A 114,777-nucleotide genomic window follows, 5' to 3' on the forward strand; every position below is an offset into this window, starting at 1 on the left:
CCCGGGTCTGCAGCGTCAGTTCGTCCATGCCGAGGGGGACGCCGGCCTGGTCCACGCGACGCTGGCGGTTGACGGCATCACCTGCGCCGCCTGCGCCTGGCTCATCGAGCATCGGCTCAATGCCCTGGAGGGCGTGACCTCCAGCGCGGTCAATCTCAGCCATCATCGCGTACGCGTGGCCTGGGATCCGGCGCGGCTCAAGCTGTCGCGACTCCTCGCCGAGATGGCGGCCATCGGCTACAGCGCCCAGCCCTATGAACCGGATGCCGCCCAGCAGCGGCTTCAGTTCGAGGAGCGCATGAACATCCGTCGCCTGATCGTGGCCGCGGTGGGCATGGCCCAGGTGATGATGTTCTCGATCCCCATCTACGTGGCCGGTCCCGGCGAGATCAGCGAGGACTTCTTCGCTCTCTTCCATTGGCTGTCGTTCGCCCTGGCCACGCCGGTGGTGTTCTTCTCGGCCGTGCCGTTCTTCCGCAACGCCGTGCGCGACCTGCGCGCGCGGGTGCTGGGCATGGACGTGCCGGTCTCGATCGCCATCGCCGGCGCCTATCTCGCCAGCGGCTATGCCGTGCTCTCGGGCAGCGGCGAGGTCTACTTCGACTCGGTGACGATGTTCACCTTCTTCCTGCTCTTCGGTCGCTACGTGGAAGCCCGCGCCCGGCGACGCAGCGGCCATACGGGCAACGCCCTGACCGGAGCCCTGCCGCTCTCGGCGACACGTCTGGAAGAGAACGGCGAAGAGCGCATCCTGCCCGCCAGCGAACTCGCTGCAGGCGACCGCGTGGTGATCAAACCCGGCCACGGCGTACCCGCCGACGGCGTGATCGAAGAGGGCGAGTCGAGCCTCGACGAATCGATGCTCACCGGTGAATACCTGCCCGTGACCCGCCGCGTCGGGGACCACGTCACGGGGGGCAGCCAGAACATCGAAAGCCCGCTGGTGGTGCGTGTCACCCATGCCGGCAAGGCAGCGCGGGTGGCCAGCATCGTCGACCTCACCGACCGCGCCTTCGCCAGCCGCCCGCGCCTGGCGCAAATGGCCGCCCGCATGTCTCACCTGTTCGTGCTGCGCCTGCTGCTGGTCACCGTCTGCGTAACCACCGCCTGGTGGTTCATCGACCCCAGTCGCATGCTGTGGGTCATGCTATCCGTGCTGGTAGTGACCTGCCCCTGCGCCCTGGCACTGGCCACGCCCACCGCGCTGACGGCGGGCCATGGCCAGCTGCGGCGCCGCGGCGTACTGATTACCCGTGCCGATGCCATCGAGTCGCTGTCCCAGGTCGACCGGGTGATCTTCGACAAGACCGGCACCCTGACCGGCGGCGAAATCCACCTGACCGATACCCGCCCGCTCGGCGGGCTTTCGACGGAGCGCGTCAGGGTAATCGGCGCCACGCTGGAAGCGCATTCGGAGCACCCCATTGCCCGCGCTTTCCGGCCTTGGCGCGATGCCATGCTGGAGGCAAGCGACAGGACGAGCCACACCGGCCGGGGCGTGGAAGGCGTGATCGACGGCAAGCGATGGCGCCTGGGCCGCCCCGACTTCGTTGCCCCCGGCCATGCCCTCGCCGCCCCGGGCGACGGCCAGTGGCTGCTGCTCGGCGAGGAGGGCGAGCCGCGTGCCTGGTTCGCCCTGCGCGACCGGCTGCGCGACGATGCCGCCGAGACCGTGGCGGCACTGAAGGCGCGCGGCATCCAGGTGGAGCTGCTCTCGGGCGATACCGTCGATGCCGCAGGTAGCCTGGCCGAGCAGTTGGGCATCGACACCTGGCATGCCGCTGTCAGCCCAGAGGGCAAGCTAGAACGCATCCGCGAGCGGCAGGCGGCCGGCGAGAAGGTGGCCATGATCGGCGACGGCATCAACGACGTACCGGTGCTTGCCGGCGCCGACGTGTCGATTGCCATGAACGGCGCCACCGACCTGGCCCGCACCAGCGCAGACGCGGTGTTGCTGAGCCCGCGTCTGATGCGTATCGTCGAGGCGATCGAGATCGCCCGTGCCACACGGCGTATCATGCGCCAGAACATGATCTGGTCGGTGTGCTACAACCTTTCGGCACTGCCGTTGGCCGCCATCGGCATCGTGCCGCCCTGGGTTGCGGCACTGGGCATGTCGGGAAGTTCGCTGGTGGTGGTGGGCAATGCGCTGCGGCTCAACCGCTTCCGCCTGCGTCCCAGCCCGACGCCGGGTCCCGATGCACAACTGGTGAATGCATGACCATCCTCTACCTGCTCATCCCGCTCTCGCTGATCCTGCTCGGCCTGGCCGTGTGGGCCTTCTTCTGGGCGGTCAAGAACGACCAGTTCGAGGACCTCGAGGGCCCCGCCCATCGTATCCTGTTCGATGAGGACGAGAACGACCTGACGCCGGCGGAACGCGATAAGCGGCGACAGGCCACCCAGCGCCACCAGGCCGACGCAGACGACGACGGCTCGGCGGAGCGCTGATGGACCCCACTGGACTCGGCCTGCCGCCACTCCTGGCGGCCTTCGTCTTCGGCCTGCTTGGCGGCGCGCACTGCATCGGCATGTGCGGCGGCATCATGAGCGCGCTGACCTTCGCCGTGCCACCCAGCATGCGCAGTCCCACCAGGCTTTCCGGGCTGCTGCTCGGCTACAACCTCGGTCGTATCGCGAGCTACATGGCCGCCGGAGCGCTGGTGGCCTCGCTCGGCACCCTGGTGGCACTGTCTTCGAGTGCGCGAATCGGGCTGCAGCTGTTCGCGGCCGTCATGCTGATCCTGATGGCGCTCTACATCGCCAATTGGTGGAAAGGCCTGCTGCGGGTGGAAGCCGTGGGGAGGCACCTGTGGCGCTACCTGGAGCCCATCGGCAAGCGGCTGATGCCGGTGGTGAAGATTCCCCAGGCCATCGGCCTCGGCGCGGTATGGGGCTGGCTGCCCTGCGGACTGGTCTACTCGATGCTGGCCTGGAGCCTGGCCACCGCGGATCCACTGCGTGGCGCGGCGCTGATGGGCGCTTTCGGGCTCGGCACCCTGCCCGCGCTGCTGGTCACCGGCTTCGCCGCCCGCCAGTTGGGTGCGCTGATCCGTCACCCGGCGACCCGCACCATCGCCGCGCTCACCATCATCGCCTTCGCTCTGTGGCAGGTGGTTGCCCTGCTGCCGCATGCTGCGTTGGGTCATTGAGCAACTGACCGGCACATGACTTTCACTTCGTTTGACGCAGCTCAATCCACCTTGGCCAGCGTCCCGCTAAATTGTGTCAATGTTAGCCTTTCGGAGTGCCATCATGTCCGTTCCCGCGATGTCAGTGCATCGAGAGATGGCCGATCCTTTCCCCTGGGACGAGGCACTGCTACGGCGCTACGATACCCATGGACCGCGCTACACCTCCTACCCCACCGCCAATTCGTTCAGTAACGATTTCGACGCGCTGGCCTACCAGGACGCCCTCGCTCGCAGCAACGCCGGCGGCAGGCCACTGTCGCTCTACGTGCACATTCCCTTCTGTCGCAAGGGCTGCCACTACTGCGCCTGCCACAAGATCGCGACCAAGGCCACCCGCGTTGCGGAGCCCTACCTGTCGCGCCTCGACCGCGAGATGGTACTGATCAAGCCCCACCTGGATACGCGGCGGGAGGTGGCCCAACTGCACTGGGGTGGGGGTACACCGACCTTTCTCAGCCTCGATCAGATGAGCGACCTGATCGACCGCCTCGATGCCCGCTTCGGTCTTTCCAGTGCCCGTGAGCGTGACTATGCCATCGAGATCGACCCGCGCGAGGCCGACGTCTTCACCCTGCGCCACCTGCAGGCACTGGGCTTCAATCGTCTGAGCCTCGGCGTCCAGGATCTCGACCCCAGGGTGCAGCGCGCCGTGAATCGGGTCCAGCCCCGCATCCTTACCGAGGTGCTGCTCGACGAGGCCGACCGCCTCGGTTTTCGTTCGCTCAACCTCGACCTGATTTACGGCCTGCCTCTCCAGACCCGCGACAGCTTTGCCGCCACCCTGGAACAGGTCATCGCCATGGCGCCGGCGCGCCTTTCGGTCTACAACTATGCCCACATGCCCCAGCGTTTCGCGGCCCAGCGCCGTATTCGCGCCGAAGACCTGCCCGGGCCCGAGGAGAAGCTGGCGATATTGCGCACCACCATCGCCATGCTGACCGAGGCAGGCTACGTGCACATCGGCATGGATCACTTCGCCCGAACCAGCGACAGCCTGGCCATCGCCCAGCGCAACGGTACCCTGCAGCGCAATTTCCAGGGCTACTCGAGCCATGCCCAGTGCGACCTGGTGGGGCTCGGCGTCTCGGCCATCTCCTGCGTCGATGACGTCTACGCCCAGAACCATACCCGCCTTGCCGACTACGAGGCCGCCCTCGACGGCAGCCAACTGCCCACGGCAAGGGGCATCCGGCTGACCTTCGATGACCGAGTCAGGCGGCATGCCATCGAGCGCCTGATGTGCGACATGACGCTGGATCTGGACGAGCTGAGTGAAACCTTCGGCATCGATGCCCCTCGCTATCTGACGGAGGCCCTGTCCCGACTGGAGCTCCCCCAGCGTGACGGGCTGGTGACCGTGGAAGGCCATCGGGTGGTCGCCACACCGATCGGGAGGTTGCTGATCCGGCACCTCGCCATGGCCTTCGATGCCCGGCTGCCGCCAAGGCTCGACACCCAGTTCTCGCGTATCGTCTAGATACGCGGAGTGTGCCGGCCGGGCCTAATCTTATTGCGGCCAAAGGTCGCAAGGGGCATTTCACCTGCTTCATTAATGTTCCATAATGCCTCCATGACGATGATCAAGGAGGTGGAGCATGCCGGTCAACGCGGCCAATGCGCTCGGCAAGCGGCGCTCACTGCTGCATGAAACCCGCTGTCAGAACTGCAGCTTGAGTTCGCTGTGCCTGCCGCTCGCTCTGGAACTCGAGGACATGGAGCAGTTCGATGCGATCATCAAGCGCCGCTCTCCATTGAAGAAGGGCGAGTCGTTGTTCCGCCAGGGTAGTGGTTTCAGCAGCGTTTTTGCCGTGCGCTCCGGCAGTCTCAAGCAGGTTACCACCGAGGGTTCGGGTGACGATCAGGTCACCAATTTCTACTTGCCCAGTGAGCTGGTCGGCCTCGACGGCATCGACGAGCAGATCTATCCCGGCAGCGTGATCGCGCTGGAAACCACCACCGTGTGCGAGATCCCCTTCGACCGGCTTGATTCACTCTCCGAGCAATTACCCGAGCTGCGCGGTCAGCTCTACCGCAGCATGAGCAAGGAACTGCGCGACGACCGCAAGATGATGCGCCTGCTGTCGCGCAAGACCGCCGATCAGCGCCTGGCCAGCTTCTTCTCCAGCCTCTCGGACCGCTTCCGTCGCCGCGGCTATTCGCCCTACAGCTTCCGCCTCTCCATGTCGCGGGCCGACATCGGCAACTACCTGGGTCTGGCGGTGGAAACGGTCAGCCGTATTCTGGGGCGCTTCCAACAGCAGGGGCTGGTCGAGGTCTCCGGTCGCGAGGTGAATATCCTCAATCTGGAAGCCCTGGTGGCCCAGGCGCAGGACGAACACTGAGCCCATAACCGCCCCGAACGAAGAGACCCGCCCGGCAATGCCGGGCGGGTCTCTCTTTGGGCAGGACGAACCGGCCGATCAGTTGCTGCGCGATAGATCCAGCGCGTCGATCCGGCGCTCGCGCAACCGGGCCTGCTTGGTCTCGAGCCCTTCGAAGTCGAACAGCTCGCGGTCGGCCAACTGAGAGGGCGCCACGTTGGTCACCGCCTTGAACATGGATTCGATGCGCCCGGGGTGCTTACGCTCCCACTCGGCCAGCATCTCCTTGACCACCTGGCGCTGCAGGTTGGGCTGGGAACCGCACAGATTGCAGGGGATGATGGGGAAGTCCATCAACCGGGCGAATTCGGCGATATCCGCCTCGCGGCAGTAGGCCAGGGGGCGGATGACGATGTTCTTGCCGTCGTCGGAGAGCAGCTTGGGAGGCATCGCCTTGAGAGAGCCACCGTAGAACATATTGAGGAACAGTGTCTCCAGGATGTCCTCGCGATGGTGCCCCAGTGCCACCTTGGTCGCGCCGATCTCCTCGGCGAAGCCATAGAGGGAGCCGCGACGCAGCCGTGAGCAGAGCGCGCAGGTGGTCTTGCCCTCCGGCGTCTTCTCCTTCACCACCGAATAGGTATCGCGCTCGAGGATGTAGTACTCGACGCCAACGGAATCGAGATACTCGGGCAGTACATGCTCGGGGTAACCCGGCTGCTTCTGGTCGAGATTGACCGCCACCAGCGAGAAGTTCACCGGCGCATTGCGCTGCAGGTTGCGCAGGATCTCGAGCATGGTGTAGCTGTCCTTGCCGCCCGACAGGCAGACCATGACCCGGTCGCCTTCGTGGATCATCCCATAGTCGATGATGGCGTTGCCCACCTGGCGGCGCAGGCGCTTCTGCAGCTTGTTGAATTCACGCCGGGCTCTGGCATCGAGTGCGTCCAGCGGCGAGGGCTCCTCGCTCTGATTGCCCGGCGCCTGGCAAGCATCGGGGCCGGCGGCAACAAGGGGATCGAAAATCATGGCGTCTTGCATGGTCACGGGCTGCCAAGGCATGGTGGATGACGGGGGCCATCCTACCATTGCCTCTGCCCCGAGGCGACGCCACGGCGACGATTCACCGCGTCAGGCCTCGCGGCGGTCCTGCATCCCGGCCCGCTCCACGCGCAGGTACATCAATGCCGTGGTCACGGCGTCGCCGAGGGCGGTATTGCGCCCCATGACCGGCACACCCAAGGCCTCCGCCACCGCCTCGAAACGCTGCGCGCGCGGTTCGGGTTCCATGACACTGCGACGCTGCTGCCGGTGGTACAGCTGCGCCACATCGATGCCGCTGTTGGGAAGGTCGAAGCCGAAGCGCGGACGAATCTGGCGATTGAGAATGGCCAGGTCGAAGTCGAGCCGCCAGCCCAGCAGTGGCCGGTTGCCGATGAAATCGAGCAGCGTCACCAGCGCCTCGTCCAGGCTGATGCCGTCATCCAGATCGATACCACGCAGGCCATGCACGCGGATCGAATCGCCAGTCAGCGTGGCGGGGCGCTTCAGGCGCAGGTCCAGCGATTCACTGGTCAACACCCTGTCACCGCGCACCTTGACCGCGCCGATGGATACGGGCTCGGCGGTACGGGTATCGACACCGGTGGTTTCGCAGTCGATGGCCACCAGCTCATCCCCGGTGTAGGGGCGGAATAACCAGCCATACTCGCCGCCGGCATGCCGCCGACGGTCGTTGGCCCGGCGCAGAGCGCGAAACATACCGTTCCTCCTTGGTTCTTGTCTGCCTCTCGCGGCTCTCGACCTCAGGAATATTCGAGGTGATAACGCTGCGACAGGCTCTGCTTGAAGTCCTTGACGATGTGTAGTGCCTCACGCAGCAGGTCACGCTCGAGCGACGACAGCTGCTGAACCACGACACGGTCGGGGCTCTTGCTGACGATATCGCCGTCCAGGCGCTCCAGTTGCTGCTTCAGGCGCAGTTCGGTGAACAACGACAGCGCCTCGGCCAGATTCTCGGCGACTCGCGCTTCCAGCCTTCCATCCGCTGACAGGGCCTCGAGCCGTTCCAATGTCGACGTGGGCTTGATTCCTCGCTCCAGCGCCATGGTGCGCACCCCGTGCACGATGGGAAAGATTCCTCCCTTCTTGATATCGATACCGTGCTGGGGCTTCTTCAGCGAGCCGAACAGGGTCAACGGCGTGGAGAAACGCAGCGCCGTACGGGCGAAATAGGAGAGCAGTATCTCGTCTCGCGAACACTGCTCGAAGAGCGACTGGCGCACTCGGTCGAGCAGCGCGGGATTGCCTGCCACCGCATGAGAGTCGAGCATGATGGCAAGCTTCATCAGGCTGTCGCCATCGCGTTTCTCGGCCCAGCGGGCGATGCGCTCGCGCCACTGGGAAACGGACCCCACCCATTCGGGGTTGCTTACCATGATGTTGCCGGGGCAGGGCGGGTAACCCAATTCGATCAACGTTTCGGTGAGACGCTGCATCTGCGCCCCCACATCGGGCCATTCGAGCCCGTCGGCGAGTATGAGACCGTTGTCCTGATCGGTCTTGAGGATCTGCTCGCCTCGCCCTTCGCTACCCATCACCATCAGGCAGCTCTCAGCGTGGTAGCGCTCATCGATCAGGAAGCTCCAGGCCTTTGACATGATGCGCCCGTTGAGTGCCGCCAGCAGGCCCATGGCGAAACGCAACTTGACGCCTTGGGCCATCAGCGCCTTGACCAACTCGGGTGTGCGGCGGCTGGCACGAAACAGGTCCTCGAGACTATCCGCCTGCTCAACCTGCAGGCTGACGACATAGCTGCGGCTGGAGAAGTAGCTGAGCACGTCAGTGAGCTCCACCACGCCGATCGGCGGGGCTCGCTCCTCCCCCCGTTCCAGCACCACGACCCGCTCCACCTTATGGCGAGTCATCATCACCAGCACTTCGAACAGATACTGGTCGGGGCGCACCGTGACCAGTTCGAAGTGCGCGATATCCTGCAGCGGACTCCCCTTTTCTCTTCCCTGGAGCACCAGCGCTTCGAGCAGGTCGGTCTTGGTGACCATGCCCACTCCCCCGCTACTCTCCACCAGCAGACTGTCGGCATGGCTCTCGTGCAGCCTGGCCACCGCTTCGGCAATGGTCGTATCCGCCCCCATGCACAGCGGCGGTCGCATACACTCGCTGACCTTGGCCAGCATGAAGCCAGCCATGGTCACGCCACCCTCGGCACGCTGCTCGGTCAACAGTCGCGCCTTGTGCGCCAGGGTCTGGCGGAAGAACTCGGCAAAGGCGGGATAGTCGTCGCACAACTGCAGGAACAGAGCTTTCGGCATCAGATAGCAGAGGCACTCCTGCTCGGCGCGGAAGCGATAGCGACTCTTGCCGTTGAGGATGCTGATGGCACCGAACAGGTCGCCTGCCGTGTAATGACCGATTCGCTCGCGCGCCCCCGGCTGGGTGGTATCCAGCTCGGCCACCTCGCCCTTGTGGATGAGGAAGACATATTCGCCGGGCTGGCCGGTCTCCAGGATGATCTCGTCGCGGTCGAAGTAGGCCAGGTCGATGCCGTTGCGGACGCGCTCCCGCCCCTCTTCATTCAGAAAGGTGAACGGGGGTTGGGAGAGATCGACATCGACCATGTTATAGCCCTCGTTGTGCAATCGTCGTCGCCGTCAGCACCCGAACGAGTCCGAAAGGAGGCTTGGCGAGCAGATCACAGTCAAGGGAAGACCCATTGCCTGAGCCATGCGCGTCCCTGTCGCTTGAAACAATAAAGAAACAATCCCGCTCTATTCGATACCGCTCGCATCGAGCTGGACTTCTTGGCGCAGAATAGCAGCCCCGACTTTCAGGACATAACCTAGACCAACGTCAAAGGGAACAATATTCGAGCGTTTTGAATCGGCACTAGACAATGGTCTTACAGGATAGCGGCATAGACAAAGGTCCAATGCTAGACAATCGTCTATCCGCATAGACGCCTTTATTTCCCCACCCAAGAAAAGAGAATCACAACCAATTGAAATACAAAGAAAAATAAAAGAATAAGATCATCATAGTTTGCTCATGATACCAAAGTCTGGGATTTTATTTTCCTGATTTATTGACCACTATTGCCGTGAGTCATTGGGGGAAACGCGCCTTCATAACGCGGCTCGATGATCGGTAACAAGACGTGGTGGGAAGTGCGGCTCGGCCGCAGGGAGCATGGGATAATCAGGCGCTGGCCAGCGTCAACGTCTTTACCACTCGACTCGCTTAGTGCGAACCCCCTGGTGAAGCTTGGCAACTCTCTTGGCGACTTCCCAACCTTAACAACAAGTGGAGAGCATCACTATGGCAGATGATAAAACCAATGCTGCTGCATACTGGAAGGCGAACGTACGCCTGATAACCGGGTGCCTGATCGTCTGGGCATTCGTCTCCTATGGCTGCGCCATTCTGTTTCGTCCCCTTCTTTCCGGCATCCCGGTCGGTGGTACCGATCTCGGGTTCTGGTTCGCTCAGCAGGGATCCATCCTGACCTTCATTGGCCTGATCTTCTTCTATGCCTGGAAGATGAATCGGCTCGACCAGAAGTTCGGCCTCGGGGAGTAAGTCAGCATGAGTCAGTTTGCCATCAACCTTCTTTTCGTGGGCGGCTCCTTCGCCCTCTATATCGGCATCGCCATCTGGGCGCGTGCCGGTTCGACCAAGGACTTCTACGTCGCCGGTGGTGGCGTACATCCCATCACCAATGGCATGGCCACTGCGGCCGACTGGATGTCCGCGGCTTCCTTCATCTCCATGGCGGGCCTGCTGGCTTCCGGCGGCTATGCCAACTCCACGTTCCTGATGGGCTGGACCGGCGGCTACGTGATCCTGGCCATGCTGCTGGCACCCTACCTGCGCAAGTTCGGCAAGTTCACCGTGCCCGACTTCATCGGCGACCGGTTCTATAGCAGCACGGCGCGCATTGTTGCCGTCATCTGTCTGATCGTCGCCTCGGTGACTTACGTCATCGGCCAGATGACCGGCGCCGGCGTAGCCTTCTCGCGCTTCCTCGAGGTGCCCAGCAGTGTAGGCATCTGGATCGCCGCGGCCATCGTCTTCCTGTATGCGGTATTCGGCGGCATGAAGGGTATCACCTACACCCAGGTGGCCCAGTACATCGTGCTGATCATCGCCTACACGATCCCCGCAGTCTTCATCGCCATGCAGTTGACCGGCAACCCGATCCCGATGTTCGGCATGTTCAGCACCCACACCGAGTCCGGCGTGCCGCTGCTGACCAAGCTCGACGAAGTGGTCAATGCGCTGGGCTTCCGCGACTACACTGCCGACGTCGACAACAAGCTCAACATGGTGCTGTTCACCCTTTCGCTTATGATCGGTACCGCCGGTCTGCCCCACGTCATCATTCGCTTCTTCACCGTGCCGAAGGTCGCCGACGCACGCTGGTCCGCAGGCTGGGCCCTGGTGTTCATCGCCCTGCTCTACCTGACCGCTCCTGCCGTGGGTTCCATGGCGCGCCTCAACCTGGCAACCACCATCTTCCCCGAAATGGCCGGCCAGGTGGAGGATTATGAAGCGGCGGCCGAGGGCGCACTGGTCTACGAAGAGCGGCCGCAGTGGATCCGCACCTGGGAGGAGACAGGACTGCTCTCCTTCACTGATCGCAACGACGACGGGCGCATCCAGCTGTACAACGATGCCAACCCGGACTTCGCACCGATTGCCGAGCAGCGCGGCTGGGAAGGCAACGAGCTGACCGTCAACAATGACATCCTGGTGCTGGCCAATCCGGAAATCGCCAACCTGCCGGGTTGGGTCGTGGGCCTGATCGCAGCGGGCGGTATCGCGGCGGCACTCTCCACCGCGGCGGGTCTGCTGCTGGCGATCTCCTCGGCCATCAGCCATGACCTGATCAAGAACACCATCAACCCCAAGATCACCGAGAAGGGCGAGATGCTGGCGGCGCGTATCTCCATGGCCGGCGCCATCCTGCTGGCGACCTACCTGGGCCTCAACCCGCCAGGGTTCGCCGCTCAGACCGTGGCACTGGCCTTCGGTATCGCCGCCGCTTCACTGTTCCCGGTGCTGATGATGGGCATCTTCTCCACTCGGATGAACAGCAAGGGCGCCGTTTGCGGCATGCTGGCCGGCCTGATTGCCACCCTGCTGTACATCTTCACCTACCTGGGCTGGTTCTTCATTCCCGGCACCAACATGCTGGAGAACACGCAGGCCAACTGGATTCTTGGCATCTCGCCGCTCTCCTTCGGTGCCGTGGGCGCGATGATCAACTTCATCGTTGCCTACGCGGTCTCCACCGTTACCGAGGAGCCGCCGCAGGAAATCCAGGACCTGGTGCAGAGCGTGCGTTATCCGAAAGGCGCTGGCGCCGCACTCGACCACTAAGCCATAATGACCCCGGCCCGCAGCGGGCCGGGAACCAGTCCCAATCGGGCTTCCCTTCGGGAAGCCCGATTGCTTTGAGAAGGTAGCGTTATGATATGGCACTTGATTGCGGCGATCTTCGCCGGCCTGGGTGCTGCGGGCATCGGTTTGATACTGCGCCTGGCCAGCGCCAAGCGGTTGCCGAAATGGATCATTCCGGTCTGCGCCGGACTGGGCATGCTGGGCTACCAGATCCACTACGAATACTCCTGGTTCGACCACAAGCGCAGCCAACTGCCCGCCACGACCCGCGTGGTGGATACCAAGCAGGACAGCATGCCGTGGCGCCCCTGGACCTATTTCTACCCGATGACGGTGAGCTTCAGCGTCGTCGACCAAGGCAGCATGGTGCCCCGTCAGGCGGACGATCAGCAACTGGTCGAGTTCATCCTATACCGCTTCGAGAAGGAGTATGTGGATCAGCTCCACCACCAGCCGTACCTGTTGAACTGCTCCTCGGCCGAGCTGGTGCCCCTCGCCGAGGACAGCCGCCAACCACGCGTCGACGCCCTGCGCACGCTGGACGAAGAATCGAGCCTCTACCAGGCGGTTTGCTCGACCGTATGAGTCTCGGCGCTTCGCCGACACCACCCCTCGGCCCGAGTGTTCTCGGGCCGATAACCCTTTAGAATGGTCGGCACTTGCCGGGGGGAGGAATCATGTTTGCCGGTTGGCTGCTGATCGCCGTTTCACTTCTCTACATCGCCATCCTGTTCGGCATCGCCTGGCTGGGCGATCGCAACGCGCGTCGGCGTGGCGCCAGCCGCCAGCGTCCGGTCATCTACATCCTGGCACTGGCCATCTACTGCACCTCGTGGAGCTTTTACGGCGCAGTCGGTCAGGCGGCGACTGCCGGCTGGTCATTCGCCAGTATCTATGTCGGGCCGATCCTGACCTTCCTGCTGTTCTGGCCGATACTCGCCAAGATGATCCGCGTGGCCAAGCGGCAGAACATCACCTCCATCGCCGACTTCATCGCCTCGCGCTATGGCAAGGCGCAATCGCTGGCGGCCTTCGCCAGCCTGGTCGCACTGATCGGCACGCTGCCCTACATTGCCCTGCAGTTGAAGGCCGTGTCGACTTCGTTCGCCGTGCTGACGGACGCGGCCGACATCACCCATACCCCGCTCTTCGCCGATACGGCCTTCTTCGTCGCCATCGTGATGGCCGCCTTCGCCATTCTTTTCGGCACGCGCCACACCGATGCCACCGAGCATCATGAGGGGCTGATCCATGCCGTCGCCTTCGAGTCGATGGTCAAGTTGCTGGCCTTCCTGATCCTTGGCGCCTACGTCACCTGGGGCATGTTCGATGGACTCGGTGAGCTGATGGCACTGGCCGACAGCCAGATGGAGCTTCAGCGTCAGCTCGCCGACCAGGATTTCGGCCGCGGCTTCTGGGCCCAGACGCTGCTGGCGATGCTGGCGATCTTCTGTCTGCCGCGCCAGTTCCACGTTGCCGTAGTGGAGAACACCCACCCCAATGATGCCTCCAAGGCGCGCTGGTTGTTTCCGCTCTACCTGGTGGCGTTCGCCTTCTTCATCCTGCCCATCGCAGCCGCCGGCCTGGCGCTGTTCCCCGATGGCTCGGTGGAGCCCGACACCTTCGTGCTGGCGCTGCCGATGGCCGCCGGTCAGCAGTGGCTGACCCTGCTCACCTACATCGGCGGTTTCTCCGCGGCGACCGGCATGGTCATCGTGGCCACCGTCGCGGTATCGATCATGATCTCCAACGAGATCGTCATCCCGCTGCTGTTCCGCCTGCGCTGGCTGGATGCCCGGCCGCGCGACTACGGTCGCCTGGTACTCCAGGCCCGGCGTATCACCATCGGGGTGATCCTGGCGCTGGCCTACGGCTTCTATCACCTGATCGCTGAGTTCACCTCACTGGCGTCGATCGGCATGCTCTCCTTTGCCGCAGCGGCCCAGTTCGCGCCAGCCCTGCTCGGCGGGCTCTACTGGAAGCGTGGCAACCGGCTCGGGGTAATAGTGGGCATGAACGCCGGATTCGCCATCTGGGCCTACAGCCTGCTGATGCCGGGGATGATCCAGGCCGGTGTGCTGCCAGCCGACTGGCTCACCGGGGGCCCTTTCGGCCACCCCTGGCTGACGCCCACCGCGCTGTTCGGGCTCAACTTCGGCGACTCCTTCACCCATGGCGTGATGCTCTCGCTCGGGGTCAACCTGTTCTGCTACATCTTCGTTTCCCAGGTCACCTCGCAGCGGGTGGTCGAGCGCATCCAGGCCTCGCTGTTCGTCGACAGCGTCGAAACCCGCCAGACCTCGGTCAATCGCCCCTGGACCGGCGCCACCACCGTCGGCGACCTCAAGGTGTTGTGCGAGCGCTTCCTCGGTGCCGGCCAGGTGGCCCGCGCCTTCGACGACTACGCGCGGCGTACCGGCAAGCCGCTGGAAGACGGCAACCGCGCATCCATCGACGTGATCCAGTTCACCGAACGCTTCCTGGCCTCGGTACTTGGGGCCTCCTCGGCGCGCATCGTGGTCAACTCGGCGCTGCAGGGGCGCGGCATCGGCATCTCCGACGTGATCTCCATCGTCGACGAAGCCTCTCAGGTGCTCGAATTCAACCGCGCCCTGCTACAGGCCACCATCGAGAACATCAACCAGGGCATCAGCGTGGTCGACCAGAACATGCGCCTGGTGGTATGGAACCAGCGCTATCTGGAGCTGTTCCGCTTCCCCGATCACCTGATCCGGGTCGGCGCGCCAATGGACAAGATCTTCCGCTACAACGCGCATAACGGCGAATACGGGCCCGGCGACCCCGAGGAACACGTACAGCTGCTGATCGACAACATTCGCGAGGGCCAGCCCCACCGCTACGTACGCTACCGTCAGGATGGCAGCGTGCTTGAGGTACAAGGCAACCCAATGCCGGGCGGCGGCTTCGTCTATACCTACCAGGACATCACTCAGCAGAAGCGCATCGAGGAAGCGCTGATACGCTCCGAGAACAACATCCGCATCTACACCGACAACGTGCCGGCCCTGATCGCCTACTTCGACAAGGATTGCCGCTACCTCTTCACCAACCGCGCCTATGAGCAGGCCTTCGGTATCGACCGCAACGAAGTCATCGGCAAGCACGTCAATTCCGTCATCAGCGACGAGATGGCGCTCGAGCGCGAGCCCTGGATTCATCGAGCGCTGGCCGGTGAGCGGGTCAACTTCGAGGTATCGCTGCGCCTTGGCAACGACCTGCGCTACATGCTGGTGACCTATACCCCGCACTTCGGCGACAGCGGCACGATTCTCGGCTTCTTCGCCCTCTACCAGGACATCACCGAGCGGCGCCTGGCCGAGATCGCCCTGAAGGAAACCAACGAGACCCTGGAAGAGCGAGTGCGCGAGCGTACCCAGGCGCTGTCGGAAGCCAATACCGCGCTGCGCCAGGAAAACCGCGTGCGAGCCGAGGCCGAGCAGGCCCTGCGCCAGGCCAAGCAGGTGGCCGAGGATGCCAACGCCTCCAAAACCCGTTTCCTTGCGGCCGCCAGCCACGACTTGCTGCAGCCGCTGAATGCGGCGCGCCTGTTCACCTCGGCATTGTCCCAGGAGATGGACGCCGAAGACATGAAGCGCACCATCGGCCATATCGACAACTCGCTGCAGGCCGCCGAGGAGCTGCTCGGCACCCTGCTCGACATCTCCAAGCTCGATGCCGGTGCCCTCACCCCGCGACGCAGCCATTTCGCGCTGGCCGATATTTTCCAGCCCCTGCGCGCCGAGTTCGAGGTGATGGCAGAGGATCGCGGTCTCGACCTGGTGGTGGTCCCGACCCGTCAATGGGTCGACAGTGATCCGCAGATGCTGCGCCGGATCATCCAGAACTTCCTGTCGAATGCGCTGCGCTATACCCAGGAGGGTCGAGTGCTGCTGGGCTGCCGGCGCCGCGGGTCACGCTTGACCATCGAGGTTTGGGACTCGGGGCCGGGCATCCCTGAATCCAAGCAGGCGGAGATCTTCCAGGAGTTTCGTCGCCTGGACCAGGCCACACGGCATAAGGAGAGCGAGAAGGGTCTGGGCCTGGGACTGTCGATCGCCGACCGCATGAGCCGCGTACTCGATCATCCGATCAAGGTCTTCTCCCGGGAGAGAATCGGCACCATGTTCTCTGTCAGCGTACCGGTGGTGGCCGCGCGCAGCGAGGCCGAACGTGCCGAGGAGGCCGCCTCGCCGCGGCGCGTGGGCAACAAGTTGGTGGGGACCCGCATTCTGTGCATCGACAACGAGACGCTGATCCTGGAAGGCATGAAAGCGATGCTCTCGGGCTGGGGCTGCGAGGTTTACACCGCCACCACTATCGGCGGTGCCAAGTCCGTGTTGCGCAACCTCGACGGCGAGCCGGATGCGATTCTCGCCGACTACCACCTCGACAATGAAGTGACCGGCCTGATGGCCCTGGAGGCTCTCAGCGAGCGGTTGCAGGGCGCGGTGCCTGGCATCGTGATCACCGCGGACCGCACAGAGGAGGTGGCTGAGGAGATCCGCCGCAGCGGCTATCACCTGCTACAGAAGCCGGTGCGCCCCGCCGCCCTGCGCGCGCTGCTGACCCGCACGCTGCAGGCCAGTCGGGCGCCTAGCGCCTAGCGCCTAACGAGCATCGAGCAAAACACAAGGGGCCCACGACATGGTCGTGGGCCCCTTGCTCGAAGCTCGAAGCTCGAAGCTCGAAGCTCGAAGCTAGGATTCCACCTTGGGCGGCTCCACTTCGAGCTTCTGGGCAGCGATCACCGCCTGGGTGCGGGAGTGCACGCCCAGCTTGCGCAGGATGGCGGTGACGTGAGCCTTGATGGTGGCCTCGGAGACGTTCAGTTCGTAGGCGATCTGCTTGTTGAGCAGGCCTTCAGTGAGCATGTTGAGAACCCGGAATTGCTGTGGCGTCAGCGAGGCGATGGCCTCTGCGAAACGGGTCTCCTCCTCGTTGGCATCGCCCAGGCGGTCAGCCAATTCCTGAGGCAACCACACTTCGCCATCGAGAATTTCGCCGACCGCCTCGGCAATCAGCTGCAGGGAGGAAGACTTGGGAATGAAGCCTGACGCCCCGTAGTCAATGGCGCGACGCACCACGTGGGGCTCGTCGCTGCCGGACACCACTGCCACCGGGATGTCCGGCGTCTGCCCCCGTAGCTGGATCAGACCGGAAAAGCCATGGGCGCCCGGCATGTGCAGGTCGAGCAGAATCAGGTCGGCATCGGGGTGGCGGGTAACGACCTCACAGGTCGCCTCCATGGTGTCGGCTTCGACGATCTCGGCCTGGGGCGCCAGCTGACGCAGCGCCTGCGTCAGCGCTGCACGGAACAGCGGATGGTCATCGGCAACGATGAATTTCTGGGCAAAGGCCATGGATTCTCCTCCGGTTCCTCGAGCTCGGGGCCTGGGGCCGCCACGTTAGGCTCTTCGATTGTTCACCGCATGTTACCCCATGCTTGGACGCTTCCCAAGCACGGGAAGCGAGTTGTCGACAATACTTTCCGGCCAGCTCGCTCCAAATGGAGCAACGACAACTTTCTTTTCACTTGGAAACAGCAACCCTCTTGATGATTCTGAAAAGCGGCTTCTATCTTCAAAGACGATGGCAGACGCCAGCAGTGCCGGATTCCCGGTAAATGGAAGTACATGGAATGTCCATGCGGAAAGGATTCAAGGAGTTTTATCATGGCACAGCGCAACCAGAACCCCGGAAATTTCGCCAACGACCCGAAGAAGGCCTCCCAGGCCGGTCAGAAAGGCGGTCAACGCAGCAGCGGCAACTTCGCCAATGATCCACAGAAGGCCTCTGAAGCCGGCCAGAAAGGCGGCCAGCGTAGCAGCGGCAACTTCGCCAACGACCCGAAGAAGGCCTCCGACGCCGGTCGAAAGGGAGGCAAGAACAGCTGAATGCTGCCCTCTCACTGACTTTGACTCAACAAGCTGCCGGAGAATGCTCTCCGGCAGCTTCTTTCGCTCAGGAAGAGCAGATCAGTCCGCCAAAGTGAGCGGAGACATTGATCGCAACCGTAAGGAGACAACCCATAGGCACCCAGCCGCAATCACCCAAGCATCTGGAAGATTGGCTACGCGACGCTCACGCCATGGAGAAGCAGGCGGAGAAGATGCTGGAATCCCAGGCTAGCCGCCTGGAGCACTACCCGCAGCTCAAGGCTCGCATCGAGCAGCACCTGATCGAGACCCGCGGACAGGCGGAGAAGATCGAGCAGTGTCTCTCGCTGCTCGGTACCGACCTCTCGGCGGTCAAGGACCTGGGCGGCAAGCTGGCCGCTTTCGGTCAAGGCATGGCCGGCATGATGGCAAGCGATGAGGTGGTCAAAGGTAGCCTTGCCAGCTATGCCTTCGAGCACTTCGAGATCGCCAGCTACAAGGCCCTGATCCAGGCTGCAGAAAAGGTAGGCAAACCGGAAATCGCAAGAATCTGCGAGGCTATCCTCAAGGAGGAAGAAGCCATGGCAGAGTGGCTGTCGCAGCATCTCGATGACACCACGCGCCAATTCCTGGAGCGCTCGGAGCACGACGATCTCCAGGCCAAGACCTGAGCGCTAGCCAACCCCTAAAGCCCGGCCCAGGGCAGCACCCTGCATATGCCTTCGAAGGGAAGGCCCCTCGCTTCCCCCGGTTCCCCTACCGGGGGTTTTTTGCGTCTGCTTTGCCACGCAATCTCCTCGTCAGGCAAAACGCCGTCCCTTCTCGAGGCACGGCACTCGCTGCCGCCCAAGGATTCCTCTACATATGATCGCGTGGGATCACCCTTTCCCAGTTCTTGGAAAAGACCCGGTAGTCGTCCTCGTAGGCGTCGAGCTGGGCGTGAATGAAGAAATTGCTCTCATCACAGCTCAAGATGCTGCGCGTATAGATCTCCACATTCCAGTCGTCGCGTTTGAAGGAACGTTCGGTATAGGTCTCACCGCGCGCCGAGGTGAAATCGTCATGAAGCGTGGTGTACCACTCCCGTGTGCTACGACGGATTTCGGTACCGGTATCCTCGATGCGGAAGTGGCCCTGATCATTGATCACCTCGAGTGTCGACTCCTTGGTCGCCAAGTCGCGATGCAATAGCCAGTTATGGTCACTGGCTTCGAAGGTGTGGGTCTCCAGCGGCGGAGCCTCCTCGGGCTCGTCGAACGACGGCAGGCGTGCGTCCTCCTCGCCCGGCTTTCGCTCCGGCAGCACCAGGGCACAGCTACTCGGGTAGATGTCGACCTGAGCCGGCTCCGGCGGCAACCAGGCCAGCGGCCAGTAGGAGGTCGACACAGACAGGCGTAGCTGATGACCCGTGGGGAAGCGCTGAGCGATGCCGTTCATTGGGATGCGAACACGGTAGCGCCGGTGCGGCACCAGCGGTTCGGGATTGGCGTCGCTGTCGCGATGCGACAGGTTGAGGAGGCCATAGGTGACTCGGGTCGACTTGCCATCCGGTGCCACATCGGAGAGGCGCACCGCCAGCATGGCCTGTGGCTTGTCGCTCGAGAGCTCGAGCTCCACGACGGGCATGCCGAAGATATCGAGCGGTTCCGAGAGCTGTCGGCTACTGAAGATCAACGAACCGCCATCCTCTTCGCGCTGATCCCCGGGCAGATCGGGTGTAGCAGCGTAGGAGCACCACTTGCCGGCGAACAATCCGACGCTCAGCGGCGACTGTAACGCCAGTGAGCTCTCGGGCTCGTCGCGCTGGTGCGGACCACCATGCCCTTCCATGGAGATGGTGTAAGGGCCCAGTCCATAGCGCCTCATGCTTATGTTATCGGACGGCCAGCCCGACTCCCCGATCCAGCGACCAGGGCGTTCGGAATAGGAAGTATCGGGTGGAATGCTGTCTTGCTCCCAGGCACGCAGCATGGGTTCACCCATGATGCCGTTGTCCTTGCCCTTGAGCCAGTAGTCCCACCAGCGCAGGGCTTCCTGTAGGAAACCTATGGCCGGTCCTGGTAAGCCCTGATGTGGATACTTGTGCCCCCAGGGGCCAATCAACCCCTTGCGCGGTACTTCCAGGTGCTGCATCAATCGCAACACGGTATTTGTGAAGCCGTCCGCCCAACCACCGATGGCATAGACCGGGCATCGGATGGCTGAGTAGTACTCCTTCACCGAACTGGTCGACCAGTAGTCGTTGCGTCGCTGGTTCTCGACCCACTGTTCCAGCCACAGCCCGCTGTTCTCCATGCGGTCGAACCACATGTCACGCCAACGGTTGCCGACGATTTGCGGATCCGGTGGCAGGGTATTGAAGGCGAACATCACCGTGGCTTCCGACAGGTTGTCGCCGAGCAGGCAGCCGCCCATGTAGTGCATATTGTCGGCATACAGGTCATCGCTCGAGCAGATACTGATGATCGCCTTGAGCGCCGGCGGCTGCTTGGCCGCTACCTGCAAGCTGTTGAAGCCCCCCCAAGAGATGCCCATCATGCCGACGTTACCGTCGCACCATGGCTGCTCGGCGAGCCAGGCGATGACGTCGACGCCATCTTCCTGCTCCTGCTGGGTGTACTCGTCGGTAAGAACGCCATCCGAATCGCCGCTGCCGCGCATGTCGACTCGAATGCAGACATAGCCGTGTCCGGCCAGGTAGGCATGGTTGGTGGCATCCCGTCCCCGGGTGATGTCGCGCTTGCGATAGGGGATGTACTCCATGATTGCCGGCATCGGCGTGCGCTCGGCCTCCTCGGGTAGCCATATCCGTGCGGCCAGCTGAGCCCCATCGCGCATGGGGATGAAGACGTTCTCGATCTCGCGAACCTTGTAGGGAAACGACTCTACGACACTCACGGTTCCTCCTCGCGGGTTCATTCGGTGGGTTCGATCTCGAACTGAAGCGCCTCCAGGCATGCCCTGTAGCGCTCTTCGATCTGGTCGTGGTCCTCACCCGCAACATAGAGGGTGCCCAGGCGATAGCAAAAGTTGTCCTGGTGCAGCAGCTCTCCCAGCCGCGTACCAGGCGCCACATCGATTCGCACCTTGGTGCCGGGATAACGCTCGCACAGCGCCTCGATTTCCGCTTCGCTGGGTATCCGCCTGACAATGCCGTCCTTGTGCTCGTAGGGGATATAGCACTTGGCCGCCACGGCGGCCACGCCTTGCCGATTGACCAGTGAGGGCCGTTCACCAAGGGCGATATCGACGGCAACCTCATGGTTCGACATCCCGTCGACCATGATGAAGATCTCGCTATGGGACTGTGATATCCGCGTATTGACCTCGATCAGCCACAGCTTGTCATTCTCCTCGTCCCACATGAACTCGGCGTTGAAGCAGCCGTTGTCATAGCCGATATGCTCGAGGAATCGGCGCGATACATCGATCATTTCGTGATGGATGCGCTCGGGCAGGTTGCTGGGATACTCCAGACGATCATAGGGAATGTCCTTGTTGACCGAATTGGGCTGGGCGATGATGCCATGGACGTTGAATTCGCCACGATAGACTGTGCCTTCGGGTGCACCCTGCACACCCGCAACGATTTGTTCGGCAATGCATGAATTACCATCCATCTGCTGGATTTCAGGAGGCAGCTCGGCATGGCGCAGTGCCTCGTTGAAAGGGTCGCCCAGTTGACGAATGCCCTCGCGAATTTCCTTGATCGCTTCGTGGAATTGCTCCTCGTTCTCGATCTTGAACCCGAGATGGGAGGAGAACGCCTTGACTGGCTTGATCCAGAACGGATAGCCGAGGGTGACCTGGGACAGCGGATCGTCCGCGAATGGGTCGACCCCGCAAAACTCGGGCACCACTTCGGGGATCACCTTGCGCTGTTCGAGCCGGCTCCAGTACTTGTGCTCGCACTTGAGAACGCTCTCGACCGAGGGCGAGGGTATGCCGTATTCCCGGCACAGGATCGGCACCAGGACGCTGGTGGGAAAATCCCATTGGGCCACGATCGCGTCGATGGAGCCATCGAATGCCTCCAGCTTGCGGCGCGCTTCGTTCAATAATGCATCGAAAGAGAAACGCTCCGACTCCACGGCTGCCTTGACCGACAGCAAGCTGTGCACGTTGAACTCATCCGAGTGGCGCAGGGTTTCAAGCTCTTGGCGCTGCTGATCTTCCAACGCTACGACAAAAATGTTCCGTTTCATCCGTCTATCTCCATGACAGTTCCTTTGGAAAGCCAAGTAACGGCTCTCCTCTCTTCCCTACACACATCAAGATAAGTAGGCAGGGCCCAAGGTTCCATCAGGGAGACGATTCTTTACCCTTCTGAACCCCGGGAAACAAAACGGCACGTAAAGCCTGACGTCCCGGTGTTGCCATGGGCTTGGGAAATAACAGGACCGTTGCACTGCGTTATGGGTTTGGTGACTACGCCAAGCGGGACTAGTCTGAAAGACGAGGCCTTTGTGGCCTGGGATTCAGCGGCCAAGGATGGAGCCGATGGAGAAACTCAAGGAGTACCGCCGCAAGCGCGACTTCACGCGAACACGAGAGCCCGCGGGCGAAGCGCGGGGCAAGGCCGCGTCGGGAAATCTCTACGTGATGCACAAGCACGCGGCGAGTCATGACCACTTCGACCTGCGCTTGGAGCAGGATGGCGTACTCCGCAGTTGGGCCCTGCCCAAGGGGCCGAGCCTCGAACCTGGTGAGAAGCGCCTGGCCGTAGAAGTTGAGGACCACCCGCTGGAATATGGCGAGTTTGAAGGCGTGATCCCCGAAAAGTCCTATGGCGGGGGTACCGTCATGCTGTGGGATCACGGCACCTGGCAGGTCAAGGGTCGGCCCAAGCAGGACCGTATCGATATCGAGCTCGACGGTGAGCGGCTCAAGGGCAGCTGGACCTTGACACGCATGAGCGGCAAGCGCCAGGACAAGCACGGGCGCAACTGGCTGCTGATCAAGCGCCACGACGACAAGCCTCGCATGGATGAATCGCTCACGGTCGAACTCGATGCGAGCGTCGCCAGCGGTCGCAGCATGGATGAAATCGCCGAGGACCGAGACGCCACCTGGTCCTCGAAAAGCGGTGCTCTGCCCGATCCGTCAGGCCTTGAGGGTGCCCGGCGCGCGAAGCTGCCCCGCGAGGTAAAACCGCAGCTCGCCACCCTGGCCCGCGAAGTGCCTAGCAAGGGCAACTGGATCCACGAGATCAAGCTCGATGGTTATCGCCTGCTCGCCCGCATCGAGAACGGCGAGGTTCGGCTGATTACTCGCAATGGCAAGGACTGGACCCACCGTTTTCCCGAAGTCGCCCGGGCACTGGCACCGCTGCCGGTGGCCTCGGCGCTGCTCGACGGCGAGGTGGTGGCCATGGGCAACGACGGCATCAGTCGCTTCGGCCAGCTTCAAGAGGCGCTCTCAGACGGCCGCACGTCCGCCCTGGTCTACCAGATCTTCGACTTGCCCTATTTCGAAGGCCATGACCTCGCAGGCGTGGCGCTGCTCGGGCGCAAGCGTACCCTAAAGGCGCTACTCGATGCCGCGGGAATGAAGGAAGGCACCATCCGCTACTCCGATCATCTCGAGACCCAGGGCGAAGCCTTTCATGAGCGCGCCTGTCACATGGGCCTCGAAGGCATCATCTGCAAGCGGGCCGACAGCCGCTACCAGCAGAAGCGCAGCCGCGACTGGCTCAAGGTCAAGTGCGTCAGTCACGAGGAGTTCGTAGTCGGCGGTTACACCGAGCCCAGTGGCTCGCGCAGCGGCTTCGGCTCGCTGCTGATGGGGGCCTACGGCAAGGACGGGCTGGTCTACGCCGGCCGCGTCGGCACCGGTTTCAGCAATCGTTTGCTGGAGCGATTGAGTGCCACCCTGCAGGAACTCGAAGTGAAACGTTCACCGTTCCACGACAGTGTGCCGGATAGCCGTTCGGCCCACTGGGTGCGCCCCGAGCTGGTGATCGAAGTGGAGTTCACCGAGCGCACCCGCGACGGCCGCCTGCGCCACCCGGCCTTCCGCGGCCTGCGCGAGGATCGTAATCCGGAGGAGATCCGCATGACCCCGACCAAGGAGATGGCCGCCGAAGGCACCCCGGAAAAGGAGGCCAAGCCCGGCAAGCCGACCGCGCGCAAGCGCAAGGACGAAACCTCGCTGCTAGGCGTCCGTCTCACCAGCCCAGACCGTGTACTGTTCCCCGAGCAGGGCCTGACCAAGCTCGATCTCGCGCGCTTCTACGAGCATATTCAGGAGTGGGTTCTGCCCCACTTGGCCCGGCGGCCGTTGTCGCTGGTGCGCTGCCCCCAGGGCCGCGACGACGAGTGCTTCTTCCAGAAGCACCCGCGCCGTGCCATCCCTGCCAGCGTGCCGCGCATCGACGTGCCTGAAAAGAAGGGCAGCGCCGAATACGTCTATGTCGAGTCGGCTGCCGACCTGGTGGGCCTGGTCCAGGCCGGCGCGCTGGAGATCCACCCTTGGGGCAGCCGCATCGACCATCTCGAGCAGCCCGACAGCCTGGTCTTCGATCTCGACCCTGATGAGGGCATGGCCTGGAAGGAGATACTGCGCGTTGCCGGCACCCTGCGCGAGCGCATCGAATCGCTGGGGCTCACGCCGTTCCTGCGTACCACCGGCGGTAAGGGGTTGCACTTGGTCGTACCGCTCGAACCCAGCGCCGAGTGGGACCAGGCCAAGGCCTTCGCCAAGAGCCTCGCCGAAGCACATGCCCAGGACGACCCCCAGAGGCTGACCACCAACATGTCCAAGGCCAAGCGCGAGGGGCGCATCTTCATCGATTACCTGCGCAACAGTCGCGGTGCCACGGCGGTGGCTTCCTATACCGTGCGGGCACGTCAGAACGCCCCGGTGGCGGTACCGATCCGCTGGGACGAACTCAACGCCGCGCTGCGTGCAGACCGCTACAACGTCGAGAACCTGCGCCGCCGGCTCTCGGCCCTGCGCCAGGATCCTTGGGCAGATTTCGGCGAGGCGGCACGACCGCTGGATGCCGGCCTGCTCAAGCGCGTCGGCGTGAAATAGGCAGCAAGGAGCGAGGTAGAGGACATGAGCGAAGCGCCCTGGTGGCTTGAATCCGGACCCGAGACCTGCCAGTTCTGCCTGTGCACCTTCTACTACGAAGCGGGCTACCACTGCATTTATTGCGACAGGCCGATCTGCCCGTCGTGCGTGGCGGCGCGCTTCGAGAGCCGTGATACGGTGTGCCCCGAATGCCATGAGGATGGTAACCGTCATGAGGAGGAAAACTGATGGCGGCACGAGCGATGTGGAAGGGCGTGATCCGCTTCGGCGAGGTTCAGGTTCCGGTCAAGCTCTACTCGGCGGTCCAGGACCGCAGCGTGCATTTCCGCCTGCTGCACGAGAAGGATCGCTCGCCTGTAAAACAGGCCATGGTCAACCCCGAGACCGATGAGGTCGTGCCCTACGCCGAGACCCGGCGCGCCTATCGTACCGACGAAGGCAGCCTGGTGGTGTTCGACATGGAGGAGCTCGAGGCGCTGGAGCCGGACTCGGGGCGCGACATCGAAGTGATTCGCTTCATGCCCCCGCAGATTATCGACCACCGCTGGTACGACCGCCCCTACTACCTCGGCCCCGACGGCAGCGAGTCGCTCTACTTCGCCTTGGCCGAAGCGCTGGGCAACAGCGGCAAGGAGGGACTGGCCCGCTGGGTCATGCGCAAGAAGAGCTACGTAGGCGCTCTGCGCCTGCACCGTGGCGTCCCCATGCTGATGTCGCTGCGCCACGAGGAGCAGGTGGTCCCGGTTGACGCCCTGGAGCCACCGAAGGGCAAGGCGCTCGACGCCAAGGAGCTCGACATGGCGCGCCAACTGATCGGCATGCTGGAGGCTGAGTTCGACCCCGAGGAGTACCACGACGAATACCGCGAGCGGGTGCTGGAGCTGATCGAGGCCAAGCAGCGCGGCAAGAGCGTCAAGGTCACCCCCATTCGTCGCCGCAAGGCTTCCGACGACCTGTCCAAGGCGCTCGAGGCCAGCCTGAAGAAGGAGCGCAAGCGTGCCTAGCCAGAGCAAGCGCCGGACCAAAGGCAAAGAGAAGGAGAAGCGCAAGGACCCATCGGCGAAGCGCGACGAGAAGAAGCGCTTTCACGCCAGCGGTCCGCGCCCGCTGTGGTCGGGCACCATCACCTTCGGGCTGGTCAGCCTGCCGGTCAACCTCTACCCGGCCAACCGGCCCAAGCCGGTGTCGCTGCGCATGGTAGACCGCGACGGCACGCCGCTGGCGCGGCGCTACTTCTGCGAGAAGGAGGAGCGCGTACTCGACTACGACGAGCTGATTCGCGGCTATGAAGTCGAGAAGAACGAATTCGTGGTGGTGGAGGATGGCGAACTCGAGTCGCTGGCCCCGGAGAAATCCCAGGAGATCGACCTCAAGCGCTTCGTCGGACTCGACGAGATCGACCCGATGTACTTCCAGCGTGCCTATTTCATGACCCCCGACAAGGGCGTGACCAAGGCCTATCGACTGCTGGCCGAGAGCATGGAAGCCTCCGAGCGCGCGGGTATCGCCACCTTCGTCATGCGCGGCAAGGAATACCTGGTGGCGATCATCGCGGAGAAAGGCATCCTGCGCGCCGAGACACTGCGTTTCGCCGAGGAGCTAAGGGCGCCCGAGGAGATCGACCTGCCCGAGGCCGCCAAGCCCGACAGGGAGCGGGTCAAGGCCATGCAGAAGGCCATCGAGGCGTTGGTAGAGGACGACTTGGAGCGCGAGGCGCTTCAGGACCTGCAGAGCCAGCGCATCATGGCGCGCGCCGAGGAAAAACGCTCCCGTGGCGAGGACGTGATCACGCTAGGGAAGGAGGACGAGCCCGACGTCGAGCCGGAACAGGGCGGCGAGGTGATCGACCTGATGCAGGTACTCAAGCAGAGCCTGGCCGAGGGCCGCCCGCCCGGTCAGGAAGCGCATGACGATGGCAACTCCAGCGCAAGGAAAGGCAAGCCAGACAAGAACGGCAAGACATCAACCAAACGCAACCCGAGGAAGAAGCGCCCTTCGGGCAAGCCCCGCCCTGCCGAACTGGACAGCCTCTCTCGCGATGAGCTCTACGAACGCGCCCAGAAGCTCGACGTTCCCGGCCGCAGCCGCATGAGCAAGGCCGAGCTGGTCGAGGCAATCGCCAGCGCCGGCTGAGACGAAAACGCCGGCCACAAGGGCCGGCGAAGAGAGCCATGAACCGGGATGGTTAGCGAACGGCGCGGTTCTCGATCAGGTCATCCACCACGCTCGGATCGGCCAGGGTGCTGGTATCGCCAAGGCCATCGGTTTCGTTGGCGGCGATCTTGCGCAGGATGCGGCGCATGATCTTGCCCGAGCGGGTCTTGGGCAGGCCCGGCGCCCATTGGATGACGTCCGGCGAGGCGATCGGACCGATGTCCTTGCGCACCCACTGGGTCAGCTCCTTCTTTAGCTCGTCACTCGGCTCGACGCCGTCGGTCAGGGTTACGTAGATGTAGATGCCCTGGCCCTTGATGTCGTGGGGGAAGCCGACCACGGCTGCCTCGGCCACGGCCTCGTGGGCCACCAGCGAGGATTCGATCTCGGCGGTACCCATGCGGTGGCCGGAGACGTTGAGCACGTCGTCGACGCGACCGGTGATCCAGTAGTAGCCGTCCTCGTCGCGACGGCAGCCATCGCCGGTGAAGTACACGCCCTTGTAGGTGGAGAAGTAGGTCTGTACGAAGCGCTCGTGATCGCCCCAGATGGAGCGCGCCTGGCCGGGCCAGGAGTCGAGGATCACCAGGTTGCCGTCGACGGCACCCTTCAGCTCGTTGCCTTCGCTGTCGAGCAATGCCGGCTGTACGCCGAAGAACGGCAGCGTGGCCGAGCCCGGCTTGAGGTCCACAGCGCCGGGCAGCGGCGAGATCATGATGCCGCCGGTTTCGGTCTGCCACCAGGTATCGACGATGGGACACTTCGAATTACCGATCACGCGGTGGTACCACTCCCACGCCTCGGGGTTGATCGGCTCGCCCACCGAGCCGAGCAGGCGCAGGCTGTCGCGCTTGCTGGAGTCCATCACACCGTCGCCATGGGCCATCAGGGCGCGGATCGCGGTCGGCGCTGTGTAGAGGATGCTGACGTTGTGCTTGTCGACGATCTCGCCCATGCGGCCATGGCTGGGGTAGCTCGGCACGCCCTCGAACATCAGCGTGGTGGCACCGTTGGCCAGCGGGCCGTAGACGATGTAGCTGTGGCCAGTGACCCAGCCCACGTCGGCGGTGCACCAGTACACTTCACCATCCTGGTAGTCGAAGATGTACTGATGGGTCATGCTGGCGTAGACCAGGTAGCCGCCGGTGGTGTGCTTGAGCCCCTTGGGCGCGCCGGTGGAGCCTGAGGTGTAGAGGATGAACAGCGGATCCTCGGCGTTCATCTCCGCGGCCGGGCAATCGGTCGCCTGCTTATCGACCAGGTCGTGATACCAGACGTCGCGGCCATCCTTCCACTCGATCTCGCCGCCGGTGCGCTTGACCACCAGCACCGTCTCGCACACCTCGGTGCCCTTGCGGGTCAGGGCGGCGTCGACGTTGTCCTTGAGCGGCACTTGCTTGCCACCGCGCACCGACTCGTCGGCGGTGATGACGAGCTTGGAGTCGGCGCCGATGATGCGCTGGGCCAGGGCATCGGGGGAGAAGCCGCCGAACACCACCGAGTGCACCGCGCCGATGCGGGCACAGGCCAGCATGGCCACGGCCGCCTCGGGAATCATCGGCATGTAGAGAGTGACGACATCGCCCTTGCCGATGCCGAGCTCCTTGAGCGCGTTGGCCAGTTGGCAGGTCTTGGCGTGCAGGTCACGGTAAGTGACGTGCTTGGAATCCTTGGGATCGTCGCCCTCCCAGATGATGGCAGTCTGATCGCCACGCTTTTCCAGATGCCGGTCGAGGCAGCTGACGCTGGCATTGAGGGTGCCGTCCTCGAACCAGCGAATGTCGACGTTATGCGGGTCAAAGGAAGTACTCTTGATCTTCGTCGGCGCCTTGAACCAGTCGATACGCTTGGCCTGCTCCGCCCAGAATCCCTCGGGGTCGTCGACGGACTGCTGGTACATGGCCTGATATTTCTCGCGATCGATCCAGGCGTTGGCGGCAAAGTCGTCGCGTACCGGATGGATTTTGTGCTGTTCGGTCATTGGCTAGCCTCTTCCAGGAGATGCACCCTCACGGTGGATGTTACCGGCAGCCTTGTTGTGAGTCGCGCCGGCTTCAGATTCGCCCATCAGCATATACTCTCGGCGCAGGCCTTCCTCTTAGACATTGGTATCAGGATTTTCTCTTTAGTAATCAGTCATTTGTAGCATATTTTTCATGCTCTACAAACGACTGATAGACCAAGGTCTCAGCGCAGGAGAGGCAACGGTAGCGACGCCCCTTGCGAGCCAGCGAGTGGCGCCGCGCGGTGAAGAAGTGTGCCTGACAACCACAATGGTAGCGGTAAGGCGTTGGGCTCGCTCGGCAGGTGTCGAAACTGTGCGTCACCCTCGCCTCGAGGCCGAACAAGCGCTCCATCACGGTGCGCCACTCGCGCCCGTGAGGCCTCGCTTGACGCCCATCACTCAGGTGACGCACCAGCCAGTGGGCCATTTCGTGCGGCACCACCTCGGCCAGGAAGGCGTGACGATTCTCGCGAAACAACACCGGGTTGAAGCGCAGCCCGCCACGGCCGTAGTGGGCCTGGCCGGCACACTTGCCGCGCAGGTCGCACCAGACCTTGGGCCGCGGCAACTCGGGGTGGTAGTGGCGGCACAGCTGCCAGGCGGCCTCCACCCGTTCCAGCAGAACGCGGTGAAGGGCCGTATCGTCGAGGCTTGCCAGCCACTCGGGGCAAGGTTCGGGAAGCGCGGGTTCTCTCATGGGATGCTAGAATGACCGCCCGCCAAGGCGGCGTCCAGCCCTGCCGACGCCATCCGTTCACCATGCCAAGCGAGAGGCCCGATGTCCGACACGCCCCTGCCCTACCCCCTGCTCGAGGACGAGGAACTCGAGCGCCTCGACGAATTCCTCGACTCCGAAAGCGTCGACCCCGACGCCCTGGACCTGATCTCGGCCCACGGCTTCCTCGTCGCCTTGGCCGTGGCACCGCGTGAGGTCGAAGCCGCAACCTGGGTCGCAGAACTGTTCCACGGCGAGCCGGCGTTCGCCGACGCCGCCGAGCGCGGCGAAATCCTGGGGTTGTTGGAGAAGCTGCGCGACAATGCCATCCAGACCCTGGAGCAGGGTGGCCTGCCGGAATTGCCCTTCGAGCTGACGCTCGACGGCCTGCCAGCCGAGGAGACGCCCATCGGCGACTGGTGCGCCGGTTTCATGGAGGGTGTGTTCCTCGACGAGGCGGCCTGGTTCGAGCAGGATGAGGAAACCGTCGCCACCCTGCTGCTGCCGTTCATGGCGCTTTCGGGGCTGTTCGAGGACGAGCCGGACATGGCCGAGATGGTGGCGGATACTACACGCCTGGAGTCGCTGGCCGCTCAACTGCCTGACCTGGTACTGGACCTCTACCTGCACTACCGCGTACCGCCAGAGACACCCAAGCCCATGCCGCGCAAGAAGAAGCCCGCGGGACGTGGCCCCGGCAAGGGCAAGCGGTAGTATCACCTGTCTTCCCCAATTCGCACGGTAGCGCTACAAAGCGATATTGATATTTACCCGGAAGCGCTGGCGCTAACGCAGCCGCGTCAGCCAGGCATCGAAGCTGCCGAAGATCCACTCCTTGAAGCGCTGCCAGCGCGGGCGCTGCACCCACTCCCGGTAGGTGATCTCGCGGCTGGCGGCGAAGTTGCGCTCGAATAGCATAGCCACTTCGCCGGCGAAGCGGGCGTCGTCCACTTCCTGGTTGGCCTCGAGGTTCCATTGCAGGCTCCAGTGATCGAAATTGCATGAGCCCAGACTCGACCACTGGTCGACCAGCGAGAACTTGGCGTGGATGAAGGTGGGCTGGAACTCGAAGATGCGCACCCCGGCGCGCAGCAGCCGCCGATAGAAACGCTGGCCGGCATAACGCACCCAAGGGTGGTCGTGATCACGGCCTGGCAGCAGCAGGCGCACGTCGACGCCGCGGCGGGAGGCACGTGCCAGCCGCCTGCGCAGGCTGCGGGTGGGCACGAAGTAGGGCGTGCACAGCCAGATGCGGTGCTGCGCCGATGACACGCGGTCGTACAGCGAATGGCGAATGGCCTGGTAGCGATAGCCCTGACCCCACACCACCCGGCCACGCATGCCGTGATAGTCATCGTGCGGGCTGAGATCCAGCTCCAGTTGCCGCACCAGGGCCGCTTCGCCCGCCCCGCGTGTCATCGGCGAATCCCACAGCCGCGAGAACAGCCGCACCCAATCGGCGATGACCGGACCCTCGATACGCACCGCAACCTCGTACCAGGCTTCGAGGAACTCATCGACCGCGCCGAAGCCGCCGGTGAAGGCGACTCGCCCGTCGATCACCACCAGCTTGCGGTGATCCCGGGTCAGGTTGCGCGCCAGCGAACTCAGCCCCAGCGGGTTGAACAGCCGCAGCGCCACGCCAGCCTGAATCAGGCGTCGCCGGTCCTCGCCGGCGAGCCCCATGGCGCCATAGGCATCGAGCAACAGGGCGACCGTCACGCCGCGCTCCGCTGCCCGGCACAGGGCATCGATCAGCGCCGTGGCCAGGCGCCCCGACTCCATCAGGTAGAGCTCGATGAGTACCGAGCGGCGTGCCTCTTCGATGGCCGAGAACATTACCGGCAGGAAGCACGACGACTCCGCCAACAGCTCGAACCGATTGCCATCCCGCCACACGCCATGCATGGCATGCCTCCCGTCTCCTTGTCTGCGGTGATTGACGCACGTTTGCACGCCAAGGGAAAGCCATGGCTATACTGGCCCCTCGGTTCGACGTCGAGGCAATCGGATGGCCCTAGCCCACACTCTGCTCGCTGCACTTCGCGCCCCACTCAAGGGCTTGATCAAGATCTGGGTCGAGACCCGGCTCATCGAGCCCGACCCCGGCGACCTCGCCATCGATCCTGCACGGCCAACGCTCTACGTTCTGCCCCATCCGGCGCTTTCCGACGCTCTGCTGCTCGAGGTGCTGTGCCAACGCCATGGGCTGCCGCCGGCCCGCGGCCGAATTCGCCTGGATGGCCTCGAGCTGCCGGCCAGTGTCGCGCTGCCCACCCGCCAGCGTCGCCTGTGGCGACGCAGCCGCGCACTCGAGGCTCCCTTTCACCAGGCTTTCGAACACCTCGATGTCCACTCCGAGGTCGATATCCAACTGATCCCGGTGAGCGTGTTCTGGGGGCGCGCGCCGGGCAAGCGCTTCGGCTTCTGGCGCCTGCTGGCGGCCGATAGCTGGCAATTGGCCGGCCGGCTGCGTCGGGTGCTGTCGGTGCTGATCAATGGCAAGAGCGTCGAGGTGCACTTCGGGGCACCGCTACTGCTGCGCGATTTGCTGGACGATCGCGGGCCCGCCATGGCCAATCGCAAGAGCGCACGGCTACTGCGTGTCCACTTCCGGCGCATGCGCACGCGCGTACTCGGCCCCGATCTCTCCCACCGCCGCACCCTGATCGAGGGCGTGGCAGCCAGCCCTGAAGTGCGTCGCGTCATCGGCGAGCTGGCGCCAGCCGAGAGACGTTCCCCCGAACGCCTCCAGCGGCGCGCCCTGCGCTACGGTCGTGAAATCGCCTCGAACATGACCTACCCGGTACTGCGTTTCATGGATGGCCTGCTGCGGCGGCTTTGGAATCGGTTGTACGATGGCGTCGATGTCCTTGGTCTGGATCGGGTCAAGGCGCTGGCCGGCGATCATACGCTGGTCTATGTTCCCTGCCACCGCAGCCATATCGACTACCTGCTGCTCTCCTACGTACTTTATCGAGACGGCCTGATGCCTCCGCACATCGCCGCCGGTCGCAACCTGAACATGCCGCTGATCGGTCCCTTGTTGCGCCGCGGCGGCGCCTTCTTCATGCGTCGCAGCTTCCGCGACAAGCCGCTTTATGCCGCCGTGTTCAACGAGTACCTGCATCGCCTGCTGGCGCGCGGCCATCCCCTGGAATACTTCATCGAGGGCGGCCGCTCGCGCAGCGGGCGCATGCTCACCCCACGCCCCGGCATGCTGTCGATGACGCTGCGCTCGTTCCGACGCAGCGCGGCAGGCTCCAGCCCGCCCCGACTCGTGTTCATTCCGGTCTACATCGGCTACGAACGCATCATCGAGAATGCCAGCTATCAGCGCGAGCTGCGCGGCGGCAAGAAGCGCAAGGAGTCGCCGCTGGCGCTACTCCGCGTTCTCGGCCAACTGCGTCAGCCCTTCGGCAAGGTGACGGTCAATGTCGGCGAGCCGCTGCTGCTTGGCGCCTGGCTAAACGACACCGCACCGGGCTGGCGAGACGATCTCACCCAGGCCAAACCGGCCTGGCTCAGCCATGCCGTGCCGAGACTCGGCGATGAGCTGGCCCGGCGCATCAACGCCGCGGCGGCACTCAATCCGGTCAACCTGGTGGCACTGGTGCTCCTGGCCACGCCCCACCACGCCATCGAAGCCAGCCTGATGTCGCGCCAGCTCGCCCTGCTGGCCGCCTTGCAGCGTCACTGCCCCGGTGGGCAGCACGTCAATCTACCGCAGGGCACTCCAGAGGAGTGGATCGCCGAGGTCGTCGCCCTGGGGATGATCGAACGCCGCCCGCATGCACTGGGCGATATCCTCATGGCAACGGCGGAGCAGGCCAGCCTGCTGGTGTGGTACCGCAACAACGTGCTGCACCTGTTCGCCCTGGCCGGGCTGACTGCCTTCGCCTTTCGCCATGCTCCGCGCCACGACCTGGAGGGCCTGCTCGCTCAGCTCGGCCCGCCCTGGCCAATACTGACTCGAGAATTGTTTCTCGAGCCCGCGGACTTGCCCGAAGTTCTACCCGCGATGCTGGAGGCGCTGTTCCAGGAAGGCCTGCTGCAACGCCATGGCGACGGCTGGCAGCGCCCCAGGAGCCTGGAAGCCGGCGAGCAGCTACGCCTGCTGGCGAGGCTGATGCAGCCCTCGCTGGAGCGCGGCTACCTGCTATTGGCGATCCTGCTCGACCAACCCCCGGGGAACCTCAGCCGTGACGCTCTGGCCGAACGCAGCCAGCAGTTGACCGAGCGCCTGGCCCTGCTCACCGGACGCGATGCGCCGGAGTTCTTCGACCGCAAGCTGTTCGCCAGCCTGATCGAAAGTCTGGAAGCCGAAGGCTGGGTCTGGGAGCAGGATGAACGACTGTGGTTCGACGAACGGCTACGCAGCGCCGCGCAGCGAACCGGCGAGCTGTACGATCCGGCGCTGCGGCATAGGCTACAGCTCATCAGCCATGGGTAGGGGAAGCGCTGGACTGGCTTGGATTAGTTTTCAGGCCTTCAGGGAACGGTGAACGTAGAGGTCGTAACGACTGGTCTTGCCTTCGATAACGTGCTGTGGCGCCGGGCCCTCGATGGGCGGGGCCTTGCGCGGACGCTTGACCACCACGCGGTGGCTGGCCACATCCAGCGCCGCTTCCAGCAGCAACGGGGCATCGTCGTCGTCTCCGGCGAGCTCACGGAACAGGCGCATCTCCTTCTTCACCAGCGCCGACTTCTCGCGGCGGGGAAACATGGGATCGAGATGGATCACTTGGGGCGCCACCGTGCTGGCGGCAACCAGCGCAGCGAGATCGCAAGCGGCGTCGCCATGGGCCAGATGCATGCGGGCGACGATTTCCGCCGACTCGGGGTCCTGGGCGGCACGCGCCAGGCCGTCTTCCAGCAAGGCATGAATCTGAGCCACGCGCTCGATCAGCAGTACCTCGGCACCCAGGCTGGCCAGCACGAAGGCATCTCGCCCCAGGCCGGCGGTGGCATCGATCACGCTGGGGGTTACGCCGGCCGCCAGACCGCAGGCCCGAGCGATGAGCTGGCCTCTCCCACCACCGAAGCGGCGCCGATGCGCCACCCGGCCTTCTGTGAAGTCGACCCTGAGCGGCTTGCCGTAGCACGCCGGGTCGCCGGCCAGCACCAGGGCATCCCCCTCGCGCCGAAGCGTGAGCCCGTCGCTCACCTGAACCGACGGTGCATCGACGAGGCTCATTTGCCCTTCTGCCACGCTACCTGATCGCGCAGGTAGATCGGCTGGCTCTCGTGTGCGGCGGGGCGAAGACCCTGTGCATAGTCTCTGGCGGCCAGCAATACCATCTCCTCGGCGGCAGGCTCGGATTCGGCATCGCGCTGCGCAATGGCCGCCTGTACCTCAGTTGGCATCGCCTCCCACAGCGCCCAGCCGGAGCCAATGCCATGCCATCCGCCTTCGCTTGAAACCTCGGGCAGTTGCAGGCGCTGCGGCGGCATTACGGCCTCATCGAGCAGGGCTTCGGTCGCGCCATCGCGACAGCGCCAGGCGGCGACGTAGATCTCACCCATGCGTGCATCCATGGCCGTGACGATATGCTCGACGCCGTGGCGTCGATGCGCGGCCAGGGCCAGCGCCTCGAGGGTCGAGACGCCCAGCAAGGGGCGGTCCAGACCATAGGCCAGCCCTTGGGCCGTGCCGGCGGCGATACGCAGGCCGGTGAAAGAGCCTGGGCCGCGGCCGTAGGCCACGGCATCAAGTTCGGAAGGCGACACGCCCGCCTCGGCCAGCACCTCGTCGACCATCGGCAACAGGCGGCGGGTATGCTCTCGGGGTGTCAGGGCGCAGCGAGTCACGAGCCGCTCCTCGGCGCCGTCGCGCCGTATCAGCAGAGCGGTGGAACAGGCACTGGAAGAAGCATCGAGAGCCAGCAGGATCGGCATAGGAAATATCGTGTCATGGCATGGGCGGACCATTATACGCCGCTGCGGCGCGTGGGACGATGATCCACAATGCGAATGGCCCGCCGAGGCGGGCCATTCCAGAAGGTACGTGCTCGAAGGGAGTTAACCGTCCAATGCCTCGGTCACCTTGCGTGTGATCTCGTCGACGCTGCCCACGCCTTCCACGCGGTGGTAGGCCGGTGCCGCTTGCGGCTCCTTCTCGGCCCACTCCTGATAGTAGTCGACCAGGGGTGCGGTCTGCTCGTGGTACACCGCCAGGCGGTTGCGCACGGTGGATTCGCGGTCGTCGTCGCGCTGGATCAGCGGCTCGCCGGTAACATCGTCCTTGCCTTCCTGCTTGGGCGGATTGTACTCGACGTGATAGACCCGACCGGAGCCGGGGTGCACGCGCCGCCCCGCCAAACGCTTGACGATCTCCTCGTCCGCCACGGCGATCTCGAGGACGTGATCGATCTTGACCCCGGCCTCCTTCATGGCATCGGCCTGGGGGATGGTGCGCGGGAAGCCGTCGAACAGGAAGCCGTTCTCACAGTCGGGCTGCGCGATGCGCTCCTTGACCAGCGAAATGATCAGATCGTCGGACACCAGGCCTCCGCTGGTCATGATCTCCTTGACCTTGAGCCCCAGCTCGCTGCCTTCCTTGACCGCCGCGCGCAGCATGTCGCCAGTGGAAATCTGCGGAATCTTGTAGCGTTCGCAGATGAACTGGGCCTGGGTACCTTTGCCGGCACCCGGCGCGCCCAACAGGATCAAACGCATCTAGCTGCTCCTTGAGAGAGTGGAAATTCTTGTGAGTAAAGGGAATGTCATGAACGATAACCGCGGCGGCGACGCCAGACAACCGCAGGCTGCCGAAAAGCCTCGCCTACCTGCCCAAAGCTACTGCTTTTTCAGACAATTAAGGCCGGCTTGCACTTTGGTCTTCCCTGCCTAAAGTGGGGTGCACAAAAAAACCGACGGCGCCCCGGAGGACGCCGTCGGTGCTGCTTCGGGCCTCGCTTACATCAGCAGGCGGCGGATGTCGCTCAGCGCTGCCGCCAGGAAGGCGGTGAAGCGTGCGGCATCGGCACCGTTGACGGCCCGGTGGTCGTATGAGAGGGACAGCGGCATCATCAGCCGCGGTTCGAAGTCGGAGCCGTTCCACACCGGCTTCATCTGGGCCTTGGAGACGCCGAGGATGGCGACCTCCGGGGCGTTGACGATCGGCGTGAAGGCGGTGCCGCCGATGGAGCCCAGGCTGGAGATGGTGAAGCAGCCGCCGGTCATCTCCTCGCGCTTGAGCTTCTTCGACTGCGCCTTGCCGGCCAGCTCCACGCTCTCCTTGGCCAGCTCGATCAGCGACTTTTTGTCGGCATCGCGGATCACCGGCACCATCAGCCCGTCAGGCGTATCGACCGCGACACCGATGTGGACGTACTTCTTCCACACCAGGGTCTCGCCGTCGCTCTTCAAGCTGACGTTGAACTGCGGGAACTTGCGCAGGGCGAAGGCGCACGCCTTGATCATGAACGGCAGCGGCGTGAGCTTGGCCCCCTGGGCCTCGGCCTCGGCCTTCATCGACTTGCGGAAGGCCTCCAGCTCGGTGATGTCCGCCTCGTCGAACTGAGTGACGTGGGGCACGTTGAGCCAGCTGCGATGCAGGTTGGTCGCGCCCATCTTGAGCAGGCGGCCCATCGGCTTCTCTTCGATCTCGCCGAACTGGCTGAAGTCCTGGTCCGGTACCGGCGGGATGCCCGCGCCGCCGGTCGCCGCCGGCGCGGCAGCAGGCGCCTTGGCCTGGCCGGCCATCACCTGCTTGACGTAGGCGTGGACGTCCTCCTTGAGCACCCGCTCCTTGGGCCCGCTCGGCTTGACCAGCCCCAGGTCGACGCCCAGCTCGCGTGCCAGCATGCGCACCGCGGGGCCGGCGTGCACCAGCTTGCCGTCGCGCGGCTTGTGGGCCGCCATCTGCGCCTCGGGGCTCGGCGTACCGGCCGGGGTCGGCTTGGCCTGGGTGGGCGAGGCCGGCTTTTCGCTCGGCTCGCTAGGCGCCTTGCTGGACTTGGGCGTGGCCGCCCGCGGCTTGGCTCCGGCAACCTCGATATAGCCGATCAGGTCACCCTCGGAGACGGTGTCGCCCTCCTTGACGGTGAGTTCGATCAGCTTGCCCTTGTAGGGGCTCGGCACGTCCATGGAGGCCTTGTCGGACTCCAGGGTGATCAGCGGATCCTCTTCGTCGACTTCGTCGCCGGCGCTGACGGCGATCTCGATGATCGGCACGTCGCTCGAGCCGGAAAGATCCGGTACGCGGATCTCCTTGCGCTCGGGCTCACCGCTGGTGGCCTCTTCCTCGGCCGGGGCCTCTGCCTGTTCGGCGGGTTCCGCGGTGGTTTCCACCGCCTCGGGCTCGGCCTCGTCGGCCTCGCCGTCGCCAGCGATCTCCATGGTGCCGATCACGTCACCCTCGGAGACGGTATCGCCCTCCTTGACGGTGAACGTGACCAATTTCCCGGTGTGGGGGCTCGGTACGTCCATGGAGGCCTTGTCGGACTCCAGGGTGATCAAGGGGTCCTCTTCGTTGACCTCATCTCCCTCGGAGACGGCCACCTCGATCACCTCGACGTTCTCCGAACCGCCCAGGTCGGGCACCTTGATCTCGACGGTGCGCTTGCCGCCGCCGGAGGATTTCTTCGCTGCCGGCTTCTCTTCGGCGGCCTGGGGCTCCTTGGGCGCCTCTTCCCGCTTGGCCTCGGCCTTCTCGCCGCTGCCGGCATCATCGCTGCCGCCACCCTCCACCTCGAGCTCGACGATGTCGTCGCCCTCGGAGACGGTATCGCCCTCCTTCACCAGCACGCGAACGACCTTGCCGCCCTTGGGCGAGGGTACGTCCATGCTGGCCTTGTCGGACTCCAGCGTGATCAGGGTGTCCTCGGGCTGGATGACGTCCCCTTCGGATACGGCGATTTCGATGATCTCGACGTCTTCGCTGCCGCCGATGTCTGGAACTTTTATGATTTCGCTACTCAAGGTCGCGCTCCTTCCAAATCGTGCCTGGAACAGGCGGGCTCATGCCCGCCTTGCCACCGGATCAGCTCGTCAGCGGATTGGGCTTGTTGGGATCGATGCCGTACTTCTTGATCGCCTCGGCGACGACCTTGCGATCCAACTCGCCACGGTCGGCCAGCGCCTTGAGCGAGGCCACGGTCACGAAGTACCGATCGACCTCGAAGAAGTGGCGCAGCTTCTCGCGGGTATCGGAGCGGCCGTAGCCGTCGGTTCCCAATACATGGTAGTCGGTCGGCACCCAGGCACGGACCTGATCGGCGAACAGACGCATGTAGTCGGTGGAGGCGATGACCGGCCCCTTGCGGCCTTCCAGGCAGCGAGTGACGTGCGGCTTGACCGGCTCTTCGGCAGCGTTGATGAAGGCTTCACGCTCGAGCAGCAGGGCCTCGCGACGCAGCTCGTTGAAGCTGGTCACGCTCCACACGTCGGACGCCACGCCCCACTCCTCGGCCAGCATTTGGGCCGCCGCTTCCACCTCGCGCAGGATGGTGCCGGAGCCGAGCAGCTGCACGTGGCCCTTGTCGCCCTGATGCTCGCGCAGCAGGTACATGCCCTTGATGATGTCCTCGGCCGGCACGTTCTCGAGCTCGGGGTGCTCGTAGTTCTCGTTCATCACCGTCAGGTAGTAGAAGCAGTTCTCCTTGTCGGCGAACATGCGCTTCAGGCCATCCTGGACGATCACCGCCACCTCATGGGCATAGGTGGGATCGTAGCTGCGGCAGTTGGGGATGGTCGCCGCCTGCAGGTGGCTGTGGCCATCCTGGTGCTGCAGGCCCTCGCCGTTCAGCGTGGTGCGCCCGGCGGTACCGCCGACCAGGAAACCGCGCGCCTGCAGGTCGCCAGCGGCCCAGGCCAGGTCGCCGATGCGCTGGAAGCCGAACATCGAGTAGTAGATGTAGAACGGCAGCAGCGGCAGGTTGTGGTTGCTGTAGGAGGTCGCCGCGGCGATCCACGCCGACATCGCGCCGGCCTCGGTGATGCCCTCCTCGAGGATCTGGCCCTTCTTGTCCTCGCGGTAGAACATGATCTGGCCCTTGTCGACGGGCTCGTACTTCTGGCCTTCGGAGGTATAGATGCCGAGCTGGCGGAACATGCCCTCCATGCCGAAGGTACGCGCCTCGTCAGGCACGATCGGTACCACCTGCTGGCCGATCTTCTTGTCCTTCACCAGGCCATTGAGAATGCGCACGAAGGACATGGTGGTGGAGATCTCGCGCCCCTTGGAGCCGACCAGCTGGGTGGCGAAGGTCTTGTCCTCGAGCGACGGGATCGTCAATGCCTGGAAGTCGCTGCGGCGCTGCGGCAGGTAACCACCCAGGCGCTCGCGCTGCAGGTGCATGTACTTGAGCTCGGGAGAGTCGTCCTCCGGCTTGTAGTACGGCACCTCCTTGAGCTGCTCGTCGGTCAGCGGAATGCCGAAGCGGTCGCGGAACTTGCGCAGCGCTTCGTATTCCATGGTCTTGACCTGGTGGGCTTCCATGGAAGCCTCGCCCTCGCCGCTGCCCATGCCGTAGCCCTTGACGGTATGCGCCAGGATCACGGTGGGGCGGCCATTGGCGTTGTTGACCGCCTCATGGTAGGCCGCGTAGACCTTGAACGGATCGTGACCGCCACGGTTGAGGCGCCAGATGTCCTCGTCGGACAGGTCCTTGACCATCTCGGCGGTTTCCGGGTACTTGCCGAAGAAGTGCTCACGGGTGTAACCGCCGTCGATGGCCTTGTAGTTCTGGTATTCGCCGTCAACCGCCTCGTCCATGCGCTTCTGCAGGATGCCCTTCTTGTCCTTCTCGAACAGCGGATCCCACAGCCGGCCCCAGACCACCTTGAGCACGTTCCAGCCGGCGCCGCGGAAGACGCCCTCGAGTTCGTCGATGATGCGGCCGTTGCCACGCACCGGGCCATCGAGGCGCTGCAGGTTGCAGTTGATAACGAAGATCAGGTTGTCGAGCTTCTCGCGGCTGGCCAGGTGGATGGCACCCAGCGATTCCGGCTCGTCGCACTCGCCGTCGCCCATGAAACACCAGATCTTGCGATCATGCATATTCCTGAGCTCGCGCGAATCGAGGTACTTCATCACGTGAGCCTGGTAGATCGCCTGGATCGGGCCCAGGCCCATGGAGACGGTGGGGAACTGCCAGAAGTCGGGCATCAGCCAAGGGTGCGGATAGGACGACAGGCCATCGCCGTCGACTTCCTGGCGGTACTTGTCCATCTGCGCTTCGGTAAGGCGCCCTTCCAGATAGGCGCGGGCATAGACGCCCGGTGCCACGTGGCCCTGGATGTAGACCAGGTCACCCTCGAAATCGCCATTGGGCGCACGGAAGAAATGGTTGAAGCCGACGTCGTAGAGCGTGGCGGCGGACATGAAGCTGGCGATATGCCCACCCAGGCCCGGGTTGGCGCGGTTGTTGCGGATGACCTGGGCGATGGCGTTGTAACGGATCAGCGAGCGAATGCGCCGCTCCATGAACAAGTCACCCGGCATCGGCGCTTCGCGGTGCACCGGGATGGTGTTGCGATGCGGCGTGGTCACCGAGAAGGGTGCCTGCATGCCGTCACGACGCAGCCGGTCGGCCAGGCGTGTCAGCAGGTACCGGGCGCGTTCCTCGCCCTCACGATCCAGGACCGACTCCAGGGAATCCAGCCATTCCGTGGTTTCGACCGGATCGAAATCTTCTCTTGCCTCCAGACTCATAGACGTCTCTCCGAGTGACAATGTGATGTCAGATCGTCCCATGCACTTGGACGCTGGGACGGGTCAATGCTACTGACGATCAGGGGAATGTCAGGCCGCGACGCGGCTGTTGTAGTCATTTTACAGAAGCGCATACAACGAATGGCGTAGAACATACCGTAAAGTGACCCTTCTGCCAATCTCAGAGAAATGGAATTTTTTTCCATAACCAGCATATTGCATTGCATCACAAGATGTTACGACAACTAATCCGACGTGACGTCGGCCAATTCCAAAATGTAATAAAACTACCGTTTGGTCATGAGGCTCCGTGTTGTCGCGCTCATCACCTTCTCACTCCCAACGTCTTGAGGCACTGGTGAAAATAGGCCCAGTCGAAGGCGGGGCCGGGGTCATTCTTGCGTAGTGGCGCCACCCTGGCGTGGCTGGTGACACGTCGTGGAGCCATCGCCGGGAAACTCGCCATCAGCGCCTTCATGGCCAGGGCCAGCGCTCGGTACTGGGCATCACGATAGGCATGGATCTCGTCGCCTTCCAGCTCGATGCCCACGGTGAAGTCGTTCAATGCACGCCGTGGCCGCCCCTCATCTATCCAGCACGAGCGCCCGGCATGCCAGGCCCGGCGGTCGAAAGGCACGAACTGCACGCATTCGCCGTCTCGACGAATCAGCAGGTGGGCGGAGACCCGAAGCTGGGCGATGCCAGAAAAGAAGGGATGGGCCGCGGCATCCAACGAATTGGTAAACAGCCGCTCGATATGCTCGCCACCGAACTCGCCGGGAGGCAGGCTGATCGAATGCAGCACCACCGCCGAGACCTCACCCTCGGGGCGTGCGTCCTGGTTGGGCGATGGCACGTGCCGTACGCCTTCCAGCCAGCCTTTCTCGATTCTCATCTCGTTCTCCCTGACGTCCTGGAGCTGGATTCCTCTATAATGACGGTCCCGACGCCCCATGAACATGAAAAGGCCCGCCATGCATTATCAGGACGCCCTTGCCGAAGCGATCCGCGAAACCGCCGCTCATCTGCTCGCCGAGGATGTCGGCCCCGCCGACATCACCGCGCAGCTGATCCCCGAGTCGCAGCGGGCCACGGCCCGGGTCATCACGCGCGAGCCGGCGGTGCTGTGCGGCATGGCCTGGGTCGAGGAGATCTATCGTCGCCTCGATCCCAGCATCCGCTTGCGCTGGAGCGCCGCCGACGGCGACCGCCTGGAGGCCGACCAGTGTTTCCTCGAGATCGAAGGCCCTGCCCGTCGCCTGCTGACCGGCGAGCGCGCTGCCCTCAATCTGCTGCAGACGCTCTCCGCCACCGCCACCCGCACGCGCCATTACGTCGACCTGCTCGCAGGCACCGGCGTGCGTCTGCTCGATACCCGCAAGACCCTGCCCGGGCTGCGCCTGGCGCAGAAGTACGCGGTGACTTGCGGCGGCGGTCACAACCACCGCATCGGACTCTACGACGCCTTCCTGATCAAGGAGAATCACATCGCCGCCTGCGGCAGCATCGCCGCCGCGGTCAAGGAGGCTCGCAGCATCGCCCGCGATCTGCCGGTGGAAGTGGAGGTGGAGAACTTCGATGAGCTCGACCAGGCGCTGGCGGCCGGGGCCGACATCGTCATGTTGGACAACTTCAGCCTCGAGGACATGCGCGAGGCAGTGAAGCGCAATGCGGGCCGGGCCACGCTGGAGGCTTCCGGCAACGTCGACGAGAGCACCCTGCGCCAGATCGCCGAGACCGGCGTCGATTGCATCTCCAGCGGCGCCCTGACCAAGGACGTCAAGGCGATCGACCTGTCGATGCGCATCACTGAACTACGCGACGCCTGAATCAGGTTTCGATAGCGGCAAGGCGCTTCTCCAAGCGCTGCCGCTCGAGTCGTACGCTATTCTTCGTCACCCATTCCGTGCCGAGATCGCGCCAGCCGCGGCGCAGCAGGCTCTCGGCCAGCATGCGGCTGGCATCAATGGTGACACGCTCACAGCCGTGCTCGAGCAGCATGCGCTCGGCGTGCACCAGCAGGGTCGAGCCGATGCCGCGACGCACCAGCGAAGGCCACACATAGAGGGTATGGACATGCCCCTTGGGGATGTCCAGTTCCAGAAAGCCCACACAACGCCCGTCGCAGGTGGCCATCAGCGTCGTGTAGAGAGTCTGACGGGCAACCCACGCGCTGGCTTCCCTTGGCATCGTCGCGGCCCAGGCCGTCCGCTGCTCCACGCTGTAATAAGCGGCTGCGCCCTGCATCACGGCGTGATGGAAAACCTCGGCCTGATCGGCACCGTCACGCGCCTTGGCCTGACGATAGAGGATCCGCGGCGAACCGCTCCTCGGGGACGGCGCATCGTTCATCGTCATCGTTTCCATTTTCCCTGCCCCATGTCTTGCGTGATCTGTCTCGCCGTGCAGATTACACAAGCTCGCCGCCGGGGCCAATGGCAGGCATAATGCAACGCCATGACCAGCCCAACGCCTCCCGCCAGCGGCTACACGATGCAGCCCATCGGCCACATCGAAAGCGACTTTCCCGACAAGTTCGGCGTACCGCGCCAGCCCGGCCTGGCGTCGACTGCCCGCGCCGAGCTGGCTCTCGCCTCCCCCTACGACGACCCCTTGACGGTGCGCGGCCTCGAGGCCTTCAGCCATTTGTGGCTGACCTTCGTCTTCCACCATAGCCCCGAACGCTGGACACCTCTCGTCCGCCCGCCGCGGCTCGGTGGCAACGCCAAGGTCGGGGTGTTCGCCAGCCGCAGCACCCATCGCCCCAATCGTCTGGGCCTGTCGCTGGTGGAACTGCTCGAGATCGACACCCGCAACGGGGTACGCCTGGTGCTGGGCGGCTGCGATCTGGTCAGCGGCACCCCGGTGCTCGACATCAAGCCCTACCTGCCCTGGGTGGAGGCGCGCCCCGAGGCACGGGCCGGTTACGCCCCCAAGGCGCCCGCGTTGCTGGAGGTACGCTTCAGCGCCGAAGCCGAGTCGGCTATGGCCACGCGCCCCGACGGCGCCTCATTGCGCGAACTGATCATCCAGGTTCTGGCCCAGGATCCGCGCCCCGCCTATCGCAAAGGGGCGGAGGAGAGGGTCTATGGCGTGCGCCTGCGCGATGTCGACGTGCGCTTTCGCGCCCTCGAGGAAGCACAGGCAACAGTGATAGAAGTGACCGAGATTGTGCCAGCCTGAAACGACGACGCCCTCGCAGGGAGGGCGTCGAGGCAAATCGATGGCAGGGTGATTCGGCTCCTGCTCAGGTGAACTCCACGCCGATGCGCCGGCCCACCTCCTCGTAGGCCTCGATCACCCCACCCAGGCCCTGGCGGAAGCGGTCCTTGTCCATCTTGTTGCGCGTCTCGGCATCCCACAGGCGGCAACCGTCGGGCGAGAACTCGTCGCCGAGCACGATCCGCCCCTTGAACAGGCCGAACTCCAGCTTGTAGTCCACCAGCAGCAGGCCACCGTCGGCGAACAGCGCCTTGAGCACCTCGTTGACCCTGAAGGTCAGCGCCTTCATCTCGGCCAGCTGCTCGGGCGTGGCCCAGCCGAAGGTCTCGGCCAGCGACTCGTTGATCATCGGGTCGTGCAGGGCGTCGTTCTTGAGGAACAGTTCGAAGGTGGGCGGCGTGAGTTCACTGCCCTCCTCCACCCCCAGGCGCTTGACCAGGCCACCGGCGGCGATGTTTCTCACCACGCACTCCACCGGGATCATCTCGAGCTTCTTGACCAGGCTCTCGGTATCGGAGAGGCGCTTCTCGAAGTGTGTGGGAATACCCGCCGCGGCCAGCTTCTCCATGATGAAAGCGTTGAAGCGGTTGTTGACCATGCCCTTGCGCGCCAGCGACTCCATGCGCTCGCCGTCGAAGGCACTGGTGTCATCACGAAAATGGAGAACGAGCAGGTCGGGATCGTCGGTGGCAAACACCGATTTGGCCTTGCCGGCGTAGAGTTCTTGGCGCTTTTCCATGGGGGTCTCCAGAAAGGGTGAAGGCATGACCTGAGGATGGCAATTCAGTTGATCGCCTGCCAATGCAGCCCGCCATCCTGGGCCGCAATCGTCAGGCGTGAGGCATCGCCGTCGAGCAGTGGCGCCAGGGTCTCGAGGGCCAGTTCGGGGCGGTTGTTGTGTTCGGATAGGTGCGAGCAGACGATGTGTTGCAAACGATCCAGGCCGAGGCGCTGCAGCAGCGCTGCCGCCTGAACGTTGGCCAGATGCCCCCAGTTGCCGCCGACGCGTCGCTTGAGACGCGGCGGGTAGGGGCCGATCTCGAGCATGTGGCGGTCGTGGTTGCACTCGAGAATCAACGCATCGCAGCCGCGGAATGCCTCGATGACGTGGTCGGTGGGATGTCCCAGGTCCGTCAGCACGCCTAAGTGGCAACCGCGCGATTCGAAGCGGAACTGGACCGGCTCGCGGGCATCATGGGGTACCGTGAACGGGTCGATCACGAGGCTCTTCACCGAGAAACGCAACTGGGGCGTGATCCAATGGCGCTGCGGTACTTCGCCGAGACGCCCCGAGAGCCAAGTGCCTGGCGTGATGTAGATCGGCACCGCATGGCGTCGTGCCAAGGGACCCACGCCGCGCAGATGATCGCCGTGTTCGTGGGTCACCAGCACGGCATCGAGCTGGCGTGGATGGACGCCGAGACGCGCCAGCCGTCGCTCGGTCTCGCGCAGGCCGAAGCCGCAGTCGACCAGCACCAGGGTCTCGTCGTCGCTGACCAGGGTGCCATTGCCCTTGCTGCCGCTGCCGAGCGAGGCGAAGCGAAGCTTGCCTGAGGCTGGCAACGGCTCGTTGGCCTGCCCCTGCTGCATCAGCGCAGCAGGCCCGACACCCGCTCGAGCAGCTCGCGGGCGTCCCTTTCGGTGAAGCGCCGCTCGCTCTCGTTGACGGCCCGCAGCGTGGTGCGCTCGGGGCCATCGGACTCGAGTACCAGACGAATCTCCTGCGGCATCTGGCGCACGTCGGGGCTCAGGATGATCTGGAACATGCCACGGTCACGCTCGGACGCGGTCATGTAGCTGACCAGGAAGTCGTGCTGCTGGGGGTCCTGTTCGAGCAGCTCGCGCCGGTTCTCCACGCTGAAATCGGCTTCCAGTTGATGATTCAACTCGGCCCAGACGCGGTCGATGTCGAGCGGAATGCGCACGACCCATTCACCGCTGGCGAGCTGTTCGAATCGCAGGCGATCCTCGCGGGATATCTGCTGACCTGCCAACGAGGCGGCACTGGCAGTAGCGCTGCGCGCGCTGAAGTGCTGCTCCAGCGCATCGAGACAGGCCGCCACCGGGCGTCCGTTCTGGTCGCAACGAACCTCGCTGTCGCCGGCGCGCAGCCCCTGGCGCACGCTCAGCCGACCTTGGGCCGTTTCCAGTACGCCGCGATCATCGCTGGCTTGTATCTGCAGGCCGCGAGCACGGGCGAAATCCTGAAGCTGCGGCCAGACCATGCCCGGGTCGGAGCCCACCACCAGCCAGCGATCGCTGCCGATCTCGCGCCGCTCGACGAAGTCCCGCTCCACTGCGCCGCCTGACGCCAGGCGTTCCGGACTCGGAGCGCTGAAACGCTCGCCGTCGGAGCGCAGGCTGCCCTGGGCCTCGGGTATCGGCATGGCATCGCGATAGCGCTGCTCGTTGCGCCCTTGCGGCAGAACCAGAGGCGCACTGCGCTGGGCCTTCACATAATCGATGTTGCGGTCGTCATAGAAGCCTTCGCGGGCACAGCCAGCAGTGGCCAGGGCAGCGAGAGCCACCAGCGGCATCCATTTCAGCGCAGAATTCATGCATTCACCTTGCAGTCAGATTATCGGGGCGGCGGGAGCTTTCCAGGCCGCCTCAATCGTCGATTACGCCAGCCAGTTGCAGGGCCTCGTCCACCGTCGCATGGTACTTGCCGGACAGCCAGGTAAGCGGAAGACGAATACCCTGCTCGATCATTCCCATGCGGTGAAGCGCCCACTTGACCGGAATCGGGTTGGACTCGATGCCCAGGTTGGTATGCAGTGGCATCAACCGGGTGTTGATCTGGTGAGCGCGATCGGCGTCACCGGCGACCGCGGCGACGCACAGCTCGTGCATGGCCTTGGGCGCCACGTTGGCGGTAACCGAAATGTCACCGTTGCCGCCCATCAGCATGAACTCGCAGGCGGTACCATCGTCACCGGAGTAGAGCATGAAACCGCTGCCCTGGAGCCGCGCGATGAGGTCCTCGGCCCGCTCAAGGTTGCCGGTGGCATCCTTGAGCCCGACGATGTTGCCGACCTCGGCCAGGCGCAACACGGTTTCGTTGTAGAGATCGGAGCAGGTGCGGCCGGGCACGTTGTAGAGGATTACCGGCAGGCGGCTGCCCTCGGCCACCGCCTTGAAGTGGCGATAGAGCCCTTCCTGAGTGGGCTTGTTGTAGTAGGGGCACACCGACAGGCAGTAGTCGGCGCCCACTTCGCTGGCATAGCGCGCCAGCTCCACGGCTTCGGAAGTGGCATTGGCCCCGGTGCCGGCAATGACCGGAATGCGGCCATCGACCTCTTCCACCACGGCGCGAATCACGTCGAAATGCTCGGCGAAGGACATGGTGGTGGGCTCACCGGTGGTACCGGCGGCGACGATGCCGTCGGTGCCGTTCTCCAGGTGGAAGTTCACCAAGCGGCGCAACGCCTCCCAGTCGATATCACCATTGGCCTTCATCGGCGTCGCCAGGGCGACGATACTGCCAGTGATCATCCTCTCTTCCTCTGCAATAGCCGCTCATGCCGCACTCGGGTGTCGCATCGACAGGACCACGAGCAAAGGGTAAATGGTACTCAGGCGGCACAGGCCTGTACAGCACGGCCGACGCGCTCTTTGACAGCACACCCCGGCCTGCGTGTAATGAAACGCCTTCCACCTCATCAAGGAGCCTCTCATGACGCCAGCCATCGGCCAACCGGTACCCGACTTCAGCGCCAAGGGCACCGGCGATACCACCGTCACCCTCTCCTCACTCAAGGGTCGCCAGGTGGTGATCTATTTCTATCCCAAGGCCAGCACCCCCGGCTGCACCACCGAAGGCGGCGACTTCCGCGACCGCAAGGCAGACTTCGACGCAGCCAATACGGTCATCCTCGGCGTTTCGCGCGACGGCATCCGCGCCCAGGAGAACTTCAAGGCCAAGCAGGCCTTCAACTTCGAGTTGATTTCCGACAAGGACGAGGAAATCTGCCAGCTGTTCGACGTCATCAAGCTGAAGAAGTTGTATGGCAAGGAGCATCTCGGCATCGAACGCAGCACTTTCCTGATCGACGCCGATGGCAAGCTTGCCCGCGAGTGGCGCGGCGTCAAGGTCAAGGGGCACGCCCAGGAAGTCCTCGAAGCGGCCCAGGCACTTCACGCCGGCAATTAAGCCAGGCAGGCGCTCCGCCCGGAACCCGCGGGCGGGCTCCCCTTACTCCTCGACCTGTTGCTCCAGCTCGACGGGCTGGAGCGAGTCATGGTACTGCCTGATTCCTCTTGGCCAGGCATAGACCAAGGCCTTGAGCAGCGTTGCCAGGGGGATGGCGAAGAAAATGCCCCAGAAGCCCCAGACTCCGCCGAAGAACAGCACCGCCACGATGATCGACACCGGATGCAGGTTGACCGCCTCGGAGAACAGAATCGGTACCAGCACGTTGCCATCCAGCGCCTGGATCACGCCATAGGCGACCAGCACGTAGAGAAACTGGTCGCTCATGCCGAAATGAAAGCCCGCCACGGCGGCCACCGGCAGGGTCGCCACGGCGGCGCCGATGTAGGGCACCAGTACCGAACAGCCCACCAGTACCGCCAGCAGAGCCGAATAGGGCAGGCCGAAGAAGGCGAAGGTGAAGAACGACACGGTGCCGACGATGATGATCTCGATGAACTTGCCGCGCACGTAGTTGGCGATCTGAGCATCCATCTCCTGCCAGATGCGCGTCATCAGCGCACGCTGTTGAGGTAGCAGCGAGAGCGTAAAGCCCACCAACTGCTCGCGATCCTTGAGCAGGAAGAACACCAGGATCGGCACCAGCACCAGATAGATGATCAAGGCCAGCAAGTTGCCCAGCGAGGCCAGCGAGAGGGTCAGTGCGCGCTGGCCGAGCTGGGTCAGCTCGCGACCGGCGACGGCGATCCACTCCTGCACCTGGTCCGGCGTGACCAGGTTGGGATAGCGCTCCTGGAGTTCATCCAGCCAGCGCTGGCCGCTGGCGACGATACGGGGCGTCTCCTGAACCAGGCTGACGAGCTGATTCCATATCAACGGCATCAGAATGAAGGCCAGAGCCAGCAGCACGCCGATGAAAGCGAGGAAGATAAGCGTCACGGCCAGCAGATGCGGCACGCCGCGCCGTGTCAGGGCATTGACGCCCCCCTGCAGCAGGAAGGCGATGACCAGGGCAGTGAGGAACGGTGCCAGCATTCGACCGAACAGGATCACCGCAGCGAAGCCCAGTATCAGCAGCACCAGCAGGATCACCGCCTCCTCGTCGGAGAAGTAGTGCTCGATCCAGCCCTTGAAGACCTCACGCAAAATCATGAGGTTGGTTCCTCGCCCTTGCGCAGCCAGTAATGGTAGACCTCGCCGCGCTCCTCCCGGGCGATCAACTCGTGGATGCTGTTGTCGGCGAAGGTTTCGAAGTCGCGCCAGGAGCCGGCATCGGTCGCCAGGATCTCGAGCACTTGACCGGGCTGCAACCGAGCCAGTGCCTGCTTCGCCTTGAGCAACGGCAGCGGGCAGGGCAGGCCGCAGGCATCGAGTACATCATCTGGTTGCACAGCCATGTCGTCTCCCGAAAAATAACGTACGCTCATGCACATCAGGCCGCATGCCCTTGCAACAAAGCGCAAAACCCTTGAGATTTAAAGGCACTTTGCAGGCCGAATCAATGTCGGAGAGAGAACCGACCGCCGCTTCGAACGAGACTGGCACATGCTGCGCAAGACCCTAACCTGCCTGACCACCGGTGCCGTCGCGCTGACCTTGGGCCTGTCTGCCCCGGCACCGACCAGCGCTACTGAGGACTATGGACTGCCCAGCCTGACCGGCAGCAGCCAGGCCATGACCGGCGAGGAATTTCGCCTGGGTCGCGCCTGGCTGCGCCAGTTTCGTGCCCGCGCCCCCAGTTGGCAGGACCCCATCGCGCAGGACTACGTGGAGTCGCTGGTGTCGCGCCTGCTGCCACACAGCGGGCTTGGCAACTCCAGCACCGTCGTCACACTGGTGAATAACCGTGCCCTCAACGCCTTCGCCGTGCCGGGCGGCGTCATCGGCGTAAATGCCGGCCTGTTCGCCTTCGCCAATGAAGAGGATGCCGTCGCCTCGGTGCTGGCCCACGAACTGGGTCACCTCTCCCAGCGCCACTATTCACGCGGCCAGGCACGTGCCGAGCAGACCCAGTTGCCGGCCATGGCGGCGATGCTGGCCGGCATGCTGATCGCCGCCAGCGGCGGCGGCGACGCCGGCATTGCCGCCGCCATGGGCTCCCAGGCCGCCTTCATCCAGGATCAACTGGCCTATTCACGGCGCTTCGAGCAGGAAGCCGACCGCCTCGGCTTGCAGACCATGGCCCAGGCCGGCTTCGACCCCGACGCCATGGTCAGGATGTTCCGCGCCATGCAGCGTCAGGTGAGCCTGCAGGGCGGCAATCCCCCTGAGTTCCTGCTCACTCACCCGCTGACCGAGTCGCGCATCAGCGATGCCGAGTCCCGCGCCTCCCAGCTCGAACCCATGCGTCCTCGCGAGGGCGACCCAATCTACCACCTGGTGCGCGCCCGGGCACTGCTGGCGGTGAATCAGCGCGACCCGCAGCAGGCGGCGACACGCCTGGCCCAGGATGACGCGCCGCCATCGGCCAGGCGCTATCTCGACGCCCTGATTGCCGCCCACCACGGCCAGACCGACAGCGCCCTCAGCCAGCTCGACGCCTTGGCCCGGGAACTACCCGACCTGGCCCTGCTGCCGGTCAGCGCCGCCGAGGTCGCCTTCGATGCCGGCCGCTACGACGATGCCATCGAGCGCAGCCGGCGTGTGCTGCGCCTGATGCCGGGCCACATGCCGGCCACGCGCATCCTGGGCGAAGCGCTGCTGCAGCGAGACCCCAACGAGGCCTATCGAGTCCTGAATGAATTGGCCAACCGACGCCCCGAGGACCCGCAGGTCTTCACGCTGCTCGCCGAAGCCGCCGGCCGCAGCGGCCGCGAGGCTTGGGGCCACTTGGCCCGAGCCGAGCAGATGCAGCTCACCGGCGAGATCGATCGCGCCATCCGTCAGCTCGACGTGGCCCGCCGAGTAGCGGAGCAGAGCGGCGAGACCAACGCCCTGGCACGCATCGAGCAGCGCCGCGAGGACTTCGTCGGTTATCGCGAGACGATGGAGAAGTTCTAGCAGCAAAAAGGAGAAAGAAGCTGACGGATAGCTCAAGGAAGACCGCGGCTTCTCCGGCGACAGGCCCTTCGCGGAGGCGCTGTGAACCCATCCCTGGGCGCTACATTTGCCATCCCTGGCAAATGACCTCCGCTACGACCTGTCCCCGGCGCCGCTAGAGAACAGTAGCGAGTTCATCTCGTTACGAAGAACAACAACTACTTCTGGAAGTTGAGCATGCGCTCCAGCGGCTTGAGTGCCTTCAGGCGCAGCTCGGCGTCGACGAAGATCTCGCCGCTGCCTTCGCGCAGGGCACCAGCCAGGTTGTCCAGCGCATTCATCGCCATCCACGGGCAGTGGGCGCAGCTGCGACAGGTGGCGCCGTTGCCGGCGGTGGGTGCCTCGAACAGGGTCTTCTCGGGCACCATCTGCTGCATCTTGAAGAAGATGCCGCGGTCGGTGGCGACGATCAGCTTGTCGTTCGGCAGCTCCTTGGCCGCCTTGATCAGTTGCGAGGTCGAGCCGGCCACGTCGGCCAATGCCACCACCGAAGCGGGCGACTCCGGGTGCACCAGCACGGCGGCGTCGGGGTAGAGCCCTTTCAGGTCCTCGATGCCCTTGGCCTTGAACTCCTCGTGCACGATGCAGGCACCGTCCCACAACAGCATGTCGGCGCCGGTCTTCTGCTGGATATAGCCCCCCAGGTGCTTGTCCGGGGCCCACAGGATCTTCTCGCCGCGCGCCTGCAGGTGCTCGATGACATCCACCGCGATAGAGGAGGTCACCACCCAGTCGGCGCGCGCCTTCACCGCCGCCGAGGTGTTGGCGTAGACCACCACGGTACGATCGGGATGCTGAGCGCAGAAGGCACTGAATTCGTCCGCCGGGCAACCGATGTCGAGCGAGCAGGTGGCTTCCAGCGTCGGCATCAACACGCGTTTCTCAGGCGACAGGATCTTGGCCGTCTCGCCCATGAAGCGCACCCCGGCGACCACCAGGGTTTCAGCCTCGTGACGTGCGCCGAAGCGGGCCATTTCCAACGAATCGGCAACGCAGCCGCCGGTCTCCTCGGCCAGCTGTTGGATGGCATCGTCGGTGTAGTAGTGGGCCACGAGCACCGCGTTGTGCAGCTCCAGCAGGCGCTTGATCTCGTCAATGCGAGCCTCGTCCTCGGCCGGGATGCGGGTCGGGCAGTAGGCGCGGGCGAGGTGCTCACGCACCTCGATTCGGGAAGTCATGATCGTCATCGTGTCTACCACTGTGACTGGCAGGGGCTCCCCCTGCATGTACCGGGTGCACCGCTACCGTACGCTCCGTACGGGCGATGCGCCTTGGGCCAGGTTGCGTCTTTCGCTACCTCGACCCGTTCACTTATTCTAGACCAGAATGGTGGGGCATTGACCAGCCCCCGCAAGATAATGTGTCCTGGTAGTGGAATGTGGGCTTCGCCCGGCAGGATCAAGAACACTCGAGATGCTGGCAACAAGATCGGTGACGACGGAGTGTCGGCGCACAGATGCGCCCTGCCGCCCTGCCAGCATCCTGCTACGATGCTTCACGCCAGCGTTCCCTTGGTCAAAGCTGCGATCTGATGGGTAGCAGGACCTTTTCGGAAAATCTTTCGCGCCATGAACGGCTCTTCCAGTCGGCAAGAGAATACGACTCAGCCGACAGCAGATCGCCCTCAAACACCGCGGTCATCTGAGTATCAAAGTCGCTGCTGTAGACATTCAGGCTCGCCTCGTCATTGAGCCGAAGCGAGCGCATGTCAAAATTGGTAGAACCCACCGAAACAAACTCGGCATCGATGACCAGCAACTTGGTATGCAGCATGGTCGGCTGATAGAGGTGGATCTCGGCACCTGCGCCCAGCAGTTCCCCCCAGTCCGACTTGGAAGCCACCTTGACCGTATACGCATCAATGTGTGGCCCAGGCAACAGAATTCGAACGCGAACGTCACGTCGGCAGGCAGCGACTAGAGCTTCGACCAACATGCTGTCGGGAACAAAGTAAGAGGCTGCCAAGTCGATCGTCGACTCGGCTGCCGCGATGGCAAGCAGATACATGAGGTGCATGCTCTCGCCCCCACCGGATGGCGAGGCAACAAACATGTGTGCATCCGTCTCTCCCTGTTCCTGAAGAGCCGGGAAATAGGCCGAGCCGTTCAGCACCTGGCCAGTGGTCTTGATCCAGTTGTCGTTGAAAGCCGCTTGCAATTGCGCTACCACGGGCCCTTCGATTCGGAAGTGAGTGTCTCGCCAGTGATCGGGATCGCCTGCGTCGCCAGTCCACTGGTCGGCAATGCCTACCCCCCCGGTGAACCCGATACGGCCATCGACCACCAGCAACTTGCGATGGGTGCGGTTGTTCATTCGACCAACGTTGTACCAGTGCAGCGGTCGATATCGGTGCAGTTGCACACCAGCAGCCTGCATGGAGTCCAGCAGTGACTGATCCATCTTGCTGCTGCCGACCCAGTCGATAATGACGCTGACCTGCACGCCCGCACGGGCCCGTTCAGCAAGCGCTTGCGAGAACGCTTCACCAATGTCACCTGACCAGTAAATGAAGGTCTCGAACGTGATCGAGGTCTGAGCCGAGCGAATGGTCTGCAGCATCGCTGGAAAAATCTCGTCGCCGTTTTGCAGCGCAGTCACTTGGTTGCCGCTCACTATCGCCGGGCCCAGCAGAACGGACATCTCGCGCCGAAACTGTGGCTCGGAAACCGCGTAGCGATGCTCGACCTTGCGCTCGAGAGACTTCTCTGGTGTCTTGAAGTTCTGCAACAGCAACAGTGTCAGGCCGGTGGCCAGCACGGTGGCTCCGATAACCCAGAGCATAGATTTTCGGTCCCAGGTCAATGACGTTCCATCCGTGCAAAGGAGAACAGCGCCGCCAATGGATGCTGGCGGCGTTCGATTTGCGCGCACAGCAATTCGGTCCCAGCGCCCGCCACCGCGACGTCGCGGCTCAGCTCGGCATCAAGCTGAGGGAAGGCATGCATCAGGCCATTCTTGACCGCCCAGAACGGATAACCGCTTTTCAAGTTCACGAGCGACCCCTGGCATATCATTTCTGGAGTGTAGATCAGGCAGCGTCAGCCGGCGCCGACGAAATGGTGGCCAAGCCAATTCATTCCCATCGAACGGTTATGTGCGCCACTGCACCGACGCGACAGCATCTCCTTACCTATCATTGAACATTCAACTGAGTGACATCTGCCGCATTTGTTGATCCCAACACGATGACGCAGCCCGCCCATCGGCGTACCGTCTACCCGCGCGAGGAGAATACTGTGAAAAAGAGACCGTATATCCAGAAGCAGTTGCACGAATTGTTATATCAAGCCCTCGAGACGGAGCGCGGTGGAATAAAGATCTACGAAGCCGCGCTGTCATGCGTGCAAAACGAAGACCTGAAAGATGAATGGGAGGAGTACCTGGCGCAGACCCGCACCCACGAGCAACTACTACTGAGGGTGTTCGAGCAACTGGGTCTGAATCCAGACACCGTAACGCCCGGCCGCGAAGTGGTAGCACACCTTGGGGAGTCGCTGGTCACCGCCATGGAAATGGCAAAGGCGAACGCCAGTGCTGCGGCGGCTCAACTCGTGGCCGGTGACTGCGTGGTTCTGGCAGAAACCAAGGATCTCCAGAACTGGCAACTGATCGGTCATCTGGCAGAACACGGCGAGGGGGAGGAAACCGGCCCTCTCAGGAGCGCGTTCGAAGCGGTGGGGCAGGAAGAGGAACATCACCTCCACCACACGAAGGGATTTCTCCGCGAATTGTGGATCGATTCGCTCGGATTACCGGCGGTCCTGCCACCGCCCGAGGAAGTTAAAAAAGTTGAAACCGCGATCGGAGCCGCGCGGGCGGAGAACCAACGCGACGAGATGCTGAAGTCAAAGCACTGATGAAAGTCGTGCTGTGGCGTCTAAACTGCACCCAGGAGCACACCCAGTGGACCTGTTATGCATCATTTTTTGCGCTCTGCCTGCCACCACTCGGGGGCTTTCTGCATAAAGCCGCCGGCAAGCGAGGAACACCGCGATGCCGCCTGACGCGCTGAAGCGCCGGCCTGACGAGGCGCGCAAACGCGTGCACCGGCTCGCGCGACTGATGGACAGTTCGATCCGTCTGCCAGGCGGTTTTCGCATCGGTGTCGACGGGCTCGTCGGGCTAGTGCCAGGGGTCGGAGATCTCGCGACGGCTGGGGTGGCATTCTACATCATCGTGCAGGCGGCCCGTGCAGGTGTGCCCACCCGGGTGCTCACGCGAATGGCGCTGAACGTCGGGCTGGATGCCGTGATCGGCACGGTCCCGCTGGTCGGGGACGTGTTCGATTTCGCATTCAAGGCCAATTTGCGCAACGCCAGGCTGATGGATGCGTATCTGGATCGAAGCGAGCCGCGCTGAGATTCAGCCTCCAACATACACGTCGTCGGGCAGCTGGCGCACCACTCAAACTGGATTGTCCTTGGCTGTGAGGTCGCTTGGTGCTACAGGTACGAACAAGAGCATTGGCCAGTGATATTGATGAATCATGGTCTTGGTAATAGCCTGTATTTGTGGTGGTACTTTTACCAGGCCAAGCACTAAGAACAGATTCTAAAACTTACCAACGGCAAGCCGGCATTAAGCCAAATAAAGTCGACACGACAAAACGCTAAATCCCAAACTCCTCAACCCCTTTAATCAAAGCAGCGCGCACCCCGAAAATAGCTAAAAGCTCCATACTAATCCCTGCCACGATAAGCTATTATGAGAGCTATATTCGAGAACATAGCTTGGAGCGCGACATGCCCACAGCAATCACTAATGCACCTAATGTCTCCATACAGCTGCGAGACAAGGCTGAAGCGCAGTTGCAGGCGGGCAAGACGCCGGTAGCGAGTCACTGGTCGGTTGGCGTTGACGCTCTGCGTCTGCTCCACCAGCTGTCCAGTAATCCCGACAACGCGGAAGACGCTCTCAAGCTGCTCCATGAATTGCAGGTTCACCAAGTGGAGCTTGACTTGCAGAATGAAGAGATTGCCGCCACTGAACGGGCACTTGTCGAGGATTTGAGCCTTTACCGGACACTTTACGACTCCGCCCCCCTTGGCTACTTTCTCGTCGACCTCGAGGGCAATATTATTCAGGGTAACATTGCCGCTGCAGCGCTTTTTGGTGTTGGACGTGAAGATCTGGAGGGACACCCCATTGGCACGTTCCTACTCGCTGGGAGCCGGCCGCAACTGCTTGACCTGCTACGACATGTCGCCCAGAGTGGCGCCATGGATTCCTGCCTAGCCAAGACGGGGGCACACACACAGGGCTCTCGACACATGCAGTTCCTGGCATCCCTCTCACCAGAGCGCAAGCATATCCTGTTGATCTGCCGCGAGTGCGGAAATGCTGAGTAACCCCGCTCCACCGCTCTGCTCCATGGACGCTTGGACACCTGCCAAGCCGCCGGCAACACTCCGGTGACCACGCGAATCGTGGGCATTGGCGCCTCCGCCGGTGGCTTGGCGCCGCTGGAACAGTTTCTTGCTCGGATCCCGTCGCACTGCCATATGGCCTACGTTGTGGTGCAGCATCTCGATCCCACCCATAAGGCTTTGCTCCCCGAATTACTCCAACGCGTTACACCGATGCCCGTAAGGGAAGCCACTCAAGGCATGCTCATCGAGCCTGACTGTGTGTACGTGATTCCGCCGAATACCGAACTCAGCGTTGTCGACGGTTTGTTGAAACTTGCAAAGCCTATGGAACCCAGGGGTATGCGTCTGCCCATCAACGTGCTGTTTTCTTCCCTGGCAAGCACCCTGGGAGAGCAAGCCATTGGGGTAATTCTGTCCGGCATGGGCTCCGACGGCACCCTGGGCTTACAGGCGATCAAGGCCATGGGCGGCATTACGGCGGTGCAGCAACCCGACACGGCTCAGTTCGATGCCATGCCCAAAAGCGCTATCGCCGCAAACTGTGCCGATATCATTGCCCCGCCTGGTGACTTGCCCACCCGCATCCAGGCCTGGCTCGCCCAGGCGCCCAACCCAGGCGCCTCCGACAGGGAGGCGACAGAACCTGAGCTCGAGTCAACGCCCTTACAGCGCATTCTCCGTCTGCTTCAACAGCGAACCCGGCACGACTTCTCCCTCTACAAACCCAGCACACTGCACCGTCGCATCGAGCGGCGCATGGCGATCCACGACGTCGCCACCTTGGCGCTTTACGCCGATTTTCTCCAGCGTAACCCCCAGGAGATCGACCTGCTGTTCAAGGAGGTGCTCATCGGGGTGACCAGGTTTTTCCGCGATGCTCCGGTCTGGCAGACTCTGGCAGATACCACCCTGCCAGAATTGCTGGCCCGACAGCCCAGAGAGCCCCACCTGCGCGCCTGGGTGGTCGGCTGCTCAACCGGCGAAGAGGCCTACTCCCTGGCCATGATCTTCATCGAGGCACTGGACAAGCTGCCACGACCCCATAACTGCAGCCTGCAGATCTTCGCCTCCGATCTGAGCCCGGACGCCATTGCCACCGCACGCCGTGGCCACTATCCTGCGGATATCAGCAGCAGTGTCTCGGCGGAGCGTCTGGCACGTTTTTTCAGTGCCCATGCCGACGGCTACCAGATCAATAGCGACGTCCGCGACCTGGTTCTGTTCGCCCAGCAGGATGTGGTGCTTGATCCGCCCTTTACCCGCCTCGACCTGATTTCTTGCCGCAACCTGCTGATCTACTTCGACCAGAGCCTGCAGCACAAACTCATTCCCTTATTTCACTACAGCCTGCGCGCCGGGGGAGTACTGCTGCTGGGAAGCTCTGAGACGGTAGGCCGCTACACTCAGCTCTTTGCCCCCATTCAATCCAAATTACGACTCTATTTGCGCCAGGATTATGCCCAGAGCAGCGACACCCGGTTGCCGGTGAAGTCGTTTCCGCCTCTGTCCTGGATAGCCAAGGAGCTTCCCGTGCCCGCCAACGACTCATCGTCCCAGACAACGGATAACCTGCAAGCGGCGGCCGACCAGGTATTACTGCAGGTCTACGCTCCCGCAGCGGTGGTGGTCAACGATGAGGGTGATGTCGTCTATATCAGCGGTCGCACAGGAAAGTACTTGGAACCTGCCGCCGGCAAGGCCAACTGGAACTTTCACGCCATGGTGCGCGAAGGCCTGCGAATCCCCATTACAAGCGCCCTGCGCCAAGCCGAAAATCAAAGCGAGCCATTGCACTTGCCAGGCCTGCAGGTGCAGCTGGCCGGTGGAGGCATGCAGAGCGTCGATGTCACCGTACAAGCATTGCGAGAGCCTACCACCCTGCGCGGGATGAAGATGATCGTGTTCCGCGATATCGCCAAGCCCCATGCCAGCCCGGCCGACAAGAACACGTCAACAACAGCCGCGCAACAGGCCTATGCCGCGGAGCTGCAGCAGTACCAGGATGAAATCCAGACGCTCCGCGAAGAAAACCGCACGTCCCAGGAGGAGTTGCAGTCAGCCAACGAAGAATTGCAGTCGACCAATGAGGAATTGCAATCAACCAACGAAGAGCTGACCACGTCGAAGGAGGAGATGCAGTCCATGAACGAGGAGCTGCAAACCATCAATGCGGAAATGCAAACCAAGCTCGATGACCTCGCCCTCGCTCAGAGCGATATGAACAACCTGCTCAACAGCATCGAGATAGCCATCCTGTTTCTCGACCAGAACCTGAATCTCCGCCGTTTCACCGACCGAGCATCAAAGATCATCAGCATCCGAGAAGGCGATATCGGCCGACCACTTAGTGACCTCACTACCAGCCTGCTGTACCCGGAACTCAATGACGATGCCCTTAACACCCTGAGCACCCTGGCATTTTCCGAGAAACAGATAACCACCACCGATGACCGCTGGTTCACCGTACGTATCATGCCCTATCGCCGACTGGACAATGTCATTGACGGAGTGGTCATCACTCTTATCGACATCACCGCGACCAAGGAGCTGGAACAGGCCCTACGCAAGGATTTACAACCCTGACGAAACGCCCATGTTCCTATGCACAAAAAGCGGCCGGCCCGGTACCGCATTCAAATTACTATGCTAGTTGCTTGTGGATTTACCGAACAGCAGCAAACCAACACCTGCCGCCGCAGATGCCGCTCCAAGAACAAGAAACCAGAGAGTGGAGTCAGTGAAGCGGCCGGTTATGGCCTCCGTCACTTGGTCGCCTAGGCTTTGGGATGACTGATATGCAAAGAAAAGCAGGATCATACCCACAACAAGCAACACGATTGCCAGAATTCTATTATTCGTCATCTCAATCTCCTGAAGATGGGTGGCCTATCTATAGTGGAAACTCGAGGTATGATCTGTGCGGTGTCTAACATATGCGAGAGTTTTTGGATAAGACAGCGAGATACCGCTCCGACGAGTCATTCGCTTCATTCCGCAATCAAGAACCTGAACTCTCGGCCCAAAGGAGGAGAAGGCCCCTTCACCCCGAGCGAGGATAGCTCAGCAACCGCTCATACTCCTTCTTGACAACCGCATAGCATTCACAGACCCGCGCTTCCAGGCCAGGCCTGTCCAGGATGCTGATATGCCCGCGATGGTAGGAAATCAGGCCGGCCCTCTGTAGTCTGCCCGCCGACTCGGTGACACCCTCGCGGCGTACGCCGAGCATATTGGCGATCAGTTCCTGGGTCATGACCAGCTCATTGGTCGGCAGGCGGTCGAGACTCAGTAACAGCCAACGACACAGTTGCTGATCCAGGCTGTGATGTCTGTTGCATACCGCCGTCTGAGCCATCTGGGTGATCAGCGCCTGGGTATAACGCAACAGCAGATGCTGAAACGTTCCTGCGCGTTCGAATTCGTCCTTCAGCAACTGCCCCTTGAGACGGTAGGCACTGCCGGCACTCTGCACGATGGCACGGCTCGGTGTGGACTCACCTCCCATGAACAACGAGATGCCGACGATACCTTCGGCACCGACGACGGCAATTTCCGTCGAGTCGCCATCCTCCATGACGCACAGTAGCGATACGATGGAATCTATCGGGAAATAGACATGATTCATCACCTTTCCCGACTCGGCCAGCGAATCTCCCAGCGTCAGCTCGACCCGTTCCAGGTAAGGCACCAAACGCTGATATTCATCCCTTGTCAGGGCCGCCAGCAAGTGATTCTGACGAGGATCATGTTGCAAGGGCATGATTGACACTCCCGTATCTGGCAAGCCACCCCCGGCTACTAGAGTATGAAGAGTGGACTTGTCCGATGGTGGTTGACGACACGAGGCAGCCGTTGGACATCCTTGCTGGACTTCCCCTGATCTCGTCAAGACATGCAACAAACTGCCCGTAGCGTCAGATAGCAAACAACCCTTTAAATTTCAATGAAAAACATCGACTCATGCGAGCTTCGTCGCACTACTCAGCCCCAGCACAAGCGCAGGAACCGAAGTACATATTGTGTGCGCTAGCGTACAGAAGCAACTCCGTCGCAACACTACGCTCGCTGGACGACCGACCAAGCCCCAGGTCTCTCAGGTCAGGCAGTGCCGCCCCACCGGGGGTCACACGCAGGCGGAACAGGAAACCGACTCATGGTAGTGCCAACGTTTCTGATGAACGCGTCTCTTGTCTCACTGGCTCTAGCACCGCACCAGTCCACACCGCTCTTACTCCACCCTTGGGCGCGCGGCCCATGGGTAATTCACGTTTTGGGGCCGAGTGCATGAGGAACGATCCGATTCTTCCAGGCACCGCCTGGACGCAGTCCCCTTGTGACTCCTTGCGCGCAGAGGAACCGATGCGGCAAGGATACACCCAGGTCCACGCCTCGAGACGGGAAGTGGCAGCTGCCCTGGATGCCGAGGGTGCATGGGCACGAGTGGCCCTCAACGCCATTGGCGATGCCATCCTGACCATCGACCTTCACGGCACGGTCACCTACATGAACCGTGTGGCTGAGAGCCTGACAGGCTGGTCGGAAACGGAGGCGATCGGCAAACCGCTATCCCGAGTCTTTCCTCGTGTCGATGGCAAGACACATCAAGCAACGATCACGCCTGGGCAGCGGGCCATGGAGGAGAACAAAAAGATTGGCCTCGCCCTGGATTGCGCTCTAGTTCGTCAGGATGGCAGCAAGCTCGAGATCGAGGATTCGGCAACGCCCATTCATGACCGTGAAGGTCGCGTCACCGGAGCAGTGATCGTGTTCCACGATGCCTCTCGATCACAGGTCATGTTGGATAGGATGGCGTACCTGGCACAGCATGATGCGCTCACCGGCCTGCCCAATCGTGCCCTGCTGATGGAACGGCTCTCCAGAGCCATTGGTCTTGCCCGACGACACCAAAATATGGTTGCCCTACTCTATCTTGACCTTGATGCCTTCAAGCCCATCAATGACTCGCTCGGCCATGCCTTGGGTGACAGCCTGCTCCAAGCGGTTGCGGGCCGTCTGCAGGACTGCATGCGCGACATCGACACCGTCTGCCGTCAGGGTGGCGACGAATTCGTGATCCTGCTTGCCGAGATCAGGAAACCAGAAGATGCCACCAAGGTCGCGGAAAAACTGCTCGACCTTCTGGGCAAGCCATATCGTATCCAGGGTCATGAACTCCTCATCACGCTAAGCATAGGCATCAGCCTCTACCCGGAGGATGCAGACGATGCCGACACTCTGATGCACAACGCCGACATGGCCATGTACCACACCAAGCGTAATGGCCGAAATGGGCACCAGTGCTTCACAGCTGAGATGAATACCCGGCCCCTCCAACGGAGGCGGATCGAACCGGGCGTGCATCGGTCAATCATGGCTTCGCAATTATCCTTCGACTTTTAGTCCGCAAGGTTCAATGGCCGGTTGACCAAGGCATAAACAAATGAGCCGCTGTGTACGACAGCGCACAGACTGAGAGCCATCAAAGACATACCCTGAGGTTGAGCGAGGCAAGGAGAAGCCGATACAGGGAGTTACGCTCAGCGTCGCAAGGACCGCGACGCCATCTCGATACGAACCACCTTCCGCATCCTGAAACAGGATAATGTGCCGCAGAGGAAAACTTCATGAATAGCATCGTCTATATCGTCGGCGCCGTCGTCATCGTGCTGGTGGTTCTTTCCGTTCTCGGCCTGCGTTGAGACAAGCGACGAGATAAGGTGATCGTAAAGACAGCACGGAGAAGCAGGGAGAATACAGGCCGAAGTCCCCTTCTCGCTGGAGACGCCCCGTGACCATCACCAAGGGATTCGTGTTCCTGCTCTTTCTGCTCGGTCACATCACGCTGGCCAGTGCCGATTACCGCTACACTGACGCCCTACAGAGCTACGAGCGGCAGGAGTACCGCCAAGCCTTGCAGATGTTCGACCAGCTTGCCACCACCGGCAATGCCGACGCCCAGTACATGCTGGGGCAAATGCACGAGGCCGGCCAAGGGACGCTCCAGGACTTCGTGGAGGCGCACAAGTGGTACAACCTCGCCGCGGCCCGCGGCCACCGCCATGCCGCCGCGGCACGCGATGCAGTGGCGGCGCGGATGACTGCGCAACAGATCAGCGAGGCCCAACAGGCAGCCCGCGCCTGGCAGCCGGGGGCGTCAGCGATCGCCCCCGAACCATCGCCTCCCGTCGAGAGCCTGTCTGGCCAACAGCTAGTGGCCGAAGTCCAGCGTGAACTCAACCGGCTCGGTTATGCGGCCGGCCCGGTGGATGGCCTGATGGGGACTCGCAGCCGTAATGCGATTCGCGATTTCCAGGGCACGGTAGGCCTGGCCCAGGATGGTCAGCCGACGACGGCACTGCTGGCCAGATTACGGCAGGCGGGTCGGGAGCCGGCAACCACCGAACCGGAACCGACTCCGGCTAGACGGGTCGCACTGGATGACACCTTCGGTGACGGAGATTTCCGGCACAACCCACCCTGGACCGTAATCAGTGGACGCTTCGACATCGATGATGGCGGATTGCGCAGCGTCGTGGAGAAACCACAGATGGCCACTCCCGCCTCACCGACGCTCCGCCCGGAGCGACCGGAAGAGATCGGCCTGGCGATGCTCCAGTTGATCCTCGAGCAGACGGGTGGGCTGAAGCGGGACGCGCCACCACCGGAGGCGGCGGAGGTCGAGTTCGGAGACGCGGCACGGATTTTCGTCCATGCCCCGGTCGACAACACCTTCAGACTGGAACTGGAACTGGCCTCCTACCAGCGGCCAGGCAGCCTGGAACTGGGGCTGTTTCAGGGCAACCAGCCCGACGGAGGCTACCGCCTGATCTACAACCCCGGCTCACGACCCGGGCTTAGCCTGGTACGGATGACTGGCAATGGAGGAGAAGTGATCGCCAGCAGCGAAGGCACACTCGACCTTGAGGATGGCCGCTTTCACATGCTGAGTTGGACCCGAGACGAGAGCGGCAACATGCAAGTCTCGGTGGATGACCAGCGCGTGTTGCAGGCGCACGACCGGGGGCTGCGCCAAGGTTTCCAGGGCTTCGTGCTGGTGAACCATGGGGGCGATTACAACCTCCGCCGGGTACGGCTGGAGCATTAGGGAATTCAAATGCCCCCTATAGACAAAGCGCCCTCGCTTTCTGGAAGCGAGGGCGCTTTGTTGTCAATCTGGTGGGTCGTGTAGGATTCGAACCTACGACCAATTGGTTAAAAGCCAACTGCTCTACCAACTGAGCTAACGACCCGGCACTTACAAACAAGCATCCAGGCTCGGAATGGTGGGTCGTGTAGGATTCGAACCTACGACCAATTGGTTAAAAGCCAACTGCTCTACCAACTGAGCTAACGACCCTTCCGAACGGGGGCAGATATTACCCATCCAGCCCCCTGAAAGCAAGGGGTTTTGGCGCATTTTCGCCAACTGCCACCATCGGTTCAGCGACTGCGCGGGCTCTTGGGCTTCCGCATCGCCTGCACCGGGCGCCGCTTGTTCTTGTCACGGCTCCAGCGGTTCTTCTCGTCCGGCGTCAGTTCGGGCACCTTGCGTGGCGCCAGGTCGGCCGACTGGGCCAGATCGTCGATCTCGTCCTGGGAAAGCTCCACCCACTCTCCCGCCTTGGCCCGCTTGTCGAGGAAGATGTTGCCGTAGCGCACCCGCTTGAGCCGACTGACCGTGAGCCCCTGGGACTCCCACAGGCGTCGCACCTCGCGATTGCGGCCCTCCATGATCACCACGTGGAACCAGGTGTTGATGCCCTCGCCGCCGAACTCCTGCACGTCAGTGAAGCGCGCCGGGCCGTCCTCGAGCATCACGCCTTCGACCATGGCCACGATGTGCTCCTTGCGCACCTCGCCCATCACCCGCACGGCGTACTCGCGCTCGATCTGGGTGGAGGGATGCATCAAGCGGTTGGCCAGCTCGCCGTCGGTGGTGAAGAGCAGCAGGCCGCTGGTGTTGATGTCGAGGCGGCCGATGGCGATCCAGCGTTCACCCTTGAGGCGCGGCAGGCGCTCGAACACGGTACGCCGCCCCTCCGGGTCCTTGCGCGTGCACAGCTCGCCTTCCGGCTTGTTGTACATGATCACTCGGCGCGGCGTCTCCTCGGCGCCACGCAGGGTCACGGGGCGGTCGTCGAAGGCGACCCGGTCGCGCATCTCGATGCGGTCGCCAAGCGTGGCGACCTTGCCGTTGACCTTGACGCGGCCGGCCTCGATGGCCGCTTCCATCTCGCGGCGTGAGCCCAGCCCGGCGCGGGCCAGTACCTTCTGCAGTTTTTCCGTGTTACTCGTCATGTGTCGTCTGACTTCTCGTCTACGGTGGATTCCGCCCCCGCTCCGCCGTCATCATCGACGCTGGTGCGGGCACGTTCGGCCAGGCGAGCTTCGAGATCGGCGAAACTCAGTCCTGGCCTGTCGGACGCCTTCCCGGCGTGTGGTACGTCGGCCGTCCCGGCCGTCGCTTCGGCATGTCCAGCATGCCCATGTTCCTGCTCTACTTCGAGCTCCGCTTCGAACTCACCCTCATCGTCCTCGTACCCGACCTCATCCTCTTCCCCCGGCGCATCCTCGTCGGCCTGCGCCAGCACCGCACTGGGCGGTGGCGGAGCCTCGTCCTCGAATACCGGCTCCGCCATGCCCTTGAGCTCGTGCATGGGCGGCAGCTCGTCCAGGGTCTTGAGCCCGAAGTCGTCGAGGAACTGGCGGGTAGTTGCATAGACTGCCGGGCGGCCCGGCACGTCACGGTGCCCGACCACGCGAATCCAGCCACGTTCGGCCAGGGTGCGCATGATCGAGCTGCTTACCGCCACACCGCGCACCTCTTCGATGTCACCGCGGGTCACCGGCTGGCGATAGGCGATAAGCGCCAGGGTCTCCAGCAGTGCCCGTGAGTAGCGCTGTGGGCGTTCGTCCCACAGTCGCGAGACCCAGGGTGAAAGGCGCGGACGAATACGCAGCTGATAACCCGAGGCGGTCTCGATCAGCTCCATGGCGCCGCGCTCGTGGCGCCCCGCCACTCGTTCCAGTGCCTCGCGCAGACTGCGCCGCTGCGGCCGCTCGTGGTCGTCGAACAGCCCTTCGAGGCGCTCCAGCGACAGCGGCTCGGCCGCCGCCAGCAGCGCCGCCTCGAGGATATCATCGAGGCTGTCGGGCAGCTCCATGGCGGTCATGCAGTATCACCCTTCCCGGACATGCTCCCCTCCTCGGCAAAGGGACTCTCGACGTCGGCGCCCTCGTCTTCGAAGGCTTCCTCTCCCGACTCCTCTCGCGGTGCACGGGCGCGCACGTGGATCGGCGACAGCGGCGCGTTCTGCACGATCTCGATCATCGCCTCCTTGGCAAGTTCAAGGATGGCCATGAAAGTGACGATGACACCGGCGCGCCCCTCTTCCAGGGTGAACAGCGCCTCGAAAGGCGTGTAGTGCTCATGGTTGAGGCGCTCCATGATCGCCAGCATACGCTCGCGGGTCGAAAGCACCTCGCGCCCTACCTGATGGGCCTGGTTGAGTTCGGCCCGGCGCAGGATGCCGGCCAACGCGCCGAGCAGCTCGTCGAGTTCCACGTCGGGATGGATCACCCGCGCCTGCAACGGCGGTAACGCCGCCCGTGCCGGGAACCAGTCGCGCCCCACCCGCGGCAGCTCGGCCAAGGCCTCGGCCGCGCTTTTGAGCTGCTCGTACTCCTGCAGGCGGCGGATCAGTTCGGCCCGCGGATCCTCCTCCTCGTCGTCGCCCCCTTCCTTGGGCGGGCGTGGCAACAGGGTCCGCGACTTGATCTCGGCCAGCATCGCCGCCATCAGCAGGTACTCGCCGGCCAGCTCGATCTCCATCGCCTTCATCAGCTCGACGTACTCGATGTACTGACGAGTGATGGCAGCGACGTCGATGGCCAGGATATCGAGGTTCTGACGGCGGATCAGGTAGAGCAGCAGATCGAGCGGCCCCTCGAACGCCTCGAGAAAGATCCGCAGTGCCTCCGGCGGGATGTAGAGATCCTCGGGCAACTGGGTGATCGGCTCGTCGAACAGCCGCGCCAGCACCGCCGATTGGGTCTCGGCGTCGCTGGTGGCCGGCTGATCGGGAACAGCCGTATCGGGCGTCTCGCTCACGCGGGGCTGGCCTCCCGGCTGGGCTCGTCTGAAGATCGATCACGCAGTCTACCAAGAGCGCGGGGGTCAGGGTAAGTCCGGCTCAACCAGCCGTCATCGGGGCGACCTCCCCCTGAATATGCGCGCCGGCATGGCACTCCAGCCGCTCGGCCTCCATGATACCCCACACACGAGCCCGCGATCGTAGCGTAATCTTGTCCCCTGCCTTCAACCTTCCCGCCACCTCCCCATCGACGCTGACCTCGCGTCCTTCCAGATACGACGACACCCTCCCGCTCATCGTCACCATGACGTGATGGTCCCGGGCGATGACGGCCCCCTCGATGCAGCCCTTGACCGTGACCGGCTCGTTGGCGGTGAGCCTGCCCGACACTCGCGTCGCCATACCGATACGACTCCCTTCGGTGTCATGCGGCACATGAACGATGGGCCGTCCCTCGGCACTGGCCACCGGCTCCCCCGTCGATGCGGTCGGAAGTGGGCGCACCTGATCAGCACGCACCATCGGCGCCGCATTCTGCACCACGCCCACGGCGAGGCGCCTTCTCTTGCGTCGCCCTCCGTCCCAGACGATAAGCGTCATGGCAGCCACGCCGAGCAAGATAAGCCATGTTTGAATCCCCACATTCCCGCTCCATGCTCTCATATCCCCTCTTATAGGCGCCCCGCGTCACCCGCGGTGTCGAGAAAAGGCCACTTGATCCCGCATAGCTCTGCGCTTTGAGATCGGCGTAAGCGAGCTAGGCTGCTTGGCTAACGTCGATCTTGGAGGCTTGCATGTTCCACAAGGCAAAGCACCGTCAACCGGAAGCAATGGCGGCCAGCGTCGTCGCGGCCGATAGCAGCCAGACTTCCCCGCTTCGGCAGGAAACGCCCTCGACGCGATCCAGCGTTTCGGTGATCGGCGGCCACACTCGCGTACAGGGGGACATCGATGCCGGCGAGGACCTGACCGTGGAAGGGCACGTCGAGGGAACGATCACCTGCAAGCAGAATACCGTCACCCTGGGGAGCAGCGGTCGCATCGTCGGTGACGTCTACGCGCACACCTTGCATGTCTCGGGAGAGGTCGAGGGCAATCTCGTGGCATCGCATCGCGCCACGATCCACAAGGGCGCCACCGTCAGGGGAACGATCGTGACGCCATGCCTGATGCTCGAGGACGGCAGCACTTTCCACGGCAATATCGACATGGATCCCGAGAACGAACTCCTCCAGGGTGCTTTCAGCGAGCTTGCCGACAATAGACAGACGCGCTCTTCCTCATCCGACGGCAGCGATACCGGGATGGCTGGTTCCGATGAGCCCCAAACCACAGCCACGCAGGAAGGCGATGCCAAGCAGGTCGACAGCTCGACCTGACCCCCTACTCCGCCGTCTCCGCCTTGCGATAGCGCCCGGTGTAGTCGAACAGTTTCTCGCGCACCTGCCAGTGGCGGCCTACCCGGCGCCCCACCACGAAGTCCGGATGGCGAAGGCGTCGTCGCTCGGCGATCACCTCCTCTGGCGTCATCGGCTGCCATCTCACGCCCGGGGCACGCAGGTGGTCGCGCAGGAATACGGCACCGAAGGCGGCACGCTGAGCCGGCGTCTCCAGCGCGAACCACTCGCTCAGGCTGGCCCCATCCTCGTCATGGTAGGTGACCTTGAGCCGCGGCAGCCCGCGGCCATTGACGGTAGCTTCGAGCTGCATGCCGGCCACGCGGAGCACTCGAGCGTCCTTGAGGCGCAGCGCCTCCTTGAGCTTGTCGTCGGCGTCGACCAGCAGGATCTCGCAGCCGTGGCAACGCCGCGCGGCGATATCATTCTCGGCGCCGCACTCACCGCAGGTCTTGAAGCGAAAGCGAAATTCACACTGATACTGTTTACAGGCGCCCACCGCCGCGCCGCGCTCTTTATAGGCGCCCGAAGCCGCGCCTCGCTGGCCATTCCCCTCTCCGCTGGAAGGGCCAGGATCGGTGATGAGACCTTGGCAGCGCCTGCCGAAGTGTTCGATGACCAGTTCGCCGTCGCGCCGGCCCCAGAACAGGTTGGCATGGCCGCAGGCGGGGCATTCGACCTGCACCGGCTCGGTGCCCGAGGCCGGCCGCGGGCTGCCCACTTCCGGCGCGTAGAGGTCCCAGGGGTTGCCGGCGTAATCCAGGATCAGGCAGTCGGCCTTGCCCGGCGCAAGGCGCAGGCCGCGGCCGACGATCTGCTGATAGAGGCTCACCGACTCGGTGGGCCGCAGGATCGCAATCAGGTCGACGTGGGGCGCGTCGAAGCCGGTGGTCAGCACCGCCACGTTGACCAGGTACTTGAGTTCTTGTGCCTTGAAGGCCGCGATGATCCGCTCGCGCTCGCGTGATGGCGTCTCGCCGGTGATCAGTGCCGACTCTTCAGGCGACAAGTAGCCGAGGATCTCCTCGGCGTGGGCCACGGTAGCGGCGAACAGCATCACGCCCCGGCGCTCGGCGGCGCGTTCGACGATCTCGGCGACGATGCCCGGCGTGGCGCGGCTGCCCGCCACTACCCGGTTGAGCTCCTCCTCGCGAAACAGTCCGCTGGCAGCCGGACGAAGCGAGGCGAAGTCGTAGCGCTCCACGGCAGCATCCACGCGCCGTGGCTCGGCCAGGTAGCCCTGCCTGACCATCAGCCGCAGCGGCTGCTCGAACACGCAGTCGCGAAAGAAGCAGTCGTCGTCGCCGCGCACCATGCCATGATGGTGACGGTGATAGATGAAGCCCTGCCCCAGGCGGTAGGGCGTGGCGGTCAGTCCCAGCACCTTGAGCCGCGGATTGGCGTGGCGCAGGCGCTCGATCACGCGACGGTAGCTGGCATCCTTGTCCGACGAGACCCGATGGCATTCGTCGATCACCAGCAGAGTGAAATTGGCCTGCCCCTGAGATGCGGGGTCGAAGCGCTCCAGGTTGCGTACCACCGACTGCACCGAGCCGAACACCACCTGCCGCACGCTCTCCTTGCGCCCCAGCCCGGCACTGAAGATATCCGCCTCGAGGCCGTAGGCCAGGTACTTGGCATGGTTCTGTTCCACCAGTTCGCGTACGTGGGCGAGCACCAGCACTCGCCCACGGGCGAGTCGTGCCAACTCCGCGATCACCAGCGACTTGCCGCTACCGGTGGGCAGCACCACCACCGCCGGCTCGTCGCTGCCACGAAAGTGCGTCACCACGCGGCGCACCGCCTCCTGCTGATAGGGGCGCAGCGTAGGGTAACGAACAGGAGACATGGCAGCTACGGAGACAGAACGCATTGGCGAGTCAGACTGACGGTCGAGGCCCGCCATATTAACCGCCATCGGGCTCTCCGTCAGGTCAACGTGAGCCGGTGTAACGCGGCTCGCGCCCGGCCATCCGGGCCGCCACGGCCTCCAGTTGCTCCTCGCCGCCTAGCAGGCCCCGCTGCAGGCTCGCTTCCAGCGCCAGGCTCTCGCGCTCGGACATGCCGGGGGCCCGGGAGAAAAGTTCACGGGCTGCGGCCACGGCCTTGGGCGAACGGGCCGCAACCGCCGTGGCGATGTCGCGAGCGGTGCTCTGCGGGTCGTCGGCCAGGCGTGTGGCCAGGCCCAGCATGACCGCTTCGCTGCCGTTCACCTTGCGCCCCGTCCAGGCCAGTTCGCGCAGCACGTCGCTGCGAATGCCCGCACCGGTCACACTGATGCCCATGTCAGGGATGATGCCCCAGACGATCTCCAGCAGCGCCAGCCTAGCCTCGGGATGCACCACGCGAATGTCGGCGCCCAGGGCGACCTGCAGCCCGCCGCCATAGACATGCCCATGCAGGGCGGCAATTACCGGCACGCCTGCCTCGCGCCAGCCCAGCGCCAGACGCTGTACCGGATTGAGACCCTGCCCGTCGGCAGCCAGCAACGAGGGCAAACGCTCGGGGCAGGACATGATCGCAGTCATGTCGAGGCCAGCGCAGAAGCTCTCCCCCTCCCCCTTGAGTACCACGGCGCGTAAACCGTCGAGTTCGCACAGGCTCTGCTGCGATGCCAGCAGGGCATCCATCATCGCCCAGTCGAGGCCGTTGTGCTCGCGAGGCCTCGCCAGGGAGACCTCGGCCACATGGTTTTGAAACGTAAGTGTCACCCGCTCATGAAAAACTTGCTGTGTCATGCCTGGCTGCCTCATGTCATTCATCAAGGCAGTCTGGCGCGGCGACGACAGTTGTCAAACCTTCGTTTCATTTTGCTTCGATGGATTTTTTCGTAGTTCGTCTATAGTGAAGATTCAGCGCTGTGTCTGACGAAGCCAACAAGGGCGATGGGGTAGTAGCGTGGCTTTCGTCATACCCGTGGATGGAATCACTGGTTGTTCGGACCTAAACGTCGCGAAACTTGATGAAGGTCATGCAAACCGAGGGCATTCTCTGAACATCATCGAAGCCGCATACGATGCGGGGGAGCGATTGATGCTCGGCCTTCGACATGAGGACACCGCCATGCCAGAAAAAGCAACAAGGATAACCAGGCTGGCCCTGGTGCTGGATGAGCTGTTGACACTCGCCGAGGCGCACGAACGCGCCGAGGTGACACGCTACCGACGACTTGCCTTCAGTTTCCTGCCTTTCGATACCGCCGTGAGCCGCCTGATGGCGTCACTCGGAATACAATGCGAAATGCGCGTCGAGGAGCTGCGCCGCCTCTCACGCCAGTTAGGGCTTCCGGAAGTCTCCACCACCCAGGCACAACCAAACGCTGCCTCAACGCCTCCTTTCTTCGTCAGCACCCAGGCAGTGGCCTATGAGGTCCTGACCCAGGCAGTGGCCGACGCCGGGTACTCGCTGCACTTCCACGAGCACCTGCGCGAAGCCAGCACCGTCCCGGCGCTCTATCCCGCTTTGACGGCAGTGATCAAGCAGAAGCGGGCGGAGCATATCGTGCTGGAAGGCTTTCTCTCCTCTCGCAGTGACTTTCTCTCCTCTCGCAATGAACAGACGCAAATGGAGCAGCGCGCCTGAACGATGCCCCCAGGCAGCGCAACCCGCCATGAAACGGCAGGGATGAGCCCATACAGCAGCAACGAAGAGGCGGCCCGCAGGCCGCCTCTTTCATTTCATGCCGACCGGGAATCAGCCAAGCCACACGCGGGCGTTGCGGAACAGCCGCATCCAGGCGCCGTCCTGGGTCCATTCCGCAGGACGCCAGGAGTTGCTCACTGCACGCACCACCCGCTCCGGGTGAGGCATCATGATGGTGACACGCCCATCCGGCGTAGTCAGGCCAGTGATGCCGGAAGGCGAGCCGTTGGGGTTGGCCGGGTAGTGGGTCGTAACCTGGCCGTAGTTGTCGACGTAGCGCAAGGCAATCTGGGCGCTTCCCTGCATGCTGCGCAGGTGGGCGCTGTCGCGAAACTCGGCGCGGCCCTCTCCATGAGCCACGGCGATCGGCAACCGCGAGCCTTCCATGCCAGAAAGCAGGATCGAGGGGCTTTGCTCCACCTGGACCATGGCCACCCGCGCCTCGAACTGTTCGGATTCGTTGCGCACGAAGCGCGGCCAGTTCTCGGCACCTGGGATCAGCTCCTTGAGCTGGGCGAACATCTGGCAGCCATTGCACACGCCGAGACCGAAGCTGTCGTCGCGCTCGAAAAAGGTGGCGAACTGCTCCCGTGCACGCGGGTTGAACAGGACCGACTTGGCCCAGCCGCCGCCAGCGCCGAGCACGTCGCCGTAGGAGAAGCCGCCGCAGGCCACCAGCCCCTTGAATTCATCGAGTACGACACGCCCCTCGAGGATGTCGCTCATGTGCACGTCCACCAATTCGAAGCCGGCGTGATCGAAGGCCCAGGCCATTTCCACATGACCGTTGACGCCCTGCTCGCGCAGGATCGCCACCGCCGGGCGCGCCGTGTTGACGAACGGAGCGGCAACGTCCTCGTCGACGTCGAAGGTAGGGCTGGCCGAGAGGCCCGGGTCGCGGCCATCGAGCAGGCCATCGAACTCGCTCTTGGCGCACTCCGGATTGTCGCGCAGCGCCTGCATGCGATAGCTGGCCTCGGCCCAGGTGCGCTGGGTCAGCAGCCGGGTGGTCTCCAGCAGTGGCTCCTCGAACAGAGTCACACGCACCTGATCGTCGTAGCGCGGCCGAGCGATGACGCCGCATGTCTCGATGCCCGCCGCGGCGAACTGGGCCAGCACCTCTTCGGTATGCTTCCGGTTGATCTGGATCACCGCGCCGAGCTCCTCGGCAAACAGCGCATCTACCGCCTGGGTGGGTTCGTCGATCAGCCAGTCGAGCTTGATCTCGAGGCCGGCACGGGCGGCGAAGGCCATCTCCAGCAGGGTCACCAGCAGGCCGCCGTCGCTGCGGTCGTGGTAGGCCAGCAGCTTGCCGTCACGGTTGAGCCCCTGGATCACGGCGAAGAACGCCTTGAGATCCTCCGGATCGTCGAGATCGGGGCACTCGTTGCCGAGCTGGCCGTAGACCTGCGCCAAGGCCGAGCCGCCCAGGCGGTTCCTGCCGCCACCCAGGTCGATCAGGATCAGGTCGCTCTCGTCCTGGTCGAGGTTGATCTGCGGCGTCAGGGTCTTCAGCGCATCGGTGACCGGGGCGAAGCCGGTGACCACTAGCGTGAGCGGCGCGGTAATGCTCTTCTCCCCGGCTTCGTCGCCGTCGTCCGCCTGCCAGGCGGTGCGCATGGACATGGAGTCCTTGCCTACCGGAATCGCAATGCCCAGCGCCGGGCAGAGTTCCATGCCTACCGCGTGGACGGCATCGAACAGCGCCTGGTTCTCGCCGACGTGATCGGCGGCGCTCATCCAGTTGGCGGAGAGCTTGATGTCGCCAAGCTTCTCGATGGGCGCGGCAGCCAGGTTGGTGATAGTCTCGGCCACCGCCAGGCGGGCGCTGGCGGCCGGGTCGATCAACGCCACCGGCGGACGTTCGCCCATGGCCATGGCCTCGCCGGCATGGGTATCGAAGCTCGCGGTCGTCACGGCGACGTCGGCCACCGGCACCTGCCAGGGGCCGACCATCTGGTCGCGAGCCACCATGCCGGTAATCGAGCGATCGCCGATGGTGATCAGGAAGCTCTTCGAGGCCACCGTGGGCAGGCGCAGCACGCGCTCCATCGCCTCACGCAGGTCGAGGTTGTCGAGCATCACGCCGGGCAATTCCAGGCTCTCGCGCTGGAATTCACGCTGCATCTTCGGCGGCTTGCCGAACAGTACGCTCATCGGCAGATCGACGGGCCTGGTGTTGAAGTGGCCGTCATGCACTTCCAGGTGATGCGCCTCGGTGGCCTCGCCGACCACCGCGTAGGGGCAGCGCTCGCGGGCACACAGCGCATCGAAGGTGTCGAGATCCTCTGGAGCAACCGCCAACACGTAGCGCTCCTGGGCCTCGTTGCACCAGATCTCCAGCGGGCTCATGCCCGGCTCGGCGTTGGGCACCGCACGCAGCTCGAAGCGACCGCCGCGTTCGCCGTCCTTGACCAGCTCCGGCAAGGCATTGGACAGCCCACCGGCGCCCACATCATGGAAGAAGCGGATGGGGTTGGCCTCGCCCAGTGCCCAGCAACGGTCGATCACCTCCTGGGCACGTCGTTCCATCTCGGGGTTCTCGCGCTGCACCGAGGCGAAGTCGAGGTCGGCACTGGATGTGCCGGAGGCCATCGACGAGGCCGCCCCGCCACCCAGGCCGATCAGCATGGCCGGCCCGCCCATCACGATCAGCTTGCCGCCGACGGGAATCTCACCTTTCTGCACGTGGCCTTCACGAATGTTGCCGTAGCCGCCAGCGATCATGATCGGCTTGTGGTAGCCACGCCGCTCGATGCCGCCGGCCCCCAGAATGTCCTGCTCGTAGGTGCGGAAGTAGCCGGCGAGATTGGGACGACCGAACTCGTTGTTGAACGACGCACCACCGATGGGACCCTCGAGCATGATCGCAAGCGCCGACTGCATGCGCTCGGGCTTGCCGTAGTCGAACGCCTCCCAAGGCTGTACGAACTCCGGAATACGCAGGTTGGAAACGGTAAAGCCGGTGAGGCCGGCCTTGGGTTTGCCGCCGATGCCGGTGGCCCCTTCGTCGCGAATCTCACCACCCGCGCCGGTGGCCGCCCCCGGATAGGGGGCGATCGCCGTGGGATGGTTGTGGGTCTCCACCTTCATCAGGATGTGAATCGGCTCGCGCCGTGAACCGTACACGGCGCGCTCGGCGGCCTTGCCGGTCAGCGGCGCGGCGAAGAAGCGCGGCGCCGTGGCCCCCTTGATCACCGCGGCGTTGTCGCTGTAGGCGGAAAGAATATCGTCGGGCGAGGCCTGGTAGGTGTTCTTGATCATCTTGAACAGCGAATGGGTCTGCGCTTCGCCGTCGATCACCCAGTCGGCGTTGAAGATCTTATGCCGGCAGTGCTCGGAGTTGGCCTGGGCGAACATCATCAACTCGACGTCGGTGGGATTGCGCTCCAGATCGCGGAAGGCAGCGACCAGGTAGTCGATCTCATCATCGGCCAGCGCCAGCCCCAGGGCGAGGTTGGCCTCCTCCAGTGCCGCCCGACCGCCTTCGAGAATATCCACCTGCCCCAGCGGTGCCGGCTCATGATGGGCGAACAGCCGGGCGGCATCGGAGGCATCGGTCAGCACATTTTCCGTCATGCGATCATGCAGGGTCTCGCGAATCGCCGTGAAGGCCGCTTCGGACATCGGCGCCTTGAGCGCCACTCGGTAGGCGATCCCGCGCTCGATCCGGCGCACCTTGCCCAGGCCGCAGTTGCGGGCGATGTCGGTGGCCTTGGACGACCACGGCGACTGGGTACCGATGCGTGGCACAACCAGAAACAGCTGACCTTCGCTATCCATCGCGCTCTGTGCGGCGTCGCTCTCACTCTTGATACCGTAATCGAGCAGCTGGCTGAAAAGGTGGCGTTCCTCATCGGAGAATTCACCGTCGTGATCCACGAAATGCACGTAGGCGGCGTGCAGGGACTCGACCTCGGGAACCCGTGCGCGCAGGGCAGCCAGCAGCTTGTCGTGACGGAAAGCGGAAAGGGCAGGCGCGCCTCGAAGTTCGAGCATGTATTGAAGCCTCTGAAGCAAGCGGAGGAAGAGGGCCGCACGGCGGCGCAGAAAGGCGACATGATACTGGAAAGCGACGGGCAGACGAAATGCAGCAGATGACAGCCATGCCGCGTGCCGTTATCGTGAAGCTCTCTTCGCCGATCGTCGCCGGAATGCCCGAACTTGATAGTCGTGTCCTGCTGAGCCGCCTGCGCCTGGCCGCCCTGTTGCTGCTGGGTGTCGCGTTGTGCCTGGCGCCCTACCGCCATTTCAAGCCCCCAAGCGGCCTGCTTGAGGCGGTTCAAGAGCGCGATTTCATCAGCATCCATACACGCAACACACCGACCACCTACTACGAGGGACGCCACGGTCCGACAGGGTTCGAGTACGAGCTGATGCGCCACTTCGCCGAGTTCCTCGGCGTCAGCCTGACCCTGGATGCCCGGCATCACATCCAGAGCGCGTTGGACGCCGTGCGCCAGGAAGGCGACCTGGCCGCTGCCACCCTGCCGCTGGACCTGACCCAGCCAGACCTCATCTATAGCCGCCCGATCCTCGAACTGCAACCGCTGCTGGTCTATCGCCGCGGCCTGCCACCGGTCAGGACAACTGAAGACCTCGGCGGCCTCACCATCGGCACCATACGAGGTTCGGGCACCGACCGCGTACTGCGCGAACTGCAGGCCGAACATCCGCAGTTGGGCTGGCGTGAGTCATCGGACCTGGAGGTCGCCGAGCTGCTCAATCGGGTAGAGAACGGCAGCCTGGATGCTGCCGTGGTGTTCGAGCATCAGTTCCGCATCAATCGACTGTTCTTTCCCGGCGTCGAGCGCGGCTTTTCGCTGGGCAAGCCACTCTCTATGGCCTGGGCCTTTCCGGCCAAGGGTGGTTTGGGGCTTCAGCAGGAGGCCAACCGTTTCCTCAGCGGCCTGCAGCGGGAAGGGCAGCTCGACGAGCTCGTCGCCCGCCACTTCGGTCATGACGACTACCTGGAGTACGTCGGCGCCCGGGTCTTCATCGGCCACCTCAACGAGCGGCTGGACACCTATGCCGAACTGTTTCGCGAAGCGGCGCGCAACACCGGCTTCGACTGGAAGTTGCTGGCGGCGCTGGGCTATCAGGAGTCGCACTGGGACCCCGAGGCCACCTCGCCCACCGGCGTGCGCGGATTGATGATGCTGACCCAGCCCACCGCCAGCGAAATGGGCGTGAACGACCGTCTCGACCCGGCCCAGAGCGTGGACGGCGGCGCGCGCTACCTGCGCCAGATCATGGACCGCCTGCCCGAGTCGATCCAGGGCGACGACCGTCTCTACATGGCCATGGCCGCCTATAACGTGGGGCTCGGCCATCTGTATGATGCGCGCACGATAGCCGAAGAACTTGGCGGCAATCCCGACAACTGGCGGGACGTACGCGAGGCGCTGCCGCTGCTGCAGCAACATGAATGGCACAGCAAGACTCGCCATGGCTACGCCCGTGGCGGAGAGCCGGTCATCTATGTACGCAACATCAGGCGCTACCATGAGATCCTGACCTACGTCGACCGCAGCCAGCAGCAGTACCTGCAATTAAACGATCTGCCGAACGGCGAGGATGATGGCGCTCCGCTGTTCGACATCATCTCTCCCCTTCTCTAGAAGAGCGTGACCATGTATCGCCATGCCACCTTCTTTACCTGCCTGGCCATCGTCCCCCTCGTCATAGGTGTCCTGCTCGTGGATGAAGGGCGCCCGTTGCCTGAATTCGTCGCGCTCGGGCTGACGGGAATGCTCGTTCTGGCCAAGATGCTGCTGCTGCGAGGCTGGCATGCGCCAGCGAAGATACTGGTCGGGCTGACCCTCCTGCCGCTGGCCCTGACGCTGGCGAGCTACGTGCTGCCGGAGTACTGGATACCGCTGTCGCGCTGGGACGCCTTGAGCCGAGGCCTGGCCAGCGGGCTGACGCTGGAAGCCTGGCGTCCGGCGCTGCTGACGACCCTGAGCCTGATTCTGCTTGCCGCGCTGGTAGCCACGCGAAGCCGATCCGCACTGGGCGGTCCGCTCCTGCTGCTGATGGCCGCGTTACTGCTGGGCGTACAGGGGCTGCTCGGCAGAGCGGATCTCGATACTCAACTACTGCGGACAGCAGCAGGGCCGTGGTCCACCCTGGCCATGGCAACGCTGTTGGTCGGCCTGGGGCTTGCCGCCCTGCCGGGCTGGCGGGCTCACGCTGCCGCCCTCAGACGCGCCCTGGCACCGTCACTGGTCCTGGTCATGGCCGCATTGCTGCTGTGGCACCACCAGAAGGCCGTCACCGAGAGAGAGCTACAGGCCACCGTCGAGACGGAAGCCCGGCAGCTCGGCGAGCGCCTGACGCGAGAGATCCACGACCACCTGGCCGCCGTGGAGCGCTTCGCCAACGTCTGGACCCTATTCGACACCCCGCCCCGCCAGGCCGAATGGACCGGACAGGCGGCGCTCTACCATCGTGATTTTCGCTACCTGCTCAATATCGCCTTCGTCGACCCCGACAGCCGCATCACGCAGATTTACCCGTTCAACGACATCAATCAGCGGGCCTTGGGTGCGCGACTGTTCGATGCCCAGCCTGCCGGGCGCGAAGCGGTCAGTCGAGCGCTCTTCGAGCAGCGCATCGGGCACACGGACGTCATCATGCTGCTGCAGGGCGTTCCCGGCATCATCCACTACCTGCCGATTCCGCTGAATGAGCGGCAAACCCTGGGCGCCGTGGCCATGGTCATCAGCCTGCCGATGCTGGCGGAAACGCTGTTCAGCGAAGTCGACCGGCAGCACACCAGCCTGCTGCTCACCCAGGGCGAACAGGTCCTGGCCAGCCAGGTCCCCGACATCCGCCTCGGCCCCTGGCAGCACGAGGTGCAGCTCGACGTGGGCGGCGTACCACTGGGCCTGGATATCCAGCCCAGTCACTCCCGGCTGCTGCAGCAGTTGCCTCGGCATCCTATCGTCAGCCTCGTCACCGGCCTGACCCTGGCCTATCTGCTCTACCTGGTACTGCACGGCTATACCCGCCTGGCGCATCAGCATCGCCGGGTGCACGTCACCAATACCGAACTGCGCCGCGAGATTCGTACTCGCAGTCGGTTGCAGGAAGAGGTCGAGTGGCTGGCCCGGCACGATGAATTGACCCAGTTGCCCAACCGCCGCCTGTTCATGGAGACACTCGACGCCAACGCCACGCAACGGCCATTGAGCGTATTGATCTGCGATGTCGATCACTTCAAGCATATCAACGACCATCAGGGCCACCTGATCGGCGACCGCTACCTGGATCAGTTGGGCCGAATAGGACGTGAAATTGTCGAACCGTACGGTGGGTTGTTCGCCCGCTATGGTGGGGAAGAGTTCGTTGCCTGCCTGCCGTTGGCCGACCCCGTGCAGGCACGGGAGGTGGCTGAAGCACTGCGCCAGGGGCTGCAGGACGCCGAGCTACGACATCACGATGGCAAGATCCTGACGGCCAGTATCGGCGTCGTCACCCTGGTCGACGGCCCGCTTGACGTCGCCATCCTCATGCAGGCTGCCGACGATGCGCTCTACCGCGCCAAGGCCGAGGGGCGCAATCGGGTCAGGGTCGCCCCGCCATTAACCATCACCGAAAGCGTCTGACGAGGCTGCCCCGCTGTCACGCCGGATTTCGAAGAAGGCCTTGAGCATCTTCGCCGCACGTGCGGCGAGCACCCCTCCCTCCACCGCAACCCGATGGTTGTGCCAGGGCTGGGCGAACAGGTTGGCCTTCGACTCCACCATGCCGGTACGCGGTTCGGCAGCGCCATAGACCAACCGGGCGATACGGGCATGGATGATCGCTCCGGTACACATCAGGCAAGGCTCCAGGGTGACGTAGAGGGTGCAGCCGTCGAGGCGATAATTGCCCAGGTGCCTGGCGGCAGCACGCAGCGCGCGAATCTCGGCGTGGGCGCTGGGGTCGTGGCCCGAAATGGGGGCATTGTAGCCGGCACCGACGATCTCGCCGGCGGCATCCACCACCACCGCCCCCACCGGCACCTCGCCGGCGGCCAGCCCCTCGCGGGCCTGGTCCAGCGCCCGGTGCATGTAGAATTCGTCACTGCGCATCGGCGCGGACTCCGTTATGCTGTTTGCCTGAAACAACCGTATGATACGCCCAGAGGAAGCCCCATGACCGATGCCCTGAATGCGCTCGTCGACCTGCTCGGCCTGGAAGAGATCGAAGAGAACCTGTTCCGCGGCCGTAGCCAGGATCTTGGCTTGCCACAGCTGTTCGGTGGCCAGGTACTCGGCCAGGCACTCTCGGCCGCCTCTCACACGGTGGATACCAGCCGCCAGGCGCATTCGCTGCACGGCTATTTCCTGCGCCCCGGCGACCCGCATCGCCCGGTAGTCTATCAGGTCGACGCCGTGCGCGATGGCGGCAGCTTCACCACTCGGCGCGTCACCGCCATCCAGAAGGGGCGTCCCATCTTCTTCTGCAGTGCCTCCTTCCATGGCCGCGAAGAGGGCATGACCCACCAGATAGCCATGCCCGGGGTCACCCTCCCCGAAGCGCTGGACCAGGATCCGAACGCTCGCCTGGAGCGCTTTCCCGGCCATCCCATCGAGTTCCTGCACCTGGGTGACGAAGCCGAGCCAGGCCAACCTTCGCGCAAGCGGCTGTGGTTCCGCCTCACCGGTGAACTGCCCGACGATCCCGCCCTGCACCGCTACCTGCTGGCCTACAGCTCCGACTTCAACCTGCTGACCACGGCCCTGGTGCCCCATGGTATTACCTTCCGCGACCCCAAGCTGCAGATCGCCAGCCTCGACCACGCGCTGTGGTTCCATCACGACGTCAAGGTCAACGACTGGCTGCTCTACGATATGGACAGCCCCTGGAGCGGCGGCGCCCGCGGCTTCGCCCGGGGCAGCATCTATGATCGCAACGGTCGACTGGTTGCCTCCTCCGCCCAGGAGGGCCTGACCCGCCTGCGCGATACTCCCTGAGACCACTCACTGACTAATGTCGTAGCCACGGGGAGTCAGGAAGACCTAAAGAATTGTTGAGACCGGCCGAAGTTAGTAAGTACTTACGATCGTATCAGTACATTACTAGCTTCGAGGTTTCGCAATGCAAGCATCGGCTCCCAAGACCCCATTCGCACTGAGCCTTCAGGTTCGCCTCCTGCTCCTGGTCCTGTTGCCCCTGCTGCTGACCACACTCAGCCTGGTGGTCATCGATGGCTATACCCGCGCCCAGGACAGCCGAGTCAATTTGGAGCATCAGCGGGAACTACTCATCGACACGCGCAGGACCGGGGTTCGCGACGTGGTCGAGAGCGCTCACTCAGCCATCCAGCCCATCCTGGAAGCCTCCGACCTCAGCGACGCCGAGAAGCGCGAGCGTGCCGCCGAGATCCTGCGTGCCATCCGATTCGAGGGCGGCAACTACGTCTTCGCCTATCAACACGACGGGCTCAACGTGGTCACCGCGCCGATGCCCGAGCGCGAAGGCACCAACATGATCGGCGTGCAGGCGCCCGATGGCGCCTACATCATCCGCGACCTGATCGACGTGGCCCGCCAAGGCGGCGGCTACTACTCCTATCCGTGGGAGTATCCCGGCACCCGCAGCATCGAAACCAAGTACTCCTATGCCGTCAACGTGCCCGAGTTCGACTGGATGCTCGGCGCCGGGGTCTACACCACCGACATCGATGCCGCCATGGCCAACGCCAAGGCTCAGGCGACTGCCGAACTGCGCCAGTCCATCCTGACCTCCGCATTGCTTGGGCTGGGACTGTTCGTCGTTGTCGCCTTCGTGTCGACCTGGCTGGTGCGCCGTACCGTGGCACCGATCCGCCGCACCGCCGCGGCCATGCGCGACATCGCCAAGGGCGAAGGCGACCTGACCCGTCGGCTGAAGGTGGAGAGCCGCGACGAGATCGGCGAGCTGGCGAACCAGTTCAACGCCTTCGTCTCGCGTATGCAGGACACCCTGCGTGACGTGCGGCGCAGCACCGCGAGTGTGAATCAGGCCGCCGAAGAGATTGCCCAGAGCAGCGACGAGCTGGCCACCCGCACCGAACAGGCGGCCGCCAACCTGCAGGAGACCTCCGCCTCGATGGAGGAGATCACTGCCACGGTGAACCATAGCGCCGAGTCCGCCGAGCAGGCCAACCAGTTGGTGGTGGCCACGACCCAGGTGGCGCGCGAGGGTGAAACCGCCATGCAGCGCGTCGAGCGCACCATGGCCGATATCGATACCTCGTCGGGTCGCATCGCGGAAATCATCAAGCTGATCGACAGTATCGCGTTCCAGACCAATATCCTGGCGCTCAACGCCTCGGTGGAAGCGGCTCGTGCCGGTGAACACGGTCGCGGCTTCTCGGTCGTGGCTCAGGAAGTTCGTACCCTGGCCAGCCGCAGCAGCGATGCCGCACGCGAGATCCGCCAACTGATCGACGCCTCCGCGGCCCATACCCGAGAGGGCAGCAGCATCGTCAAACAGGCCGGCGAGACCATGCGAGAACTCGTCGCCAGCGTGGCTCGGGTCAGCGACGTGATCGCCGAGATCAGCGCCGGGGCGCGGGAACAGAATGCAGGCATTGGCCAGGTCAATACCGCCGTGGCCGAGATGGACACCATGACCCAGCAGAACGCCGCCATGGTGCAGCAATCCTCCACCGTGGCCGGTGAAATGCGCCATCATTCGCAGCATCTCAGCGACCTGGTCAACACCTTCATTCTCGGTGAGGAAACTCCAGCTCAGGCGGCAATGCCGCGGCATACCGCAGCTCCCCAGCGGGCGCTTCCCCGCCCCGCCACGGACCCCAAGCCGCGCAAGGCGCACGTTAGCGAGGAGGAATGGGAAACCTTCTGAGGACCGGCGGCCGGCCATGGAGCCGGCCGCAGCTATCACGGCTTTGACTGGTCCAGCATCTCAGGTACGAACGCCCGGCACGTCATGCCGCAGCCGCGGCACGGGCTGCGGCGGGGGAACATCGGTGGTGACTTCCAGTTCGTTCTCCTCGCCTTCCTGCCAATAACGCAGCCGGGCGTCTTCGTCCACGGCGGTGTCGCGTACCAGCTCGAGGTAGCGCAGCGGTGTGTCGGGTACTTCGCCGTTGACCTCGAGCAGCAAGGCGCCGGGGCGTAGTCCGGCCTCTGCCGCCGGACCGCGCACGTCGCTGACCAGCACCCCGGGGCGGTCGGGCAGGCCCAGCGCCTCGCGCAAATCGTCGGTGACTGGCGTGACGCTTATGCCCAGCGCCACGACCACCTGTTCATCCAATCCTTCGTACTCGATGTTCCGAGCCGCCTCGAGCACCTTGGGGGCCACGTGAATGCTTGCCCCGGCAAAGAGGGCCAAGGCGATGGCATCGCTAGGTCGGCTGTCGATGAGCAGCGTCTCGTCACGCCCCGGCAGGCGCAGTTCCAGCATGCCGAGAAAGGTGTGATCGACGATCGCATCGACGTAGACCCGCTCCAGAGTGGCGTCGATGCCGCCGAGCACATCGCCCAGCAGGTCGTGAGTCATGGGACGGGGAGAACGCTCACCGGCCAGCCCACGCAGGATGGCCCCCGCCTCGCTGACGCCGATGAAGATCGGGATCACCTCGCGCGCACCCGGCTCGCGCAATAGCACCACCGGCGGACCACCGAAGCCGGCCAGCCCCACCGTGGCGACTTCCACCTCGACCATCTCGTCGACTTCGGCGGCGAGTTCACGCGCGCCCGCAGCCAACGGCTCCGCCAACAGCACGGCACCGCACAGCAGCGACAGCAGATAGCGCCAGCGTATGGGCAGTGGCATGAGCATCTCCTGCATGCAGGCAGTCAATATCAGCATGGCACCCGGGGTGCCTCACTGCCACGTCATTACCGACAATCGTTATGCGGCCTGCCATCATTCCGTCTTGACCTTCACCAGCTCCTTCCAGCAGGTGGTGTAGCGCTGGGTACGATGCTGGCAACGCAGTGCCCAGGCGTTGTCCTTGTGCGGCAGGCCGAAGCGCACGGTGTCGCGCCCCATCTCCCGGTTGAGGTGATCGAGGGTCGCCATCAGCCGGTGGCTGCGATCGCGCCGCCGCTCGTCGGCGGGCTCATCCAGCAGCGACAGTTGGCAGCGCCCGGCATCCACCAGGTCCAGCAGCATTACGCCGCATTTCTGGTAGCGATGCCCTTCGAGGAAGATCGCCGCCAGCGCCTGGCGCGTAACGGCGAGGATGCTCGGCGTGTCGCTGCAGGGCTCCGGCAACGCCACGACATGGCTGTTGGCGTACTGGGCATCCCCTGGGCGGTGCGGGTTGGTGCGCACGAAGACGAGTACCGCACGGGCCATGCCGCCCTGTCGGCGCAGCTTTTCAGCCGCCCGGGCGGCATGCTGCCGCGTGGCGGCCTTCAGGTCGGCAAGCTCGCTGCTCAGCTTGCCGAAGGAGCGCGACACGAGAATGCGCTGGCGCGGTACGGACAGATCCTCGAGTTCGATGGCTGGACGGCCGCGCAGCTCCCAGACGATGCGCTCGAGCACGACCGAGAACGCATCGCGAATCCACTTGGGATCGGCCTGCCGCAATTGCCAGGCCGTCTCGATGCCCATCAGCTCCAGTCGCTCGGCCGTACGTCGGGCCACGCCCCACAGGCCAACGACCGGTAGTTGCTCCAGTACCTGGCGGGTCATGTCGCTGTCGGCCTCGAGCAGGCAGACCCCCTCGTAGGCCGGTTCGCGCTTGGTCAAGCGGTTGGCCAGCTTGGCCAGTACCCGGGTGGGGGCCAGACCCACGCCGGCCGGAATACCGGTCCAGCGCCGCACCGTCTCGCGCAGTCGCCGGCAATGGGCTTCCAGCGCCCCGGGCTCGAAGCCGGAAAAGTGCACGAAACTCTCGTCGATGGAGTAAAGCTCCACCGCCGGGGAGAACTCGGCAAGCACCTGGTTCACCCGGCGCGAGACATCGCCGTAGAGGGCGTAGTTGCTGGAAAGCAGCACGGCCTGGCGGCGAATGGCCGGGGGTAGCTGGTGCAGTGGCGCCCCCATGGCCACACCCAACGCCTTGAGTTCCCGTGAGCGTGCCACCACGCAGCCGTCGTTGTTGGAGAGCACGCCAACCGGCAGCCCTTCCAGATGCGGGTCGAAGGCTCGCTCGCAGCTGACGTAGAAGCTGTCGCCGTCGACCAGGGCGATCATGCCGGCGCTCCCGGAAGCGCATGGATCACATGGGTCACCACGCCCCAGACATGACATTCGCGCCCTTCCAACGGAATCGGCGCAAAACGCGGATTGCTGGCCAGCAGCATGGTTCTCCCACGCTGGTGCGCCAACCGCTTGACGGTGAGTTCACCATCCACCGCGATCACGATTACCCGTCCCGGCAACGGCTCCAGGCTGCGGTCCACCACCAGCAGGTCGCGGTCGTGGATGCCATCGCCCTGCATCGAGTCTCCCTCGGCACGCACGAAATAGGTGGATGCCGGACGTCGCACGACATACTCATGCAGATTGAGATCGCCATCCAGGTGATCGTCGGCGGGGCTGGGGAAACCGGCGCGTACCCGGCAGCCCAACAAGGGTAGATACTGCGGCATGGGCGATGTCGCGGCTCTACCGACGATGCGCAGCGCGAAGAGGGGGACAAGCGACATGGGGCCTCCAGCAAACCTGTAAATAAATACAGTATCCGGCAAGAATCTGCCCGCTGGCAAGCGCCTCGCTGAGGTGAAGGGCTGGCCTGCCCATCTTGGTGGTTGAAGGCGGCAGCGCGACGTTCCACGCTGGAGAGAGATTATCCAAGGAAGGAAGGCAATGGACGACCTTGCCAGCGACTTTCTGGCCGACAATACCGTGCTCATAGAACTTGCCGTGGCGCTGCTGCTGGGCGCGCTGATCGGCATCGAACGCGGCTGGGTCGCTCGCGAGCGGGAGTGGGGCGAGCGGGTGGCCGGGGTGCGCACCCACGCCCTGGTGGGACTGTTCGGGGGCGTGGCGGCCCTGCTCTCGGAAGTGCTGACGCGCTGGGCCTTTCCGCTGATCTTCCTGGCCGTGGCGATGATCGCCCTGGTCGGCTACCGGGCGCGCATGGATCAAAGCCGCGACTACAGCATCACCGGACTGGTCGGGCTGCTGCTGACCTTCTGCTTCGGCGCCCTGGCGGTAGCGGTGGACATTGGGCTGGCCACGGCCTGCGCGGTGGTCACGGCGCTGATCCTCGACAACAAGCGCGAAATCCACGGCCTGCTCAACAAGCTGCAGGCCAACGAACTCGATGCCGGCCTCAAGCTGCTGTTGATCAGCGTGGTGATGCTGCCGCTGCTGCCCAACGAAGACATGGGCCCCGGCGGCGTGCTCAACCCCTACGAGATCTGGTGGCTGGTGGTGCTGATTGCCTCGATCTCGTTCGTCGGCTACTTCGCCGTGCGCCTCGGCGGCACCGAGAAGGGTATCCTGTTCACCGGGCTGTTCGCGGGGCTCACCTCCTCCACCGCCCTGACCCTGCAGTACGCCCGCCAGGCACGCCGCGAGCCGCAGCTCGCCCCGATGCTCGCTGCGGGCATCCTGCTGGCTTGCGGCACCATGCTGCCGCGTCTCTTGCTCTATGCCGCCCTGCTCGGCCCCGCGCTGCTGCCGCGCCTGTTGGCGCCGGTCGCTGCCATGGGCGTGACCCTCTTCCTGCCGGCGCTGTGGCTATGGCGCCGCCATCGCCGCAACCTCAAGGCCGACCGGCCGATGACCCAGAACCCGCTGGAGCTGCGTGCCGCGCTTCTGCTCGGGGCCCTGTTGACGGCGGTCATGGTGCTGGGTGAGTGGCTGCGCGCCTGGCTCGGCGATGCCGGCGTTTACCTGTTGGCCGCCGTTTCCGGCATGGCGGACGTGCATGCCGTTGCCCTGTCGCTGAGCCGCATGGCCGCGAGCACCATCGAACTCTCCACCGCCGTGAAGGGCATCGTGTTGGCGGCCTCGGTCAACAACCTGTTCAAGGTGGTGCTGTCCGTCAGCGCCGGCAATGCTCACCTGGCCCGCTGCATTGCCGGCCCGACATTGGCTTCCGCGGTAGTGGGGCTGGCTGTCGCCTGGTTGCTCTAGGCTCCTAAGGCATCCTCAGCGCCTCACGGAACCCGCCCCAGATCATGCGCTTGCCATCGAACGGATGGTTCGACGGATCCATCATATCGGCCATGCGCGGGTCCTCCATCACCTTGGCATTGATGCGATCGCGCTCCTCACGCGAGGCGTAGAGGATCCAGGAGAAGATCACCGTCTCTCCCGGTTCAAGCTTGACGCTCAGGGGAAAGGAGGTGTGCTCTCCCGGCGGGACGTCATCGGCCACGCACTCCACGTACTCCAGGGCGCCGTGTTCGCGCCAGATTTCTCCGGCCCGCCGGGCCATGTCCAGGTAGGCGTCGAGATTCCCTTCGGGAACCGGCACTACGAATCCATCGACGTAGCTCATGGGAATGTCTCCTGAATAATGAACTTGGTGATAGCCAAGAGGCCTCATCCCTCTTTCGAGCCAGCCAACGGCAAATCGACATCGGCGGCGGTTGCCATTACCTCGCGCAAGCGGCGTTCGAGGAAACGTCGCTCGGCGTCGTGCGTGACCAGTTTCAGCGCCTCGCGGTAATGCATCGCCGCCTCGTCATGGCGACCCAGCCGGCGCAGCAGGTCGGCCTGCGTCGCCGGCAGCAGGTGATAATGGGGCAGATGGATCTTCTCGAGCAGCTCGAGGCCCGCTTCCAGCCCATCGGCCATGGCGATCGCCACGGCCCGGTTGAGCGCCACCACAGGTGTGGGCTGAAGGACGTAGAGCAAGCTGTAGAGCGCGGCGATACGCCGCCAGTCGGTCTCTGCCGGTGTTGCCGCCTGGGCGTGCAGGGCCGCTATGCCGGCCTGCACCGCATAGGAGCCAAGCGGGTTGCCGCGTAGCGCCACCTCGATATGGGCGATGCCCTCCTCGATCTCGTCGACATTCCAGCGCTTACGGTCCTGATCCTCCAGCAGCACGATATCGCCGGCCTCGTCGGTGCGCGTGTTACGCCGGGAATGGTGCAGCAGCATCAGCGCCAGCAAACCGCGCGCCTCGCGCTCGGCCGGCAGCAGCCGCACCAGCATCCGCCCCAGGCGAATCGCCTCGGCACAGAGATCGCTGCGCACCCAGTCGTCGCCGAAGCTGGCCGCATAGCCTTCATTGAAGATCAGGTAGATCACCGCCAGCACCGACTCCAGGCGCTCGCCCAGCGCCGTGTCGTCGGGAACCTCGAAGGGAATGCCCGCATCGCGGATCTTGGCCTTGGCTCGCACCAGCCGCTGGGCCAGGGTCGGCACCGGTACCATGAAGGCGCGAGCGATCTCCTCGGTACGTAGCCCGCCCAGGGTATGCAGCGTCAGTGCCACCTGGGCGGATCGCGCCAGGGCCGGGTGGCAGCAGGCGAAGACCAGGCGCAGGCTGTCGAGCGGCTCGGCCTCGAGGTCCTGATCGAGCAGCAGTTCCAGGTGTTGGCGCAGCTCGTTGCCCTTGCGCTCGCGCATCTGCTGGTGACGCAACTGGTCGACCACCTTGTGGCGGGCGGTGGCAATCAACCACGAGGTCGGGTTCGGTGGCCAGCCCTGGACCGGCCACTGCACCATCGCCGCCTCGAAGGCCGCCTGCACGGCGTCCTCGGCCAGTTCGAAATGGCCGAACCGGCGAATCAGGCTGGCCAGCACGCGGCCATACTCACGGCGATAGAGATCGTCCAGGGTCACTCAAGTCCCTCATAGTCGATAGGCGGGGTCCACCGGCCGTACCTCGACCGAGCCGCCGACCCGTAGCGGCGGGATGCGCCGGGCCAGCCCCAAGGCCTCGTCCAGGTCGCGGCACTCCACTACGTGAAAGCCACCCAACTGCTCGCGGCTCTCGGCGAAGGGGCCGTCCAGCGTCACCACCTTGCCGTTCTGCTCACGCAGGGTGGTGGCCGAATCCACCGACTGCAGCCGGGCACCGCCGCGGTAGTGCCCACTGGTGACCATCTCCTGGATCAGAGCGTTGTAGTCGTTCATGACCGAGTCGCGCTCGGCATCCGGCAGGCCGTTCCACAGCGCCTCGTCGATACAGCACATCAACATGTATTGCATGGCAGTTTCTCCTGGTCGTTCACAAGACTAGCTCATTGGCCGTCATTCATGAGTCGTACGACCTCCCTCTGGATCGACATTTCCTTTTAGATCAACCCGGCCACCACCAACTCGTCGGCGACTGCCTGGAACGTATCCTGGGGAATCGGCCCGCCGTTACCGGCCCGCTTGGCGATTCGAGCCGCCAGCCCCGGCCGGATGGCTACGGCAACTCCCTGGGTGGCGGCCGCTTCGAGCAGCGCGGCGGACTGATCGGGAGAGGCCTTGCACACCACCACCGGCACGGGCGTCTCGCCCTTGACGTAGCGCAGCCCTACCAGCCAGTCGCCGGCGGCGCCCAGCATGAGCGAAGCGTGCTCCACGCCGGTTCGCGCGGTGTGGGCGTACATGTCGCGCCGTTCGCGTTGGCGGGCACGGCGGATCTCGGGGTCGCCCTCCAGATCCTTGCGCTCGCGCTTGTGCTCGGTCCGGGTCATGCGCTGATCGCGCCGGAACAGCCAGTGCTGCATCAGCACGTCGATCGATCCAACCACCAGGAAGGCGATCAGGGCGGTAATGATCAGCGGCTTGAGCAACGCCATGAAGATGCCATCCAGGCAGTCGAAACCACAGCGTGGTGAGTCCATCAGGGTTTGCAGCCCCAGCCGGAAGACGATCACGAACGCCGTGCCCAGCGCGACCATCTTGATCAGCGACTTGACGAATTCGATCACGCCGCGGGCCGAGAAGATTCGCTTGAAGCCCTCGGCGGGATTGATGCGCTCGAATCTCGGCTTGATCGGGTCCACCGAGAATACCGGGCCGCGCATGATCAGGATGTTGGTCAGTACGGCGGCCACGACGGAGATGACGATGATCGGCAGTACCGAGCGCACCACGATTTCCGCCCCCAGCGCCAGCAGGCGTGGCCACAGGGTGTCGAACGGCTCGTGATAGAGACGTGTGGTGGTGCTGATGAGGTGGCGCACACGCCGTTCGATGCCGCCGACAGCCATGACGAGATAGAGCGTACAGCCCAGCATCACCATGGCGGTGACCATGTCCGAGCTCTTGCTGACCTGCCCCTTCTTGCGCGCGTCGCGCAGCTTCTTTTCGGAGGGCGGCAGCGATCTCTCTTCGCTGGGTTTCTCGCTCATGCGCGCCCCTGCTCTCCGGGCAGCCAGGCGACACTGCCCAGCAGCGTCTCGAGGCGCCGATAGCCGTCACCCAGCGTGCCGAGCTCCTCCACCAGCAGCGGTATCAGGAAGACGATGTAGAGCAGCATCAGGAAGGTGAAGAGCAGGTTCTTGATCGCCAGCGACAGCGAGAACACGTTCAGGCTGGGCGCCATGCGTGCCAGATAGGCAAGCATCAGGTCGGCGACCAGCAGGGCGATCACCAGCGGCGCGACCATCATCACCCCCACCCGCATCACCTGGTCCAGCATATCCAGCATCGTCAGGGCGGTGCGGGACTCAAGCACCGGCACGAAGCGCTCCACCGGCCACAGCGCATAGCTCGCGTAGAACCCCTCGAGCATGATCATGAAGCCACCCGAGACGAAGAACAGCGCTACCAGGGTCACTACCAGCAGCGTGCTGGTGACGCCCGACTCGGTGCTGCCCATCGGATCGAGCAGTTGCCCCATGGTCGAGGCACGCTGCAGGTCGACCACTTCCCCCGCCACCTCCGCCGCCCAGAACGGTATGCCGAACACCACGCCGATGACGGCGCCGATCATCAGCTCCTTGATCAGCAGGGCGGCAAGACCGAAGGCCGACAGCGGGCCCAGCGACGGTAACGCGGAGAAGATGAACGGTATCGCCGGCAAGGCGATGGTCACGGCGACGGCGGAGCGGATCATCCCGGTCAGGCCGAGCCGATTGAAGGCCGGCGTGATGAGGATCACCCCCAGCGCCCGAGTCATACCGATGGAAGCGGCCACGAGCATGGGATAGACCAACTCGGTAAGGAAGGGAAAGAATTCCTCGAATGCCATGGGACCTCAGCGCGACCAGGCGGCAAAGTTGTCCAGCACCTGGTCGGTCAGGTTGACGAGCTGCCCTACCAGCAGCGGCCCTCCCACGATCAACACCAGCATGATCACAATGACCTTGACCGCCTGGGGCAGCGATTGGTCCTGAATCTGCGTCAGCGCCTGCAGCAGGCCGATGCCGAAGCCGATCACGATCGCCGCCAGCAGCGCGGGTGCGGATAGCAGCAGTACGGTCCACAGGGCATTGTTCATCAGCGTGAGGAAGATCTCGCCGGACACGGTGGCTAACCTCCGTAGCTGAGGATCAGGCCGTGCATCAGGCGCGACCAGCCGTCCACGGCAACGAACAGGAAGATCTTCAGCGGCACCGAGATCAGCGGCGGCGCGACCATCACCATGCCCATCGCCATCAGTACGTTGGCCACCACCAGGTCGATGACCAGGAACGGGATGTAGATCAGAAAGCCGATCTCGAAGGCACGCACGAGTTCGGAGGTGACGAAGGCCGGAATCAGCACCACCAGGTCGTCATCCTGCAGATTCTCGCGCGCCTGCTCCGACCAGATGTTCTGCGTGGCATCGATGAAGAAGGCGCGCTCACGCTCGTTGGCGTAGAGCGACAGGTACTCCTGTAGCGGCCCGCGCAGCAGCATACCGGTCTCGCGGATGTCCTCGACGCTCTCCAGCGAACCGCCGTGGTTCTCGAGCCGGTAGGCGATCTCGCCGACCAGCGGCGTGGTGATATAGACGGTCAGCACCAGGGCGATGCCGTAGAGCACCAGGTTGGGCGGCGTCTGCTGGATGCCCAGGGCGTTGCGAATCAGGAACAGCACCACGGCGATCTTGAGAAACGAGGTCATGGTCACCACCGCCAGGGGCAGCAGCCCCAGGCCGGCCATGACGATGATCATGCCGACCAGGTTGGGCTCGAACTCACTCATCGCCCGTGAGCCTTACGATCTGCACGCCCAGGCTGTCGCCGATCTCCACCAGCCGCCCTCGGCCCATGGGCCGACCATTGACGACCAGGTCCACGGCGTTCTCCGTCGGCCGGGACAGCGGCAGCACGCTGCCCGGCCCCAGTTCGCGAAGCTCGCCGAGCGAGAGCTCCAGGCGGCCGAGCTCGCACACCAGGCGCATCGGCAAGCCATCCAGGGCCGCCGCATCCGTGGGCGGCGGTTTCGGGCTACGAGAGTCTTCTGCCATGGCGTCACGGCTCCTGTCGTTACTGCGGGGATGGTTCTTGAGGGAATCGTTGCTGGGGAGATCGTTCCGGGGCACATCGAGGTCGTCGCCATGCCCGGCAGTGGGTGGCGTGAGCAGTTTCAGGCCATCGTCCTGTTCCACCACCTTGGCCATGGGGCGTCCGGCGATCGCCAGCGCCTCGGCCGGTCGTTCGAGCAGCACCACGTCGCCCGGCATCAGGCCGCGCAGCTCGTCCAGTCGCAGCCGTTGGTGCCCGGCGAGCCACTGCACGGAGATGGGCAGCGCCGAGCACGGCCTGGGTTCGACAGCAGGCAGAGCCCCCAGCAACGGCGCGACGGCCCGCATGGCGGCGGCGCCCAGCGACAAGCGCAGATGGCTGGCGTGCCCATCGGCCTCCAGGCGCAGCGAAATGCGTATGGCCACGGCTTCCTCGGCCGAAGGAGGCGCCTCGTCCAGCTGCAGGGCGACGCCCAGGCGCGCTTCCAAGGGCTCGATCCACTCCAGCAGGGCGTACTCCAGCCACAGCGCCGCGAGGCCGGGTTCGCACGCCTCCAGCCCGGTACGCAACGCCAGGCGATCCGTCAAGAGCGCCAGGCTGTCATGGCAGAGCTCCAGCAGCGCCGGGGCGCCGCCTATCGATAGCCCCAGTGCCACGGGCAAGGAAGGTGGCCCGGCTTCCGCGACGATGCGCAACCGCAGCGCTCGCTCGCCCAGGGAGAGCGCGAGTGCCAGGCGCGGGCGATGCAGCGCGTTGAGCATGGTCACCTGCTCCGGCGACAACCGGGGCAGACGCGCCGCCACGACCGTGTCTCTCGTCGTCGAGCCCTGCCGCCCCGCCGCCGGCACCAGATCTAGCTTCGCCATTCCGGCCCCCCACGCGGCAGGGTGTCCTCGAGGTCCGCCTCGAGGCGCCCCTCCTGCACGATGCGATCAGCGCTGCGGCGACGCTCGACCAGCTTCCCCAGCGCCTCCCGGGCATGGGAGCGCTGCTTCCAGACCTCGGCCTGCCGGGCACACTCCTCGAGCAGCCGGCATTGCTCCCGTTCGGCCGCCGAGCGCGCATCGGCCAACTCGGTCTGGCGCCGCTGATGATCGTCGATGGCCTGGCGCGCCTGCTCCAGCTCCGCGGGCGACAGCGTCGCCCCCTCCGCCGCCTCGAACCACGCCTGCTCTAGCCGGTCGAAGTCGCTCTGCTCGCGCGCCAGGGTGAGGTCGAGCTCATCGATGCGGTGCGCCTCGTCCCGACAGCGCCGTTGCTGCGCCGCCAGGGCGGCCTCGGCCAGGCGTTCGCGCCGCTCACGCAGCGCCATGAGTTGCTCGAGTCGGAAGCGTTCGGTCATGACAGCAGTTCATCCATGCGTTTCAAGGTTTCCTCGAAGTCGCTGTGTTCCCTCTCGCTCTGGCGCAGGAAGGCTTCGATGGCGGCATGCCTGGCAACCGCCTCGTCGGTAAGGGGGTCGTTGCCCTCGCGGTACTCACCGACCTGAAGCAGCAGCTCGACGTCGCGATGGCGCGCCAGCAGGTCGCGAATTCGACCGGCGTTGCGGCGCTGCTCGTTCGAGATGACGGCATCCATCAGGCGGCTGCGGCTGGCAAGGACGTCGATGGCCGGAAAGTGGTCACGCTTGGCCAGGTCGGCGCTGAGTACGATGTGGCCGTCGAGAATGGCCCGCGTCTCTTCGGCGACCGGATCGAGGCTGCCGTCGCCCTCGGTGAGCACGGTATAGAGCGCGGTGATGCTCCCGCTGGCCCCCGGCCCCGCCCGCTCCAGCAAACGCGGCAAGGCGGCGAAGAGCGAAGGCGGATAGCCGCGTCGGGTCGGTGGCTCGCCGGCGGCCAGGCCAATCTCGCGCTGGGCTCGGGCAAAACGGGTAATGCTGTCGACCAGCAGCAGGACGTCGCGCCCCTGGTCGCGGAAGTGCTCCGCCACGGTGGTGGCCACCATGGCGGCCCGTGCCCGCTCGATGGCCGGGCGATCGGAAGTGGCCACTACGCAGACAGTGCGCTGCCGGGCCTTGGCATCGAGCTGCACATCCAGCAATTCGCGTACTTCGCGACCGCGTTCGCCGACCAATCCCAGCACGATGACCTCCGCCTCGCTGCCGCGTACGATGGCGGAGAGCAGCGACGACTTGCCCACCCCGGGCTCGCCGAAGATGCCGACGCGCTGGCCACGCGCCACGGTCAGCAGGCCGTCAATGGCGCGAATGCCCAGCGCCAGCGGATGCTGGATCAACTGTCGCGCCAGGGGACTGGGCGGTTCGGCATGCACGGGGCAGATGCGCAGGGCATCAATGTCACGATCCGGTGCGGCATCGATGAAGGTGCCCAGTGGGCTGATTACCCGCCCCAGCAGCGCCTCACCCACCGGCACCCCCTGCGGTCCGCCGGTGGCGATGACCTCGGCCCGGGTGGACATGCCCTGCAGGTCGCCGATCGGAGAGAGGATGGCGTGCTCCTCCTCGAAGCCGATCACTTCGGCGGCGACATGGCGTCCGCTCACGGGGTCGCGCAGGTAGCACAGCTCACCGATGCCGGTGCCGTCGACGCTGGCGTGCACCAGCAGGCCGCGAATTCGGCGTACCCGGCCGTGTACCGGACGCAGTTCGGCCTCTTCCAGCCGCGCGCCCAGTCGCGGCAGCAGCGCCTCGAGGTCGATCTCGGGAGACGTCATCGGCGCAGCTCCTGGCCACTCGTCAGCGCGCGACGCAGGGCAGTCAGTTGGGCATCAAGCCCGACATCGACGATCGCCACCGGACTGACCAACAGGCATTGGCCCGGCCCCAGCTGCGCGTCGCCTTCGACGCGATAGGCGGGGCCTTCGGCTATCGACGGCCCCTGGGCCAGCAGCGCTTCGACGGCTGCTACCCGCTCCGGCGCGACGCGCACGCTGACCCGCATGTCGTGGCGCAATTCGCGCAGGGCCTGGCGCGCACAGCGGCTCACCAGCTCGGCGTCGTCGAATTCGCCCAGGATGCGGCGCACCATGCCCAGGGAGAGCTCGGCCAGTGCCTGGTCGAGCCCCGCCAGGTAGCTCTCCACCCGCTGGGTGGCCTGTGTCAGCAATTCGGCTGCCCGAGCCTCGCCTTCCCGTCGCCCCTCCTCAAAGCCGTCGGCATAGGCGCTGGCGGCGGTATGTCGGGTCCTCGCCTCCACCTCCCTGGCTTGTGCCCGGGCGCGCTCGAGAAAGGCGTAGCCATCGATCCAGGCCTGGGCCTCGTCGCCGCGCAGGATGACCTTACTCGGACGTGTCGGCAGTTCGTGCATGCTCTGACTCCCTGATCTCGGCATCGACGATGGCGGCGGCGCAGCGCACGATGCCAGGCCCTTGCCGGCAAACCTCGGGGGAGGCTCCTTCCAGCACCTCCTCCGGCAAGCCGCTGGCCAACCCCAGCCTCAGCCAGGCGGCGAGTTCGGGCGGCTGCAGCGACAGCCAGGCCGAGACGCAGGCCTGCCCATCACGCTTGACCGCCCGCGCCAGCATCTCGATGTCGTCATCGCTCGCCACCGCCACCGCCAGCTCGCGGTTGGCCAGCGCGGTGGCGAAGGCGGCATCGCCGAAGCGCTGCTTGAGGGCCACCACGCGAGGCGCGCGAATCTCGCGCACGAAGGCGGCGGCATGGCAGATCACCCCGCAGTAATGGGCCAGGGTGGCGCCGGCCCGCGCCGGCAGCGCCAGTAGCCGGGCGTCCTCTTCGGTGGGCGCGGGCAGCGACTCGGGCGGCATCAATCCATGCCGGTCAATCAACCGCTGCGCCAGACGGCGCTGGAAGCGAGGATGCAGCATCAGCGACTCCAGGAGGGCGTCACCGGCGATCCCACCCAGGCAATCCTGCAACCAGGGGCGCGCAACGCAGCGCGCCGGCGCCTCGACGAAGGATCGCCATGCCGAGGCCGACGATTCTCGTTCGGCGGCGGTATTTGCTCCGCTCATGTGGGTGGCTCCAGGTCGTAGGGCACGCGCCGACGGCGCTGCCAGGTCATCCACCCCACCGCCCCGGCCAGGCCCAGCAGCACGGCGGCGAAGATACCGAACAGCCAACTGACCCGCCCGACGCTGCTCGCCGGCATGGCGATACCGAGAAAAGCGCTCGTCTGCGGTGGCACTATTTCCACTCTGGGCTCCAGCCTCATCGCCGCCACCGGCACCACCGAGACGTTGTCGTAGGAGAGCCCGGCAATGCCGTTGGCCACCAAGGTCTTTATCCGTGGGATCAGCGGCCCCACCTCGAGCTCCGGCGCGTGGCGAATGAACACCGAGGCCGACGAGGGCGTGCTGTCCTGCCGCACCAGGTCGTTCTCGGGAAGGACGACGTGCACCCGGGCCGTGAGAACGCCATCGATCTGCGACACCGTATGCGACAGTTCTTCGCTGAGCGCATAAAGCATCTGAGCGCGCTCCTGTACCGGCGACGACACCAGGCTGTTGCCCTGGAAGATCTCGCCAAGATTGGAAAAGCGCTCCTGGGGCAGCCCCAGGCGATCCAGTATCTCCACCGCCTCGGCAAAGCGATCCTCGTCGACGGTAACGGTCATGCGACCGCCATCGGCGGCGACCCGCTTGGCAGGAATACCGTGCCTGGCCAGCGCCGCCACCATGACGTTGGCCTCGCGCTCGCTGAGGTCGGTATACAACTCGGTGTCACACGCCTGCAGCAGCAGCGCCATGGCGAGAATCGACAGCGCTCGGAGCAAGCCCCTGCGTCGTGGGATAAGTGGCAAGCCGGTCATCCCCGTAGCAGCGTCGAGGTGGCGCCCGACGTCTGGGCAGCGCAAGACGCCATCAGCCGCGACTCGACCGCATGGTCGAACATCGAGCCAAATGCGTCGATCATGCGCTGGAACTGGTCGCCACCAAGTGCCTCAGCGCCGGGATCGTCAGCGCTGCCGCCGTTCTCGGTGCCCGACACGGCCCGGGAGGCGCCACTCCCCTCGCCACCCTGGGCGGAGGAGAAGGCCTGCATCCGCTCGAGGGTGCCCTCCAGCCCATTGAGGATGTTCTCGCCCAGCTCGGCCGGTGTCACGGCCTGCAGGGTCGAGCCGGAAACGCGTGCCATGTGCTCGAACAGATTCTGCTCGGCAGGCGTTGCGGAACTCGCCATGCCCTCCGCCATCGGGGCGGGCGTCGCGCCTGTCGTCATCGCGGACATCATCACGAATCACCTCATAACGTGTGCCTGAACGGCAGGCAATTCCTGCCGCATTCGTACCGACGTCAGCCTTCGTCCTTGAGCATGTCACCGGCATAATCCATCAGGTGCATCATCGCCAGTGATCCCACTGCCTGGCCGACAATGGCCTGGGCCTGGGCATTCTCGACGGCGGCATCGAAAGCCTGCTGATCCGTGCTGGAAAGGTCGTTGCCACCGGGTGCACCTACGGCTTCAGTCGCCATGATCGCTTCCTCCTTTTCTTCTCTTCGTTTCGCCTGCTTTCTTCGTTTCACCGTCATTCGCTGACGGCGGTCTCGGTCGTTCCGCCACGGAACACCCGTACACCGGATGGACCGCGCGGGGTCGGTTGACGCAGGCGCTCGACGTGCCTGGCCACGTTGTCTATCCATGCCGGCGGTCCCCAGGCCTGGAGCGTCGAGCCGCCATCCACCAGACGCACCCGCAGGGGGGCGCCAATGCGGGATTCCTCTATGTTTTCCATCAACCGCTGCGAGTCGATTCCATTGAGTTCGAAGCGGCGCTGCGTCATCTCTCCCCGCGTGGCGACATGCAGCACACCGCCATCGAAAAACCAGGCCAGGCCGTTGGCCGCGCTGATCCGCTCGAGGAACTCCTCGGCGGTACCGGCGCGTATGTCGCCCCTCACCCGCCCCTTGACTTCACGTGAAATCTCCACCGGAAGCGACAGGTTGTGCCCCATTTCCCGAAGCACGTCGCGTACGTCCTGATCGATGATCACGTAGCGATACTCGCGCTCCTTCCACTCCTCCATCGGCCATCCACTTACCTGTTCTTCGGCAATGCAATGTCCTGAAATAGTGGCCAATCCCACGACAAAAAGAGTGGATATCGCATGATACTTTCGCATCGATACCGAAATGATTTTTCCTATACCAAGGAGGATAAAGGTGCAGTAGTATCGAAACGTCTTTGCCTGACGAGGTAGCAGGCTTCCCTGGAATACCCGCAACGGAAAGCTCCTTGAAAGGTGTATTGCACGGCAAGCAAACTCGGGGCGTGCTTCCATATACGAGGAGGTCTCATCGGTGATACGCAACGACATACGAATGCCCGCTCTCCTGCTTTCCTGTCTGACGCTCGGCGCCTGCTCGACTACCGGCAGCGGCCTGGGCGGAGAGGAAGCCCGACTGCTCAGCCTGGCGGACGACATCGGCCGGCGCGGCGACCACGCCACGGCCGCCGCCATGTACGAGCGAGCGGCGGAGCTGTCTGCCGACGATCCCCAGATCCATGTGCGGCTCGGCAATGCCCGGCTCGATGCCGGTAACGCGGAAGCCGCCAAGACCTCCTTTCGTACCGCCCTGAGTCTCGATATCGAGAACACCGATGCCCTGCTGGGACTGGGCACGGCCCAGTTGCGCCTTGGCGAGGTCGAAAGTGCGGTACGCAACCTGCACAAGGCGGCCCCGGAAGTGAATACTCTGGCGGCCTGGAGCCGCTTGGGCGCTGCCCACGCCCTGCTGGGCCAGGGTGAGTCGGCGCAGCACGCCTTCTCCCAGGCGGCAGCACTCTCGCCGCATAGCCCCGATGCCCTTACCAACCTGGCGCTGGCGCATTCGTTGGCCGGAGAGGACGACGAGGCCATCGAGCTGATGCGTCGTGTCAACGACTCACCGCTGGCAGAGGAGCGCCACTTCCGCAACATGGTGTTGGTGCTGGTGCTAGCCCAGGAGCTGGAACAGGCCCACAGCATCGCACTGCCGGAGATGTCCCCCAGCCAGCGCCAATCGCTGATCGAGCAGGCTGCGCGCATCGGCGAGATCACCGACCCCGCCGACCGAGCCCGCGCCATGGGCCTGGCCATGGCGCGATGACGCCCCCCCTGGGGCCAAGCGCCCCAGGGGAGCAGCGGCTGCAGGCCAATGCTCACAGATCCCCCGTGGTGGCGCTGCGACTGGCGGAGCCACGCGCTTCCGACTCGAGCACAACACGGCGGCTGTTGGCACGCTCCCGGTCCTCCAGGCGTTCGCGAGCCGCCGCCGCTACCGGAGCACCTCTTGCAGGCCCCATCTCACGTCCGTGGAGCAGATCCCCAGGGCGCTCGACCATGGCCTGGAGGTTGAGGTCGTTGGCGCAACCGGGCGGCAGGGGTACGATGCCGGCCTGACCGGGTGACACCCGGCAGGTATTGGGCGCGATGCTACGGCGCAGCGCCTCGGTATCACTCCCCGCGGGTTCGCTCACCTGCCGATAGCCGGTCTCCCAGGAGATCGGTGCCATCGACGAGACACAGCCGCTCAGCAGCAGCGCCAGAGGGAGAAGTCGCCAGGTTCGCCAGCCTGTGTGATAGCGCATGCCCTCGTTCTCCTTGTTCATTGCAGGTGGAAGCCGAAGGGGTCGTCACTCGCGACCCGGTAGGCACTGCTCGTATCGAGCCTTCCTTCGTCACCGGCGACCCGTGCATGATCCATCGGAAGCCGAACCGACGATGGCGCCGAGACAGGTTCGACGATATAGGGCGTGATCAGGATCACCAGCTCGGTCTCGTTGCGCTGGAAGCGCCGCGAGCGGAACAGGTTGCCGAGGACCGGGACATCGCCCAGCACCGGGACACGCTCGATGTTGTTGAAGGTGTCGCGCTGGAACAGGCCGGCAATGGCGAAGGTCTGGCCGCTGCCCACCTCTACCAGGGTATCGGCACGCCGGACCTGCAGCCCCGGCACGCTGATGCCCCCGACCTGCACGCTGCTGCCGGTCAGGCTGCTCACCTCGGGGCGCACCTGCAGCGAGATGCGATCGTTGGGCAGTAGCACCGGCGTGAACAGCAGCGAGACGCCGAACTGCTTGTACTCGATGCCAACCAGGTCGCGATTGACCGGTACCGGAATCGGGATCTCGCCGCCGGCCAGGAAGCTGGCGGTTTCCCCGGTGACCGTGGTGATGTTGGGCTCGGCCAGGATCTGCAGCAGGCCGTTCTCCTGCAACGCTTGGAGCAACCCATCGATGCTGTCGCTGCCGGCCCCCAGGGTGCCGAAGGTCATGCCTGCCTGGGAGCCGGGCAGTACGCCAAGTGACAGGGAGCCGTTATTGATCAGTGCGCTCCAGCTGACGCCGTACTGCAGCAACTCCTCACGCGAGACTTCGGCAAAGCGCACGCGCAGGTTGATCTGAGTGCTGCCTTGGTAAGTGGTGGCATCCAGCGCTCGCCCCTCTTCCGGCGTGTGACTCTCGAGCGTCGACTGGATGGCGATGGCGCTGTCGACGTCCGCGCTTTCCCCCTCCGCCACCAGCTGGTTGCCGGCCATGCGCAGCACGATCGGCGCCCCACCCCCGGCCCCCTGCAGGGCCTGGTTGACCGCCCGGGAGCCATTACGCACCTGCAGGCGCATCGATGCCTGGGTACGCTCGTCCGCGCCCAGTACGATCAGGTTGGTATCGCCCTGGGCCTTGCCGAAGAGATAGATCACTCCAGGGGAGACAATCTGTACGTCGGCAATCTCGGGGTCGGCCACGAACACCGACTCGGCCGGTTCGCCGAAGCGCAGAATACGCCCCTGTCCGGTCTCCAGCGTGAGTCCCTGTTCCCCGCCGGCATCGACGTTCTGGGCATACGCGGGAACCGCCAGCACGAGCCATGACAGCAGTGTTGTCAGGCAGCGGGCCAGGTAGCGGAAATGTACCGGGCCGAGGGAGGGAGGGAGAATCGAGGGTCTGGCTGCCATCGCAGTCGCTGCTCCTTGATGGGGAGGGTTGTCGTTCGAGTCGTTCATTCCGCTTCGCCCTTGGGCGCGCTGGCAGCCTCGCCATCGCCCCGCGCGTTAGCTTGCGGCAACCTGACCTGGGCCAGCGACTGGAGGCTGAACTCCGGTGCCACCTCGGACCAGGCAATTACCGGCAGATCCAGCTCGTGTCGCTTCGCCCACTGCTGCAGCACCGGACGCACGTCGGCGGACACCACCACCACCGGCGACACGTCACTGTCCAGCGCCTCCAGACGCTGCTGGAACCAGCGGTTCAAGGCGCGTGACAGCGATGCCGGTACGCTGCCGCTCCTGGCAGCGCCATCGGCACTGCGCTGCGTCGCTCGAATGGCCTCCTCGAGCTGGCGGGTCACCACCCAGGCCGGCAGCACCCGATCGGCCCGGGCAAAGCGATGACAGATCTGGCGCGACAGGGCGGCCCGAATCCGCTCGGTCAACCGCGGCACGTTCGCTTCCTGGGGGCCCCAGGTCACCACCGCCTCGAGGATGGTGCGCAGTGCGCGCAGCGGAATGCCCTCGTCCACCAGGCGGCGCAGGATGTCCGATATCTTCTGTAGCGAGACCACGCGCACCGCCTCGCCCACCAGCTCCGCATAGTCCTGCTCCATGCGCGACAGCAGCGTGCGGGTCTCCTGGATGCCGACGAACTCCCCGGCATAGCGGGTCAAGGTGCGTTCCAGGCACAGGCACAGCACCTGATCGGCTCGGCGGTAGCCGATCCCGGCCTCATCCAGGCGCTCGACCTCCTGCGCGGCCACCCAGAGCCCCGATTGCCGACCCAACGGCGAAGGATGCTCCACGGCCTCGACCTCCAGCAGCTCCAGGTGCACGGGGTCGTCGTCGAGCAGCACCCGCTCGGCGGGAAGCTCCCCCTGCATGATCGGGACTTCATCGAGCTCGATGGCGAAATGGTCGGCTTCCAGCGCCGCATCGACGCGCAGTCCGACGCCCGGCATCTCGATTCCCAGGTTCGCCCCGGCACGGCGGCGCGCATCGTCGAGCTCCCAGCGCAGGGCATCGAGAGATAGCGCTTCGGCCAGCGAAGTCGCAAGACGCAGCACCACACGATGTGATTCACCCGCCTCCGGTGCGGTGTCGGCGTGCGGCGCCAGTTCCTCGTCAGCTGGTGTAGCCGGTTGCCTGGCGGGGGCGGTGCCTGCCGGCATGGGAGCCGGGGAGGACAGCTCCCCGCCGGCATCAACCTGCGCCACCAGCCTGAGCTCCCGGCGACGCATGACGAAGGCTGCAAAACCCAACCCAGCCGCCAGGGTGAGGAATACCCCGGAAGCGAATCCCGGGATGAAGGCAGCGAAGAACAGGATGATGGCGGTCAATCCCAACGCCCGGGCACTCCTGCCGAGCTGGCCGACGATCTCGCTGCCCAGGTCACCGCTATGGCCGGAACTGGAGCTGACCCGCGTCACGACGGTACCGGCACCAACGGCGATCAGTAGCGCCGGGATCTGAGCCACGAGCCCGTCGCCGACCGTCAGCAGCGAATAGGTATTCACCGCCTCGCCGAACGACATGCCGCGCTTGACCATGCCGATCGACAGGCCACCGATCAGGTTGACGCACAGGATCACCAGCCCGGCGATGGCATCGCCCTTGACGAACTTCATCGCACCGTCCATCGCTCCGTAGAGCTGACTCTCCTGCTCCAGGCGCTGACGCCGGTTGCGCGCCTCTGCCTGCTCGATATCGCCGTTGCGCAGGTCGTTGTCGATACTCATCTGCTTGCCCGGCATGGCATCGAGAATGAAGCGGGCGGCCACTTCGGCGACCCGCTCGGCGCCCTTGGTGATCACCAGGAACTGGGCCACGGTAATGATCAGGAACACCACCAGGCCGATCATTACCTCACCGGCGATGACGAAATTGCCGAACGCCGACACCATCTTCCCGGCATCGCCATCGAGCAGGATCAACCGCGTGGTGGTGATGGAAAGCGCCAGTCGGAACAGCGTGGCCAGCAGGATGATCGGCGGCAGCGAGGAGTACTCGACCGGGTGCGAGATGTAGAACGCCACGACGAGGATCAGCAGGCTGAAGCCGATGTTGATGCCGATCAGCGCATCTACCAACGTCGTCGGCAAGGGGATGATCATCATGACCACCGCCAGCACGATGAACAGCGCAATGACCACGTCGCTACGCTGGGCAGCCCGCTGGGCGAGGAGATTGAGCTTCGCCAGGGCCACGCTCATGCATTCCCCCGCTGCTGCAGGTAGTCGCGAAAACGACGTCGGGCTTCGTCCTTCTGCCCAGCCGCCCACAGCGCCCGGCTCTGCAGCAGCACCAGCCCGGACGAGGCTCCCTGTAGCCGTTCGAGGTGTTCGATCGCATCGAGCGCCCTCGACGTGTCGCCCGCCGCGATGAAGGCCCGGGCCAGCGTGTGCAGGATGCCGGCATGTTCGGGGGCGAGATGCACCGCGATCAGCAGCAGCACCAGACCACGCTTCGTTTCGCCGCTCTTGAGGTAAAGATGCCCCATCATGTGCAACAGCTCCGCCGCTCCATGGTCGCCATCCCTCATGGCTCGAACTCCTTGGCCTCGGCGCGTCGTTCCGCCCACTCCAGGCGCTGCGCGATTTCCTGATTGATCAGCTGCGCCGCCATCTCGACGACCTCGGCCTGCGTGTCCATCTCGGGCAACACCGCATCGACAACGTGCTGTAGCAGCCCGATGCTGCGCTCATCGGCATAAAGCGAAGGATCGCCGGCAACGGGCAGCGCCAAGCGTTCGATCTGCTCACGCAGTGTGCCGCCTTGCTGGCGACGCGCCTGGCTGCCCTCCACCGCCCTGGCGAAATCGGCTTGTCGCTCCGGATCGACGGGCTTGCTGCCACCGGCCTCGCCGACATGGGGCACCGTCCCGGCGCTGGAGCGAAGACGAGAATCGTCATGAATACGATCGGCGGTGACTCTCATGGCGTCGCCTCCATGGCAAGGGGCCGGCAGCGTTCCGCTACAGCGTCAGGGAGAATTCGTCATTGCCACGGCGTACCGTGACGCGGTTGTCGGCGATCTCTGCCAGCACCCAACCCTCCTGCAGGGCGGCACCGGGATAGAGGCGTTCACCCCGAGGGCCAACGACATAGGGATTCTCACCGAACCACACCGCCTGGAACTGCAGGGCCGGCGAATCGGTCGACAGCTGCGGACGGGCTTCGCTGATCAGCAGTTGGCTACCGCCATAATGCTGGTCGAACCAGAGCTGCACATCGCGCCACTCGTCATAGCGTTCGGGAGGGAACTCACCGTCCACGACCAGATGATTGCCGGCATCCCGGACCTGCAGCCCCTCCAGACCGACCTCGGCGAGCCGCTGGGCCAGCGCCTCGCCGGGTGGCGTATCGACGACCATCAGCGAGCGGGCCGCCTCGGCAGCCTGTGGATGCAGCATGCCCGTGGAGTGGAGCGCACTGGCTGAGATGCTGGCCCCTGCCGTGCCGACGCCAACGAGCTGGTAAATGCCAATGATCGCCAGGGTCGTGCAGAGCGCCGTCACCGCGGTGCTGCGACTGGCCAGGACACGCGTCGGCGACTGGCGCACCTGGGCCAGTCGGTGGCGCCAGCGCGCCGGGATCGGCACCCGACGCCATTGACGGGAAACGAAGCTTCCCAACGGCGCGAGCCGGGTACCGAGGCGCTGGCTCACGGGAGCGGTGGTACGCTCGATGCGGGACCACAACCGCACCAGCCTGCCTTGAAGGATAAGGACCATTGGCAAGGCGAAGCGCTGCAGGGCAGCCCGCAAAGGGACAAGCCGACGCCTCAGTGCTTCCCTTACTACGGGCACGCTTGCCCGCACACGCCCCTGGAGCATGCCCACCCCTCGCTGGGCACTCTGCAGGGCTGGCGGAAGCGACAGCTCAGAGCGCGAAAGTGCAAATTTCACGTCACCGACAACAAGAATAACCGGCAAGGACGTACACCAACCGGTGCCTTGCGCCAGCAGTTTGCCGTTGGCCTCGATAGCACCACCGACCGCCTCAATGGCTACCATCCGCGCGTGAAAGCGCAGAATGAGATGCTCAGCGGCAACGTCGGCATCGCTCAGTATTACGTCGCAGCCTGTCGCGGAACCGATACGACAAACCGACTGCTCGAGCGGCACGGCCACTCCCGCATGAAGGCCGCTCCTCACTTCCAGCGTGGAGAACACCTCGGTCGTCGGCATCAAGAACGAAGTCACGGAAGCCATGGATGCCACCTGTCATCAAATGCCACCATGCCCGGGCCCCATCCCGAGACATGACGGCAGCAATGCGCAGCCTGAACCTCAACACGAACGGACGCTGGTGCCCCGCCAGCGTCCGTCGTGACCGCGTCAATTGTTCGGGCGAGCTGCCCTGGCGGTATCGACCTCGGTGTTACCCTCGGTCTTGACCTTGCTGACCTCCATCGATTTTTTGGCGGCTTGATCGAAGACGTCTTTTAGCTGCTGTACGTCGATGCCACCGCCACCGCCAGCGCCTGAAACACCATCAGCAGCCATTTTCTTTTCCTTGATCTTGAAGATCGCCATGCCTTGCCTCCTTTTAGGATGGAAGAAACTGAACAAGCGGCTACCCGCCCGGGTCGTTCCGAGATGATGAGAAGTTCGCAATCTTGCTGGGCAACACGCCACTTTTATAATAGACACACCAAACACTAATGCAATATAAAACAGATGAAGAATTGATCAGAAAAGACAAACAACTTCATAAAGAATCGTTATAAAACCCTAAAAACGACCACCGATCATAAATCGTGATAAATAATGCCACACCAAGCCCACACCCCGCACCAAAACGGCTTTGCCTTTAGGCAGGTATCATGAAACTTTCATCCTTGGTAGATAGACATGGTCGCCAGGCGCGATCAAACTTGGCTCTGGTATATGATTCATATTCAGCTCAACCACTTCTCTCACATCATAGCCATAGTGCCTAGCAATGCCTCCTAGCGTTTGTCCCTTCTGCACCACCACGACCTCATGAACGTTCACCAAGTATGGATTGAAGCGTCCTCCCACTGCTCCCTCCTCAACCGACGTGACATCATAACTTCTGAAATTTCCAGCATCTTGCAGTACCCCTCCTCCTCCTTCGACCATCACCAATGGCATTTGATCGGAACTGGAAGACGACGGAAATGTTGGACTTGGATTATCGGGCGGCTGCACGACCCACTGCGGCCTTGGTTCCCCATACTTTTCGGGAATAGAGGCTTGACCGTCATCTTTTTTGTTTTTTTCCATATCCGCCAGAACGGTGGAGAGAGAGAACAAGCCCAGCCCTCCTCCAAATGTAATGGCCGTGGTGTAATCTCTTTTTGCCTTTGGTTTATCGGAAGCACCTGATTCAGGTGAACTGGCAGTAGAGGATTCATACAAAGCCACTTGAGGATGGTTAATTTCAGGTGTTCCCGGGATGCCTTGTCCTTTCGCCTGGTAGCCCGGCGCCTGAACCCAACCAGCCGCCGTGCCGTAAATAAACATTCCTCCGGAAAGGGCGTCGATATACGACACCATAGTCCCATCCCGTGTAACGACATCTCCGAAGGAAGCCAAGGCAATATCATTGCTTCCCAGTATATAAAATGGGGAGCCAATATCATCCACATGCGGCATGAACGGCCTTCCAGTAATAGCCTCCATATAGCCCTTGCTCATGTAGAAGCTGTTGGCGAAGGCAAAGCTACCGCTAGCCACGACCCCATTCCCTTCCACTGTCGAAATATAGGACTGGGGAAGATTGATCGAAAACGTAACGGCTTCTACACCACGCAGGATACGGCCAAGTTTGGTGTTTACAGCCGTATGATTTGGCAGGAGTGACCTAGTGGCTATGCTGGCACCGCGGACAAGGAAAGCGCCGGCTTGGGCGGGCATCCATCCCGTGTAACCTACCCCAGCCCCGAGGGCCATAGAGGTAGTCAGCAGTCCCGTTGCTGCGGTTTCCATTGGCGTACGGGTTACGGGAGGTACATAAACTCTGGCTTGAACGCGTATTCTTGCATCGCTAGGTATCGTCCCGGCAGCCTCCGCATTGAGCAATGGCACTAGAGCATCCCGTTCGATCACGAGCATGCACGTCACATGGTCCTTCGAGTGCTGGGGAGCCGCAGCCTGAAGCAAAATGCCTTGCTCACTGATTCGTACACTGCCATGCAACTTGACGAAGGAACCTTCAGCGTCCAGAGCATGCGTAATAGTTCCCGGCCGGCCTGCCCTATCGAGAGCCCCTGGAGAAGCGAGCTGCAACAATTCGCTATCCAGCCGTCTCAACTGATTAGGATTGAAAGCCCTCCACTGCTGGGAAGACAGCGCCGATACCTGAGATTGATCCATTGCTGCAACTTGACCAGGCGTCAAAGAGGCTATCTGGCGTGTTGTCAGCGCTGAAACCTGGCTCGGGGTCAATGATGTCACCTGCTCAGGAAGGAGCCACATCAATCGATTCCCCTTGATCTTCACCAGTGCATCGGTGGAAACGGCTTGTAGCTGAACATCCGACAAGACACGAAGCTGAGACGCACTTAAAGCGCCAACCTGATCGCCACTCATGGCAGCAATTTGTTTTGGTCGCATGACAGCCAATTGATCGCGACTGAAGTACGACATCTGATCCGTTGACAGGCCCCTGATCTGGTCCAGAGTTAGCTTCTTCACCTGGGCGTCGGTAAGAGCACCAATTTGTTCCTTCGAGAAGAGCGCAACTTGATCTCGAGTAAAAGCCGTAGTGCGGCCTGGCGTCATTTGTGAAAGATGCTCAGGAGCAATGGAGCCAACCTCGGCATCTGTAAGCGCTTTTATCTCCACCGGCCTGAGATCAGAGATACGGGACGAGACAAAGGTCGAAGATGTTCCCGAAGCTCCCGGCTTGCCTGCGACACTTGGTGTAGCTGCAGAGGTACGTGGATTCAACATGTTGTGGGGGCTTGGCTTGGAATGGGTCGGTCGTGTGACGACGACCCCATAGGCTCCCGTCACAGTGCCCGCAAAGCCGGTTCCCAAGCCAATGATGGCATCTGCCTTCTGGAGGTCAGACATCTGGTCGCCGTAGACCACCAGGTCATGAACCGATACCGCCATGACCGGCATGCCGGTCCCAATCGCCGCCCCATCCATCATGCGCCCAGCCAGGTTCCAGCCCGACGCGCTGTGCATATAGTCCGTCAGCTTGGCAGTGGTCGCTCCTGGACGGCTCATTCCCATGGTTGCGAAAAAGGCTCGACCAATCGATATATCGTCTCCAAATCTTGCGAAACCAGCCGCTCTCGACATGCCCGAACCAATAGGCAAGAACGTCGTCGCGATCATCCCCATATTCATCCAGGACTCTTTTTCGCCCCACTCACCTCCTCTCTTTATATGATCAACCTGATTCTGTATCGCCCTGCCTCCTAAATAAGATGTTCCCAAAAGAGTCGCACCAGCAAAAACCGGGGCCAACGGAGTGGGAATCATCATGCCCACGGAGGCGATCCCGGTACCGATACCAATCAATGGATCGACAATTTTCTCTGCCGTGGAAACATTGCGCGCCTGGACAACGTCCAGAGATATGTTTCCATTCTCCTCCTTGAGATCCAGTCCCTCCGGAGCAACTATCAACCCGTTCTGATCGAACTGCCTATTGTGATTCTGGAAATCCTCCAAGTCTGAAAAATGCTTCCCGGATGCATCGACATATCTTAGCTCACCGTCCTCTTTTTTTACGGAAAACAGAGCACTCTCCACCATTCCCACTTGGTTATCAACATAAAAGAACGGCACCACCTTGACTTCTGGACTTTCCCCACCCTGACTGTAAATCTCATCGACCACGCTATCGACGACATCCTTTCCTTCACTCGAAGAAGGATCCACATTGAGCCAACTCTCTACAACAGACCTCAAATTATCTTCATTCTCCATTCGCTGAAAGCGAGAGACATTCTCGTTCTCTAGCATGCTCCGAAAACGTGGATTATAGATATCTTCCAAGGCTCGATCGGTCGACTCCACCAGGTAGCTGAACTGCATGCGTGCCTCCTGCTCAGGAGATTCACGCTCTTCGAACAAGTCGACCGGCTGGCTGGCTCGGTGGCGATACCACTCCTCCAAGCTACGCATATTACTCTGCGCCTCTTCCAGCGCGTCTCGGTGGTTATTGGCTTCCTTCAATGCCAACATGGTAATGGCTTGGTCTGCATGAACCCAAACCCAGTTCTCCTCGACCTTTACCCCCACCCACTCATCTCGCTCTGCCAGTATTTCCAGGCCACCTTGGTCATAGTCTTCGGAGGAGCTTGGTGAGATTTTGATCTCACCCTCCCCTATCGGGACGGTAATGGGCTCCTCCCCTGGCTTCAATAGATCCTCTGGAGGAACTTCCTCACCTTCACCAAAAACCTCTATGAAAGACTGTTCTTCATCTTCAAGCTCAGAAATTATATCGTCTACATCTTCAATATCTAAACCAAGCTGTTCTCCAAGCGTTCCATACAGTCGAGCATGAGCGACCTCCAGATTCGTAACTGATGCAGCCGGAGTGTCCACCCTACAGATATTTTCGGACATATCTACGCCGGAGTTAAGCTCATGCCATTCAACATTCAGCGGACGCTGCCGGTAGTCTTCATTCCATCCACGAGAATCGTCGGGATCAACAGTGAGCTGCTGCTCCGTTGTTTTACCTGTATCAAAGTGGTTGACGACCCAGACTTGACCATCACGATAGTCGAGCTCCTGGCCAGTGAATTCTCCAAGATAGGTACCACCCAGCGTTTTATGTTTCCGTCCTTCCTCGAAGAGGTGAGGATTGTCCCCGTTGTATTCTGCAAGCAGACGAGACTTTATATCCTCTATGTCAACTGTGAATTCAGCGCTCTCGTAAACTGCGTTATAGTAATTTAAATAGGCCTGAGAAAGCTCAAGTCTCCGACCCGCTTCCTCCTGACTATCTCTCGCTTTTTCCAGCTCAACAGATATCTCACTGTCAGAGTCTGTGGCATCCGGGTGCTGCTCAAGCATATCGACGACATAATCAGCCAAGAGGCTATCTCCATGCCTATGGTGAAAATCCGCCTTACTGAACAAAGCATCCACTTCTGCCTGAGCTTCCTTACCTTTTTCCACCTCGGCCGAATAGTTATAACCGCTACCTGCCTCACTTATTACCGGAACTGTACCGTCAGGATAAAAAGGCATGTTATCTTGTGTAGTAATCGCCTCACCGAGCAGGCGTTCTGCCTCTTGATACTCCTTCTTGGCTTCCCCCGCCTCCTCGAGTCTGGATTCGGCTTCGCTCAATCGCTCTTCGGCCTCCTCGAGGGAGCCCTCTGGCTCAGGGCGCACCCATCTCCGCCCATGGGGGGCCAATGCTTCATCGAGAATCTCACCAGCGCGTTCAATAGCATCCTCATACTCCGGATCAAGAGCATAAACATCCTGTTGCTCCTGGTGATAAAGCCCTTTGTCATTCGCCTCCATCTGTTGGACAAGCAACACATTTAATGCAGCCATGGCCTTGGCCACCTCGGGGTCATGCCATTTGTCATACATCGGCACCCACTCACCGCCGGAAGGTGCCTGCCCTGGAGGTGGGTCGCCATAGGGATTCTCGACGGAGACGTTCGTACTGGGCAGGAAACCTTTGCCATAGGCATCCATAGCCGTGGCTAATTCCTCCTGCTTTTCATTGATAGCCGCTTGCAGGTCTTCTACGGCTTCACCCGCAATAAGGCTCTCAACGACTTCCATGACAATTTCCGCGGCCTTAGCCTCATCGGCATCATCGCTGTCAGGATCGATTTCGAGTAGCGTATCGATGAGGGAAGCCATATACGTGCCCCTCTTGACATCAACTTCCATTCCTTTCTCGTCATGACGAACCGTAATATCCCCCTCCGGTGGAGTGGTCACGGTATAGCCGTTGTGGGTCACACTGACCGTCTTCTCGCCATCGGTACTCTCGCTGGTAACGGTCCTGCGGCCGTTGGCCTCCACGACGGTCTCGATGCTGCGTCCATTCCGGTATTCGGTGCGTTGCACCTCGTTACCCTGAGCATCGACAAAGAAGGTACTTTGGGTAACTTCGCCCATCGTGAAACGATAGCGGGCGATTTCTTCGCCGCTGTCGGCATCCACGATACGCCGGGTCACGCTGTCGTCCGGCTCCGTATACTCTGAAACTTCGAAACCGGCAGCCGCGAGTTGAGCGATGATCTGAGCAGGATCGAGCCCCATCTCCTCGGCGATCGAATCGATGCTATTGCCTTCTGAGACTGCCTCGGCAATCTCATCGATTCCTTCCCGGCTCGTATCCTGCTCAGGATCGAGTTCCGTGCGGTTGCCGTCATCGTCGATGATCGTTGTCGTGGTCTTACCGTCGTCAATAGTGACTTCCTCGACCGTCACTCCGTTTTGTTCATACGTGACGGTCGTGGTTGTTTTGCCATCGGTATCCACGACGGTCTCGGTCACACGGCCATCCGACTCGATCAATACGTTGGTGGTACTACCGTCAGTGTTCTCGGTCCGACGAGTCTCGTTGCCATCATTATCGATGACGCGGGAGGTCTGTGTTCCATCGGGCCCTGTCTCGTGACTGACGACGAGATCGCCACTTCCTGATTCGGTGATCCTCGTGATATCGGTGTAATTGGGACCCTGCCCTTCCACTCCCGAGTCGACTTCGAAACCGGCCGCTGCTAGCTGGGCAATCACCTGCTCGCGAGTGAGCCCCTGCTCCTCGGCAATCTCTTCGATACTCTGGCCATTGGCGACTCCATCGACAATCTCATCGACACCCTCCCGGCTCGTATCTTGCTCAGGGTCCAGCGTCGTTCGCGTACCATCCTCGGCCACCACTACCGTCTCGCTGTTGCCGTCGCTATCGGTAGTCGTGATCGTTACGACATCGCTGCCGGTCAGTTCGGTTATTTCTACGACGCTGCCATCACCCAAATCGTCTTCAAGGCGTGTTGTCCTTTCGCCGCTCTCTTCGTCCTCACTGACGGTGACCTTGCGTCCCTCATCGTCCCGGACAGGCGATTGACTCAGCGTTTCGCCATCTTCACCCGTCACCTCGATCCAGTACCGGTCGGTGTCGTGATCGTAGTATTCGTGGATGGTTTCGCCTGTCCCGGGGTCGGTGATCGTCGTGCGGGTAACGTTGTCCCCGGCAAGGCCCCATTCAGCTGACTCCACCTCGTAGCCACCCGCCTCGAGCCGTTCGACGACATCCTCCCGATTCAGTTCGTCGTCTCCGACAAGGTCGAGCCCTTTGCCCTCGGCAATTTCATCAGCCAGGCCCTGAGCCTGTTCGGCTGATTCCTCGTCGATGACAGGCTCTTGCTCGGCTACGTTATCGACAGGCAGAAAAACATCGTTCCGGTTCAGGGGATCGAAGTTCAGCGGCTCGAAACTCGTGGAATCGAAACTCTCCGGTACCGTGGGACCATAAACCGGAGGTTCCGAGTTGAGCTCCATTTGCTGAAGGTATTCCGGCGAGTAGACCCCATAGCCCACCATAGGGGTGTGGCTGGTATTGATCGGCTGGAACGCCGTCCCCCCATTCCACTGGGGTAGTGTTGGTGTCACCGTCTGTTGCGGCGTAAACGCCGGCGGGCTGGGCGGGCGCGGCTTGGCCGCCGCCCTGACAATCGCCTTGGCGAAGATCGACTCACTCCCGGTCGAGGCCTTGGCGGCCAACCGAAATACACTACTCAGCCTCACCATTGTTGTTCTCTCCTCCATGACGAGGACACAAGATGTGGGTCACGCTATTGTTGTCAGTCCTGGACGCTAGACCGGTTCTGCAATGGGCGTGGGACAAAGGTGCTCGGCGATCCGATCGGCCAAGGCAGCCAGAACGGTCTGGTCTCCCGACGGATTGATCATCAGCATGAACTCGGCCTCCGGTAGCGGTGGAAGGCCGTGCTCTTCCGACAGGGCGACAAGCCCAGGCCCAAGCTGGCCGGCGGGCATCGGCGCCAGTGCAAAACCGCCTTCTACCGCGGCACGCAAGCTGGCTCCGCTGGTGCAGAGCATCGCCATGCGCTGCGGAATGCCGGCCAGGGCCAGTTGGGTCAGCGCGGCTTCGCGATAGGGACAGGCTTCCGGAAACAGGGCCAGGGGCAGCGGAGAAGGCAAGCGTACAGGGCATCGCTCGGCCCAGGCCCAGACCAGGGGCTCATGCCACAGCAGGCGGCCCGGTTCATGGGAACCGCACTGGGCGCCCAACACCATGTCCACATCGCCGCGCTTCATGGCCACGACCATGTCGCCGGGAATGCCGACCCGTACGCCGAGTTCGACCTGGGGGTTGTCTTCCACGAACTCCCTGAGCGCGCGCATCAGGGAGGCATTGACGCAATCCTCCGCCACACCGAGGCGAACGTTGCCCTGATAGGTGGAGCGGGAGAGCTGGGTCATGGCGTCGCGATTGAGCGCCAGGATGGCCCTGGCATAGGCCGCCAGACATTCCCCATCCGGTGTGACCTCGAAGGCACGCGTCGTACGCCGAAGCAATGGCTTGCCGACCTGGGCCTCCAGCCGGCGCAGGTGCCCGCTGATGGCCGGCTGCGTCAGGTGCAGACGGTTGGCGGCGCGAGTGAAGCTACCTTCATCGATGACAGCAACGAAACTCCTCAGGAGAAGCAAGTCGAGCATGTGCATATCTTTCCATGATAAGTATGGCTTTCATTTTTTATGTATCACTCGGCAGCGCGTCGTGACACGCCACCTGATGATTGCCTCTGCCCTCTAAAGCCGCCCTGAGCCGCTCTTAGCTTACCCCTCATCCAGCGTAGCAGAGTTAAGAAAAAAGTATCATCTTGGTTCATTATAAATACCATCACACTATTTGATTTATATTTTCCACCCGGAGGTGCTGGCATATAGAAACAAAAATCAGCGAGGTATTTTGTGTCATGACAATTCTCCTACATGTCTCATCTTCTCCCCGCAAGCAGCGTTCTGCCTCCTTGGAGGTCGCACGAAGCTTCCTGTCCGATTATCGGGACTACGCTCCGCATGTTCAGGTCAAGCACCTCGACCTATGGGACATGGAGCTACCTGAGTTCGATGACAACGCCATGACAGCGAAATATGCCGGGCTAGCCGGAACGCCGCTCACGGCAAGCCAGCAGCAAGCCTGGGAGCACCTGCGCCAGCTCGCCGCCCATCTGCACGAGGCCGATCTCCTGCTGTTCTCGATGCCACTCTGGAATTTCAGCATCCCTTATAAACTCAAGCATTTCATTGACTTGATATCGCAGAAGGACATTCTTTTTTCTTTCGACCCCGAGACCGGATTCAGCGGGCTGCTCACTGGCAAGAAGGCC

The 114,777-nt window shown here is 63.4% G+C and carries 99 protein-coding genes and 2 tRNA genes (2 of these 101 running past the window's edge); 36 read left to right on the top strand and 65 right to left on the bottom strand.

Annotated elements, in window-relative coordinates; translation table 11 throughout:
* From ACRWQA_RS16505 to fnr, 5 genes are all read left to right on the top strand, one after another.
* A protein-coding gene (locus tag ACRWQA_RS16505; RefSeq protein ID WP_434229324.1) for a heavy metal translocating P-type ATPase crosses the window boundary here: on the top strand, positions 1-2,221 show its 3' portion. 254 nt of this gene lie to the left of the window's left edge; the window shows 2,221 of its 2,475 coding nt (coding positions 255-2,475); the start codon falls outside the window, past its left edge; the stop codon is at positions 2,219-2,221.
* On the top strand, positions 2,218-2,451 hold the full coding sequence (ccoS, locus tag ACRWQA_RS16510; RefSeq protein ID WP_263582846.1) for a cbb3-type cytochrome oxidase assembly protein CcoS: 234 nt from the start codon (positions 2,218-2,220) through the stop codon (positions 2,449-2,451). Before ACRWQA_RS16505 ends, ccoS begins: the two co-directional genes overlap by 4 nt.
* The gene (locus tag ACRWQA_RS16515; protein ID WP_263582845.1) at positions 2,451-3,152 is read left to right on the top strand and encodes a sulfite exporter TauE/SafE family protein; all 702 of its coding nucleotides are present in this window, start codon (positions 2,451-2,453) and stop codon (positions 3,150-3,152) included. Before ccoS ends, ACRWQA_RS16515 begins: the two co-directional genes overlap by 1 nt.
* A 103-nt stretch (positions 3,153-3,255) precedes the next feature.
* Positions 3,256-4,671, top strand: coding sequence for an oxygen-independent coproporphyrinogen III oxidase (hemN, locus tag ACRWQA_RS16520; protein WP_434229284.1), 1,416 nt, complete (start codon positions 3,256-3,258; stop codon positions 4,669-4,671).
* Between the two features lie 118 nt (positions 4,672-4,789).
* The gene (gene fnr, locus ACRWQA_RS16525) at positions 4,790-5,536 is read left to right on the top strand and encodes a fumarate/nitrate reduction transcriptional regulator Fnr (protein ID WP_263582843.1); all 747 of its coding nucleotides are present in this window, start codon (positions 4,790-4,792) and stop codon (positions 5,534-5,536) included.
* 78 nt (positions 5,537-5,614) lie between these two features.
* On the opposite strand, the gene ttcA is transcribed toward fnr, so the two are convergent.
* From ttcA to ACRWQA_RS16540, 3 genes are all read right to left on the bottom strand, one after another.
* The gene (gene ttcA / locus ACRWQA_RS16530) at positions 5,615-6,556 is read right to left on the bottom strand and encodes a tRNA 2-thiocytidine(32) synthetase TtcA (RefSeq protein ID WP_434229285.1); all 942 of its coding nucleotides are present in this window, start codon (positions 6,554-6,556) and stop codon (positions 5,615-5,617) included.
* A gap of 90 nt (positions 6,557-6,646) precedes the next feature.
* Complete coding sequence (locus tag ACRWQA_RS16535; protein WP_434229286.1) at positions 6,647-7,276, bottom strand: 3'-5' exonuclease; 630 nt, start codon at positions 7,274-7,276, stop codon at positions 6,647-6,649.
* A 44-nt stretch (positions 7,277-7,320) separates the two neighbouring features.
* On the bottom strand, positions 7,321-9,153 hold the full coding sequence (locus ACRWQA_RS16540) for a DUF294 nucleotidyltransferase-like domain-containing protein (protein ID WP_434229287.1): 1,833 nt from the start codon (positions 9,151-9,153) through the stop codon (positions 7,321-7,323).
* A 697-nt stretch (positions 9,154-9,850) separates the two neighbouring features.
* On the opposite strand from ACRWQA_RS16540, the gene ACRWQA_RS16545 reads away from it, so the two are divergent.
* The 4 genes from ACRWQA_RS16545 (at position 9,851) to ACRWQA_RS16560 (ending at position 16,560) form a co-directional block, all read left to right on the top strand.
* Positions 9,851-10,111 carry a DUF4212 domain-containing protein gene (locus tag ACRWQA_RS16545; protein ID WP_263582839.1) on the top strand — a complete coding sequence of 87 codons (261 nt, stop codon included), beginning with the start codon at positions 9,851-9,853 and terminating at the stop codon, positions 10,109-10,111.
* Between the two features lie 6 nt (positions 10,112-10,117).
* Positions 10,118-11,914 carry a sodium:solute symporter family protein gene (locus ACRWQA_RS16550; protein ID WP_434229288.1) on the top strand — a complete coding sequence of 599 codons (1,797 nt, stop codon included), beginning with the start codon at positions 10,118-10,120 and terminating at the stop codon, positions 11,912-11,914.
* Positions 11,915-12,004: 90 nt separating this feature from the next.
* A complete protein-coding gene (locus tag ACRWQA_RS16555; protein ID WP_434229289.1) occupies positions 12,005-12,520 on the top strand; it encodes a hypothetical protein in 516 nt (171 codons plus the stop codon).
* Between the two features lie 92 nt (positions 12,521-12,612).
* Positions 12,613-16,560 carry a hybrid sensor histidine kinase/response regulator gene (locus ACRWQA_RS16560; RefSeq protein WP_263582836.1) on the top strand — a complete coding sequence of 1,316 codons (3,948 nt, stop codon included), beginning with the start codon at positions 12,613-12,615 and terminating at the stop codon, positions 16,558-16,560.
* Between the two features lie 93 nt (positions 16,561-16,653).
* Here the strand turns inward: ACRWQA_RS16560 and ACRWQA_RS16565 are convergent, their stop codons facing one another.
* Positions 16,654-17,316 (bottom strand): response regulator, encoded by a 663-nt coding sequence (locus tag ACRWQA_RS16565; protein ID WP_263582835.1) that lies wholly within the window; start codon positions 17,314-17,316, stop codon positions 16,654-16,656.
* A gap of 312 nt (positions 17,317-17,628) precedes the next feature.
* On the opposite strand from ACRWQA_RS16565, the gene ACRWQA_RS16570 reads away from it, so the two are divergent.
* Together ACRWQA_RS16570 and ACRWQA_RS16575 are read left to right on the top strand one after the other, a co-directional pair.
* Positions 17,629-17,850 (top strand): con-10 family general stress protein, encoded by a 222-nt coding sequence (locus tag ACRWQA_RS16570; RefSeq protein WP_434229290.1) that lies wholly within the window; start codon positions 17,629-17,631, stop codon positions 17,848-17,850.
* Between the two features lie 107 nt (positions 17,851-17,957).
* Positions 17,958-18,503 (top strand): ferritin-like domain-containing protein, encoded by a 546-nt coding sequence (locus ACRWQA_RS16575; RefSeq protein WP_434229291.1) that lies wholly within the window; start codon positions 17,958-17,960, stop codon positions 18,501-18,503.
* Between the two features lie 187 nt (positions 18,504-18,690).
* Here the strand turns inward: ACRWQA_RS16575 and ACRWQA_RS16580 are convergent, their stop codons facing one another.
* Both ACRWQA_RS16580 and ACRWQA_RS16585 read right to left on the bottom strand, forming a co-directional pair.
* Positions 18,691-20,730: a CocE/NonD family hydrolase gene (locus ACRWQA_RS16580; RefSeq protein ID WP_434229292.1), complete on the bottom strand. Its 2,040-nt coding sequence runs from the start codon at positions 20,728-20,730 to the stop codon at positions 18,691-18,693.
* 17 nt (positions 20,731-20,747) lie between these two features.
* A complete protein-coding gene (locus ACRWQA_RS16585) occupies positions 20,748-22,037 on the bottom strand; it encodes an ATP-grasp domain-containing protein (protein WP_263582830.1) in 1,290 nt (429 codons plus the stop codon).
* Positions 22,038-22,332: 295 nt separating this feature from the next.
* On the opposite strand from ACRWQA_RS16585, the gene ligD reads away from it, so the two are divergent.
* Genes ligD through ku (ACRWQA_RS16605) form a run of 4 tightly spaced genes read left to right on the top strand, consistent with a single transcriptional unit; the run spans position 22,333 to position 27,000 of the window.
* Positions 22,333-24,867: a DNA ligase D gene (gene ligD, locus ACRWQA_RS16590; RefSeq protein WP_434229293.1), complete on the top strand. Its 2,535-nt coding sequence runs from the start codon at positions 22,333-22,335 to the stop codon at positions 24,865-24,867.
* 24 nt (positions 24,868-24,891) lie between these two features.
* Positions 24,892-25,095: a hypothetical protein gene (locus ACRWQA_RS16595; protein ID WP_263582828.1), complete on the top strand. Its 204-nt coding sequence runs from the start codon at positions 24,892-24,894 to the stop codon at positions 25,093-25,095.
* Positions 25,095-25,871, top strand: coding sequence for a non-homologous end joining protein Ku (gene ku, locus ACRWQA_RS16600; RefSeq protein WP_434229294.1), 777 nt, complete (start codon positions 25,095-25,097; stop codon positions 25,869-25,871). The genes ACRWQA_RS16595 and ku (ACRWQA_RS16600) overlap by 1 nt, the downstream gene beginning before the upstream one ends.
* Positions 25,864-27,000 (top strand): non-homologous end joining protein Ku, encoded by a 1,137-nt coding sequence (ku, locus tag ACRWQA_RS16605; RefSeq protein ID WP_434229295.1) that lies wholly within the window; start codon positions 25,864-25,866, stop codon positions 26,998-27,000. The genes ku (ACRWQA_RS16600) and ku (ACRWQA_RS16605) overlap by 8 nt, the downstream gene beginning before the upstream one ends.
* 52 nt (positions 27,001-27,052) lie before the next feature.
* Here the strand turns inward: ku (ACRWQA_RS16605) and acs are convergent, their stop codons facing one another.
* The gene (gene acs, locus ACRWQA_RS16610) at positions 27,053-29,002 is read right to left on the bottom strand and encodes an acetate--CoA ligase (RefSeq protein ID WP_434229296.1); all 1,950 of its coding nucleotides are present in this window, start codon (positions 29,000-29,002) and stop codon (positions 27,053-27,055) included.
* A 151-nt stretch (positions 29,003-29,153) separates the two neighbouring features.
* Positions 29,154-29,723, bottom strand: a complete 570-nt coding sequence (locus ACRWQA_RS16615) for a SprT family zinc-dependent metalloprotease (protein ID WP_263582824.1) — start codon at positions 29,721-29,723, stop codon at positions 29,154-29,156.
* An 81-nt stretch (positions 29,724-29,804) separates the two neighbouring features.
* Between ACRWQA_RS16615 and ACRWQA_RS16620 the strand changes: the two genes are divergently transcribed.
* The gene (locus ACRWQA_RS16620; protein WP_434229297.1) at positions 29,805-30,455 is read left to right on the top strand and encodes a YecA/YgfB family protein; all 651 of its coding nucleotides are present in this window, start codon (positions 29,805-29,807) and stop codon (positions 30,453-30,455) included.
* 72 nt (positions 30,456-30,527) lie between these two features.
* Here the strand turns inward: ACRWQA_RS16620 and ACRWQA_RS16625 are convergent, their stop codons facing one another.
* Positions 30,528-31,649: a phospholipase D-like domain-containing protein gene (locus ACRWQA_RS16625; protein WP_263582822.1), complete on the bottom strand. Its 1,122-nt coding sequence runs from the start codon at positions 31,647-31,649 to the stop codon at positions 30,528-30,530.
* Positions 31,650-31,752: 103 nt separating this feature from the next.
* Here ACRWQA_RS16625 and plsB point away from each other — a divergent pair, with 103 nt between their 5' ends.
* Positions 31,753-34,194 (top strand): glycerol-3-phosphate 1-O-acyltransferase PlsB, encoded by a 2,442-nt coding sequence (plsB, locus tag ACRWQA_RS16630; RefSeq protein ID WP_434229298.1) that lies wholly within the window; start codon positions 31,753-31,755, stop codon positions 34,192-34,194.
* 30 nt (positions 34,195-34,224) lie between these two features.
* Here the strand turns inward: plsB and ACRWQA_RS16635 are convergent, their stop codons facing one another.
* From ACRWQA_RS16635 to ampD, 6 genes are all read right to left on the bottom strand, one after another.
* Positions 34,225-34,938 (bottom strand): class I SAM-dependent methyltransferase, encoded by a 714-nt coding sequence (locus ACRWQA_RS16635; protein ID WP_434229299.1) that lies wholly within the window; start codon positions 34,936-34,938, stop codon positions 34,225-34,227.
* On the bottom strand, positions 34,935-35,639 hold the full coding sequence (gene tsaB, locus ACRWQA_RS16640) for a tRNA (adenosine(37)-N6)-threonylcarbamoyltransferase complex dimerization subunit type 1 TsaB (protein ID WP_434229300.1): 705 nt from the start codon (positions 35,637-35,639) through the stop codon (positions 34,935-34,937). Before tsaB ends, ACRWQA_RS16635 begins: the two co-directional genes overlap by 4 nt.
* 123 nt (positions 35,640-35,762) lie before the next feature.
* Positions 35,763-36,419 carry an adenylate kinase gene (gene adk, locus ACRWQA_RS16645; protein WP_263582818.1) on the bottom strand — a complete coding sequence of 219 codons (657 nt, stop codon included), beginning with the start codon at positions 36,417-36,419 and terminating at the stop codon, positions 35,763-35,765.
* A gap of 240 nt (positions 36,420-36,659) precedes the next feature.
* Positions 36,660-38,666: a pyruvate dehydrogenase complex dihydrolipoyllysine-residue acetyltransferase gene (aceF, locus tag ACRWQA_RS16650; RefSeq protein WP_434229301.1), complete on the bottom strand. Its 2,007-nt coding sequence runs from the start codon at positions 38,664-38,666 to the stop codon at positions 36,660-36,662.
* Positions 38,667-38,727: 61 nt separating this feature from the next.
* Positions 38,728-41,400 (bottom strand): pyruvate dehydrogenase (acetyl-transferring), homodimeric type, encoded by a 2,673-nt coding sequence (gene aceE, locus ACRWQA_RS16655; protein ID WP_263582816.1) that lies wholly within the window; start codon positions 41,398-41,400, stop codon positions 38,728-38,730.
* 325 nt (positions 41,401-41,725) lie between these two features.
* Positions 41,726-42,295: a 1,6-anhydro-N-acetylmuramyl-L-alanine amidase AmpD gene (ampD, locus tag ACRWQA_RS16660; protein ID WP_263582815.1), complete on the bottom strand. Its 570-nt coding sequence runs from the start codon at positions 42,293-42,295 to the stop codon at positions 41,726-41,728.
* Positions 42,296-42,374: 79 nt separating this feature from the next.
* On the opposite strand from ampD, the gene nadC reads away from it, so the two are divergent.
* A complete protein-coding gene (gene nadC / locus ACRWQA_RS16665; RefSeq protein ID WP_263582814.1) occupies positions 42,375-43,229 on the top strand; it encodes a carboxylating nicotinate-nucleotide diphosphorylase in 855 nt (284 codons plus the stop codon).
* 1 nt (position 43,230) lies between these two features.
* On the opposite strand, the gene ACRWQA_RS16670 is transcribed toward nadC, so the two are convergent.
* Positions 43,231-43,758: a GNAT family N-acetyltransferase gene (locus ACRWQA_RS16670; protein WP_434229302.1), complete on the bottom strand. Its 528-nt coding sequence runs from the start codon at positions 43,756-43,758 to the stop codon at positions 43,231-43,233.
* Between the two features lie 99 nt (positions 43,759-43,857).
* On the opposite strand from ACRWQA_RS16670, the gene tsaA reads away from it, so the two are divergent.
* Complete coding sequence (tsaA, locus tag ACRWQA_RS16675; RefSeq protein ID WP_434229303.1) at positions 43,858-44,583, top strand: tRNA (N6-threonylcarbamoyladenosine(37)-N6)-methyltransferase TrmO; 726 nt, start codon at positions 43,858-43,860, stop codon at positions 44,581-44,583.
* Between the two features lie 64 nt (positions 44,584-44,647).
* Here the strand turns inward: tsaA and purC are convergent, their stop codons facing one another.
* From purC to dapA, 4 genes are read right to left on the bottom strand one after another with little or no spacing between them, the layout of a single operon-like run.
* Entirely contained in the window at positions 44,648-45,361 is a 714-nt protein-coding gene (purC, locus tag ACRWQA_RS16680; protein WP_434229304.1) for a phosphoribosylaminoimidazolesuccinocarboxamide synthase, read from the bottom strand.
* A 44-nt stretch (positions 45,362-45,405) separates the two neighbouring features.
* Entirely contained in the window at positions 45,406-46,212 is an 807-nt protein-coding gene (locus ACRWQA_RS16685) for an MBL fold metallo-hydrolase (RefSeq protein ID WP_263582801.1), read from the bottom strand.
* Positions 46,212-47,180, bottom strand: coding sequence for a lipoprotein, NlpB (locus ACRWQA_RS16690; RefSeq protein WP_434229305.1), 969 nt, complete (start codon positions 47,178-47,180; stop codon positions 46,212-46,214). Before ACRWQA_RS16690 ends, ACRWQA_RS16685 begins: the two co-directional genes overlap by 1 nt.
* 52 nt (positions 47,181-47,232) lie before the next feature.
* On the bottom strand, positions 47,233-48,117 hold the full coding sequence (gene dapA / locus ACRWQA_RS16695) for a 4-hydroxy-tetrahydrodipicolinate synthase (RefSeq protein WP_263582799.1): 885 nt from the start codon (positions 48,115-48,117) through the stop codon (positions 47,233-47,235).
* Positions 48,118-48,298: 181 nt separating this feature from the next.
* On the opposite strand from dapA, the gene ACRWQA_RS16700 reads away from it, so the two are divergent.
* Entirely contained in the window at positions 48,299-48,775 is a 477-nt protein-coding gene (locus ACRWQA_RS16700; RefSeq protein WP_263582798.1) for a peroxiredoxin, read from the top strand.
* A gap of 42 nt (positions 48,776-48,817) precedes the next feature.
* On the opposite strand, the gene ACRWQA_RS16705 is transcribed toward ACRWQA_RS16700, so the two are convergent.
* Complete coding sequence (locus ACRWQA_RS16705) at positions 48,818-49,927, bottom strand: AI-2E family transporter (RefSeq protein ID WP_434229306.1); 1,110 nt, start codon at positions 49,925-49,927, stop codon at positions 48,818-48,820.
* Complete coding sequence (locus ACRWQA_RS16710) at positions 49,924-50,172, bottom strand: sulfurtransferase TusA family protein (protein WP_263582796.1); 249 nt, start codon at positions 50,170-50,172, stop codon at positions 49,924-49,926. The genes ACRWQA_RS16705 and ACRWQA_RS16710 overlap by 4 nt, the downstream gene beginning before the upstream one ends.
* 148 nt (positions 50,173-50,320) lie before the next feature.
* Here ACRWQA_RS16710 and ACRWQA_RS16715 point away from each other — a divergent pair, with 148 nt between their 5' ends.
* A complete protein-coding gene (locus tag ACRWQA_RS16715; RefSeq protein WP_263582795.1) occupies positions 50,321-51,775 on the top strand; it encodes a M48 family metalloprotease in 1,455 nt (484 codons plus the stop codon).
* A gap of 197 nt (positions 51,776-51,972) precedes the next feature.
* Here ACRWQA_RS16715 and nadA read toward each other — a convergent pair whose 3' ends face one another.
* The 3 genes from nadA to ACRWQA_RS16730 form a co-directional block, all read right to left on the bottom strand.
* Positions 51,973-53,001, bottom strand: a complete 1,029-nt coding sequence (gene nadA / locus ACRWQA_RS16720) for a quinolinate synthase NadA (RefSeq protein WP_412031192.1) — start codon at positions 52,999-53,001, stop codon at positions 51,973-51,975.
* 328 nt (positions 53,002-53,329) lie between these two features.
* A complete protein-coding gene (locus ACRWQA_RS16725; RefSeq protein WP_434229307.1) occupies positions 53,330-54,571 on the bottom strand; it encodes a phospholipase D-like domain-containing protein in 1,242 nt (413 codons plus the stop codon).
* A 41-nt stretch (positions 54,572-54,612) separates the two neighbouring features.
* On the bottom strand, positions 54,613-54,807 hold the full coding sequence (locus tag ACRWQA_RS16730) for a hypothetical protein (RefSeq protein WP_434229308.1): 195 nt from the start codon (positions 54,805-54,807) through the stop codon (positions 54,613-54,615).
* A 243-nt stretch (positions 54,808-55,050) separates the two neighbouring features.
* Between ACRWQA_RS16730 and ACRWQA_RS16735 the strand changes: the two genes are divergently transcribed.
* The 4 genes from ACRWQA_RS16735 to ACRWQA_RS16750 all read left to right on the top strand — a co-directional run bounded on the left by ACRWQA_RS16735 (position 55,051) and on the right by ACRWQA_RS16750 (position 59,766).
* On the top strand, positions 55,051-55,671 hold the full coding sequence (locus ACRWQA_RS16735; protein ID WP_434229309.1) for a DUF892 family protein: 621 nt from the start codon (positions 55,051-55,053) through the stop codon (positions 55,669-55,671).
* 136 nt (positions 55,672-55,807) lie between these two features.
* On the top strand, positions 55,808-56,173 hold the full coding sequence (locus ACRWQA_RS16740; RefSeq protein WP_434229310.1) for a DUF4112 domain-containing protein: 366 nt from the start codon (positions 55,808-55,810) through the stop codon (positions 56,171-56,173).
* 383 nt (positions 56,174-56,556) lie between these two features.
* Complete coding sequence (locus ACRWQA_RS16745; protein ID WP_434229311.1) at positions 56,557-57,162, top strand: PAS domain S-box protein; 606 nt, start codon at positions 56,557-56,559, stop codon at positions 57,160-57,162.
* A gap of 63 nt (positions 57,163-57,225) precedes the next feature.
* Positions 57,226-59,766 (top strand): chemotaxis protein CheB, encoded by a 2,541-nt coding sequence (locus ACRWQA_RS16750; RefSeq protein WP_434229312.1) that lies wholly within the window; start codon positions 57,226-57,228, stop codon positions 59,764-59,766.
* A gap of 63 nt (positions 59,767-59,829) precedes the next feature.
* On the opposite strand, the gene ACRWQA_RS16755 is transcribed toward ACRWQA_RS16750, so the two are convergent.
* Positions 59,830-60,045, bottom strand: a complete 216-nt coding sequence (locus tag ACRWQA_RS16755; RefSeq protein WP_263582788.1) for a DUF3185 family protein — start codon at positions 60,043-60,045, stop codon at positions 59,830-59,832.
* A 178-nt stretch (positions 60,046-60,223) separates the two neighbouring features.
* Positions 60,224-60,943, bottom strand: coding sequence for a Crp/Fnr family transcriptional regulator (locus tag ACRWQA_RS16760; RefSeq protein ID WP_263582787.1), 720 nt, complete (start codon positions 60,941-60,943; stop codon positions 60,224-60,226).
* 641 nt (positions 60,944-61,584) lie between these two features.
* On the opposite strand from ACRWQA_RS16760, the gene ACRWQA_RS16765 reads away from it, so the two are divergent.
* On the top strand, positions 61,585-62,583 hold the full coding sequence (locus ACRWQA_RS16765) for a diguanylate cyclase domain-containing protein (RefSeq protein WP_263582786.1): 999 nt from the start codon (positions 61,585-61,587) through the stop codon (positions 62,581-62,583).
* 388 nt (positions 62,584-62,971) lie between these two features.
* Complete coding sequence (locus ACRWQA_RS16770; protein ID WP_263582785.1) at positions 62,972-64,288, top strand: peptidoglycan-binding protein; 1,317 nt, start codon at positions 62,972-62,974, stop codon at positions 64,286-64,288.
* Between the two features lie 69 nt (positions 64,289-64,357).
* On the opposite strand, the gene ACRWQA_RS16775 is transcribed toward ACRWQA_RS16770, so the two are convergent.
* From ACRWQA_RS16775 to ACRWQA_RS16800, 6 genes are all read right to left on the bottom strand, one after another.
* Positions 64,358-64,433 (bottom strand) — tRNA-Lys (locus tag ACRWQA_RS16775).
* 31 nt (positions 64,434-64,464) lie between these two features.
* Positions 64,465-64,540: transfer RNA gene (locus tag ACRWQA_RS16780), tRNA-Lys, on the bottom strand.
* 83 nt (positions 64,541-64,623) lie between these two features.
* Entirely contained in the window at positions 64,624-65,481 is an 858-nt protein-coding gene (rluB, locus tag ACRWQA_RS16785) for a 23S rRNA pseudouridine(2605) synthase RluB (protein ID WP_263582784.1), read from the bottom strand.
* Positions 65,478-66,356: an SMC-Scp complex subunit ScpB gene (gene scpB / locus ACRWQA_RS16790; RefSeq protein ID WP_263582783.1), complete on the bottom strand. Its 879-nt coding sequence runs from the start codon at positions 66,354-66,356 to the stop codon at positions 65,478-65,480. Before scpB ends, rluB begins: the two co-directional genes overlap by 4 nt.
* Positions 66,353-67,294, bottom strand: coding sequence for a segregation and condensation protein A (locus tag ACRWQA_RS16795; RefSeq protein ID WP_434229313.1), 942 nt, complete (start codon positions 67,292-67,294; stop codon positions 66,353-66,355). The genes scpB and ACRWQA_RS16795 overlap by 4 nt, the downstream gene beginning before the upstream one ends.
* 82 nt (positions 67,295-67,376) lie before the next feature.
* Entirely contained in the window at positions 67,377-67,877 is a 501-nt protein-coding gene (locus tag ACRWQA_RS16800) for a bactofilin family protein (RefSeq protein ID WP_446326199.1), read from the bottom strand.
* 194 nt (positions 67,878-68,071) lie between these two features.
* Between ACRWQA_RS16800 and ACRWQA_RS16805 the strand changes: the two genes are divergently transcribed.
* Positions 68,072-68,656 (top strand): bactofilin family protein, encoded by a 585-nt coding sequence (locus tag ACRWQA_RS16805; RefSeq protein ID WP_434229315.1) that lies wholly within the window; start codon positions 68,072-68,074, stop codon positions 68,654-68,656.
* 4 nt (positions 68,657-68,660) lie between these two features.
* Here the strand turns inward: ACRWQA_RS16805 and ACRWQA_RS16810 are convergent, their stop codons facing one another.
* Complete coding sequence (locus ACRWQA_RS16810; RefSeq protein WP_434229316.1) at positions 68,661-70,523, bottom strand: DEAD/DEAH box helicase family protein; 1,863 nt, start codon at positions 70,521-70,523, stop codon at positions 68,661-68,663.
* 85 nt (positions 70,524-70,608) lie between these two features.
* A complete protein-coding gene (locus ACRWQA_RS16815; RefSeq protein ID WP_263582778.1) occupies positions 70,609-71,412 on the bottom strand; it encodes a crotonase/enoyl-CoA hydratase family protein in 804 nt (267 codons plus the stop codon).
* A 160-nt stretch (positions 71,413-71,572) separates the two neighbouring features.
* Here ACRWQA_RS16815 and ACRWQA_RS16820 point away from each other — a divergent pair, with 160 nt between their 5' ends.
* The gene (locus ACRWQA_RS16820; protein ID WP_263582777.1) at positions 71,573-72,256 is read left to right on the top strand and encodes a hypothetical protein; all 684 of its coding nucleotides are present in this window, start codon (positions 71,573-71,575) and stop codon (positions 72,254-72,256) included.
* A gap of 111 nt (positions 72,257-72,367) precedes the next feature.
* Here the strand turns inward: ACRWQA_RS16820 and purL are convergent, their stop codons facing one another.
* A complete protein-coding gene (gene purL / locus ACRWQA_RS16825) occupies positions 72,368-76,315 on the bottom strand; it encodes a phosphoribosylformylglycinamidine synthase (protein WP_434229317.1) in 3,948 nt (1,315 codons plus the stop codon).
* A 155-nt stretch (positions 76,316-76,470) separates the two neighbouring features.
* Here purL and mltF point away from each other — a divergent pair, with 155 nt between their 5' ends.
* The gene (gene mltF, locus ACRWQA_RS16830) at positions 76,471-77,937 is read left to right on the top strand and encodes a membrane-bound lytic murein transglycosylase MltF (protein WP_412031216.1); all 1,467 of its coding nucleotides are present in this window, start codon (positions 76,471-76,473) and stop codon (positions 77,935-77,937) included.
* A gap of 12 nt (positions 77,938-77,949) precedes the next feature.
* Entirely contained in the window at positions 77,950-79,926 is a 1,977-nt protein-coding gene (locus ACRWQA_RS16835; protein WP_434229318.1) for a sensor domain-containing diguanylate cyclase, read from the top strand.
* On the opposite strand, the gene tadA is transcribed toward ACRWQA_RS16835, so the two are convergent.
* Entirely contained in the window at positions 79,903-80,394 is a 492-nt protein-coding gene (gene tadA / locus ACRWQA_RS16840) for a tRNA adenosine(34) deaminase TadA (RefSeq protein ID WP_434229319.1), read from the bottom strand. The two genes, ACRWQA_RS16835 and tadA, sit on opposite strands and share 24 nt — an antisense overlap.
* A 63-nt stretch (positions 80,395-80,457) precedes the next feature.
* On the opposite strand from tadA, the gene ACRWQA_RS16845 reads away from it, so the two are divergent.
* Positions 80,458-81,279, top strand: a complete 822-nt coding sequence (locus ACRWQA_RS16845) for an acyl-CoA thioesterase (protein WP_263582773.1) — start codon at positions 80,458-80,460, stop codon at positions 81,277-81,279.
* Between the two features lie 124 nt (positions 81,280-81,403).
* Positions 81,404-83,155: a methyl-accepting chemotaxis protein gene (locus tag ACRWQA_RS16850; protein WP_434229320.1), complete on the top strand. Its 1,752-nt coding sequence runs from the start codon at positions 81,404-81,406 to the stop codon at positions 83,153-83,155.
* Positions 83,156-83,215: 60 nt separating this feature from the next.
* Here the strand turns inward: ACRWQA_RS16850 and ACRWQA_RS16855 are convergent, their stop codons facing one another.
* The 3 genes from ACRWQA_RS16855 to ACRWQA_RS16865 form a co-directional block, all read right to left on the bottom strand.
* Complete coding sequence (locus ACRWQA_RS16855) at positions 83,216-84,088, bottom strand: bifunctional nuclease family protein (protein WP_434229321.1); 873 nt, start codon at positions 84,086-84,088, stop codon at positions 83,216-83,218.
* Positions 84,089-84,181: 93 nt separating this feature from the next.
* Positions 84,182-85,459, bottom strand: a complete 1,278-nt coding sequence (locus ACRWQA_RS16860) for a Y-family DNA polymerase (RefSeq protein ID WP_434229322.1) — start codon at positions 85,457-85,459, stop codon at positions 84,182-84,184.
* Positions 85,456-85,914, bottom strand: a complete 459-nt coding sequence (locus ACRWQA_RS16865) for a LexA family protein (RefSeq protein WP_263582769.1) — start codon at positions 85,912-85,914, stop codon at positions 85,456-85,458. The genes ACRWQA_RS16860 and ACRWQA_RS16865 overlap by 4 nt, the downstream gene beginning before the upstream one ends.
* 160 nt (positions 85,915-86,074) lie before the next feature.
* Here ACRWQA_RS16865 and ACRWQA_RS16870 point away from each other — a divergent pair, with 160 nt between their 5' ends.
* Positions 86,075-87,352 carry an MgtC/SapB family protein gene (locus tag ACRWQA_RS16870; RefSeq protein ID WP_263582768.1) on the top strand — a complete coding sequence of 426 codons (1,278 nt, stop codon included), beginning with the start codon at positions 86,075-86,077 and terminating at the stop codon, positions 87,350-87,352.
* A 4-nt stretch (positions 87,353-87,356) separates the two neighbouring features.
* Here the strand turns inward: ACRWQA_RS16870 and ACRWQA_RS16875 are convergent, their stop codons facing one another.
* The 16 genes from ACRWQA_RS16875 to ACRWQA_RS16950 all read right to left on the bottom strand — a co-directional run bounded on the left by ACRWQA_RS16875 (position 87,357) and on the right by ACRWQA_RS16950 (position 98,507).
* Positions 87,357-87,719, bottom strand: a complete 363-nt coding sequence (locus tag ACRWQA_RS16875) for a DUF1428 domain-containing protein (RefSeq protein ID WP_263582767.1) — start codon at positions 87,717-87,719, stop codon at positions 87,357-87,359.
* 44 nt (positions 87,720-87,763) lie between these two features.
* Positions 87,764-89,011 (bottom strand): RNA polymerase sigma factor, encoded by a 1,248-nt coding sequence (locus ACRWQA_RS16880; RefSeq protein WP_446326200.1) that lies wholly within the window; start codon positions 89,009-89,011, stop codon positions 87,764-87,766.
* A 9-nt stretch (positions 89,012-89,020) separates the two neighbouring features.
* A complete protein-coding gene (locus ACRWQA_RS16885) occupies positions 89,021-89,380 on the bottom strand; it encodes a YciI family protein (protein WP_111413156.1) in 360 nt (119 codons plus the stop codon).
* Between the two features lie 86 nt (positions 89,381-89,466).
* Positions 89,467-90,516, bottom strand: coding sequence for an EscU/YscU/HrcU family type III secretion system export apparatus switch protein (locus tag ACRWQA_RS16890; protein WP_263582765.1), 1,050 nt, complete (start codon positions 90,514-90,516; stop codon positions 89,467-89,469).
* Positions 90,513-91,358, bottom strand: a complete 846-nt coding sequence (sctT, locus tag ACRWQA_RS16895; RefSeq protein WP_263582764.1) for a type III secretion system export apparatus subunit SctT — start codon at positions 91,356-91,358, stop codon at positions 90,513-90,515. Before sctT ends, ACRWQA_RS16890 begins: the two co-directional genes overlap by 4 nt.
* 6 nt (positions 91,359-91,364) lie before the next feature.
* Complete coding sequence (locus ACRWQA_RS16900) at positions 91,365-91,634, bottom strand: EscS/YscS/HrcS family type III secretion system export apparatus protein (protein ID WP_167111613.1); 270 nt, start codon at positions 91,632-91,634, stop codon at positions 91,365-91,367.
* Between the two features lie 5 nt (positions 91,635-91,639).
* A complete protein-coding gene (sctR, locus tag ACRWQA_RS16905; protein WP_434230694.1) occupies positions 91,640-92,296 on the bottom strand; it encodes a type III secretion system export apparatus subunit SctR in 657 nt (218 codons plus the stop codon).
* A complete protein-coding gene (gene sctQ, locus ACRWQA_RS16910; protein ID WP_434230697.1) occupies positions 92,289-93,425 on the bottom strand; it encodes a type III secretion system cytoplasmic ring protein SctQ in 1,137 nt (378 codons plus the stop codon). The genes sctR and sctQ overlap by 8 nt, the downstream gene beginning before the upstream one ends.
* On the bottom strand, positions 93,413-93,901 hold the full coding sequence (locus ACRWQA_RS16915) for a hypothetical protein (protein WP_434230699.1): 489 nt from the start codon (positions 93,899-93,901) through the stop codon (positions 93,413-93,415). Before ACRWQA_RS16915 ends, sctQ begins: the two co-directional genes overlap by 13 nt.
* On the bottom strand, positions 93,898-95,235 hold the full coding sequence (locus ACRWQA_RS16920; protein ID WP_263582760.1) for a FliI/YscN family ATPase: 1,338 nt from the start codon (positions 95,233-95,235) through the stop codon (positions 93,898-93,900). Before ACRWQA_RS16920 ends, ACRWQA_RS16915 begins: the two co-directional genes overlap by 4 nt.
* A complete protein-coding gene (gene sctL / locus ACRWQA_RS16925) occupies positions 95,232-95,828 on the bottom strand; it encodes a type III secretion system stator protein SctL (protein WP_434230702.1) in 597 nt (198 codons plus the stop codon). The genes ACRWQA_RS16920 and sctL overlap by 4 nt, the downstream gene beginning before the upstream one ends.
* On the bottom strand, positions 95,800-96,495 hold the full coding sequence (locus tag ACRWQA_RS16930; protein ID WP_434230703.1) for a hypothetical protein: 696 nt from the start codon (positions 96,493-96,495) through the stop codon (positions 95,800-95,802). The genes sctL and ACRWQA_RS16930 overlap by 29 nt, the downstream gene beginning before the upstream one ends.
* Positions 96,492-97,256 carry a type III secretion system inner membrane ring lipoprotein SctJ gene (gene sctJ, locus ACRWQA_RS16935; RefSeq protein ID WP_263582757.1) on the bottom strand — a complete coding sequence of 255 codons (765 nt, stop codon included), beginning with the start codon at positions 97,254-97,256 and terminating at the stop codon, positions 96,492-96,494. The genes ACRWQA_RS16930 and sctJ overlap by 4 nt, the downstream gene beginning before the upstream one ends.
* A 32-nt stretch (positions 97,257-97,288) precedes the next feature.
* The gene (locus ACRWQA_RS16940) at positions 97,289-97,714 is read right to left on the bottom strand and encodes a hypothetical protein (RefSeq protein ID WP_263582756.1); all 426 of its coding nucleotides are present in this window, start codon (positions 97,712-97,714) and stop codon (positions 97,289-97,291) included.
* A 62-nt stretch (positions 97,715-97,776) separates the two neighbouring features.
* Positions 97,777-97,956 carry a hypothetical protein gene (locus ACRWQA_RS16945; protein ID WP_167111630.1) on the bottom strand — a complete coding sequence of 60 codons (180 nt, stop codon included), beginning with the start codon at positions 97,954-97,956 and terminating at the stop codon, positions 97,777-97,779.
* Positions 97,957-98,009: 53 nt separating this feature from the next.
* Positions 98,010-98,507 (bottom strand): hypothetical protein, encoded by a 498-nt coding sequence (locus ACRWQA_RS16950; protein ID WP_263582755.1) that lies wholly within the window; start codon positions 98,505-98,507, stop codon positions 98,010-98,012.
* Positions 98,508-98,802: 295 nt separating this feature from the next.
* Here ACRWQA_RS16950 and ACRWQA_RS16955 point away from each other — a divergent pair, with 295 nt between their 5' ends.
* Positions 98,803-99,570 (top strand): tetratricopeptide repeat protein, encoded by a 768-nt coding sequence (locus ACRWQA_RS16955; RefSeq protein ID WP_434230708.1) that lies wholly within the window; start codon positions 98,803-98,805, stop codon positions 99,568-99,570.
* A gap of 52 nt (positions 99,571-99,622) precedes the next feature.
* Here the strand turns inward: ACRWQA_RS16955 and ACRWQA_RS16960 are convergent, their stop codons facing one another.
* The 9 genes from ACRWQA_RS16960 to ACRWQA_RS17000 all read right to left on the bottom strand — a co-directional run bounded on the left by ACRWQA_RS16960 (position 99,623) and on the right by ACRWQA_RS17000 (position 114,103).
* Complete coding sequence (locus ACRWQA_RS16960; RefSeq protein ID WP_434230711.1) at positions 99,623-100,051, bottom strand: hypothetical protein; 429 nt, start codon at positions 100,049-100,051, stop codon at positions 99,623-99,625.
* A gap of 17 nt (positions 100,052-100,068) precedes the next feature.
* Positions 100,069-101,418 carry a type II and III secretion system protein family protein gene (locus tag ACRWQA_RS16965; RefSeq protein ID WP_434230713.1) on the bottom strand — a complete coding sequence of 450 codons (1,350 nt, stop codon included), beginning with the start codon at positions 101,416-101,418 and terminating at the stop codon, positions 100,069-100,071.
* Between the two features lie 44 nt (positions 101,419-101,462).
* Positions 101,463-103,664: a type III secretion system export apparatus subunit SctV gene (gene sctV / locus ACRWQA_RS16970; RefSeq protein WP_434230716.1), complete on the bottom strand. Its 2,202-nt coding sequence runs from the start codon at positions 103,662-103,664 to the stop codon at positions 101,463-101,465.
* A complete protein-coding gene (sctY, locus tag ACRWQA_RS16975) occupies positions 103,661-103,993 on the bottom strand; it encodes a type III secretion apparatus assembly chaperone SctY (RefSeq protein WP_434230717.1) in 333 nt (110 codons plus the stop codon). Before sctY ends, sctV begins: the two co-directional genes overlap by 4 nt.
* Positions 103,990-104,388, bottom strand: coding sequence for a hypothetical protein (locus ACRWQA_RS16980; protein ID WP_434230720.1), 399 nt, complete (start codon positions 104,386-104,388; stop codon positions 103,990-103,992). The genes sctY and ACRWQA_RS16980 overlap by 4 nt, the downstream gene beginning before the upstream one ends.
* Positions 104,389-104,425: 37 nt before the next feature.
* Positions 104,426-105,664, bottom strand: a complete 1,239-nt coding sequence (locus ACRWQA_RS16985) for a SctD/MshK family protein (RefSeq protein ID WP_446326201.1) — start codon at positions 105,662-105,664, stop codon at positions 104,426-104,428.
* 126 nt (positions 105,665-105,790) lie between these two features.
* A complete protein-coding gene (locus tag ACRWQA_RS16990) occupies positions 105,791-105,988 on the bottom strand; it encodes a hypothetical protein (protein WP_263582747.1) in 198 nt (65 codons plus the stop codon).
* A 288-nt stretch (positions 105,989-106,276) separates the two neighbouring features.
* Positions 106,277-113,170, bottom strand: a complete 6,894-nt coding sequence (locus ACRWQA_RS16995; RefSeq protein ID WP_434230722.1) for a LysM peptidoglycan-binding domain-containing protein — start codon at positions 113,168-113,170, stop codon at positions 106,277-106,279.
* A gap of 66 nt (positions 113,171-113,236) precedes the next feature.
* The gene (locus ACRWQA_RS17000) at positions 113,237-114,103 is read right to left on the bottom strand and encodes a LysR family transcriptional regulator (protein WP_434230725.1); all 867 of its coding nucleotides are present in this window, start codon (positions 114,101-114,103) and stop codon (positions 113,237-113,239) included.
* Between the two features lie 260 nt (positions 114,104-114,363).
* Between ACRWQA_RS17000 and ACRWQA_RS17005 the strand changes: the two genes are divergently transcribed.
* On the top strand, positions 114,364-114,777 hold the 5' portion of the coding sequence (locus ACRWQA_RS17005) for an FMN-dependent NADH-azoreductase (RefSeq protein WP_434230728.1). Its footprint extends 225 nt past the window's final position; 414 of the gene's 639 nt are visible here — the first part of the coding sequence; its start codon is at positions 114,364-114,366; its stop codon lies off the right edge, out of view.

Source organism: Billgrantia sp. C5P2, assembly GCF_051062895.2.

Excerpts from the sequence above, each read along its gene's own strand:
- ccoS (WP_263582846.1), top strand. The coding sequence starts at position 2,218 with ATGACCATCCTCTACCTGCTCATCCCGCTCTCGCTGATCCTGCTCGGC.
- ACRWQA_RS16515 (WP_263582845.1), top strand. The coding sequence starts at position 2,451 with ATGGACCCCACTGGACTCGGCCTGCCGCCACTCCTGGCGGCCTTCGTC.
- hemN (WP_434229284.1), top strand. The coding sequence starts at position 3,256 with ATGTCCGTTCCCGCGATGTCAGTGCATCGAGAGATGGCCGATCCTTTC.
- fnr (WP_263582843.1), top strand. The coding sequence starts at position 4,790 with ATGCCGGTCAACGCGGCCAATGCGCTCGGCAAGCGGCGCTCACTGCTG.
- ttcA (WP_434229285.1), bottom strand. The coding sequence starts at position 6,556 with ATGCAAGACGCCATGATTTTCGATCCCCTTGTTGCCGCCGGCCCCGAT.
- ACRWQA_RS16535 (WP_434229286.1), bottom strand. The coding sequence starts at position 7,276 with ATGTTTCGCGCTCTGCGCCGGGCCAACGACCGTCGGCGGCATGCCGGC.
- ACRWQA_RS16540 (WP_434229287.1), bottom strand. The coding sequence starts at position 9,153 with ATGGTCGATGTCGATCTCTCCCAACCCCCGTTCACCTTTCTGAATGAA.
- ACRWQA_RS16545 (WP_263582839.1), top strand. The coding sequence starts at position 9,851 with ATGGCAGATGATAAAACCAATGCTGCTGCATACTGGAAGGCGAACGTA.
- ACRWQA_RS16550 (WP_434229288.1), top strand. The coding sequence starts at position 10,118 with ATGAGTCAGTTTGCCATCAACCTTCTTTTCGTGGGCGGCTCCTTCGCC.
- ACRWQA_RS16555 (WP_434229289.1), top strand. The coding sequence starts at position 12,005 with ATGATATGGCACTTGATTGCGGCGATCTTCGCCGGCCTGGGTGCTGCG.
- ACRWQA_RS16560 (WP_263582836.1), top strand. The coding sequence starts at position 12,613 with ATGTTTGCCGGTTGGCTGCTGATCGCCGTTTCACTTCTCTACATCGCC.
- ACRWQA_RS16565 (WP_263582835.1), bottom strand. The coding sequence starts at position 17,316 with ATGGCCTTTGCCCAGAAATTCATCGTTGCCGATGACCATCCGCTGTTC.
- ACRWQA_RS16570 (WP_434229290.1), top strand. The coding sequence starts at position 17,629 with ATGGCACAGCGCAACCAGAACCCCGGAAATTTCGCCAACGACCCGAAG.
- ACRWQA_RS16585 (WP_263582830.1), bottom strand. The coding sequence starts at position 22,037 with ATGAAACGGAACATTTTTGTCGTAGCGTTGGAAGATCAGCAGCGCCAA.
- ligD (WP_434229293.1), top strand. The coding sequence starts at position 22,333 with ATGGAGAAACTCAAGGAGTACCGCCGCAAGCGCGACTTCACGCGAACA.
- ACRWQA_RS16595 (WP_263582828.1), top strand. The coding sequence starts at position 24,892 with ATGAGCGAAGCGCCCTGGTGGCTTGAATCCGGACCCGAGACCTGCCAG.
- ku (WP_434229294.1), top strand. The coding sequence starts at position 25,095 with ATGGCGGCACGAGCGATGTGGAAGGGCGTGATCCGCTTCGGCGAGGTT.
- acs (WP_434229296.1), bottom strand. The coding sequence starts at position 29,002 with ATGACCGAACAGCACAAAATCCATCCGGTACGCGACGACTTTGCCGCC.
- ACRWQA_RS16615 (WP_263582824.1), bottom strand. The coding sequence starts at position 29,723 with ATGAGAGAACCCGCGCTTCCCGAACCTTGCCCCGAGTGGCTGGCAAGC.
- ACRWQA_RS16620 (WP_434229297.1), top strand. The coding sequence starts at position 29,805 with ATGTCCGACACGCCCCTGCCCTACCCCCTGCTCGAGGACGAGGAACTC.
- ACRWQA_RS16625 (WP_263582822.1), bottom strand. The coding sequence starts at position 31,649 with ATGCATGGCGTGTGGCGGGATGGCAATCGGTTCGAGCTGTTGGCGGAG.
- plsB (WP_434229298.1), top strand. The coding sequence starts at position 31,753 with ATGGCCCTAGCCCACACTCTGCTCGCTGCACTTCGCGCCCCACTCAAG.
- ACRWQA_RS16635 (WP_434229299.1), bottom strand. The coding sequence starts at position 34,938 with ATGAGCCTCGTCGATGCACCGTCGGTTCAGGTGAGCGACGGGCTCACG.
- tsaB (WP_434229300.1), bottom strand. The coding sequence starts at position 35,639 with ATGCCGATCCTGCTGGCTCTCGATGCTTCTTCCAGTGCCTGTTCCACC.
- adk (WP_263582818.1), bottom strand. The coding sequence starts at position 36,419 with ATGCGTTTGATCCTGTTGGGCGCGCCGGGTGCCGGCAAAGGTACCCAG.
- aceE (WP_263582816.1), bottom strand. The coding sequence starts at position 41,400 with ATGAGTCTGGAGGCAAGAGAAGATTTCGATCCGGTCGAAACCACGGAA.
- ampD (WP_263582815.1), bottom strand. The coding sequence starts at position 42,295 with ATGAGAATCGAGAAAGGCTGGCTGGAAGGCGTACGGCACGTGCCATCG.
- nadC (WP_263582814.1), top strand. The coding sequence starts at position 42,375 with ATGCATTATCAGGACGCCCTTGCCGAAGCGATCCGCGAAACCGCCGCT.
- ACRWQA_RS16670 (WP_434229302.1), bottom strand. The coding sequence starts at position 43,758 with ATGACGATGAACGATGCGCCGTCCCCGAGGAGCGGTTCGCCGCGGATC.
- tsaA (WP_434229303.1), top strand. The coding sequence starts at position 43,858 with ATGACCAGCCCAACGCCTCCCGCCAGCGGCTACACGATGCAGCCCATC.
- purC (WP_434229304.1), bottom strand. The coding sequence starts at position 45,361 with ATGGAAAAGCGCCAAGAACTCTACGCCGGCAAGGCCAAATCGGTGTTT.
- ACRWQA_RS16685 (WP_263582801.1), bottom strand. The coding sequence starts at position 46,212 with ATGCAGCAGGGGCAGGCCAACGAGCCGTTGCCAGCCTCAGGCAAGCTT.
- ACRWQA_RS16690 (WP_434229305.1), bottom strand. The coding sequence starts at position 47,180 with ATGAATTCTGCGCTGAAATGGATGCCGCTGGTGGCTCTCGCTGCCCTG.
- dapA (WP_263582799.1), bottom strand. The coding sequence starts at position 48,117 with ATGATCACTGGCAGTATCGTCGCCCTGGCGACGCCGATGAAGGCCAAT.
- ACRWQA_RS16700 (WP_263582798.1), top strand. The coding sequence starts at position 48,299 with ATGACGCCAGCCATCGGCCAACCGGTACCCGACTTCAGCGCCAAGGGC.
- ACRWQA_RS16705 (WP_434229306.1), bottom strand. The coding sequence starts at position 49,927 with ATGATTTTGCGTGAGGTCTTCAAGGGCTGGATCGAGCACTACTTCTCC.
- ACRWQA_RS16710 (WP_263582796.1), bottom strand. The coding sequence starts at position 50,172 with ATGGCTGTGCAACCAGATGATGTACTCGATGCCTGCGGCCTGCCCTGC.
- ACRWQA_RS16715 (WP_263582795.1), top strand. The coding sequence starts at position 50,321 with ATGCTGCGCAAGACCCTAACCTGCCTGACCACCGGTGCCGTCGCGCTG.
- nadA (WP_412031192.1), bottom strand. The coding sequence starts at position 53,001 with ATGACGATCATGACTTCCCGAATCGAGGTGCGTGAGCACCTCGCCCGC.
- ACRWQA_RS16740 (WP_434229310.1), top strand. The coding sequence starts at position 55,808 with ATGCCGCCTGACGCGCTGAAGCGCCGGCCTGACGAGGCGCGCAAACGC.
- ACRWQA_RS16745 (WP_434229311.1), top strand. The coding sequence starts at position 56,557 with ATGCCCACAGCAATCACTAATGCACCTAATGTCTCCATACAGCTGCGA.
- ACRWQA_RS16755 (WP_263582788.1), bottom strand. The coding sequence starts at position 60,045 with ATGACGAATAATAGAATTCTGGCAATCGTGTTGCTTGTTGTGGGTATG.
- ACRWQA_RS16760 (WP_263582787.1), bottom strand. The coding sequence starts at position 60,943 with ATGCCCTTGCAACATGATCCTCGTCAGAATCACTTGCTGGCGGCCCTG.
- rluB (WP_263582784.1), bottom strand. The coding sequence starts at position 65,481 with ATGACGAGTAACACGGAAAAACTGCAGAAGGTACTGGCCCGCGCCGGG.
- scpB (WP_263582783.1), bottom strand. The coding sequence starts at position 66,356 with ATGACCGCCATGGAGCTGCCCGACAGCCTCGATGATATCCTCGAGGCG.
- ACRWQA_RS16800 (WP_446326199.1), bottom strand. The coding sequence starts at position 67,877 with ATGACGCTTATCGTCTGGGACGGAGGGCGACGCAAGAGAAGGCGCCTC.
- ACRWQA_RS16805 (WP_434229315.1), top strand. The coding sequence starts at position 68,072 with ATGTTCCACAAGGCAAAGCACCGTCAACCGGAAGCAATGGCGGCCAGC.
- ACRWQA_RS16810 (WP_434229316.1), bottom strand. The coding sequence starts at position 70,523 with ATGTCTCCTGTTCGTTACCCTACGCTGCGCCCCTATCAGCAGGAGGCG.
- ACRWQA_RS16815 (WP_263582778.1), bottom strand. The coding sequence starts at position 71,412 with ATGACACAGCAAGTTTTTCATGAGCGGGTGACACTTACGTTTCAAAAC.
- purL (WP_434229317.1), bottom strand. The coding sequence starts at position 76,315 with ATGCTCGAACTTCGAGGCGCGCCTGCCCTTTCCGCTTTCCGTCACGAC.
- mltF (WP_412031216.1), top strand. The coding sequence starts at position 76,471 with ATGCCCGAACTTGATAGTCGTGTCCTGCTGAGCCGCCTGCGCCTGGCC.
- ACRWQA_RS16835 (WP_434229318.1), top strand. The coding sequence starts at position 77,950 with ATGTATCGCCATGCCACCTTCTTTACCTGCCTGGCCATCGTCCCCCTC.
- tadA (WP_434229319.1), bottom strand. The coding sequence starts at position 80,394 with ATGCGCAGTGACGAATTCTACATGCACCGGGCGCTGGACCAGGCCCGC.
- ACRWQA_RS16845 (WP_263582773.1), top strand. The coding sequence starts at position 80,458 with ATGACCGATGCCCTGAATGCGCTCGTCGACCTGCTCGGCCTGGAAGAG.
- ACRWQA_RS16850 (WP_434229320.1), top strand. The coding sequence starts at position 81,404 with ATGCAAGCATCGGCTCCCAAGACCCCATTCGCACTGAGCCTTCAGGTT.
- ACRWQA_RS16855 (WP_434229321.1), bottom strand. The coding sequence starts at position 84,088 with ATGCCACTGCCCATACGCTGGCGCTATCTGCTGTCGCTGCTGTGCGGT.
- ACRWQA_RS16860 (WP_434229322.1), bottom strand. The coding sequence starts at position 85,459 with ATGATCGCCCTGGTCGACGGCGACAGCTTCTACGTCAGCTGCGAGCGA.
- ACRWQA_RS16865 (WP_263582769.1), bottom strand. The coding sequence starts at position 85,914 with ATGTCGCTTGTCCCCCTCTTCGCGCTGCGCATCGTCGGTAGAGCCGCG.
- ACRWQA_RS16870 (WP_263582768.1), top strand. The coding sequence starts at position 86,075 with ATGGACGACCTTGCCAGCGACTTTCTGGCCGACAATACCGTGCTCATA.
- ACRWQA_RS16875 (WP_263582767.1), bottom strand. The coding sequence starts at position 87,719 with ATGAGCTACGTCGATGGATTCGTAGTGCCGGTTCCCGAAGGGAATCTC.
- ACRWQA_RS16885 (WP_111413156.1), bottom strand. The coding sequence starts at position 89,380 with ATGCAATACATGTTGATGTGCTGTATCGACGAGGCGCTGTGGAACGGC.
- ACRWQA_RS16890 (WP_263582765.1), bottom strand. The coding sequence starts at position 90,516 with ATGAGCGAGAAACCCAGCGAAGAGAGATCGCTGCCGCCCTCCGAAAAG.
- sctT (WP_263582764.1), bottom strand. The coding sequence starts at position 91,358 with ATGGCATTCGAGGAATTCTTTCCCTTCCTTACCGAGTTGGTCTATCCC.
- sctR (WP_434230694.1), bottom strand. The coding sequence starts at position 92,296 with ATGAGTGAGTTCGAGCCCAACCTGGTCGGCATGATCATCGTCATGGCC.
- sctQ (WP_434230697.1), bottom strand. The coding sequence starts at position 93,425 with ATGGCGAAGCTAGATCTGGTGCCGGCGGCGGGGCGGCAGGGCTCGACG.
- ACRWQA_RS16915 (WP_434230699.1), bottom strand. The coding sequence starts at position 93,901 with ATGACCGAACGCTTCCGACTCGAGCAACTCATGGCGCTGCGTGAGCGG.
- ACRWQA_RS16920 (WP_263582760.1), bottom strand. The coding sequence starts at position 95,235 with ATGACGTCTCCCGAGATCGACCTCGAGGCGCTGCTGCCGCGACTGGGC.
- sctL (WP_434230702.1), bottom strand. The coding sequence starts at position 95,828 with ATGCACGAACTGCCGACACGTCCGAGTAAGGTCATCCTGCGCGGCGAC.
- ACRWQA_RS16930 (WP_434230703.1), bottom strand. The coding sequence starts at position 96,495 with ATGAGCGGAGCAAATACCGCCGCCGAACGAGAATCGTCGGCCTCGGCA.
- ACRWQA_RS16940 (WP_263582756.1), bottom strand. The coding sequence starts at position 97,714 with ATGATGTCCGCGATGACGACAGGCGCGACGCCCGCCCCGATGGCGGAG.
- ACRWQA_RS16945 (WP_167111630.1), bottom strand. The coding sequence starts at position 97,956 with ATGGCGACTGAAGCCGTAGGTGCACCCGGTGGCAACGACCTTTCCAGC.
- ACRWQA_RS16950 (WP_263582755.1), bottom strand. The coding sequence starts at position 98,507 with ATGGAGGAGTGGAAGGAGCGCGAGTATCGCTACGTGATCATCGATCAG.
- ACRWQA_RS16955 (WP_434230708.1), top strand. The coding sequence starts at position 98,803 with ATGCCCGCTCTCCTGCTTTCCTGTCTGACGCTCGGCGCCTGCTCGACT.
- ACRWQA_RS16960 (WP_434230711.1), bottom strand. The coding sequence starts at position 100,051 with ATGCGCTATCACACAGGCTGGCGAACCTGGCGACTTCTCCCTCTGGCG.
- ACRWQA_RS16965 (WP_434230713.1), bottom strand. The coding sequence starts at position 101,418 with ATGGCAGCCAGACCCTCGATTCTCCCTCCCTCCCTCGGCCCGGTACAT.
- sctV (WP_434230716.1), bottom strand. The coding sequence starts at position 103,664 with ATGAGCGTGGCCCTGGCGAAGCTCAATCTCCTCGCCCAGCGGGCTGCC.
- sctY (WP_434230717.1), bottom strand. The coding sequence starts at position 103,993 with ATGAGGGATGGCGACCATGGAGCGGCGGAGCTGTTGCACATGATGGGG.
- ACRWQA_RS16980 (WP_434230720.1), bottom strand. The coding sequence starts at position 104,388 with ATGAGAGTCACCGCCGATCGTATTCATGACGATTCTCGTCTTCGCTCC.
- ACRWQA_RS16985 (WP_446326201.1), bottom strand. The coding sequence starts at position 105,664 with ATGGCTTCCGTGACTTCGTTCTTGATGCCGACGACCGAGGTGTTCTCC.
- ACRWQA_RS16990 (WP_263582747.1), bottom strand. The coding sequence starts at position 105,988 with ATGGCGATCTTCAAGATCAAGGAAAAGAAAATGGCTGCTGATGGTGTT.
- ACRWQA_RS16995 (WP_434230722.1), bottom strand. The coding sequence starts at position 113,170 with ATGGTGAGGCTGAGTAGTGTATTTCGGTTGGCCGCCAAGGCCTCGACC.
- ACRWQA_RS17000 (WP_434230725.1), bottom strand. The coding sequence starts at position 114,103 with ATGCTCGACTTGCTTCTCCTGAGGAGTTTCGTTGCTGTCATCGATGAA.